This window comes from Halorubrum sp. Atlit-26R, assembly GCF_003666015.1.
In the GTDB taxonomy this organism is placed as follows: domain Archaea; phylum Halobacteriota; class Halobacteria; order Halobacteriales; family Haloferacaceae; genus Halorubrum.
This window is the reverse complement of the sequence record NZ_QPLT01000002.1, coordinates 1-112,305: the sequence shown is the minus strand read 5'-3', so window position 1 is coordinate 112,305 and position 112,305 is coordinate 1. Positions and strand designations below refer to the sequence as shown.

General features: G+C 70.4%; 109 protein-coding genes. 65 read left to right on the top strand and 44 right to left on the bottom strand.

What is annotated here, in order from left to right:
• Positions 1–724: 724 nt before the first annotated feature.
• Both DVK07_RS02995 and DVK07_RS02990 read left to right on the top strand, forming a co-directional pair.
• Positions 725–1,342, top strand: a complete 618-nt coding sequence (locus tag DVK07_RS02995; RefSeq protein ID WP_121595673.1) for a hypothetical protein — start codon at positions 725–727, stop codon at positions 1,340–1,342.
• Positions 1,343–1,426: 84 nt separating this feature from the next.
• Entirely contained in the window at positions 1,427–2,233 is an 807-nt protein-coding gene (locus DVK07_RS02990) for a CPBP family intramembrane glutamic endopeptidase (RefSeq protein ID WP_121595672.1), read from the top strand.
• An 18-nt stretch (positions 2,234–2,251) separates the two neighbouring features.
• Here the strand turns inward: DVK07_RS02990 and DVK07_RS02985 are convergent, their stop codons facing one another.
• Complete coding sequence (locus DVK07_RS02985; RefSeq protein WP_121595671.1) at positions 2,252–3,778, bottom strand: carboxypeptidase M32; 1,527 nt, start codon at positions 3,776–3,778, stop codon at positions 2,252–2,254.
• Between the two features lie 146 nt (positions 3,779–3,924).
• Here DVK07_RS02985 and DVK07_RS02980 point away from each other — a divergent pair, with 146 nt between their 5' ends.
• From DVK07_RS02980 to DVK07_RS02930, 11 genes are all read left to right on the top strand, one after another.
• The gene (locus DVK07_RS02980; protein WP_121595670.1) at positions 3,925–4,971 is read left to right on the top strand and encodes a low specificity L-threonine aldolase; all 1,047 of its coding nucleotides are present in this window, start codon (positions 3,925–3,927) and stop codon (positions 4,969–4,971) included.
• 158 nt (positions 4,972–5,129) lie between these two features.
• The gene (locus DVK07_RS02975) at positions 5,130–5,486 is read left to right on the top strand and encodes a DUF2209 family protein (RefSeq protein WP_121595669.1); all 357 of its coding nucleotides are present in this window, start codon (positions 5,130–5,132) and stop codon (positions 5,484–5,486) included.
• Positions 5,483–6,841 (top strand): GTPase HflX, encoded by a 1,359-nt coding sequence (gene hflX, locus DVK07_RS02970; protein ID WP_121595668.1) that lies wholly within the window; start codon positions 5,483–5,485, stop codon positions 6,839–6,841. The genes DVK07_RS02975 and hflX overlap by 4 nt, the downstream gene beginning before the upstream one ends.
• 103 nt (positions 6,842–6,944) lie before the next feature.
• Entirely contained in the window at positions 6,945–8,900 is a 1,956-nt protein-coding gene (gene acs, locus DVK07_RS02965; protein WP_121595667.1) for an acetate--CoA ligase, read from the top strand.
• A gap of 69 nt (positions 8,901–8,969) precedes the next feature.
• Positions 8,970–9,209, top strand: a complete 240-nt coding sequence (locus tag DVK07_RS02960; RefSeq protein WP_121595666.1) for a DUF2061 domain-containing protein — start codon at positions 8,970–8,972, stop codon at positions 9,207–9,209.
• A gap of 159 nt (positions 9,210–9,368) precedes the next feature.
• Entirely contained in the window at positions 9,369–11,153 is a 1,785-nt protein-coding gene (locus DVK07_RS02955) for a bacterio-opsin activator domain-containing protein (RefSeq protein ID WP_121595665.1), read from the top strand.
• 154 nt (positions 11,154–11,307) lie between these two features.
• Positions 11,308–13,302, top strand: a complete 1,995-nt coding sequence (acs, locus tag DVK07_RS02950) for an acetate--CoA ligase (RefSeq protein ID WP_121595664.1) — start codon at positions 11,308–11,310, stop codon at positions 13,300–13,302.
• 107 nt (positions 13,303–13,409) lie between these two features.
• On the top strand, positions 13,410–13,982 hold the full coding sequence (locus DVK07_RS02945) for a DUF4212 domain-containing protein (RefSeq protein ID WP_121595663.1): 573 nt from the start codon (positions 13,410–13,412) through the stop codon (positions 13,980–13,982).
• Complete coding sequence (locus DVK07_RS02940) at positions 13,979–15,745, top strand: VC_2705 family sodium/solute symporter (protein ID WP_121595662.1); 1,767 nt, start codon at positions 13,979–13,981, stop codon at positions 15,743–15,745. Before DVK07_RS02945 ends, DVK07_RS02940 begins: the two co-directional genes overlap by 4 nt.
• 3 nt (positions 15,746–15,748) lie before the next feature.
• Positions 15,749–16,210, top strand: a complete 462-nt coding sequence (locus tag DVK07_RS02935) for a universal stress protein (RefSeq protein ID WP_121595661.1) — start codon at positions 15,749–15,751, stop codon at positions 16,208–16,210.
• A gap of 133 nt (positions 16,211–16,343) precedes the next feature.
• On the top strand, positions 16,344–16,619 hold the full coding sequence (locus DVK07_RS02930) for a hypothetical protein (protein WP_121595660.1): 276 nt from the start codon (positions 16,344–16,346) through the stop codon (positions 16,617–16,619).
• Between the two features lie 30 nt (positions 16,620–16,649).
• Here the strand turns inward: DVK07_RS02930 and DVK07_RS02925 are convergent, their stop codons facing one another.
• Positions 16,650–17,306, bottom strand: a complete 657-nt coding sequence (locus DVK07_RS02925) for an NAD(P)-dependent oxidoreductase (protein WP_121595659.1) — start codon at positions 17,304–17,306, stop codon at positions 16,650–16,652.
• A gap of 68 nt (positions 17,307–17,374) precedes the next feature.
• Positions 17,375–20,053, bottom strand: a complete 2,679-nt coding sequence (locus DVK07_RS02920) for an HAD-IC family P-type ATPase (protein ID WP_121595658.1) — start codon at positions 20,051–20,053, stop codon at positions 17,375–17,377.
• Between the two features lie 235 nt (positions 20,054–20,288).
• Between DVK07_RS02920 and DVK07_RS02915 the strand changes: the two genes are divergently transcribed.
• The 4 genes from DVK07_RS02915 to DVK07_RS02900 all read left to right on the top strand — a co-directional run bounded on the left by DVK07_RS02915 (position 20,289) and on the right by DVK07_RS02900 (position 22,639).
• Positions 20,289–21,059 (top strand): MOSC domain-containing protein, encoded by a 771-nt coding sequence (locus DVK07_RS02915; RefSeq protein ID WP_121595657.1) that lies wholly within the window; start codon positions 20,289–20,291, stop codon positions 21,057–21,059.
• 138 nt (positions 21,060–21,197) lie between these two features.
• Positions 21,198–21,392, top strand: coding sequence for a cold-shock protein (locus DVK07_RS02910; RefSeq protein WP_004045866.1), 195 nt, complete (start codon positions 21,198–21,200; stop codon positions 21,390–21,392).
• Between the two features lie 118 nt (positions 21,393–21,510).
• On the top strand, positions 21,511–22,071 hold the full coding sequence (locus DVK07_RS02905; protein ID WP_121595656.1) for a hypothetical protein: 561 nt from the start codon (positions 21,511–21,513) through the stop codon (positions 22,069–22,071).
• A gap of 127 nt (positions 22,072–22,198) precedes the next feature.
• A complete protein-coding gene (locus DVK07_RS02900) occupies positions 22,199–22,639 on the top strand; it encodes a hypothetical protein (protein ID WP_233565368.1) in 441 nt (146 codons plus the stop codon).
• A 45-nt stretch (positions 22,640–22,684) separates the two neighbouring features.
• Here the strand turns inward: DVK07_RS02900 and DVK07_RS02895 are convergent, their stop codons facing one another.
• Together DVK07_RS02895 and DVK07_RS02890 are read right to left on the bottom strand one after the other, a co-directional pair.
• Complete coding sequence (locus DVK07_RS02895) at positions 22,685–23,662, bottom strand: oxidoreductase (RefSeq protein WP_121595655.1); 978 nt, start codon at positions 23,660–23,662, stop codon at positions 22,685–22,687.
• A gap of 93 nt (positions 23,663–23,755) precedes the next feature.
• Positions 23,756–24,844, bottom strand: a complete 1,089-nt coding sequence (locus DVK07_RS02890) for a hypothetical protein (protein ID WP_121595915.1) — start codon at positions 24,842–24,844, stop codon at positions 23,756–23,758.
• Between the two features lie 256 nt (positions 24,845–25,100).
• On the opposite strand from DVK07_RS02890, the gene DVK07_RS02885 reads away from it, so the two are divergent.
• Positions 25,101–27,563 (top strand): DNA topoisomerase VI subunit B, encoded by a 2,463-nt coding sequence (locus tag DVK07_RS02885; RefSeq protein WP_199719407.1) that lies wholly within the window; start codon positions 25,101–25,103, stop codon positions 27,561–27,563.
• A complete protein-coding gene (locus tag DVK07_RS23215) occupies positions 27,564–28,649 on the top strand; it encodes a DNA topoisomerase IV subunit A (RefSeq protein ID WP_199719405.1) in 1,086 nt (361 codons plus the stop codon). It abuts the gene before it with no gap.
• 18 nt (positions 28,650–28,667) lie between these two features.
• Here the strand turns inward: DVK07_RS23215 and DVK07_RS02880 are convergent, their stop codons facing one another.
• Complete coding sequence (locus DVK07_RS02880; RefSeq protein WP_121595654.1) at positions 28,668–28,904, bottom strand: CDGSH iron-sulfur domain-containing protein; 237 nt, start codon at positions 28,902–28,904, stop codon at positions 28,668–28,670.
• Between the two features lie 77 nt (positions 28,905–28,981).
• Here DVK07_RS02880 and msrB point away from each other — a divergent pair, with 77 nt between their 5' ends.
• The gene (gene msrB, locus DVK07_RS02875; RefSeq protein WP_121595653.1) at positions 28,982–29,389 is read left to right on the top strand and encodes a peptide-methionine (R)-S-oxide reductase MsrB; all 408 of its coding nucleotides are present in this window, start codon (positions 28,982–28,984) and stop codon (positions 29,387–29,389) included.
• A gap of 607 nt (positions 29,390–29,996) precedes the next feature.
• Here the strand turns inward: msrB and DVK07_RS02870 are convergent.
• The 5 genes from DVK07_RS02870 to DVK07_RS02850 form a co-directional block, all read right to left on the bottom strand.
• A complete protein-coding gene (locus DVK07_RS02870) occupies positions 29,997–30,797 on the bottom strand; it encodes a sensor histidine kinase KdpD (RefSeq protein ID WP_121595652.1) in 801 nt (266 codons plus the stop codon).
• 70 nt (positions 30,798–30,867) lie between these two features.
• The gene (locus DVK07_RS02865) at positions 30,868–32,022 is read right to left on the bottom strand and encodes an acyl-CoA dehydrogenase family protein (protein WP_121595651.1); all 1,155 of its coding nucleotides are present in this window, start codon (positions 32,020–32,022) and stop codon (positions 30,868–30,870) included.
• A gap of 69 nt (positions 32,023–32,091) precedes the next feature.
• Positions 32,092–32,433, bottom strand: a complete 342-nt coding sequence (locus DVK07_RS02860; protein WP_121595650.1) for an antibiotic biosynthesis monooxygenase — start codon at positions 32,431–32,433, stop codon at positions 32,092–32,094.
• 19 nt (positions 32,434–32,452) lie between these two features.
• Positions 32,453–33,592, bottom strand: a complete 1,140-nt coding sequence (locus DVK07_RS02855; protein WP_121595649.1) for a pyridoxal phosphate-dependent aminotransferase — start codon at positions 33,590–33,592, stop codon at positions 32,453–32,455.
• On the bottom strand, positions 33,589–34,077 hold the full coding sequence (locus DVK07_RS02850; RefSeq protein ID WP_004595834.1) for an Lrp/AsnC family transcriptional regulator: 489 nt from the start codon (positions 34,075–34,077) through the stop codon (positions 33,589–33,591). The genes DVK07_RS02855 and DVK07_RS02850 overlap by 4 nt, the downstream gene beginning before the upstream one ends.
• A gap of 117 nt (positions 34,078–34,194) precedes the next feature.
• On the opposite strand from DVK07_RS02850, the gene DVK07_RS02845 reads away from it, so the two are divergent.
• On the top strand, positions 34,195–34,470 hold the full coding sequence (locus DVK07_RS02845) for a ribbon-helix-helix domain-containing protein (protein WP_121595648.1): 276 nt from the start codon (positions 34,195–34,197) through the stop codon (positions 34,468–34,470).
• 174 nt (positions 34,471–34,644) lie between these two features.
• Complete coding sequence (locus DVK07_RS02840; RefSeq protein ID WP_121595647.1) at positions 34,645–35,508, top strand: aldo/keto reductase; 864 nt, start codon at positions 34,645–34,647, stop codon at positions 35,506–35,508.
• A 48-nt stretch (positions 35,509–35,556) separates the two neighbouring features.
• On the opposite strand, the gene DVK07_RS02835 is transcribed toward DVK07_RS02840, so the two are convergent.
• Entirely contained in the window at positions 35,557–36,372 is an 816-nt protein-coding gene (locus tag DVK07_RS02835; protein WP_121595646.1) for a hypothetical protein, read from the bottom strand.
• Between the two features lie 106 nt (positions 36,373–36,478).
• Entirely contained in the window at positions 36,479–37,834 is a 1,356-nt protein-coding gene (locus DVK07_RS02830; protein WP_121595645.1) for an adenylosuccinate synthase, read from the bottom strand.
• 372 nt (positions 37,835–38,206) lie between these two features.
• Between DVK07_RS02830 and DVK07_RS02825 the strand changes: the two genes are divergently transcribed.
• Both DVK07_RS02825 and DVK07_RS02820 read left to right on the top strand, forming a co-directional pair.
• Entirely contained in the window at positions 38,207–39,037 is an 831-nt protein-coding gene (locus DVK07_RS02825) for a hypothetical protein (protein WP_147441069.1), read from the top strand.
• A gap of 242 nt (positions 39,038–39,279) precedes the next feature.
• Positions 39,280–39,585, top strand: coding sequence for a hypothetical protein (locus DVK07_RS02820; protein ID WP_004595838.1), 306 nt, complete (start codon positions 39,280–39,282; stop codon positions 39,583–39,585).
• 82 nt (positions 39,586–39,667) lie between these two features.
• On the opposite strand, the gene DVK07_RS02815 is transcribed toward DVK07_RS02820, so the two are convergent.
• Both DVK07_RS02815 and DVK07_RS02810 read right to left on the bottom strand, forming a co-directional pair.
• Positions 39,668–41,914, bottom strand: a complete 2,247-nt coding sequence (locus DVK07_RS02815; RefSeq protein ID WP_121595643.1) for a hypothetical protein — start codon at positions 41,912–41,914, stop codon at positions 39,668–39,670.
• Positions 41,915–41,994: 80 nt separating this feature from the next.
• Positions 41,995–42,468: an NUDIX hydrolase gene (locus DVK07_RS02810; protein ID WP_121595642.1), complete on the bottom strand. Its 474-nt coding sequence runs from the start codon at positions 42,466–42,468 to the stop codon at positions 41,995–41,997.
• Between DVK07_RS02810 and DVK07_RS22595 the strand changes: the two genes are divergently transcribed.
• The gene (locus tag DVK07_RS22595) at positions 42,431–42,607 is read left to right on the top strand and encodes a hypothetical protein (RefSeq protein WP_158603121.1); all 177 of its coding nucleotides are present in this window, start codon (positions 42,431–42,433) and stop codon (positions 42,605–42,607) included. The two genes, DVK07_RS02810 and DVK07_RS22595, sit on opposite strands and share 38 nt — an antisense overlap.
• Before the next feature lie 50 nt (positions 42,608–42,657).
• Here the strand turns inward: DVK07_RS22595 and DVK07_RS02805 are convergent, their stop codons facing one another.
• Positions 42,658–43,635, bottom strand: coding sequence for a transcription initiation factor IIB family protein (locus tag DVK07_RS02805; RefSeq protein WP_121595641.1), 978 nt, complete (start codon positions 43,633–43,635; stop codon positions 42,658–42,660).
• A gap of 270 nt (positions 43,636–43,905) precedes the next feature.
• Positions 43,906–44,562: a hypothetical protein gene (locus tag DVK07_RS02800; RefSeq protein ID WP_121595640.1), complete on the bottom strand. Its 657-nt coding sequence runs from the start codon at positions 44,560–44,562 to the stop codon at positions 43,906–43,908.
• Positions 44,563–44,674: 112 nt separating this feature from the next.
• Between DVK07_RS02800 and DVK07_RS02795 the strand changes: the two genes are divergently transcribed.
• Positions 44,675–45,850, top strand: a complete 1,176-nt coding sequence (locus tag DVK07_RS02795) for a Xaa-Pro peptidase family protein (RefSeq protein ID WP_121595914.1) — start codon at positions 44,675–44,677, stop codon at positions 45,848–45,850.
• A gap of 107 nt (positions 45,851–45,957) precedes the next feature.
• The gene (locus DVK07_RS02790; protein ID WP_121595913.1) at positions 45,958–47,142 is read left to right on the top strand and encodes an MFS transporter; all 1,185 of its coding nucleotides are present in this window, start codon (positions 45,958–45,960) and stop codon (positions 47,140–47,142) included.
• A gap of 39 nt (positions 47,143–47,181) precedes the next feature.
• Here DVK07_RS02790 and DVK07_RS02785 read toward each other — a convergent pair whose 3' ends face one another.
• Complete coding sequence (locus DVK07_RS02785; RefSeq protein WP_004595847.1) at positions 47,182–47,418, bottom strand: hypothetical protein; 237 nt, start codon at positions 47,416–47,418, stop codon at positions 47,182–47,184.
• A 71-nt stretch (positions 47,419–47,489) separates the two neighbouring features.
• Here DVK07_RS02785 and DVK07_RS02780 point away from each other — a divergent pair, with 71 nt between their 5' ends.
• Complete coding sequence (locus DVK07_RS02780) at positions 47,490–47,876, top strand: hypothetical protein (protein ID WP_121595639.1); 387 nt, start codon at positions 47,490–47,492, stop codon at positions 47,874–47,876.
• A 72-nt stretch (positions 47,877–47,948) separates the two neighbouring features.
• Positions 47,949–48,581: a hypothetical protein gene (locus tag DVK07_RS02775; RefSeq protein WP_121595638.1), complete on the top strand. Its 633-nt coding sequence runs from the start codon at positions 47,949–47,951 to the stop codon at positions 48,579–48,581.
• Between the two features lie 15 nt (positions 48,582–48,596).
• Here DVK07_RS02775 and DVK07_RS02770 read toward each other — a convergent pair whose 3' ends face one another.
• The 6 genes from DVK07_RS02770 to DVK07_RS02745 form a co-directional block, all read right to left on the bottom strand.
• On the bottom strand, positions 48,597–49,199 hold the full coding sequence (locus DVK07_RS02770) for a CDP-alcohol phosphatidyltransferase family protein (protein ID WP_121595637.1): 603 nt from the start codon (positions 49,197–49,199) through the stop codon (positions 48,597–48,599).
• 26 nt (positions 49,200–49,225) lie between these two features.
• Entirely contained in the window at positions 49,226–49,765 is a 540-nt protein-coding gene (locus DVK07_RS02765) for an adenylate kinase family protein (RefSeq protein ID WP_121595636.1), read from the bottom strand.
• Positions 49,762–50,856, bottom strand: coding sequence for a histidinol-phosphate transaminase (gene hisC / locus DVK07_RS02760; protein WP_121595635.1), 1,095 nt, complete (start codon positions 50,854–50,856; stop codon positions 49,762–49,764). Before hisC ends, DVK07_RS02765 begins: the two co-directional genes overlap by 4 nt.
• A gap of 75 nt (positions 50,857–50,931) precedes the next feature.
• Positions 50,932–52,371 carry a GTPase gene (locus tag DVK07_RS02755; protein ID WP_121595634.1) on the bottom strand — a complete coding sequence of 480 codons (1,440 nt, stop codon included), beginning with the start codon at positions 52,369–52,371 and terminating at the stop codon, positions 50,932–50,934.
• A 274-nt stretch (positions 52,372–52,645) separates the two neighbouring features.
• On the bottom strand, positions 52,646–53,389 hold the full coding sequence (locus tag DVK07_RS02750; protein WP_121595633.1) for a fumarylacetoacetate hydrolase family protein: 744 nt from the start codon (positions 53,387–53,389) through the stop codon (positions 52,646–52,648).
• A gap of 77 nt (positions 53,390–53,466) precedes the next feature.
• A complete protein-coding gene (locus DVK07_RS02745) occupies positions 53,467–54,687 on the bottom strand; it encodes a zinc ribbon domain-containing protein (protein WP_121595632.1) in 1,221 nt (406 codons plus the stop codon).
• A 105-nt stretch (positions 54,688–54,792) separates the two neighbouring features.
• Here DVK07_RS02745 and DVK07_RS02740 point away from each other — a divergent pair, with 105 nt between their 5' ends.
• Positions 54,793–55,515 carry a metal-dependent hydrolase gene (locus DVK07_RS02740; protein WP_121595631.1) on the top strand — a complete coding sequence of 241 codons (723 nt, stop codon included), beginning with the start codon at positions 54,793–54,795 and terminating at the stop codon, positions 55,513–55,515.
• Between the two features lie 157 nt (positions 55,516–55,672).
• On the top strand, positions 55,673–56,071 hold the full coding sequence (locus DVK07_RS02735; RefSeq protein WP_004595858.1) for an OsmC family protein: 399 nt from the start codon (positions 55,673–55,675) through the stop codon (positions 56,069–56,071).
• A gap of 59 nt (positions 56,072–56,130) precedes the next feature.
• Here the strand turns inward: DVK07_RS02735 and DVK07_RS02730 are convergent, their stop codons facing one another.
• Complete coding sequence (locus DVK07_RS02730) at positions 56,131–58,779, bottom strand: PAS domain S-box protein (protein WP_121595630.1); 2,649 nt, start codon at positions 58,777–58,779, stop codon at positions 56,131–56,133.
• Between the two features lie 46 nt (positions 58,780–58,825).
• Entirely contained in the window at positions 58,826–59,491 is a 666-nt protein-coding gene (locus DVK07_RS02725; protein ID WP_121595629.1) for an O-methyltransferase, read from the bottom strand.
• A 130-nt stretch (positions 59,492–59,621) separates the two neighbouring features.
• Here DVK07_RS02725 and DVK07_RS02720 point away from each other — a divergent pair, with 130 nt between their 5' ends.
• Positions 59,622–61,295 (top strand): methylmalonyl-CoA mutase, encoded by a 1,674-nt coding sequence (locus tag DVK07_RS02720; RefSeq protein ID WP_121595628.1) that lies wholly within the window; start codon positions 59,622–59,624, stop codon positions 61,293–61,295.
• Positions 61,296–61,323: 28 nt separating this feature from the next.
• Here DVK07_RS02720 and DVK07_RS02715 read toward each other — a convergent pair whose 3' ends face one another.
• Positions 61,324–62,124, bottom strand: a complete 801-nt coding sequence (locus tag DVK07_RS02715) for a formate/nitrite transporter family protein (RefSeq protein ID WP_121595627.1) — start codon at positions 62,122–62,124, stop codon at positions 61,324–61,326.
• Between the two features lie 895 nt (positions 62,125–63,019).
• Between DVK07_RS02715 and mce the strand changes: the two genes are divergently transcribed.
• On the top strand, positions 63,020–63,406 hold the full coding sequence (gene mce, locus DVK07_RS02710; RefSeq protein WP_121595626.1) for a methylmalonyl-CoA epimerase: 387 nt from the start codon (positions 63,020–63,022) through the stop codon (positions 63,404–63,406).
• 32 nt (positions 63,407–63,438) lie between these two features.
• Here the strand turns inward: mce and DVK07_RS02705 are convergent, their stop codons facing one another.
• A complete protein-coding gene (locus DVK07_RS02705) occupies positions 63,439–65,574 on the bottom strand; it encodes a S9 family peptidase (RefSeq protein WP_121595625.1) in 2,136 nt (711 codons plus the stop codon).
• Positions 65,575–65,708: 134 nt separating this feature from the next.
• On the opposite strand from DVK07_RS02705, the gene DVK07_RS02700 reads away from it, so the two are divergent.
• The 9 genes from DVK07_RS02700 (at position 65,709) to DVK07_RS02660 (ending at position 73,364) form a co-directional block, all read left to right on the top strand.
• On the top strand, positions 65,709–66,386 hold the full coding sequence (locus DVK07_RS02700; protein ID WP_199719403.1) for a cyclase family protein: 678 nt from the start codon (positions 65,709–65,711) through the stop codon (positions 66,384–66,386).
• Positions 66,387–66,486: 100 nt separating this feature from the next.
• On the top strand, positions 66,487–66,768 hold the full coding sequence (locus tag DVK07_RS02695; RefSeq protein WP_004595867.1) for a 50S ribosomal protein L44e: 282 nt from the start codon (positions 66,487–66,489) through the stop codon (positions 66,766–66,768).
• A 2-nt stretch (positions 66,769–66,770) separates the two neighbouring features.
• Positions 66,771–66,944: a 30S ribosomal protein S27e gene (locus DVK07_RS02690; protein ID WP_004595868.1), complete on the top strand. Its 174-nt coding sequence runs from the start codon at positions 66,771–66,773 to the stop codon at positions 66,942–66,944.
• Positions 66,945–66,962: 18 nt separating this feature from the next.
• Positions 66,963–67,763: a translation initiation factor IF-2 subunit alpha gene (locus DVK07_RS02685; RefSeq protein WP_121595623.1), complete on the top strand. Its 801-nt coding sequence runs from the start codon at positions 66,963–66,965 to the stop codon at positions 67,761–67,763.
• A 32-nt stretch (positions 67,764–67,795) separates the two neighbouring features.
• Positions 67,796–67,975 carry an RNA-protein complex protein Nop10 gene (locus DVK07_RS02680; protein ID WP_004595878.1) on the top strand — a complete coding sequence of 60 codons (180 nt, stop codon included), beginning with the start codon at positions 67,796–67,798 and terminating at the stop codon, positions 67,973–67,975.
• A 101-nt stretch (positions 67,976–68,076) separates the two neighbouring features.
• Positions 68,077–68,829 (top strand): proteasome assembly chaperone family protein, encoded by a 753-nt coding sequence (locus tag DVK07_RS02675; protein ID WP_121595622.1) that lies wholly within the window; start codon positions 68,077–68,079, stop codon positions 68,827–68,829.
• Between the two features lie 105 nt (positions 68,830–68,934).
• Positions 68,935–70,101, top strand: a complete 1,167-nt coding sequence (locus DVK07_RS02670; protein WP_121595621.1) for a thiolase domain-containing protein — start codon at positions 68,935–68,937, stop codon at positions 70,099–70,101.
• The gene (locus tag DVK07_RS02665; protein ID WP_121595620.1) at positions 70,098–70,532 is read left to right on the top strand and encodes a Zn-ribbon domain-containing OB-fold protein; all 435 of its coding nucleotides are present in this window, start codon (positions 70,098–70,100) and stop codon (positions 70,530–70,532) included. The genes DVK07_RS02670 and DVK07_RS02665 overlap by 4 nt, the downstream gene beginning before the upstream one ends.
• Before the next feature lie 120 nt (positions 70,533–70,652).
• Positions 70,653–73,364: a PAS domain S-box protein gene (locus tag DVK07_RS02660; protein WP_121595619.1), complete on the top strand. Its 2,712-nt coding sequence runs from the start codon at positions 70,653–70,655 to the stop codon at positions 73,362–73,364.
• Positions 73,365–73,425: 61 nt separating this feature from the next.
• Here the strand turns inward: DVK07_RS02660 and DVK07_RS02655 are convergent, their stop codons facing one another.
• Positions 73,426–74,193: a VOC family protein gene (locus DVK07_RS02655; protein ID WP_121595618.1), complete on the bottom strand. Its 768-nt coding sequence runs from the start codon at positions 74,191–74,193 to the stop codon at positions 73,426–73,428.
• 180 nt (positions 74,194–74,373) lie between these two features.
• Between DVK07_RS02655 and DVK07_RS02650 the strand changes: the two genes are divergently transcribed.
• The 6 genes from DVK07_RS02650 to DVK07_RS02625 all read left to right on the top strand — a co-directional run bounded on the left by DVK07_RS02650 (position 74,374) and on the right by DVK07_RS02625 (position 80,537).
• Complete coding sequence (locus DVK07_RS02650; RefSeq protein ID WP_121595617.1) at positions 74,374–75,339, top strand: UbiA family prenyltransferase; 966 nt, start codon at positions 74,374–74,376, stop codon at positions 75,337–75,339.
• Between the two features lie 99 nt (positions 75,340–75,438).
• On the top strand, positions 75,439–77,226 hold the full coding sequence (locus DVK07_RS02645) for a histidine kinase N-terminal 7TM domain-containing protein (protein ID WP_121595616.1): 1,788 nt from the start codon (positions 75,439–75,441) through the stop codon (positions 77,224–77,226).
• Positions 77,227–77,256: 30 nt separating this feature from the next.
• Entirely contained in the window at positions 77,257–77,697 is a 441-nt protein-coding gene (locus DVK07_RS02640; RefSeq protein WP_121595615.1) for an EamA family transporter, read from the top strand.
• Between the two features lie 102 nt (positions 77,698–77,799).
• Positions 77,800–79,413 carry an MATE family efflux transporter gene (locus DVK07_RS02635; RefSeq protein ID WP_121595614.1) on the top strand — a complete coding sequence of 538 codons (1,614 nt, stop codon included), beginning with the start codon at positions 77,800–77,802 and terminating at the stop codon, positions 79,411–79,413.
• Positions 79,414–79,599: 186 nt separating this feature from the next.
• Positions 79,600–79,893 (top strand): hypothetical protein, encoded by a 294-nt coding sequence (locus DVK07_RS02630; RefSeq protein ID WP_121595613.1) that lies wholly within the window; start codon positions 79,600–79,602, stop codon positions 79,891–79,893.
• Positions 79,894–80,111: 218 nt separating this feature from the next.
• Positions 80,112–80,537 (top strand): universal stress protein, encoded by a 426-nt coding sequence (locus tag DVK07_RS02625; RefSeq protein WP_121595612.1) that lies wholly within the window; start codon positions 80,112–80,114, stop codon positions 80,535–80,537.
• Between the two features lie 83 nt (positions 80,538–80,620).
• Here DVK07_RS02625 and arcS read toward each other — a convergent pair whose 3' ends face one another.
• Positions 80,621–82,459, bottom strand: a complete 1,839-nt coding sequence (gene arcS, locus DVK07_RS02620; protein WP_121595611.1) for an archaeosine synthase subunit alpha — start codon at positions 82,457–82,459, stop codon at positions 80,621–80,623.
• Positions 82,460–82,559: 100 nt separating this feature from the next.
• Here arcS and DVK07_RS02615 point away from each other — a divergent pair, with 100 nt between their 5' ends.
• Positions 82,560–83,057 carry a pyridoxamine 5'-phosphate oxidase family protein gene (locus tag DVK07_RS02615; RefSeq protein ID WP_121595610.1) on the top strand — a complete coding sequence of 166 codons (498 nt, stop codon included), beginning with the start codon at positions 82,560–82,562 and terminating at the stop codon, positions 83,055–83,057.
• 86 nt (positions 83,058–83,143) lie between these two features.
• A complete protein-coding gene (locus DVK07_RS02610; protein ID WP_121595609.1) occupies positions 83,144–84,424 on the top strand; it encodes an amidohydrolase in 1,281 nt (426 codons plus the stop codon).
• 581 nt (positions 84,425–85,005) lie between these two features.
• On the opposite strand, the gene DVK07_RS02605 is transcribed toward DVK07_RS02610, so the two are convergent.
• Positions 85,006–85,467: a Rieske 2Fe-2S domain-containing protein gene (locus DVK07_RS02605; protein WP_121595608.1), complete on the bottom strand. Its 462-nt coding sequence runs from the start codon at positions 85,465–85,467 to the stop codon at positions 85,006–85,008.
• A gap of 4 nt (positions 85,468–85,471) precedes the next feature.
• On the bottom strand, positions 85,472–86,842 hold the full coding sequence (locus DVK07_RS02600) for a geranylgeranyl reductase family protein (protein WP_121595607.1): 1,371 nt from the start codon (positions 86,840–86,842) through the stop codon (positions 85,472–85,474).
• A 159-nt stretch (positions 86,843–87,001) separates the two neighbouring features.
• Here DVK07_RS02600 and fer point away from each other — a divergent pair, with 159 nt between their 5' ends.
• Positions 87,002–87,802 carry a ferredoxin Fer gene (gene fer / locus DVK07_RS24265; protein WP_121595606.1) on the top strand — a complete coding sequence of 267 codons (801 nt, stop codon included), beginning with the start codon at positions 87,002–87,004 and terminating at the stop codon, positions 87,800–87,802.
• A 37-nt stretch (positions 87,803–87,839) separates the two neighbouring features.
• Here fer and DVK07_RS02590 read toward each other — a convergent pair whose 3' ends face one another.
• The 5 genes from DVK07_RS02590 to DVK07_RS02570 all read right to left on the bottom strand — a co-directional run bounded on the left by DVK07_RS02590 (position 87,840) and on the right by DVK07_RS02570 (position 94,785).
• Complete coding sequence (locus DVK07_RS02590) at positions 87,840–88,886, bottom strand: ABC transporter permease (protein ID WP_121595605.1); 1,047 nt, start codon at positions 88,884–88,886, stop codon at positions 87,840–87,842.
• The gene (locus DVK07_RS02585; RefSeq protein WP_121595604.1) at positions 88,879–90,213 is read right to left on the bottom strand and encodes an ABC transporter permease; all 1,335 of its coding nucleotides are present in this window, start codon (positions 90,211–90,213) and stop codon (positions 88,879–88,881) included. Before DVK07_RS02585 ends, DVK07_RS02590 begins: the two co-directional genes overlap by 8 nt.
• Positions 90,210–91,871, bottom strand: coding sequence for an ABC transporter ATP-binding protein (locus DVK07_RS02580; protein ID WP_121595603.1), 1,662 nt, complete (start codon positions 91,869–91,871; stop codon positions 90,210–90,212). Before DVK07_RS02580 ends, DVK07_RS02585 begins: the two co-directional genes overlap by 4 nt.
• 109 nt (positions 91,872–91,980) lie before the next feature.
• Positions 91,981–93,066, bottom strand: coding sequence for a BMP family protein (locus DVK07_RS02575; RefSeq protein WP_121595602.1), 1,086 nt, complete (start codon positions 93,064–93,066; stop codon positions 91,981–91,983).
• Positions 93,067–93,240: 174 nt separating this feature from the next.
• A complete protein-coding gene (locus DVK07_RS02570; protein ID WP_121595601.1) occupies positions 93,241–94,785 on the bottom strand; it encodes a phosphomannomutase in 1,545 nt (514 codons plus the stop codon).
• Between the two features lie 114 nt (positions 94,786–94,899).
• Between DVK07_RS02570 and DVK07_RS02565 the strand changes: the two genes are divergently transcribed.
• Complete coding sequence (locus tag DVK07_RS02565) at positions 94,900–95,178, top strand: acylphosphatase (protein WP_121595600.1); 279 nt, start codon at positions 94,900–94,902, stop codon at positions 95,176–95,178.
• A gap of 10 nt (positions 95,179–95,188) precedes the next feature.
• Here DVK07_RS02565 and DVK07_RS02560 read toward each other — a convergent pair whose 3' ends face one another.
• Complete coding sequence (locus DVK07_RS02560) at positions 95,189–95,689, bottom strand: hypothetical protein (protein ID WP_121595912.1); 501 nt, start codon at positions 95,687–95,689, stop codon at positions 95,189–95,191.
• A gap of 628 nt (positions 95,690–96,317) precedes the next feature.
• Positions 96,318–96,722, bottom strand: coding sequence for a helix-turn-helix domain-containing protein (locus DVK07_RS02555; protein ID WP_121595599.1), 405 nt, complete (start codon positions 96,720–96,722; stop codon positions 96,318–96,320).
• Between the two features lie 69 nt (positions 96,723–96,791).
• On the opposite strand from DVK07_RS02555, the gene DVK07_RS02550 reads away from it, so the two are divergent.
• Together DVK07_RS02550 and DVK07_RS02545 are read left to right on the top strand one after the other, a co-directional pair.
• A complete protein-coding gene (locus DVK07_RS02550; protein ID WP_121595598.1) occupies positions 96,792–97,241 on the top strand; it encodes a DoxX family protein in 450 nt (149 codons plus the stop codon).
• 123 nt (positions 97,242–97,364) lie between these two features.
• Positions 97,365–97,847 (top strand): VOC family protein, encoded by a 483-nt coding sequence (locus DVK07_RS02545; RefSeq protein WP_121595597.1) that lies wholly within the window; start codon positions 97,365–97,367, stop codon positions 97,845–97,847.
• Between the two features lie 36 nt (positions 97,848–97,883).
• Here the strand turns inward: DVK07_RS02545 and DVK07_RS02540 are convergent, their stop codons facing one another.
• On the bottom strand, positions 97,884–98,330 hold the full coding sequence (locus DVK07_RS02540; protein ID WP_121595911.1) for an SRPBCC family protein: 447 nt from the start codon (positions 98,328–98,330) through the stop codon (positions 97,884–97,886).
• A 432-nt stretch (positions 98,331–98,762) separates the two neighbouring features.
• Between DVK07_RS02540 and DVK07_RS02535 the strand changes: the two genes are divergently transcribed.
• The 4 genes from DVK07_RS02535 (at position 98,763) to DVK07_RS02520 (ending at position 103,548) form a co-directional block, all read left to right on the top strand.
• Entirely contained in the window at positions 98,763–99,278 is a 516-nt protein-coding gene (locus DVK07_RS02535) for a CNNM domain-containing protein (protein ID WP_121595596.1), read from the top strand.
• A gap of 76 nt (positions 99,279–99,354) precedes the next feature.
• Complete coding sequence (locus DVK07_RS02530; protein ID WP_121595595.1) at positions 99,355–100,410, top strand: ABC transporter ATP-binding protein; 1,056 nt, start codon at positions 99,355–99,357, stop codon at positions 100,408–100,410.
• On the top strand, positions 100,407–102,509 hold the full coding sequence (locus DVK07_RS02525) for an ABC transporter permease (RefSeq protein WP_121595594.1): 2,103 nt from the start codon (positions 100,407–100,409) through the stop codon (positions 102,507–102,509). Before DVK07_RS02530 ends, DVK07_RS02525 begins: the two co-directional genes overlap by 4 nt.
• Positions 102,502–103,548 carry an ABC transporter permease gene (locus tag DVK07_RS02520; protein ID WP_121595593.1) on the top strand — a complete coding sequence of 349 codons (1,047 nt, stop codon included), beginning with the start codon at positions 102,502–102,504 and terminating at the stop codon, positions 103,546–103,548. The genes DVK07_RS02525 and DVK07_RS02520 overlap by 8 nt, the downstream gene beginning before the upstream one ends.
• A 15-nt stretch (positions 103,549–103,563) precedes the next feature.
• Here the strand turns inward: DVK07_RS02520 and DVK07_RS02515 are convergent, their stop codons facing one another.
• Positions 103,564–104,223, bottom strand: coding sequence for a trimeric intracellular cation channel family protein (locus tag DVK07_RS02515; protein WP_121595592.1), 660 nt, complete (start codon positions 104,221–104,223; stop codon positions 103,564–103,566).
• Entirely contained in the window at positions 104,220–105,047 is an 828-nt protein-coding gene (locus DVK07_RS02510; RefSeq protein ID WP_199719401.1) for a DUF2797 domain-containing protein, read from the bottom strand. The genes DVK07_RS02515 and DVK07_RS02510 overlap by 4 nt, the downstream gene beginning before the upstream one ends.
• A 119-nt stretch (positions 105,048–105,166) precedes the next feature.
• Between DVK07_RS02510 and DVK07_RS02505 the strand changes: the two genes are divergently transcribed.
• Positions 105,167–105,532: a BsuPI-related putative proteinase inhibitor gene (locus DVK07_RS02505; protein WP_121595591.1), complete on the top strand. Its 366-nt coding sequence runs from the start codon at positions 105,167–105,169 to the stop codon at positions 105,530–105,532.
• A 71-nt stretch (positions 105,533–105,603) separates the two neighbouring features.
• Positions 105,604–106,053: a hypothetical protein gene (locus tag DVK07_RS02500; RefSeq protein ID WP_121595590.1), complete on the top strand. Its 450-nt coding sequence runs from the start codon at positions 105,604–105,606 to the stop codon at positions 106,051–106,053.
• A gap of 26 nt (positions 106,054–106,079) precedes the next feature.
• Here the strand turns inward: DVK07_RS02500 and menD are convergent, their stop codons facing one another.
• Complete coding sequence (gene menD, locus DVK07_RS02495; protein WP_121595589.1) at positions 106,080–107,984, bottom strand: 2-succinyl-5-enolpyruvyl-6-hydroxy-3-cyclohexene-1-carboxylic-acid synthase; 1,905 nt, start codon at positions 107,982–107,984, stop codon at positions 106,080–106,082.
• A 79-nt stretch (positions 107,985–108,063) separates the two neighbouring features.
• On the bottom strand, positions 108,064–108,462 hold the full coding sequence (locus DVK07_RS02490; RefSeq protein ID WP_121595588.1) for a DUF5830 family protein: 399 nt from the start codon (positions 108,460–108,462) through the stop codon (positions 108,064–108,066).
• Positions 108,463–108,586: 124 nt separating this feature from the next.
• On the opposite strand from DVK07_RS02490, the gene DVK07_RS02485 reads away from it, so the two are divergent.
• The 5 genes from DVK07_RS02485 (at position 108,587) to DVK07_RS02465 (ending at position 112,036) form a co-directional block, all read left to right on the top strand.
• On the top strand, positions 108,587–108,952 hold the full coding sequence (locus DVK07_RS02485) for a hypothetical protein (RefSeq protein WP_004595968.1): 366 nt from the start codon (positions 108,587–108,589) through the stop codon (positions 108,950–108,952).
• Positions 108,953–109,022: 70 nt separating this feature from the next.
• Positions 109,023–110,003, top strand: a complete 981-nt coding sequence (locus DVK07_RS02480; protein WP_121595587.1) for a VOC family protein — start codon at positions 109,023–109,025, stop codon at positions 110,001–110,003.
• Positions 110,000–110,692 carry an alpha/beta hydrolase gene (locus DVK07_RS02475; protein WP_121595586.1) on the top strand — a complete coding sequence of 231 codons (693 nt, stop codon included), beginning with the start codon at positions 110,000–110,002 and terminating at the stop codon, positions 110,690–110,692. Before DVK07_RS02480 ends, DVK07_RS02475 begins: the two co-directional genes overlap by 4 nt.
• A 94-nt stretch (positions 110,693–110,786) precedes the next feature.
• Positions 110,787–111,329: a DUF2249 domain-containing protein gene (locus tag DVK07_RS02470; protein WP_121595585.1), complete on the top strand. Its 543-nt coding sequence runs from the start codon at positions 110,787–110,789 to the stop codon at positions 111,327–111,329.
• A gap of 128 nt (positions 111,330–111,457) precedes the next feature.
• The gene (locus tag DVK07_RS02465) at positions 111,458–112,036 is read left to right on the top strand and encodes a halocyanin domain-containing protein (protein ID WP_121595584.1); all 579 of its coding nucleotides are present in this window, start codon (positions 111,458–111,460) and stop codon (positions 112,034–112,036) included.
• Positions 112,037–112,305 lie beyond the last annotated feature (269 nt).

Genomic DNA, 112,305 nt, shown 5'->3' with positions numbered 1-112,305 from the left:
CGCTGTTGAACTTCTCTTTATAAACACCGACAGGCCCGAAACAGCCGATAGCTGAAGCGTGCTTCTTTATCGAGTGTGGGAGTGGGACTAGTGCGTCGTGAGTGATGCTATTTATAAAGAGAATCGCGGTGTTGCTGTCGGCTATTTATAAGTTATCGACGCCGTAGCGGTGAGGACTTCCAAAGCCCCAGCCGCGAGGCGGGCGCACGCTCGCTGTCGCCCGAAAATCGGAGATTTTCGGGATGACGAGAGAGCTTTGCTCTCTCGAACCACGTTCCTCAGTCGCTCGCGTTGCTCGCTCCCTGCGGTGCTTGCGTCGCCTGCGCCCGCCTCGCGGCTGCCCCTTTGAGTCCCGCCCCGCGCCGCACGGCACAGCACCTCACGCCTCCCCAGCCTCGCCGCTCGCTCCGCTCGCGGCGTCCCTCGCGGGCTGGCTCGCGGCCGCCGGTGGCGGCCGCTCGCAGGCGCGCCACCGCCTGTTATTTATAAGCGATCGCCGCCGTCGCTCAGGACTGTTTAAATACGACATCGCGGCCGTCGATCTGCGATACTCACTCCCGTTATCGCTCATCTCTTCCTCTGTACTGAGCGATCGAGAGCGTTAAACCACCCACTACGGGTACTCAACGGATTACTGGGGTGATGAGTACGTGGTCACCGCCGAGAACCGGCCGCGATCGTGTCGACCAGAACGCATTTCACGGAGACTCGGGATCCGGCGTCCATGGCCGTCGCTGACGAAGGTAGCCGTCACGTCGCTGAGTCGGGGTTCGTCGATCGAATTCGCCACCTCGCGGACGCCGCGAACCCGGCGTTCGCGGCCGGGAGCTTCCTCGTGCCGCTGGCCTTTCTCGCCGCGAGCCTCGCGCTCGCGAGCACCGAACTCCTCTTTTATACCCACGTCGCCGCCGGCGCGGTGTGGTTCGGGTTCGCGATCGTCTTCCCCGCGATCATCGGGCCGACGCTGGGCGGCCTCGACGAGGAGGCGTCGGCCGCGGTGACGGCGACGCTGGTGCCCAAGGCCGTCTTCTTCCTCGTCGGCTTCTCGCTGACGACGGTGCTCTCCGGGACCGTCCTCCTCACGCCGGACCTCGGGCTCGGCTACGGCTTCGGCGGGACGTGGTCGGGGCTCGCGCTCGGCCTCGGCTGGGGACTGTTCGCGTTCGGACTGGCGGTCCCGCACCGGCTCCAGCTCAGCGCGTACTACGAGACTCTGTCGCCGGACCCGGACGCCTCACGGCTCGAATCGATCGAGAAGAAGAACCTCGTCGTCGGGCTGTTCGAGGGCGCCGTGATGCTCGCGCTCATCGTCCTGATGACCGGGTTCCGGCTGGGCCTGTAACGGAGCGCGGGCGTCGCGCGACCGCGGTCGCAGAGTCTGAGACGCGACCAAACCGTTATCTCGCCCTCGGGAGTCGGTCCGGGCATGGTCGCGACGAAACCCCGCTCCTCATTCCGCGCTCGGTTCGGCGTCACCCTGCTGGCCGGCCTCCCCGGCATCGTCGCGCTCGTAGCGTACGTGTATCGCTCGACGCCGCCGGAGGCCGTCCCGGCCGGACTGACCCGGCCGCTCCTCGCTCTCCTCTCCGGTATCAGTCCGCTCCTGCTGCTCGCCGTCACGTGTCTGGTCGGCGCCTACGCGGCGCCGAAGGCCGGCCTTCGGTCGCACCTCCTCGACCGGGCGGGGGGCGGCGCGGGCGCGTGGAAGCGGCTCCGTCCCGAGGTCGGGCTCTCGATCGGGGTCGGCGTCGCCGGCAGCCTGCTCGTGATCGCGCTCGACGTCGCGCTGGCCCCGCTCGTCGCCCGCGATCTCCCCCAGTCGGCGATCGGAGCGGCGCGGCCGACGGTCGTCGACGTGCTCGCGTACGCCCCGGTCCGCTTCCTCTACGGCGGGGTCACGGAGGAACTCCTGTTGCGGTTCGGGCTCATGTCCGCGCTCGCGTTCGGCGGGTGGGTCCTCGTCGGTCGCCGCGGCGACGCGCCCGGCCCGAAGGTCATGTGGGTCGCAGTCGGCGTGTCGGCGGTGCTGTTCGGCGTCGGTCACCTGCCGGCGCTGGCGCAGGCGGTCGGACTGACGCCGGCGCTCGTCGCCCGGACGATCCTGTTGAACGCGGTCGCGGGCGTCGCGTTCGGCTGGCTCTACTGGCGCCGCAGCCTCGAAGCCGCGATGGTCGCGCACGCCGCGTTCCACGTGCCGCTGGTGGCGCTGTCGCTGGTTCAGGTTGCGCTGTAAAAAAGGGCGGTCCCGGGCTCAGATCCCGTACAGCTCGCCGTACTTCTCGTCGACGTAGTCGAGGAAGGCGTCCGCCGAGAAGTCCTCGCCGGTCGCGCGCACCACGAGCTCGTTCGTCTCGTAGCGGGAGCCGTGCCGGTGGACGTTCTCGCCGAGCCAGTCTTGGAGGTCGCCGAACTCGCCCTCGGCGATCTTCCCGTCGAGGTCGTCGATGTCGTCCTCCGCGGCCTCGAACAGCTGGGCGGCCATCACGGAGCCGAGCGAGTAGGTCGGGAAGTAGCCGAAGTTGCCGTGGCTCCAGTGGATGTCCTGGAGGCAGCCCTCGCTGTCGGTGTCGGGGCGGATTCCGAGGTACTCCTCGTACTTGTCGTTCCAGACCTCGGGCACGTCCTCGACGTCGAGGTCGCCGCGGATCAGGTCGCGCTCGATCTCGAACCGGATGACGATGTGGAGGTGGTAAGTCAGCTCGTCGGCCTCGACGCGGATGAGGTTATCCTCGTACACCTGGTTGAACGCCTCGTAGGCGTCCTGAACCGTCGCCTCCTCGGTCTGCGGGAAGTGCTCCTGGAAGACGGGGAGGAACTGCTCCCAGAACGCCTCGCTCCGCCCGACGTGGTTCTCCCAGAGGCGCGACTGCGACTCGTGGACCGAGAGGTCGCGCGACTCGCCGAGCGGCGTGCCGAACTGCTCCTGCGGCAGCCCGAGGTTGTACTGCGCGTGGCCGTACTCGTGGATCGTCGAGCCGACGGCGCCGAGCGGGTCCTCCTCGTCGAACCGGGTCGTCACGCGGCAGTCGAACTGGTTGCCCGAGGTGAACGGGTGCGAGGAGACGTCGAGCCGACCGCGGTCGAAGTCGTAGCCGACGAGCTCCAAGGCGTCTCGGGAGAGCGCCTCCTGCTCGTCCTCGGGGAAGGTCCCCTCGAAGGTGTCGACCGCGAGGTCGACGTCGGACTCGCGGATCTCGTCGATCATCGGGACGAGCGCCTCGCGGAGCTCCGTGAGGATCGACTCGGCGCGCTCCATCGAGAGGCACGGCTCGAACTCTTCGAAGAGGACCTCGTAGGGGTCGCGGTCGGGGTCGATGTGCTCGGCGTACTCCCGTTTCAGCTCGACGTGCTTCTCCAGGTAGGGCGCGAACTCGTCGAACTCGTCCTCGGCCTTCGCTTCCTCCCACGCCTGGAGCGCCTCGGAGCCCGTCTCGGAGATCTCCTCGACCAGCTCGACCGGGACGGCGTCGGCGCGCTCGTACTCGCGGCGGACCTCGCGGACGACCGCCGCCTGCTCGTCCGTGAGGTCGGCGCCGTCGAGCTCGTCGAGCAGCTCGCCCGTCTCGTCGGCGGTGACCATGTCGTGGTGGACCGAGGAGAGCGCCGAGAGCTGCTTCGATCGAGCGGGGGTACCGCCCTCGGGCATCATCACCTGCTGGTCCCAGCCGAGGACGCCGGAGGCGCTGCCGACCGCGTTCCACCGCTGGACGCGGTCGAGGAGGGCGTCGTAGGCGTCCGGTGCGTCGGCTGCGTCGTCTGGCGCGGCTTCCGTTGCCATGCGTCACGGATCGGCCGCGTCCGTTAAGAAGGGACCGAACCCGGAACCCCTCGCTGGGCCCGCGGAGCCGCGGGAATTCCCTCGTCGCCGCGGCGGGTCGCCGAGCGCGGGATATATGCCCGCCGCCGCGGAACGGCATACAACCGATGTCCGACGACGACTTCATCGACCTGCGGTCCGACACCGTCACGACGCCCTCGGAGGAGATGCGCGAGGCGGCCGCGACCGCCGAGGTCGGCGACGACGTGTACCGCGACGACCCGACGGTCAACGAGTTAGAGCGGCGCGCCGCCGACGCCGTGGGGACCGAGGCCGCACTGTACGTCCCCTCCGGGACGATGGCGAACCAGATCGCGGTCCACGTCCACACGGAGCCGGGGCAGGAGCTCCTCTTGGAGCGCGAGTCGCACATCTACCGCTGGGAGCTCGCCGGCGCGGCCAAGCTCTCCGGCGTCCAGACGCGGACGATCGACGCCGGCGACCGCTGCGTCCCGACGCCCGACGCGGTCCGCGAGGGCCTCGTCGACGAGGACCTCCACCGCCCCGGGACCGGCCTCCTCTCTCTGGAGAACACCCACAACTACCGCGGGGGGATCGCGGTCCCCGTCGACCGGATCGCGGCCGCGGCCGAGGCGGCCCGCGACGCCGACGTGCCGGTCCACCTCGACGGCGCGCGCGTGTTCAACGCCGCGGTGGCGCTCGGCGTCGACGCGAGCGAGATCGTCGCGCCCGCCGACAGCGTCACCTTCTGCCTCTCGAAGGGGCTCGGGGCGCCCGTCGGCTCGATCCTCGCCGGCGACGAGGCGTTTATCGAGGACGCGCGCCGCGTCCGCAAGCTGTTCGGCGGCGGGATGCGGCAGGCCGGGATGATCGCCGCGCCCGGGCTTCACGCGTTAGGGAACGTCGACCGCCTCGCCGAGGACCACGCCAGCGCGGAGCGGCTCGCGGCCGGGCTCGACGCCCTCGACGGCGTCGACGCGCCCGCGCCCGACACCAACATCGTCGTCGCGCACACCGAGGACGCCGGCATTCCGGCCGAGTCGCTCTACGTGGCCTGTAAGGACGCGGGCGTCGGCTGCGTCGAGTTCGACGACTACGCGACGCGGTTCACCACGCACCTCGACGTCGACGAGGCCGACGTCGACGAGGCGGTCGAGCGGATCGCCGACGTCGTCGACGACCTCCGGGACTGACACGCGGACTCGACCTCGCGCGCGAGCCGGCGTCCGCTCGACGGAAACGTTCAATTCGGCGGGTGACCAACGTCCCCGCATGGACGCACAGGCAGTCGACGCGGACGCACGGACCGGTCGAACCGTGGTGAACGACGCCCGCCCCTGAGGTCGTCGGCGTGGACATTAGCGGCCGCCACGAGGAGGGCGGCGAGTACCTGATGGTCGCGGCCGCGGTCCACGCGCGGATCGACTCCTCGCGGATCCGGTCAGTGGAGGGGATCGGGTTTGCCGCCGCACGCGAGGGTCCGACCCTGGAGGCGACCGTCGCGCTCGCCGCCGAGGCGGTCGGATCGCTCCCGAGTCCGCCGGACGGTCCGATCGTCGCGGAGGGCGGCGAGTTCTACGAGGAGCCGGCCGCGCGCGTCGGCCTCAGCTTCCAGCCCGACTTTAAATACGTCGAGAGCATAGGCGAGCGCGAGACAGTGCAGGCAGCACACCACGCCGCGTACGCCGCCCGAGACCTGCTCCGATGAGCGGGGGCACCGGGGAAGCGGACGCCGACGCCGAGTCGCCGACCGAGGGACGCCGCGCAGTCGTCGCCAAGCGCGTCGACTCCGGAGAAGCCGACCTCACCGAGATCGGGCAGCTCGCGGCCGCCGCGGGCTACGACGTGGTCGGCGAGCTCACCCAGACGCGCACCGAGGACGCTGCGTTCATGTTCGGCGAGGGGAAGGTCGCGGAGCTGCGCGACCTCGTCCGACGGACGGACGCCGAGGCGGTGATCATCGACAACGACGTGGGGCCCTACCAGACGTTCAACATCGGGGGCGAGCTCCCCGAGGGCGTCGAGGTGGTCGACCGGTTCACGCTCATCCTCGAAATTTTCGGCCAGCGCGCCAACACCCGGAAGGCGCAGCTTCAGGTCGAGCTCGCGGAGCTGCGCTACGAGCTGCCGCGCGCCGAGGCGAAGGCGAGCCTCGCGAAGCGCGACGAGCGCCCCGGGTTCATGGGGCTCGGCGAGTACGACGAGAGCGTCGAGCGCGACATCAAACGGCAGATCTCCGAGATCCGCGACGAGCTGGAGTCGATCGCGGAGAAGGAGGAGGCGCGCCGCGAGCAGCGCCGCGACTCCGGCTTCGATCTGGTCGCGCTCGCGGGCTACACCAACGCGGGGAAGTCGACGCTGATGCGCCGGCTCGCGGACGAGCTGGAAGTAGACGAGAACGCCGACCGCCACCGCGACCTCGACACCACCGCCGAGTCGCAGGACATGCTGTTCACGACGCTCGGGACCACCACGCGCCGCGCCGAGATGGAGAAGCGCGACGTCCTCCTCACCGACACGGTCGGGTTCATCGCGGACCTCCCCCACTGGCTCGTGGAGTCGTTCGAGTCGACGCTCGACTCCGTCTACCGCGCCGACCTCGTGCTGCTCGTCGTCGACGCCAGCGAGCCGGTCCCGGAGATGCGCGAGAAGCTCGTGACGAGCCACGACACCCTCTACGAGCGCAACGAGGCGCCCGTCGTCACCGTGTTCAACAAGATCGACCGGCTGGAGCCGGGCGAGCTCGCGGAGAAGCGCGGCGCGCTCTCCGGCGTCGCGCCCGATCCGATCGCCGTCTCTGCGAAGACGGGCGCGGGAGTCGCGGAGCTCCGCGACCGCGTCGAGGGCGAGCTCCCCGAGTGGGAGCGCGAGCGGCTCGTCCTCCCCGTCTCGGACGACGCGATGAGCCTCGTCTCGTGGGTCCACGACCACGGCCACGTCGCCGAGGAGACGTACGCGGGCGACCAGGTGACCGTCGACTTCGAGGCGAAGCCCTCCATCGTGGCCCGCGCCCGGGCGAAGGCCGCCGAGCTCTCGGCGCCGCCCGCCGAGGAGTCGGCCTGACCGCGGGCCGGCTGCGACCGCCGCGACCGCCGCATTCGGTGGGGACTCTCGCTCGGCGGAGACCCGGACAAAGTATACGGGCCTCCGCGGGCCATACGGTGTCATGGACGACCCCGGGACCGACGGTCGGCTCGTCGAGCGGGACGAGGACGCCGTCCCGCCGCCGGCCGACTTCCGGACGCGAGCCGCCGCGAGCGACCCCGCGGTGTACGAGCGGTTCGACCGCGAGGGCCCCGAGGCGTGGCGCGCGGCCGCCGACCTCCTGACGTGGGACCGCGAGTACGACGCCGTCCTCGACGACTCCGAGCCGCCCTTCTACGAGTGGTTCACGGGCGGCGAGCTGAACGCGTCGGCGAACTGCGTCGACCGCCACCTCGACGACCGCCGGAACCAGCTCGCGATCCGGTGGTTCGGGAAGCGCGGCGAGCGCCGGTCGTACACCTACCTCGACCTCCACCGCGAGGTGAACGCGGTCGCGGCCGGGCTCCGCGAGCTCGGCGTCGAGGAGGACGACGTGGTGACGCTGTACCTGCCGATGATCCCGGAGCTCCCGATCGCGATGCTCGCGTGCGCCCGCATCGGCGCGCCACACAACGTCGTCTTCGCGGGGCTCTCCGCGGAGGCGCTCGCGACGCGAATCGACGCGGCCGACTCCGAGTACCTGATCACCTGCGACGGCTACTACCGCCGCGAGGACGCGTTCAACCAGAAGTCGAAGGCCGACAACGCCCGGATCCGCGCCGAGGGGGAGCTGTCGGCCGCGGTCGTCGTCGACCGCCTCGGCGACGAGCTGGCCGTCTCGCTGGGCGACGACGAGCACGAGTACGACGCGCTCGTCGAGGCTCACGACGGCGAGACGGTCGAGCCCGTCGCCCGCGACGCGACCGACCTGCTGTTCGTGATGTACACCTCGGGGACGACCGGGCGGCCGAAGGGGGTCGAGCACGCGACGGGCGGCTACCTCGCGCACGTCGCGTGGACGACCCGGAACGTCCTCGACGTGCGCCCGGAGGACACCTACTGGTGCGCCGCCGACATCGGCTGGATCACGGGCCACTCCTACGGGGTGTACGGGCCGCTCGCGACCGGGACGACGACGGTGCTGTACGAGGGGTCGCCCGACTATCCGGACCGCGACCGCGTCTGGGACCTGATCGAGCGCAACGCGGTCAGCGTCTTCTACACCTCGCCGACCGCGATCCGGTCGTTCATGAAGTGGGGCGCGGAGTACCCCGAGTCGCACGACCTCTCGTCGGTCCGCCTGCTGGGGACCGTCGGCGAGTCGATCACCCCGAAGGCGTGGCGCTGGTACCGCGAGCACGTCGGCGGCGGCGACGTCCCCGTCGTCGACACGTGGTGGCAGACGGAGACGGGGGCCATCTCGCTCGCCACCCTCCCGGGGATCACGCCGATGAAGCCGGGGAAGGTCGGCCCGCCGCTGCCGGGTATCGACGCCCGCGTCGTCGACGAGGACGGCGAGCCGGTCGACCCGGGCGAGTCGGGATATCTCACGCTCGCCTCACCGTGGCCCGGCATGCTGCGCGGGCTCCGCGAGGGCGACGAGCGCTACCTGCGGGAGTACTGGGTGGAGGGCGAGGACGGCTGGCGCTACCGTACCGGCGACGGCGCGACCGTCGACGAGGACGGCTACGTCACGATCCTCGGGCGCGTCGACGACGTGATCAACGTCCGCGCACAGCGGTTCAACACCGGCGAGTTAGAGGCGGCCATCGTCGACGCCGACGGCGTGACCGAGGCCGCGGTCGTCGGCGACGGCGACGGGCACATCGTGGCGTACGTGACGACGAAGAGCGGGGTCGAGCCCGACGAGGCCCTCCGCGACGCCGTCGCGGACCGCCTGGCGAGCGCCGTCGGCGACGTGGCTCGCCCGGATCGCGTCGTGTTCACTCCCGAACTCCCCAAGACGCGGTCGGGGAAGATCATGCGACGCTTACTGGAGGACATCGCTCGCGGCGAGGAGTTCGGCGACGTGAGCGCGCTCCGCAACCCCGAGGTCGTGGGCGAGATCGAGTCGACGGTCAGAGAGAAACGTAATTAATAGCAGTTTCTCAATCAAGATCGAGAAGCGTGTAGTGGTTACTTGTCGGTGGCGCCCGTACCGTGGGGTATGAGCACGAGCCTCTTTTCGAAGAACGCGATCCACGCCCGCCGCCGCGCGGTGGCGAAGACCCTGTGCTACCGGGCGCTGATGGTGACGATCACGGTCGCGGTCGCGTGGCTCGTCGTCGGCGACCTCGGCCAGGCGGCGAGCATCGGCCTCGTGACCAACGCGGTAAAGACGCTCACGTACTACGGCTACGAGCGCCTGTGGGACCACGTCGCGTGGGGCGTGAGTGCGTCCAGGTGACGGGCGACCGCCGTTTCGGCGCGTAGAGGAAAGCCGAAACAGATCCGTCCGGACGTAGCTCCGATTGTGAACGCTCTCGTGACGGGGCGGCCGATGCCACCGCAGAATCCCGAATTCCGGAACAGTTTTGTTTCGGCTGCTTGTTGATTTCCGAAACGAATGGTCGACGGCCTCGACGCGGACGCGTACGACGCGCTCGTCACTGCCGCGGAGACGTATCGCGCGGCGCTCGTCGTCAGGTTGGCGGGCGAGGCCGGACTCCGGACCGAGGAGATAACCCGCGTCGCGCCGCGACACCTGCGCGAGGCGGAGTCGGTCGCGGGCGCGCGCCTCCTCGCGGTCCCCGCGGGCAACGACGGGAGCGCGGGCGGTGACTCGCCCCCGTCCGGTGACGAAGCCGTCGACCGCGAGACCGTCGTTCCGGCGTCGCTGGCGGCCGACCTCGACCGGTACGCGACGAGCGAGGGGCTCGACGGCGACGACCCGTACGTCGACGTCTCGCCCCGTCGCGTCCAGATGATCGTGAGCGAGACCGCGGCGCGGGCAGCCGGCCTCACCGACGCCGCGGTCGACGAGCGGGTCACCCCCAGTTCCCTGCGGAAGACGTTCGCGCGGCGGCAACTCGTCGACCGCGGCGTCGATCCGCGCGCGGTCCGCGACGCCGGCGGCTGGGAGTCGCTCGGCACGCTCGACCCGTACCTCGACCCGCTCGACGGCGAGGCGCTCGCGGCCGCCATCGCCGGCGACGAGGGGACCGCTGACCCGTCGGCGGAACGGGCGACGCGGACCGTCCTACCGGGATTCGAGGCGCTCGCGGACCCCGGGTCCGCGGCCCCGGCAGCGGCCGTCGCCGCCGGACTGATCGAGGCCGACCGCTGGGCCGAGGCGTGGGTCGTCCGTCGGGCGGTCGGCGGCGAGCGGGCGGACGTGACCGACGCGGCCGGCGTCGACCGCGAGACGCTCGCCGACCGCGGCGTCGCGGCCGGCGGTCCGTGGCTGGACGCGATAACGGACGGCGCACCGGCGACGACCGACGCCCGGCAGGAGACGGGCGGCCGGCCCGCGGTCGCGGTGCCGGTGGCCTCCGAGGGCGTGGTCCACGGCGCGCTCTGTGCCGTCACGGCCGACGGCGACGCGGTCGACGAGCCGGAGCGGCGGGCGCTCGCCGCCCTCGGCGGCTGTCTCGGCCGCGCGATCACCGCTGAGCGGTGGCGAGAACTGCTCCACTCCGACGCGGTCACAGAGGTCGAGTTCCACACGACCGACGAACGAGCGTTCCTCGCCCGCGCGAGCGAGCGACTGGGCTGTCGGATCGAGTTAGCGTCGACCGTCGACGTCGACGACGACGTCTCCCGGGCGTACCTCTCCGTCGACGGGGCCCGCCCGCAGGACGTCGCGGCGGTCGTCGAGTCGGCGCCGGGCGTCTCCGACTTCCGGGTGATAGAGACCGGGGAGGACGGCTGTTCGGCGTCGGTCCGCCTCGCGGACGGGTCGCTCGTCAGGGCGCTCATCGATTACGGCGCGACCGTGCGCGACGCGTCGGCCGCCGACGGCCGGGTCCGCGTCGTCGCGGACTTCCCCGAGGGGACGAACGTCCGGCCCGTCGCGGACGGGCTCCGCGACCGGTTCGCGGACGTGCGGCTCGCGAGCAAGGAGTCGGTCGCGCGTTCGCCGCGAACGGAGTCGTCGCTGCGTGACGGGGTCGCCGACCGGTTCACCGACCGCCAGTGGGCCGCGCTGTCGGCGGCGTACCACGGCGGCTACTTCGACTGGCCGCGCGGGAGCACGGCCGAGGAGGTGGCCGACGCGATGGGCGTCTCGTCGCCGACGTTCCACAACCACCTCCGGAAGGCCCAGCGAGCCCTCCTCGACGGCGTCTTCGAGGACGACGCGGACCGACCGATTCGGGAGGGCGACGGGCGGGTGACCCCGCCCGGCGGGTGACCGGCCGAATCGCGAGGCGGCGACGGGGTCTTCGATCCGACCGACCCCTCGTCGCCCGCTGAGACACCCGCGCCGGGTCGGAGAGGGTCTATCACGATTTTTCGTATTTAGCGTCAGCGTTTATATGCCGATATTGGTTGGGTACGACCGTACCATGACAGAGGGAGACGGCCAACTGGAAGCGAGATTAGCGGAACAGGAGGTATTCGAGCCGTCGGAGTCGTTCGTCGAGCAGGCGAACGTCTCCGACCCAGAGATATACGAGGAGTTCGAGGAGAACTGGCCCGAGTGCTGGGAGACGGCCGCCGACCTGCTGGAGTGGGAAACCGACTACGACCAGGTGCTCGACGACGGCAACCCGCCCTTCTACGAGTGGTTCACGGGCGGCGAGCTGAACGCGTCGGCGAACTGCCTCGACCGGCACCTCGACGAGCGCGGCGACGAGGCCGCCATCGAGTGGGTCGGCGAGCCGGTCGACGAGGACGATCGCACGTACACGTACGAGGAGCTCCACCGCGAGGTGAACGAGTTCGCGGCCGCCCTTCGGGAGCAGGGCGTCGAGGAGGACGACGTCGTCACGATGTACATGCCGATGATCCCGGAGCTGCCGATCGCGATGCTGGCGTGCGCCCGCATCGGCGCGCCCCACAGCGTCGTGTTCGCCGGGTTCTCGGCCGACGCGCTCGCGACGCGGATGAACGCCGCGGACTCCGAGTACCTCGTCACCTGCGACGGCTACTACCGCCGCGGCGACCCGCTCGATCACCTCGACAAGGCGAACGAGGGGCTCGCGGGCGTCGAACACGACACGACCACGGTCGTCGTCGACCGGCTCGGCCCGAACGGCGACGACTTCGGCCACGACCTCGGCGACGACCAGATCGACTACGGCGACCTCGTCGCGGAACACGAGGGCGCCGAGGTCGAGCCGGTCACGCGCGACGCCGAGGACATGCTGTTCCTGATGTACACCTCGGGGACGACGGGGAAGCCGAAGGGCGTGAAACACACGACCGGCGGCTACCTCTCGTGGGTGTCGTGGACCTCGCAGTCGGTGCTCGACATCAAGCCGGATGACACGTACTTCTGTTCGGCCGACATCGGCTGGATCACGGGGCACTCGTACATCGTCTACGGGCCGCTCTCGCTCGGCACGACGACGATGATGTACGAGGGGACGCCGGACCACCCGGAGCGCGACCGACTCTGGGAGATCGTCGAGGAGCACGAGGCGACCCAGCTGTACACCGCGCCGACGGCGATCCGGGCGTTCATGAAGTGGGGCTCGAAGTTCCCGGACCGCCACGACCTCTCCTCGCTGCGGCTGCTCGGCACGGTCGGCGAGCCGATCAACCCCCGCGCGTGGAAGTGGTACTACCAGCACATCGGCGACGAGGAGTGCCCCGTCGTCGACACGTGGTGGCAGACCGAGACCGGCGGGATGATGGTGACCACGCTCCCCGGCGTCAAGGACATGAAGCCCGGCGCCGCGGGGCCGCCGCTGCCGGGGCTCGACGTCCAGATCCTCGACACGCTCGGCGACGAGGTAGAGCCCGGGAAGGCCGGCTACCTCACGGTACAGAAGCCGTGGCCCGGCATGCTCCGGACGCTGTACAACAACGACGAGCGCTACATCGAGGAGTACTGGGCGGAGTACTCCGACACCGACAGCGACGACCCCGACGACTGGGTGTACTTCCCGGAGGACGGCGCGAAGATCGACGAGGACGGCTACATCACCGTCCTCGGCCGCGTCGACGACGTGCTCAACGTCTCCGGCCACCGGCTGGGGACGATGGAGATCGAGTCCGCGATCGTCGGCGTCGAGGGCGTCGCCGAGGCCGCGGTGGTCGGCGGGAACCACGACATCAAGGGCGAGGCGGTGTACGCCTACGTCACCACAGAGGACGGCTACGAGGGCAACGAGGAGCTCCGCGAGGCGATCGTCGCGGCCGTCGAGGACGCCATCGGCCCGATCGCCCGGCCCGAACAGGTCGTGTTCACGCCCGACCTGCCGAAGACCCGGTCCGGGAAGATCATGCGCCGCCTGCTGGAGAACATCGCCGACGGCGAGGAGCTCGGGAACACGAGCACGCTGCGGAACCCCGAGATCGTCGAGGAGATCCAACAGAAGGCCGACGCCGAGTAGCGCTCGGCGAGCCGTTTTCAACTGTTCCACTCACGACCACACCGGACCACACGACGACAATCATCACGAAAAAATCACACAAACGAGATCACAACACACGTCAAAACATGACAGATAATACCTCACGCGAACGAGACGACGCGGTCGCCGATAGTGGCCGCGCAACTGACGACGCGGCCACCGACGGTGGCCGGGCAACGAACGACGCGGTCACCGACGGGGGGCGCGCAACGAACGACGCGGCCACCGACGGGGGGCGCGCAACGAACGACGCGGCCACCGACGGCGGCGTCGCGTCCTCGGGAGCCGCACAGACGCACAACAACACCGACTACCTCGGAGCGGAGGTGAACATCCTGAACCCGAGCACGCCGTACATGCGCGATCACCTGCGCATCGTCTGGTCGGGGTTCGCCGTCTGGGTCCTCGCGGTGTGGGGGCCGGTGACCCTGACGAACTTCGCGCCGGGCGTGATGACGCAGACGATGCCGATCTTACAGTTCCCGCTCCACTACTTCCTCGTCGCGTTCGGCGCGCCGACCAGCGCGCTGATCTTAGCGTTCTGGTACTCGCGGAAGCGGGACGCGCTCGACGAGAAGTACGGTATCGACCACGCGACCGTGACGGAGAGCGGGAGCACCGCTGACGTCGCGGCGGCCGACGGGGGGAGCGAGGAATGACGGCGAGCTCGCTGCTCCTGCAGAGCGACCTCCTGCCGGAGGCGCTCAACATCTCGTTCAAGGTGGGTCCCGCGGTCCTCGTGATCGGGATGTTGGGGCTGTTCCTCACGATCGGGTTCGTCTTCCGCGTCGCCGACACCGAGGACATGTGGGTCGCCGGTCGGTCCATCGGGAACGTCGAGAACGGGATGGCGATCGGCGCGAACTGGATGTCCGCCGCGTCCTATCTCGGGATGGCGGCGTCGATCGCGCTGGCCGGCTTCTACGGGCTGGTGTACGTCGTCGGCTGGACGACGGGGTACTTCATCCTCCTCATCTTCCTCGCCGCGCAGCTGCGCCGGTTCGGGAAGTACACGGCGCCGGACTTCGTCGGCGACCGATTTAACTCCGACACCGCGCGCGCCATCGCGGCGATAACGACGTTCCTCATCGGCTTCGTCTACGCCATCGGGCAGGCGAAGGGGATGGCCCTGGTCGGCCTGTACATCTTCGGTAACTACGGGGGGCTCATCCCCGGCCTCGACGGGTACCAGGTGATGGTCGTCGCGATGATGGTCGTCACCGTCGGCTACCTGACGCTGTCCGGAATGTTGGGCGCCACGAAGAACCAGGCGGTCCAGTACGTCATCCTCATCCTCGCGTTCGTGGTCGGCCTGTTCGTCGTCGGCTGGACGAACGGCTACTCCACGGTGCTGCCGCAGCTGGAGTACGGCGCGCTGATCAGCCAGCTCGGCAGCGAGTTCTCCGAGCCGTTCGCCTCGTCGAGCTACTACCTCTGGGTCGCGACGACGTTCTCGCTGATCGTCGGTACCTGCGGGCTCCCGCACGTGCTCGTCCGGTTCTACACGGTCGAGAGCGAGCGGACGGCCCGCTGGTCGACGGTCTGGGGGTTGTTCTTCATCTGCATCCTCTACTGGAGCGCTCCCGCGTTCGCGGCGTTCGGGACCGACCTCTACTCGCAGAACGTCGGCGCGACGTACGGCGACCCCGGCATGACGGGCGCGGCCAGCGAGGTCATCGTCGTGCTGGCGGCGCAGCTGTCCGGGCTCCCGTCCTGGTTCGTCGGCATCGTCGCGGCGGGTGGTATCGCCGCGGCCATCGCGACGGTCGCCGGACTCTTTATCGCCGGCTCGTCGGCGATCAGCCACGACATCTACACGAACATCATCAACGAGGACGCGACGCAGCGCCAGCAGATCCTCGTCGGCCGCCTCTCGATCGTCGCGCTGGGCGCGCTGACCACGCTGGCGGCGCTCAATCCCGCCTCGTCGATCGCGGCGCTCGTGGGGTACGCGTTCTCGCTCGCCGGCTCCGTCCTGTTCCCGATGTTCTTCCTCGGCATGTGGTGGGAGAACGCCAACCGGCAGGGCGCGCTCGCCGGCATGACCACCGGGCTCACCCTCTGGTCGATCCCGATGATCAACCAGATCGTCCCGACGTACATCGGGTCGCTCGAGGCGCCGCTGTCGGCCGGGCTCGCGACGTGGATGCCCGCCATCGGCTCGGCGCTCATCACGCTCCCGATCGTGTTCGTCGTCACCATCGCCGTCTCCATGGCCACCGACGAGCCCTCGCTCGAAACGAAGCGGATCGTTCGGCAGTGTCACAGCCCCGAACCGATGGGGCAACAGGAGACCGCCGAGGACGTCGTCGCCGACGGCGGCGAGGACGTGGCGACCGATGGCGGCCGCGCAATGGACGACGCGGGCGCCGACGGCGGCCGCACAGTTGACCCCGACGAAACCACGGAGGAAGCGGAGTAATCCATGTACGACCGAATACTCGTTCCCACCGATGGCAGCGATGTCGCGGAGGCCGCCGTCGACCACGCGCTCGACCTCGCGGAGAAGTACGACGCCGAGGTCCACGCGCTGTACGTGGTCGACATCGACTCCGTGAACTTCAGCCTCGGCACCGAACAGGTCGACCGGCTCAAGCAGGGCCGGTTCGACGAGATGGGCGAGCTGAAAGAGCAGGCCGACGAGGCGACCGGCGTGGTCGCCGCGCGGGGAGCCGAACGCGGCGTCGACGTCGTCGAGCACGTCTCGGGCGGCCGGCCGCACAAGGTGATCGGCGACTACGCCGAGAACCACGACATCGACCTCATCGTGATGGGGAGCCACGGCCGGGCGGGCGTTCGCCGCGCGCTGCTGGGCAGCGTCACGGAGCGCACCCTGCGCTCGACGCACGTCCCCGTCCTCGTCGTCGACTACCTCGACGAGGACTGAGGTCGCGGTCCGACGGGGGACGCCTTCGGCCGCGGTGCGGCCGACCTCGTCGCGACCCGCGAATCGCTTCCTCGCGCGCTCGACGGCGCGCGATTCCGCAACACCGACGTACCCCCTCTTCCACACTCAGTTCATGCCCGACTCGGACGCCCCGGAGACGCCGGACGACCAGCCGACCGACCCGAGCGTCGCCGACCGCGCCCGGCACGTGCTCAGCGAGAACGGCACCGGGATGCTCCAGGACCTGCTGTTCGCGCTGGTGTGGGTGGGGATCGCGTCGGCGCTGTACAACGTCGCCTTCTCGACGGCCCCGCAGTGGGTGCTGTACATGTTCATGCTCGCCGGGATCCCGGCGTACTTCGGCTTCTTCATCTCGCTGGAGATGGCCAAGGAGCGCAGCGCGCGCTGACGGCTTTTTTATCAGGTATCGCTCCGCCGTTCACCCGGCGAGGTCGCGGATATCGGAGACGTCGAGCAGGGGGTCGTCCGGGTCCAGCGCGGCGCGGTACGTCGCCCGCGCGACGGTGTCGACGGAGAGTGGCCGCGCCTCGCCGAGCCGCGACGCGAGCGGCGGCGCGCTCGCGACGAACCGGAGGACGCGGTCGACGACGCCGGGGAGGTGCGGCTGTCCCGCGCCGTAGACGGGACCGGGACGGAGGGTAACGACGTCGAGGTCGAGGTCGGCGATGGACGCCTCGGCGCGGCGCTTGGCCGTCAGGTAGGCGTTTCGAACGCCGGGCGGCTTCGCCGCCGCGGAGAGGAAGACGAACGCGTCGACGCCGGCGCGTTCCGCCTCTAAGGCCGCGAGGAGGGCCGCGTCCCCGTTGACCCGCTCGAAGGTGACCCCCTCCGTCGGCGCCTCGGTGAGCGTCCCGACCGAGTGGACCACGGCGTCGACGCCGTCGAGGCGATCGCGCCACGCGTTCGGACGGAAGAGGTCGGCGCTCGTCCACGAGACGGCGTCCGCCCAGTCCTCGTCCACGTCGGGGCGACCGCTCCGCGAGACGCTGCGGACCTCGTGGCCGTCGCGGACCGCGAACCGGCAGACGTCGCGTCCGATGAAGCCGCTGCCGCCGACGACGAGGAGGGTCGACATGTGCCGGCGTACGCGCCGCGTCGTCTTGGGGCTTCGGGACCGCTGGCGGCGGAAAGATCGGGCCGCGCTCAGCGTCGCAGGAAGCCGAGGAGCCTGTAGTCGCCGTCGGGGTCGTACCGGCGGAACAGGAGGCTGTTCGTCAGCACCGACACCGAGGAGAACGCCATCGCCCCGGCCGCGAGGACGGGCTGGAGCAGCCCGAGCGACGCCAGCGGGATCATCGCCGTGTTGTAGCCGAGCGCCCACACGAGGTTCTGTTTGATCTTCTGGAGCGTGGCGTCGGAGACCCGGATCGCCTTCACCACGTCGAGCGGGTCGTCGCGCATCAGCGTCACGTCGGCGGCCTCGATGGCCACGTCGGTCCCGGAGCCGATGGCGGTGCCGACGTACGCGACCGCGAGCGCCGGCGCGTCGTTGACGCCGTCGCCGACCATCATCGCCCGGCGACCGTCGGACTGGATCTCCTCGACCGCGTCGGACTTGTCCTCGGGGAGGACGCCGGCCCGGACGTCGTCGGGGTCGATGCCGACCCGCTCGGCGACCGCGCGGGCCGTGCGCTCGTTGTCGCCCGTGATCATCATCACGTCGACGCCGCGATCGCGGAGCGCGCTCACCGCCTCCTTCGCGCTCGGTTTCACGGTGTCCGCGTCGGCGACGACGCCGAGGAGCTCCCCGTCGTCGGCGCCGGCGGGAATCCGGGCGACGAGCATCGCCGTCTTCCCCTCGCCCTCTAAGCGCTCCATCGTCTCGGCGGCGGGCGCGGGATCGATACCGTTGTCGCGGAGGAGCTTCCGGTTCCCGACCAGTACCCGGTCGCCGCCCACGGTCGCTTTCACCCCGTGGCCGGGGACGTTCTCGAACGACTCGGGGTCGACGAGGTCGAGGCCGCGCGCCTCGGCGCCGTCGACGATCGCCTGAGCGAGCGGGTGTTCGCTGCCGCGCTCCGCGCTCGCGGCGAGCCGGAGGACCTCGTCCTCGTCCGCCTGCGCGCCGGTCGCGGCGTCGTCGCCGCCGGTCGCGGCGTCGTCGTCCGCCGCCGCGCCCTCGGCGACCGCTCCGCCGTCGGGGACGCGCTCGTCGCCGACCGCGACCACGTCCGTGAGCTCCATCTCGCCTTCCGTGAGCGTCCCCGTCTTGTCGAACACCACGGTGTCGACGTCCTTCGCGCGTTCGAGCACGTCGCCGCCCTTGAACAGGACGCCGTGTTGCGCGCCGATGGTGGTCCCGACCATCGTCGCGGCCGGCGTCGCGAGGCCGAGCGCGCAGGGACACGCGATCAGGACCGAGGAGGCGAAGACGACGATCGCGAACTCGAACACCGAGACGGTTCCGCCGACCGGTGCGGGGCCGCCCGCGACCTGGCCCCACAGCGGGAGCCGGTCGACGAACGCGGCGAGCGTCTCGGGGAAGGCGAACCAGACGACGCCCCAGAACAGCGCGTTCGCGATCACCGCGGGCACGAAGTACGCGGAGATGCGGTCCGCGAGGTTCTGGATGTCGGGCTGGCGAGACTGCGCCTCCTTCACCGTCTGGACGATCTGCTGGAGCGCGGTGTCGGCGCCGACCTTCGTCGCCTCGACGACGAGGAGGCCGTTCTCGTTGATGGTTGACCCGACGACCTCGTCGCCTTCCTCCTTCTCGACGGGCACCGACTCGCCGGTCACCATCGACTCGTCGACGGCGGACTGTCCCTCGACGACGACGCCGTCGGTCGGGACCTGCTCGCCGGGACGGACCTTCATCCGGTCGCCGACCTCGACCTCGTCGATCGGGACCTCGCGCTCCGTCCCGTCCTCGTCGACGAGGGTCGCGGTGTCGGCCTCCATCTCCAACAGCTTCCGGAGCGCCTCCCCGGCCTGCCCCTTCGAGCGGGCCTCGAGGTAGTTGCCGAGGGTGATGAAGACGAGGATGAGCGCCGCCGTGTCGAAGTAGACGCTCCCGGCGACGAGATCGAGGAGGACGGCGACGGAGTAGACGTACGCCGTCGTCGACCCGAGGGCGATCAGCACGTCCATGTTGGCGCGCCCGTTCGTGACGAGCGCCTTGTAGGAGTTCACGTAGAACGGTCGGCCGAGCACGACCTGGACCGGCGTCGCGAGCGCGAACGCGACCCAGTGGATCCCGACGCCGAAGACCCGGTCCGGCACGACCGCGCCCCCGAGGAGGAGGTTGTCGACGAGGAAGAAGAGCAGCGGCGCCGAGAGCGCGGCGCCGAACAGCGTCAGCCGGCGCTGCTTCCGTATCTCGGCGTTCCGGGCCGCGTCTCGCGCGCTCTCACCGGACCCGTCGCCCTCTCCGTCGGCGCCCTCGCCGTCCGCGCCCTCGTCCTCTCGGACGGGCGAGTAGCCCGCGTCCTCGACGGCGTCGTACAGCGCCGCCGGCGAGGTCTCGGCGGGGTTGTAGCGCACCTGCGCCTCGTCGGTGGCGTAGTTCACGTCGGCGTCGACGACGCCGGCCACGGACTCTAAGGCGTCGCGGTTGGCGTCCGCGCAGTTCGCGCACGTCATGTCGGTGATCGCGACGGTCGCCGTCTCCGAGACCGCGCCGTAGCCGGCGTCCTCGATCGCGTCGTAGATCGCCGCGAGCGACGTCGCCTCCGGGTCGTACTCGACCGTCGCCTCGTCGGTGGCGTAGTTCGCGTCCGCACGCGAGACGCCGTCTATCGACTCTACGGCGTCGCCGACGCTCGCCGAGCAGTTGGCGCAGCTCATCCCCGTGATGTCGAGGTGGGTGGTTCTGGTGTTCATCTTGGGTGTTACTACGGGATACTCCCTTAGTGCGTTTTCCCCTTCGAAACCAAAGTTCTCGACCGTCGGTATCTTCGGATCAAAAGCGGTTGCGGGCCAGAGGCCTCCGGCGGAAAAACGACGGCCGCGAAATCGACCGGACCGCCCCGTCTCCGTCCGCGATCCGACCCCCCGGCCCAACTCACCGGAACGCGCCGAAGAAAGACTATAGGAAGCGGCGCCTCGTACCCACGACATGGCCCGTTTGGAGCGACTCAGGGTGTATCCGGTGAAGGGGTTAGACGGGGTCGACGTCGACGGCGCCCGGGTCCTCGACGGCGGGACGCTGAAACATGACCGCGAGTTCGCGCTGTTCGACGCCGACGGCGACGTCGTCAACGGGAAGCGGACCGACCGGGTCCACGACCTCGCGACCGGCTTCGACACCGAGTCGGGCACGCTCCGGGTCGAGACGCCCGACGGGACCGTCAGACGGTTCGACCTCGACGGGGAGCCCGCCCGCGTAGCCGAGTGGTTCGGCGACTTCTTCGACGCGGACCTGACGCTTCGGCGCGACGGATCGCTCGGGTTCGTCGACCGCCGGGAGATGGGCCCCTCCGTTGTCAGCGCGGCGACGCTGGAGGCGGTCGCCTCGTGGTTCGACGGGATGACCGTCGAGAGCGCGCGCCGCCGTCTCCGCGCGAACGTCGAGGTGTCGGGCGTCCCGGCGTTCTGGGAGGACCGGTTCGTCGGCGAGGGAGCGCCGGCGTTCGAGATCGGCGGCGTCCGCGTCGAGGGCGTGACGCCATGCGGTCGGTGCGTCGTCCCCGAGCGCGACCCCGACACCGGCGAGCCGACGCCGGAGTTCCGCGAGCGGTTCGTTCGGCGGCGTGAGGCGACGTTCCCCGAGTGGGCCGACGAGGACGCGTTCGACCACTACTACACCCTGATGACCATCGCGCGGATACCCGAGCGCGACCGCGGTGGGACGCTCCGCGTCGGCGACGAGGTCACGGTCCGCGAGTGAGACAGGGAGCGGCGTCGCGGGCTGTCGCACGTCGAGAAAATCCGTCTGAGCGGCGAACACGCCCGAGAGAGCGCACGCGGCGGCGATCCGGCTCGGCACGCAACACTTATCACCACGTCGGGAGATCGTTAGGGTGCGATGGCGACAGGCAAGGTCGACTTCTTCAACGACACCGGCGGCTACGGATTCATCGAGACTGACGACGCTGACGAGGACGTGTTCTTCCACATGGAAGACGTCGGCGGCCCGGACCTCGAGGAGGGACAGGAGGTAGAGTTCGAGATCGAGGAGGCGGACAAGGGTCCGCGCGCGACGAACCTCACTCGGCTGTAGCTCGGTCGCGGCATCCGCTACCGGCGAACTCGGACAGCTCTCGAAACGCGTTCCGCGTATATTACTCCCCCCGAGCGACGGCGCCGCCGTTTTGGTCGCCGAGCGAGGAGCCTCGCGTATGGTCGCAGCCGACCTCCCCGAGGAGACCGCCGACCTCGACGCGTTCGTCGACGAGAACCTCGACCGCTACGCCGAGACGCGGGGCGTCCTCCCCGAGCGGCTCGACGAGTTCGGCGAGACGTACCGCTCGCAGGGACATCTGACCCGCGAACAGCTGTACGAGATCGCCTACGAGTCGTCCACGCGCAGCGCCTACCACGTCGAGAAGAACCCCGAGGCACGCTGCCGGGAGGTGACGCGCAACGCCCGCGCCGTCGACGGCGACTTCTCCGCGATCCACCTGATAACCGGGCTCTCGGGGTTCAAGGCGCCGACCGCGTCGTGCGTGCTGGCCGCGCTCGACGGCGACCGCCACGCCGTCGTCGACACGCGCGTCTGGGCGTCCTTAGAGCGGCTCGGCTACCTCGACGACCGGAAGGAGTCGTTCGACGCCGCCGACTACGTCGCGATGATCGGGCCGATCCGCGAGATCGCCGACGAGACCGGGCACCGCCCGGTCGACGTGGGATACGCGCTGTTCGCGCACGACGCGCACGTCCGAGAGGGGACGCTCCACTGACTCCTCCGAGAGACCGGAGCCGAGGACCGATCAGCTCTCGGAGCGGTCGGCCCTCGGAGAGCGCGCTCGCGACCGAGACGACGCCGGAAGCCGGATATTCAAGTCGGTCCGACGAGACGCGCGTGACATGGCCTCCCGCAGACGATTCCTCCGAGCCGGGGCGGCGGGCGCTCTCGCCGGCCTCGCGGGGTGTTCGGCGGTCCCGGCTCCGCGGCCGATGCTGGACCTCACCGTGAGCAATGTGCGCGACACCGCCGTCGACCTCGGCGTGCGGTTCTTCCGGCCGAACGTCACGGAGCGGAGCGAGGCGCTCGCCTACCGCAACAGCGTCGAGGTCCTGCCGGACACGGGGTCGGACGACGCCTGGACCGACGAGGACATCGTCTCGGACCGGCCGTACCGGATCGAGGTCGTGGACCGGAATCTCCGGGATTCGCATCACTACCACTACCGACCGGACTGTTCCGACGAGGACCCGTACGACATCGGCGTCCTGGTCCGCTTCAACCCGGACGGCGGCATCGCCTTCTCGCAGACGACGTGCTCGTCCGACGCGCCCTTCCTGTAAGTCGGCTGTCGGGGGCGCTCGCGGGGCGTAGGGACGTCGCGCCGCCTACACCGGGTACTCGACGCCGGTTGCCTCGGTCGAGTACTCCCAGAGCGTCCGGGCGTCCTCGCGGTCGTACGAGGCGTCGTTCGACCGCCCCACGGTCGGGTGTCCGCGCATGTTCATGAGGCCGCCGGGCTCGACGTAGGCGCCGCCGTCGACGTCGGCCGTCGCCGCGAACAGCATGGGCTCGACGCCGATCTCGGGGGCCTGCCCCAGCACCGCGTTCGCGGCCTTCATGCCGACCTTCATGAGCGGGTTGCCGCTCTCCGCGGCGGTCCGCATCTGGAGGTTCGTGTCGGTGTAGCCGGGGTGGCAGGCGACGCTGCGGACGTTCGGCGCGCCGTCGTCCCCGTCGCCCGTCTCGGAGCCGCCCGCCGCGTCGAGGCGCCGCTGAAGCTCGTAGGCGAACAGCAGGTTCGACAGTTTGCTGCGGCCGTACGCCTTCCACTTGCCGTACGACCGCTCCCAGTTGAGGTCTGAGAAGTCCATCTCGCCCTGCTCGTGGGCGCCCGACGACTGGGTGACGACTCGGGCGTCGCCACCGATGCCGTCGGCGTCTTTTAAAAGGGAGAAGAGTCGTCCGGTGAGCGCGAAGTGGCCGAGGTGGTTGACGCCGAACTGCGTCTCGAAGCCGTCCTCGGTCTCGCTCCGCGGGATCGCCATCACCCCGGCGTTGTTACACAGCACGTCGACCGCGTCGTAGCCGTCCTTCAGGCCCTCGGCGAACGCCTCGACCGAGTCGAGCGAGGCGAGGTCGCACTCGCGGACGTCGAGCGCGCCGTCGACCTCGCCGCCCGCGTCCGCCCGGATCTCGTCGGCCGCGTCCTCGGCGCGCTCGACGCTCCGGCACGCCATCACGACGGTCGCGCCCCGGGCGGCGAACGCGCGGGTCCCCTCGAAGCCGAGCCCGCTGTTCGCGCCCGTGACGACGACCGTCTTCCCGTCCAATCGCGGCATCTCGTCGGTCGTCCAGTCTGCCATGAGGTACGGAAGGGGCGTCAGGGGGAGAAACCTGTCGGCGCCCGAACCGGTGATCCGAAAAATCGGTCCCGGAGCGAGGTCGAAGCCGTCGGATCAGACCTGCTCGAACCCGCCGAGCACCACGGTGACCGCGTCCTTCGACGGAACGTCGCGGACCCCGTACTCGGTCGGGTGCTGCCGGTCGTGCGGGTACGCCTGCGGCTGCGGGACCTCGTACGTCTCGATGCCGTTGGCGTCCCGGAAGAACTCCCGCGTGAGCATCGGCTCGACGAACGCCAGCCGCGACCCGTCGGTGTCGCCCACGAACCCCTGGATGAGGGTGTTGTCGAAGGCCTCCGGATTCCCCGGCTCGCCCGGCCCGTCCGGTAGCTCGGGCGCGTCGGCGGGGGCCGTGTGTTCGCCCATGTCCGTGATGTAGCGCTGGTCGGCGACCGGTTCGGGCGAGCGCGCGTACCCCTCGGGAAGCTGGTCGTAATCGAAGTTCGTCTCCGTCACCGCCCCGTTTTCATCCGGAGCCGGACTGCCGGGCTCGTACTCCCCGTTTCCGGTGTCGTACGGCGGAAGTCGCGGCCCCTCGACGGCGTCGACCCTCGCCGGGTCGAGCATGTGGAAGTGGACGTCGAAGTGCGGCTTCAGCCACGCGCCCGCTCCGCCGAAGTGACCGCCCGGGTTCCAGTTGAGTCCCAGAAAGGTGAACGGCGTCCGCTCCGCGGCCGGGAACGGCACGAAGAACTGGAGCGACTGCTTGAAGTGAACCTCCGTCGCCTGCCCGCTGGCCCCGTACTTGTCGTCCTCGTCGCGGTTGTCGGCCTCCTCGAGAGCCCCCGCGTTCGGCAACCCCTCCAGTGCTGCCCGGTCGAACTCGACCCCGTGGTACTTCGGCTCGCCCGACGGCGTCGCCGTCGTGAACGTCCTGACCGAGCCGTTCCCGAGGTCGACGCTCCGTCCGTAGGTCGTGATCCCCTTCGGCGGGAACCCGCCACCGGGAGACCCGCCACCGGGAGCCCCTCCCTGACCGTTTCCTCGCCCTCGTCCCGGCTCGCCCGCGACGCCCCCCGCCCCCCAGACCAAGGCGGCGCCGGTCGCGACCGCGCCCCGGAGCACCGATCGTCGGTCCGCCTCCCGCGGTCGAGTCGTGCTTCGCGCTCGGTTCGCCTCTCCCGTCGCGTCGTCGTCTGTCATCTGTGTGCTCCCTCCCGGCACGGTCGTCACTAAGTGACACATCACCGTGCCACACAAATAAATAAATTTAAATTATTTCAATGTAACGACGCGCGAAGCGGCGAGACCTCGGCCGACGCGAGCGGTCCGCACGCGGCCCGACACCCCTCCCCGAGAGCGACTCGCACACGGACGAGACGGCGTCTGACGCCGAGATCCACTTTCACCGCGCCGCCGGTGCGTTTTTAGGTGCCTCGGGGGAAGGGAGGGATACCGAATGACGTCCTTCCAGTCGACGATCGGCGACGAGGAGGGGATCGCGGAGGAGCTGGCCGAGGGCCAGCGCGAGATCTCCATCGCCGAGTTCTTCGAGAAGAACAAACACATGCTCGGGTTCGACTCGGGCGCCCGCGGGCTCGTCACCGCCGTCAAGGAGGCGGTCGACAACGCCCTCGACGCGACCGAGGAGGCCGGGTACCTCCCCGACATCTACATCGAGATAGAGGAGGTGGGCGACTACTACCGGCTCGTCATCGAAGACAACGGGCCGGGGATCACGAAAGAACAGCTCCCCAAGGTGTTCGGGAAGCTCCTGTACGGGAGCCGCTTCCACGCCCGCGAGCAGTCCCGCGGCCAGCAGGGGATCGGGATCTCAGCGGCTGTACTGTACTCCCAGCTGACCTCCGGGCAGCCGGCGAAGATCACCTCTCGCCCGAAGGGACAGTCGCGGGCGCAGTACTTCGAGCTGATCATCGACACGGACACCAACGAGCCGGAGATCCAGGCCGACGAGGAGACGACGTGGGACCGGCCCCACGGCACCCGGATCGAGCTGGAGATGGAGGCGAACATGCGCGCCCGCCAGCAGCTCCACGACTACGTGAAACACACCGCGGTCGTCAACCCCCACGCGCGGCTGGAGCTGCGCGAGCCGGGGCTCGACGAGCCGCTGAAGTTCGAGCGCGCGACCGACGAGCTGCCGGCGGAGACGGAGGAGATCCGCCCGCACCCGCACGGCGTCGAGCTCGGCGCGCTGATCAAGATGCTGGAGGCGACGGAGTCGTACTCCGTCTCCGGGTTCCTCCAGGAGGAGTTCACCCGGGTCGGCAAGAAGACCGCCGACTCGGTCATCGACAACTTCCGGGACGTGTACTACGGCCGTGAGCTCGCGTGGTCGCCGCCGCGCGCCCACGACGACCGGGACGTCGCGAGCGCGGTCGCGGACGCGGTCGCGAACAAGGGCGCTGAGGCGACGTCGACCTTCGCGGACGGCGTCGCCGAGGCGGTGGGGAACCACGACCGAGTCACTCGGTCCCAGCTCGCGGAGATCGTCGACAACGTCGCGGAGACCGTCGAGGGCGACACCGGGAAGACGTTCGGCGGCACCGTCCGCGAGAACGCGGTCGACGCCGCGTGGCGGGCGGTCACAGGGATCGGCGGGGAAGACGAGGCCGCCGATTCTGGCGAAGGCGGTGAGGGAGCCGACGACGCCGAAGAGTCGCCGCTCGTCCCCGACGCCTACGCGCTCGTCGACGAGGCGACGTCGACCCGGAAGGACGACGAGGCGGTTCAGGCGATGGCCGAGGCGCTCGCGCGGCGGTTCGAGAACCTCGACGGCGACGCGTTCCGGATCACCCGGGACGACCTCGAACGGCTCGTCGCGGACGCGGCGTCGTTCGTCGCCGAGCAGCGCGACGCGACGTTCGGCGAGACCGCCCGCGAGAACGTCGTCGAGGCGTTCTGGTCGCGCGCTCGGACGGTGCCGGACGACCCGCCGAAGGTGAAGGCGATCGCGGGGAGCCGCGACGCCGCCGCCGACCTGCTCGACGCGATGCGGACGACGGACATCCTCGCGCCGCCGACCGACTGCCTCGCGCCGATCACGGCGGAGTTAGTCGAGGCCGGGCTCCGGAAGGAGTACGACGCCGACTTCTACGCGGCCGCGACCCGCGACGCCGACGTCCACGGCGGCGACCCGTTCATCGTCGAGGCCGGCATCGCCTACGGCGGCGATATTCCGGCGGAGGGGTCGGTGGAACTGCTCCGGTTCGCGAACCGCGTCCCGCTCGTCTACCAGCGCGGCGCCTGCGCGACGACGGACGTGATCAAGGGGATCGGCTGGCGCAACTACGGGCTCGACCAGCCCGGCGGCTCGGGGATGCCGAACGGGCCGGCGGTGATATCGATCCACGTCGCGTCCACGAACGTCCCGTTCACGAGCGAGTCGAAGGACGCGCTCGCGAACGTCCCCGAGATCGAAGACGAGATCGAGCTCGCGGTGCGCGAGGCCGCACGCGAGCTGAAGTCGTTCCTCAACAAGCGGCGCTCGATGCAGCAGCGCCGGGAGAAACAGGACGTGCTCGGCCGCATCCTCCCCGAGATGGCGGACAAGGTCTCGGAGGTCACGGGCCGGTCGCGGCCCGACATCGACGGCGCCTTGGCGCGGATCATGAACAACGTCAGCGTCGAGCGCGAGGTGAGCGACGGCTCCGTGACGCTCGTCGTCGAGAACCACTCGGACGTGAACGAGGAGCTGGACATCACGGACATCGTCTCGACGGAGCCGACCGACCTCTCCGACGGGACCGTGGTGGACATGGACGGCGAGTGGTTCGTCCAGTGGAAGCCCGAGGTGCCCTCGGGCGACGAGCGGGAACTGACGTACGCGGTCGACGGCGACCCCGAGTTCGAGGTCAGCGTCGGCGGCGTGGAGACCGAGAAACTCACGGTGAACGATTAAATGACGACCGAAAGCGACGCACGAGACGAGCTGATAGACTTAGCGGCGGACTTCTACGACCAGTTCGCGGCCGGGAAGATCCCGGAGATGACGCTGCCGACGCGGACGAAGAGCAACATCGAGTACGACGAGGAGAGCGGGGTGTGGACCTACGGCGACCGCACCTCGACGCGCAGCGCCAACTCGGTCCGGGGCGCGCGCAAGCTGTTGAAGGCCGCCTACACGATCGAGTTCCTCGCGGACCAGCTCGACGACGACCGCTCGTCGACCCTGCGTGAGCTGTACTACCTCTCCGAGTCGTGGGACAACGACGAGGCGCAGTTCAAGAGCCAAGACGAGTCGAACGACCTCGTGGAGGACTTGGAAATCGTTACCGGCGTCACCCGCGAGGACTTCCACATGCGCCCGGAGGAGTCGGGCGCGAAGGTGATGGGGCCGCTGGAGATCCGCGAGCAGACCAACCGCGGCGACCGCGAGATCCACTGTCAGCTCGACGTCGGGCAGGGCGGCTACCAGATCCCCAACAACCCCGACACGATCGAGTTCCTCGACAACGACGCCGAGTTCGTCCTCTGCGTGGAGACCGGCGGGATGCGCGACCGGCTCGTCGAGAACGGGTTCGACGAGGCCCACGACGCCCTCGTCGTCCACCTGGGCGGGCAGCCGGCGCGCGCGACGCGCCGGCTGACGAAGCGGTTCCGCGACGAGCTGGACCTCCCCGTCGTGGTGTTCACGGACGGCGACCCGTGGTCCTACCGGATCTACGGCTCCGTGGCGTACGGCTCGATCAAGTCCGCGCACCTCTCGAAGTACCTCGCGACGCCCGAGGCGCGGTTCATCGGGATCCAGCCGGAGGACATCGTCGAGTACGACCTCCCCTCGGATCCGCTCTCGGACTCGGACATCAACGCCTTGGAGTCCGAGCTGGAGGACCCGCGCTTCCAGACCGACTACTGGGAGGAGCAGATCGAGCTCCAGCTCGACATCGGGAAGAAGTCCGAACAGCAGTCGCTCGCGAGCCGCGGGCTCGACTTCGTCACCGACACCTACCTCCCCGAGCGGCTGAACGAGATGGGCGTCCTCTAAGGGGCGGGCGAGACGCGGCTACTCGTCTTCGTAGACGATCTCGTCGATCTCGCGGCGCTCGCCGTCGGCGTCTTCGTTCGGGTATTTATAAACGACCCCGTCTTCTTCGTCGGCCGTCGCGTTGTGCGAGCCGTCACAGAACGGCTTCGAGTCCGAGAGGCCGCACTGACAGACGTAGATCAGCCCGTCGTCGCCCTTGTCGTCGTCGTCGAGCACCGCCGGCCCCCGCTCCTCGTGCGTGACTTCGCGTGCCATGGGCGCGGTTCGGCTCCCACCCGAATACGGCTTGTGACCGCCGCAACCCCCTTGCCCGTGGGGGACGTATCGGTGGTATGAGCGAGACCGACGAGCGCGACCCGAGCGAGCTGACCGACGAGGAGTGGCGCGAGCGCCTCTCCGACGAGGAGTACCGCGTGCTCCGCGAGAGCGGCACGGAGGCGAAGTTCTCCGGCGAGTACGTCGACCACCACCCCGACGACGGCGAGTACCGCTGTCGGGCCTGCGGCACCGTCCTCTTCGAGGCGGAGACGAAGTACGAGTCCGGCTGCGGCTGGCCCGCCTTCTACGCCGCCGAGGAGGAGTCCGTGACGACGCAGGTCGACACCAGCCACGGGATGCGCCGCACCGAGGTCCGCTGCGCGAACTGCGACTCGCACCTCGGCCACGTGTTCGACGACGGTCCCGAGCCGACCGGGAAGCGCTTCTGTATCAACTCCGTCGCGATGGAGTACGACGAATAAGGGAGTTCGAGGTTCCGTTGGAAATCCGTTTATATAGTCCGACGGCCTGAAACAGTACATTGGCGTAGATCCACGGACGGCCATTTATAAGTAAAATCGGCCACCGCTGTCGGCTATTTATTATCGAACGATGACGCGGAGAACCTTTCTATGAACCCAGCCGCTCGCTTATAAATAGCCGTCAGTCGATCGACGGTGAACGGCGTCAAAACCCCAGTCGCTCGCTAATAAATAGCTGACAGCGGATCGGCAGCGAACACCTCCAAAGCCCAATCGATCGGCCATACGTCAATGCTTACGCTTGGACCACTCCCAAAGCCCCAGCTGCGAGGCGGGCGCAGGCGAAGTAAGGACCACAACGAGGGAGCGAACGAAGTGAGCGACCGAGTGAGGACCGCAGCGAGCGTGCGCCCGCCTCGCAGCCGCCCCTTTGAGTCCCGCCCCGCACCGCAACCGCACCTCACACCTCCCCAGCCTCGTCAGTCGCCCGTCGCTTCGCTCCGGGCGACCGACTCCCTCGCGCGTGCTGCTCGCGGCCTGCCGGCCGCTCGCAGGCACGCGCCACCGCGTAGTTCTTTATAAGAACCCCCGTCACGGCTGCCGAGTGTCACCCCTCACAGAGCGGGAGCCTGACGACGAACACGGCGCCTTTCGGCTCGTTGTCCTCGACCCACACGTCGCCGCCGTAGATCTCGACGAGCGACCGGACGAGGTAGAGCCCGATCCCCGCGCCCGGGCTGTCGAGCCCCTTCTCGCCCTTGCCGAATATCTCGTCGCGCTGGTCCGCGGGGATTCCCGGACCGTTGTCAGCGATCCGCACCTCGGCGACGCCCTCGGCCTCCTTGACGGTCGCGGATACGGCCACCTTCGGCGGGGTCTCGTCGTTGTGCTGGACCGCGTTCCGGAGAAGGTTCCGGAACACCGAGCTCAGCATCTCGTCGCCGACGACCTCGGCCTCGGGGAACGAGCCCTCCACCGTGAAGACGGCCTCCGAGTACCCCGACCGGATCTCTTCGACCTGCTGGGAGAGGACCCGATCGAGCGCGACGCGGCTCGGCTCGGCGTCCTCCCGGAGCATCACTTCGGCGAGGTCGCGGACCGTCGTGGTGAGCGAGACGGCGCTCTGGGTGTTGCGCTTGATCACGTCTAAGTACTCCTTCCCCTCCTCGTCGACGTGGTCGTCGAGCAGCTCGGCGTACGCGCCGACGAGCTGGAGGTCGTTGCGGATGTCGTGGCGCATCACCTGGTTCAACAGCTGTAGGTCGTCGCGCTGCCGCTTGAGCCGCTCCTCTGGGTCCACCTCATCGTCCGCGTCGAAGATGGGGCCGTCGGTCGTGTCGGCGTTCGCCCCGTCGCCCGGCTCGGCGTCCGCCCCGTCGCCCGGCTCGGCGTCCGCGTAGTCGCTCATGCCGGAAATCTACGCTCTCTGGTGATTTCTACGTACCGGTTGCGGACGGCTGAGGACCGGCTCCCGCGTCTCACATGCCCTCGTCGAGCAGCTCGCGGGCCACGATGTTCTTCTGGATCTCCGTGGTCCCCTCGTAGATCTGGGTGATCTTCGCGTCGCGGTAGAGCCGCTCGACGTCGTGGTCGTTGACGAAGCCGGCGCCGCCGTGGACCTGGACCGCCTCGTCGGCGACTTCGACCGCGGTCCGCGAGGCGAACTCCTTGGCCATCGACGCCAGCGCGGTCAGGTCCCCGGCCTCGTTGTCGACCGCCCACGCCGAGCGGTAAGTGAGCCAGCGGGCGGCCTCCGTGTTCGTGTGCATCTCCGCGAGCTTGTGTTTGATCGCCTGGAAGTCGCTGATCGGGCGGTCGAACTGCTCGCGCTCCTCGGCGTACTCCAAGGCGCGCTCGGCGGCGCCGCGGGCGATGCCGACCCCCTGCGCCGCGACCGCGGTCCGGGTCTCGTCGAAGAACTGCATGAGCTGGAGGAACCCCATCCCGCGCTGACCGATGAGGTTCTCCTCGGGCACCCGCACGTCGTCGAAGCGCAGCTCCGCGGTGTCGCTCGCGCGGATCCCGAGTTTCCCGGTGATCTTGTCGCGGGTGAGCCCGTCGCGGTCGCCCTCAACGAGGATCTGCGAGTAGCCGGAGTAGCGGTCGTCGATCTCGGGGTCCGTCTCGCAGACGACGACGAAGTAGTCGGCGACGGTGCCGTTCGTGATCCACATCTTCGAGCCGTTGATCACCCACTCGTCGCCGTCCTTCTCGGCGCGCGTCGCGACCGAGGTCACGTCCGACCCCGCCTGCGGCTCCGAGATGGCCGAGCCCATCACCGCGTCGCCCGCGGTCACCTCGGGGAGCACGCGCTCCTTCTGTTCCTCCGTCCCGAACTCCATGAGCGCCTCCGCCCCGAAGCCGGCGCTGGAGATACAGAGCCCGATCCCGGGGTCGGCCGCGAACAGCTCCTCGGTGAGGATGGCGTTCTCCAGCGAGGAGTAGCCGATCCCCCCGTACTCGACCGGGACGTGCGGCGCGAGCAGCCCCATGTCGGCCGCCTTGTCCATGATCTCGTGCGGGTACGACTCCTCGACGTCGTACTCCGTCGCAACGGGCCGGATCTCCTCGTCGGCGAACTTCCGGACCTCCTCGCGCAGCTGCTTCTGTTCGTCCGTGAGCTGGAACTCCATACCTCGTCGATCCGGATCGAACGTGATAATCGTTGGCGAACGTCGAACAATTCGAGAGGAGTTGTTCGTTTACGAGCCGTCCGCCGGGTACTCCCGTTCCTCGCGCACCTCGTAGTGGCGCGCGCGGTCGTCGCGTCGCTTCAGCACCTCGCGGGCGGCGTCCGGGACGTGCGCCTCTCGGTACGCCTCGCCCGCGAACGCCTTCACCGACTCGATCGAGTCGAACCGCAGGATCGTGACGAACTCGACCTCCTCGTCGTCGCCGTCGGCCCCTCGGCGGAGCAGTCGGGCGCCGCGATAGCCGTCGTTCTCGGCCTCGGCGAAGGAGGGCAGGATCTCCTCGCGGAGGAGTCGCTCGTACTCGTCGGCGTCCGCCCGCGTCGTCCACCCGTGCCAGATCCTGTCGATCATCGGTCCTCGACGGACTCGGTCATCGGCCCTCGACGAACGACGCGATCCGGTCGGTCGCCTCCTTCAGCTCGCGCATCGAGGTCGCGTACGAGACGCGGAGGTGACCCTCGCCGCCCTCGCCGAAGACGGAGCCGGGGACGACCGCGACGCCCTCCGCCTCCAGCAGCGCCTCGGCGAAGGCCTCGTCGTCGCCGCCGCAGTCCGGGAACGCGTAGAACGCGCCGCCCGGTTCGAACGTGTCGAGGCCCATCTCGTTGAACCGGGAGACGACGAGCCGCCGCCGGCGGTTGTACTCGTCGACCATCTCCGTCACCTCGTCGTCGCAGCGGTCTAAGGCCTCGATGGCGGCGTACTGCGGCGTCGTCGGCGCCGACAGCATCGTGTACTGGTGGATCCGGTTCATCCCGTCGATCGCCTCCGCGGGCCCCAGCGCGTACCCTAAGCGGAGCCCGGTCATCGCGTACGCCTTCGAGAAGCCGTTGACGACGACCGTGCGCTCGCGCATCCCCGGCTGCGTCGCGATCGAGTTGTGGTCGGCGCCGTAGGTGAGCGCCGCGTAGATCTCGTCGGCGACGACGCGGAGGTCCTCGTCGCGGCAGAACGCGGCGACCTCGGCCAACTCCTCGTCGGTCATCGTCGCGCCCGTCGGGTTGTTCGGGTAACAGAGCACGAGCAGGTCGGCCTCGGCGGCGCCGGCGGCCTCCAGCGACTCTCGGGTGAGCGCGAAGTCGTCCTCGGCGCGCGTGGGGACCGTCAGCTGCTCGCCGCCCGCCAGCTCGATCCCCGGCCCGTAGGAGATGTAGGTCGGCTCGTGGACCGCGACGGTGTCGCCGGGGTCGACCAAGGCGCGGAAGGCGAGGTCGACCGCCTCGCTCGCGCCGGTGGTGACGAGCACCTCAGACTCCGGCTCGTACGACTGGTCGTAGCGCTCGTGGTGGTCGGCGATCCGTTCGCGGAGCGCGGCCATCCCGCGGTTCGACGTGTAGGAGGTCTTCCCGCGTTCGAGCGAGTCGATCGCGGCGGTCCGCGCGGCCCACGGCGCCGAGAAGTCCGGTTCGCCGACCCCGAGCGAGATGACGTCGTCGCGCGCCTCCGCGAGCTCGAAGAACTTCCGGATCCCCGACTCGGGGAGGGTGCGCGCGCGGTCCGAGAGTCTCATGGCGACACGGAGAGGCGGTCGTCGTCGTCGCCGTCCTCGAACCGGATCCCGCCGTCCTTGTACGTCTCCATGATGTAGTGGGTCACCGTCTGGGTGACCTCGGGCATCGGCGCGACCTGCTCGGAGATGAACTCGGAGACGTCCTGCATGTTCTCGCCGAGCACCTCGACGGCGAAGTCGTAGTCGCCGGAGACGAGGTGCAAGGCGTCGACCGCGGGGAACTTGGCGATCCGGTCCGCGACCTGCTCGTACCCCGTCTCGCGGTCGAGCTCGACGTTGATCTCAACGACCGCGCGGATCTTCCCCTCGTCGACGCGGTCCCAGTCGACGACGGCCTGGTAGCCGTGAACCACGCTTTTCGCCTCCAGCGCGTCGATCGCGTCCGCTACCGCCGCCGCGTCGAGGCCCGTCTGGGCCGCGATGTCGTCGATGTCCTCGCGGGCGTTCCGCGCCAACACGTCGAGTACCTCGCGCTCGGCGTCCATACCCTACGATTACGCGGGGACGGTTTATGAGTAGCGACGGACGCAACACGGGCGAGCCGCGGGGGTCAGGTGCGTGCGCCCCGAATCCTTTTCAGTGATACCGCTGTATCACACGCTATGAGCACTGACGCGAACGCGGGCGACGACCGGATGGAGAAGATCAACGTCCGGGTTCCGAAATCCCTGCTGGACCGGATCGAGGAGGAGTGGGAGCGGCGGGGGTACGCGAGCAAGTCCGAAGCGATCCGCGACGCGCTGCGCGACTGGGTCGCCCCGTCGGTGACGCTCTCCGAGGAGACACTGTCGGACCTCGCAGAGAGCCGCGAACAGGCGGAGCGCGACGAGACGGTGTCGGCCGACGAGGCCCGCGAGCGACTGGGTATGGATGACTGAGGTAAAATACACGGAGCAGGCGCTCTCCCACCTCGAATCCCTCGATCCGCAGGCCGTCGGTCACCGCCGGAACGTATACGATCGACACCTCCCGCCCTGACCGCTCACTGCTGCTCCTCCCCCTCTCCTTCCGCCATCCCCACGGCTTTCCGCGTGGCGCGAGATCGGTCGTTCATGGCTTCCGACACCACCGGCCGACGCGAGACGTTCGACATCGGCGGCGAACTCACCGTCAACCGGCTCGGCTTCGGCGCGATGCGGATCACCGGCGAGGAGATCATCGGTCGCCCCGAGGACGAGGCGGACGCGAAGGACGTACTCCAGCGAGCCGTGGAACTCGGCGTCGACTTCGTCGACACCGCCGACTCTTACGGCCCGGGGGTCTCCGAGCGGCTGATCGGCGAGGCGCTCGGCGACCCCGACGACGTCGTCGTCGCCTCGAAGGCGGGCCTGCTCCGCAACCGCGACGGCGAGTGGCTCCCCCACGGCGACCCCGACTTCCTGAAGAATCAGGTGCTGTGTAGCCTCGACCGGCTCGGCACCGACACGATCGACCTCTACCAGTACCACCGCCCCGACCCGGACACCGACTTCGAGGAGTCGGTCCACGCGTTCGCGGAGATGAAGGACGCCGGGCAGGTCGCGCACGTCGGCCTCTCGAACGTCACCGTCGAGCAGCTGGAGACCGCCACCGACATCGTCGACGTCGCCACCGTCCAGAACCGGTACAACGTCGGCCACCGCGACGACGAGGACGTGCTGGCCGCCTGCGAGGAGAAGGGCGTGGGGTTCATCCCGTGGGGCCCGATGTACGCGGTCGACGACGACGACGCGGGCGAGGTGCTCGACGAGGTCGCCGAGCGACGGGACGCGACGCCCCAGCAGGTCTCGCTCGCGTGGCTGCTCGACCACTCCGACGCGACGCTGCCGATCCCGGGCACGTCGAGCGTCGAGCACCTCGAATCGAACCTCGCGGCGGCGGACCTGACGCTGACGGACGAAGACATGGCCGCGCTGGACGCCGTCGACCCGCAGTAACGCGGGACACCCGCGCGTCGCGGCCGAGCGGCTCCCCCCGCCGAGCGGTTACTCGACCGTTTCAACGTCGGCCATCTCGGCGACCTTCAGCGCGGTCGCGACGTTGAACGCGAGCCCCAGCGGCGCGGCGACGGCCGCCGCGAGCAGGGCGCCGGCGGGCCCCGAGTGCGTCAGGAGGCCCAGCGGAACGGAACAGACCGCCGTGACCACGGCGACGGCGAGGAAGAACCCGAGGGGCCGGTGGCGGGCCGTGAGTTCGCGCGCCCGGCGGACCGCGGACTCGATCCCGCGGTCCTCCAACGCGATGACGTACACCGTCGGGAAGTACAGGTAGGAGAGCACCAGCACCGCGAGGACCGCGGCCACGAACAGCGGCGGAAAGACGAGCAGCGGGAGGAAGACGGCCGCGAGCGCGACGATGACGATCGCCTCCAAGAGGACCATCCGAACGCCGAACCGCCGGACAGCCGCGACGAAGCCGAACCGCCCGGTCGTTATTCCCTCGGCGATACCGCCGAAGTAGCCCGCGCTCAGCGCGCCCGAGACGACGACGTACGCGCCGAGCAGCGGGACCAAGAGTGCCAGCGGCTCGACGGTGCCGAACGGGACGGACACCGACAGGCCGCCGGCGGTCGGCGTCTCGACGAAGCTCCAGAGGTCGTACCGGTAGACGGGGAACGACGCCCGGACGGAGACCCCGTCCGCCTGCGAGGCCGCCAGCAGGTCGCTCGCGTTCAACAGGGCAGTTACGAGCGGGACGAGCGCGAGCGGGAGCAGTCGGGGGAGGTGCGCGAACGTGCGTTCGACGATCGACCCCGTCGACGGCGGTTCGGGGCCCGGCGGATCGGTGGAGGGCTGAGCCATACCGGCGGTTCGCGTCCGGCCCTGAAAAGCCTCGGCCGGGCGCGGGCGTCGTTCGCACGCGATGATCGGCCGCGCAGGGCGGTCGGCTCGGGGCCCGGGAGCGGCGCTACTCCTCGAACGGGTTCGTCAGCTCGACCGTCTCCTCGCGGTCGGGGCCGACGCCGACGGCGTACACCGGGGTGTCGATCTCGGCGGCGACGAACTCCAGGTACTCGCGTGCGGCCCCCGGGAGGGCGTCGTAACCCGCCTCGGCGACCGCGGCCGAGTCGAACGGCTCCCAGGTGTCGAGCGTCTCGTAGACGGGCTCGCAGCGCTCCCACCGGTCGGTCGTGGTGGGGACGGTGTCGAGCGTCTCTCCGTCGAGCTCGTAGCCCGTACACACCTTCAGCTCGTCGAGTCCGGCGAGCACGTCGACGTGGTTGACCGCGACGCCGGTGAAGCCGGAAACGCGCGCGGCGTGGCGGAGCATCGGGAGGTCGAGCCAGCCGATCCGGCGCGGGCGACCGGTGACGGTCCCGAACTCGCCGCCCTTCTCTCTGATCTCGTCGGCGAGCGCCTCCTCGTCGGCGTCGCCGTCGAGCTCGGTCGGGAGCGGCCCCTCGCCGACCCGCGAGAGGTACGCCTTCACGATGCCGACGACCTCGCCGTCGCCGACCTTCGTGACGCCGAGTCCGGAGCCGACGGCCGCGCCGCCGGCGGTCGGATTCGACGAGGTGACGAACGGGTAGTTCCCGTGGTCGACGTCGATGTGGGTCCCCTGCGCGCCCTCGAAGAGGATCTCGTCGCCCGCGGCGTGGCGACGGTGGAGGTAGTCGGAGCAGTTGACGGTCATCCCCTCGTCGGCGAGGCGCTCGCCGATCGCGGCGAACTCCTCGTGGAGCGCGTCGACGTCGAACGCCTCGGCGCGGTCGTCGACATCGTCGATGTCGAGCCCGTACACGTCCTCGACGAGCGCGCGCTTCTGCGGGACCGCGTATTCGAGCTTCTCGCGGAGCGCGTCGGGGTCGAGCAGGTCGGCGACCCGGATCCCGCGGCGGCCGGCCTTGTCCTCGTACGTCGGGCCGATCCCGCGCCCCGTGGTGCCGACCTCGTCGCCGGCGTCGTCGTCGGCCTTGACCTCCTCTTCGATCCCGTCGAGCACGCGGTGGTACGGCATGATGACGTGCGCCCGGCGGGCGACGCGCACGTCGGGGTCGAGCCCGCGCTCGCGCAGGTCGTCTATCTCGGTGAACAGCGTGCGCGGGTTGACGACGCAGCCGTTGCCGAGGATGCCGACGGTCCCCCGGACCGCGCCGCTGGGAACCAAGGATAGCTTGTACTCCGCGCCGCCTTCGACGACGGTGTGGCCGGCGTTGTCGCCGCCCTGATAACGGACTACGACGTCCGCGTCCCCTCCCCACCGGTCGACGAGCGCGCCCTTGCCCTCGTCGCCGAGCTGGGAGCCGACGATGGTGAGTGTCATACGACCTGCCGATTCCCCGCGGGGGGTAAAACCGATTACGGTCTGCGACCGCGAGACCAGCATAGATACGGATCGAATTCCGAAATATGTCCGTAAAATCGCCTTGTTCGTGTATTGTCTCTCAGCAGTATATCTGATGGCTGTTCTCGTGAAATAATCACTGGCTCGGATTGCCGAACCACAGGTAAAATCGGTTAAGTGTCGAGGAATTTGTGATTCTGGTACGGTATCACAGCATTATCTTTCGCAATGACCTGTTTATCGTGTTCCCGGAACTGAATTAATATAAAACACCAGATAAGTCCTCAGATTCATTTACTAACGATCAAATTATGAGTCATGTCAAATCGGATCTTTTTGTACTCTGGCCAAATGGGAGGAAAATCAACGTTCACCGGTGGCCTGTTCAGTCACTTACAGAACCGCGAAGACACGGTGGTGAGTCACCAGATGCAGTATGGGAGGTCCGAGGACTTTGAGAAGCGCGTTTTGTCGCAACTACTTGAGAGCCACCAGTACCCTCACCAAAATCCGGAACTATATATTGTCGACGTAACACTGGGTGGGGGCGCACGAGATGGGCGACCTGACGAGATCACAATTATCGATTTTCCGGGGGAGTCCATAGAACTCATTCGTGACGATCCTCCCTGGAACCAACAGGATACGGATTCGATCGAACGACGGTACGAAGAACTCGAAACACACGATGATGATTCCAGTTTCCTTATGCCGACAGAAGAACGAAAAACGGTGATTCAGCACGAATACATTCAGAGCGATACCGTGATTTTCCTATTAAACTTCCATAAACTGCTCATGACTAATCGGCACACGCCCGTGTACGACGCACGCGATTTGCGAACAGTGGCCGAAGAAAAGGACGTCGCCCTCGTCGCTATCGGTACGGACATTTTCGACTACAAGCCGGACGATGATGTCGTTAGTAGCGACGGATTATTGAGTTTTCTCCGAGGGTCCGGGAGTTCAGTCGACTCGGAGTTACTCGATACCATAGACGACGCCGTTACCGTGCCAGGCATTTGGGACATACTATACACTGCCAAATCGAATAAAAATATCTCGTTTTTTGGGGTAGCAGTTCCGAGCCGAGAGTCTGGTGAAGACGACCGCTCAGTTGTCTCCGAAAACGGAGTGGCGGAAACGTGGGGATACGGAAATGTCCTCAAGTGGTTATCTTGACTTGTTCTACAAACCGACTGATCAGGAACGACGTCAAATCGGCGCCACAGCTCTCTGAATTCCGATGGAAGTACTGAGAACGGGACCTGATCTCCGGGGATTTACTGTCGCATTTATAACTCTGCCGCCGTGCCGCGATCGAACACGTTAACTACTCCCACGTCAAAGCGTGCGATCTGACGAGGCCTCCCCGGCCGCCGACAGCAACTTTTAAACGGGGGCATGACGAGTTAACATGTGCCATGATAGATCGATTAGAGAAGGAGGTAGACATGCTGGAACGTCACCTCCAGGTCCTGCGGATGGTCATCGAGAACGAGCCGATCGGCATCGTGAAGATGTCGAACGAGACGGGCTACCCGCACCACAAGGTCCGCTATTCGCTGCGCGTCCTCGAAGAGGAGAACCTCATCGAGCCGTCCAGCCAGGGCGCGATCACCACGGAGCGGACCCACGAGTTCGTCGACGAACTCGACGAGAAGCTCGACGAGACGGTCGAGAAGCTCGGCTCCATGCGGATCGACGACGCCGCGGAGCTCGAGAACTGACCGCGCTTTCGATTTCGCCCGCCGACGTATCTGCCGCGTTTCTGCGCTCCCGGTAGCCGCCTCCGACAGGGTCCCGTGACGGCTACAGGTCGGGGACCGTCATGTGGAACCCGCCGTCGCGCGCCTCGACGAGACACAGGTGGTACCCCTGCTTGCGCGAGAGCTTCACGAAGCTCGCCCGCTTCGACCGGCTGAACAGGCCGCCGCCGACCGCGTCGCTCGCGGTCTCTAAGGCGCCGGGCTCGAAGAAGCTCTCCGTCACCGCGAACGCCCCGGCGAACGTCTCGTTCGATCCGGCGATGTCGCGCCCGTTCTCGACGAGCGACTCCAAGGTCCCCTCGGCCGTCGGGTCCCGGCTGTCGTTCAGGTCGGCGACGAACAGCGGGTGGCCCATCCGGTCGCGTAACACGAGGTCGAACGACCGCTGCTCGCGGACCTCCTCGCCGCCCTCGCGGAGTTCGATCGACACCGTCCCGCCGATCTCGGCGCGATCGATCTCCGGGAGCGCGTCGTAGAGGTCGCGGAGCGTCCCCTCGTTGCCGGTGCCGCGGACCTCGAACGGCAGGTCCTCGACGAGCCAGCGGGTGAAGCCGTACTCGATGGTGTCCTCTAAGAACTCCGCGAACGGCCGGCCGTCCACCGCGAGGCCGTCCGTCTCGAAGCTCGTGTGGTGTTCGACCCGGAGGTTCTCGCGGAGCGCCTCGCGGTCGGCGCTCCCCTTGTGGGCGTCCGCCAGCGTCGCGCCCTCCTTCGAGTCGTACCTGATGAACAGGTTCGTCCCGTTGCGCGCCTCCGCGGGCGTGAGCGTCCGCTCCGCGTCTGGGAGCCGCTCCTTGGCGTTCGAGAGCTCGCTGCGGAGCCGGTCGCGCTCCTCGCGGAGCTCGTCGACCTCGGACTCGAGCCGGTCGACCTCGTCGGCCAGCTCGTCGCGCTCCGACTCGACCTCCTCGCGTTCGGCCGCCAGGCGGTCGCGTTCGTCCGCGAGCGACTGCCGCTCCGTCTCCGTCTCCTCTAAGGCCGCCTCGAGCTTCCGGACCCGATCGGGGTCGGCGTCGCCCCGCGCGTCGCGCCCGTCGCGCTTCGACACCGCCGACGGCCCCGACGCCGTCTCGGTGGAGCGCGGCGACGGCGACCCGCCGTTCGCGTTCGACCCGCCCCGCTCTGCCCGGCCGCGGTCGTCGCCCGAGCGGGAGCGCTGCGAAGCGGCTGCGCGGCGCTCCTCGGCGCTCGGGGGCTCCCCGCCCGCCTCGGAGGGGTCGAGCGCCGGGATCGACTTCTGCTCCCGCCACTCGGCCTCCTCCGAGAAGACGTCCTCGGAGTCCGGCGCGTCGGCGGCGTCCGGGTCGGGCGAGTCCCCGGCGTCGGACTCCGAAGCGGGTGTCGCCTCGGACTCGGTCGGCGATCGGCGCACGCGGTCGGACCCGGCCGGTTCGGCAGCGTCCCGCTCGGCGGACTCCGCGTCGCCGATACGGACCTCGTCGGGCGTGGAGCCCTCCTCCGCCGAAGCCTCGCCCCCGTCGCGTTCGTCTCCCGCGTCGATGCCCGCCGACTCGTCGCTTCGGCTCGCGGCGGTCGGGTCGCCGTCGCGGCCGACGCTCGCGGCGGGGCCGACCGCGCTCGCGGGGCCGTCGTCTCCTGCCGTCTCCGGCTCGGTGTCGCTCTCGGCGTCGCTCTCGGTGTCCGACGGTCCGTCGGTCGCTCCGTCGTCCGCGTCGTTCCCGTCGTCGGAACCGGCGGTCTCGGTCGGGTCGGTCGCTGCGCCCGCGTCGTCCGCATCTTCCGCGCCGTCGCCGTCCGGGAGCGGGCGGACGTCGAGTTCGACCTCGTACACCGTGTAGATGCCGACCTCGTCGGCCGCGAGGTCGAACGCGTCGTCGCCCGTCTCCAGTCGCCTCGCGTTGCCGACGTACGCCGCCGCCATGGACTCGCCGCCCGTGTAGGCGACGTAGTAGTCGCCGGAGAGAACGTTCTCGGACAGCTCGATGTAGCCGGTGAACCCCCCCTGTGAGAGCTTCTGGTCCGCCTCTCGCAGGGGCGTGTCCTTGGTGTAGTACTTCGCCCGCGGCTCGCCGCCCAGCTCCTGCATCGCGAAGAGCACGGGGAGCGCCTCGTCCGGGGCCCGGTAGACGGTCCCGGCGGCGTCGGCGAAGGCGTCGAGCGTCGCGTCGACCACGGCGACGACGCGCCCGTCGACGAGGAAGATCCACCCGGTCCCGTCGGTCGCCGCGCCGGAGAACCCGTCGTCGACGATCCGGCCGAGCCCCGCGAACCCGTCGGAGAACGAGCGGTCGTCCCACTCGGCGATCGCTTCCCGTCGCTGTGCGTCCATCCTTGCGTTTACGTCGCCAACACCGACCCAAATACCTTCCGGAGCGTGAGACGGCCGTCTGACGCCGCGACGCCCCTCGTTCAGTCCCCTCCGACGGCGTCGATCGCTTCTCGACCGAGGTCGACGACGTCCTCCGGGAGGTCGCTCGCCGCCAGCTCCTCCGAGCTGTACCAGCGCCAGCGCGCCGGGTCGACCTCGTCGTCGCCGTTCGGGGCGATCACCCGGGAGTCGACGCGGGCGTAGTAGAGGTGGTCGACGTGCTGGTGGCCCACCGACCCGTCCTCGTGGACGTTGATGTCGTGGAGCATGAGGTGGGCCGGCTCCGGGAGCCCGCGGGTGTTCGGCCCCGATATCGACGACTCCGTCGCGACCAGATCGGCGGCCAGCCCCGTCTCCTCGCGGACCTCGCGCAGTGCCGCCTCGTGCGGGAGTTCGTCGCGGTCGACGTGGCCGCCAGGCGGCAGCCGTATCCCGAGCCGCTCGTGTTCGTGAAGCGCGGTCGTCCCGTCGTTGACGATGTACGTCGTCGCCGTGAAGTGGCGAGTCGTCTCCATACCTCCGGGTGGCGACGCGCCGCCTTCGCGGTTTCGGCTCGGGCGGACGCCGCGACGCGGCGACGCCGCGCGGTCGCTGTCGGGATACTACCGGATCGGCGACGACGTGGACTGCTGGGAGGGCGAAGAGAGCGATTGAAAACGGGAGCGACCTCCGAACGCTCCGACGACCGGAAGCGAAGCGGCGCCTCAGTTCAGCGCGACCGAGTCCTCGGCCTCGAGGAGCTCGTGGTACCGGTTCCGGATCGTGACCTCGCTGATGTTCGCGACCTCGCTGACCTCGCTCTGGGTCACCTTCTCGTTGACGAGCAGCGACGCGGCGTAGACGGCGGCCGCGGCGAGCCCGACCGGCGACTTGCCGGAGTGGATCCCCTGTTCCTTCGCCGTGTCGAGCAGGCTGCGGGCGCGGCGCTCGGCCTCGTCGGAGAGGCCGAGGTCGGAGGCGAACCGCGGGACGTAGCTCTCGGGGTCTGCGGGCTGGATCTCCAGCTTGAGCTCGCGGACGACGTAGCGGTACGTCCGCGCGATCTCGTCCTTCTCGACCCGCGAGACGCCGGCGATCTCGTCGAGGCTCCGCGGCGTCCCCGCCTGCCGCGCGGCGGCGTACAGCGAGGCCGTGGAGACGCCCTCGATGGAGCGGCCGGGGAGCAGGTCCTCGTCGAGCGCGCGGCGGTAGATGACGGAGGCGGTCTCGCGGACGTTGTCGGGGAGGCCGAGGGCGCTGGCCATCCGGTCGATCTCACCGAGGGCCTGTTTCAGGTTGCGCTCCTTGGAGTCGCGGGTGCGGAACCGCTCGTTCCACGTCCGCAGCCGCTGCATCTTCTCGCGCTGGCGGCTGGACAGCGACTTGCCGTAGGCGTCTTTGTCCTGCCAGCCGATGTTCGTCGAGAGCCCCTTGTCGTGCATCATGTTCGTCGTCGGGGCCCCGACCCGGGACTTGTTGTCCTTCTCCTTGGAGTCGAACGCGCGCCACTCCGGCCCGCGGTCGATCTCGTCCTCCTCGACGACCAGCCCGCAGTCGACGCAGACGGTCTCGCCGTGTTCCGTGTCCGTCGCGAGCTGGCCGCCGCACTCCGGGCACCGCAGCTCTTCTTCCTGGTTCTCCGACTCGCTCTCGTTCTCGTCGTCGACGGTCTCTGTCGTGTACGTTCGAAGGTTCTCGCTCATTGGTGTTGTGCGTGGAGGGAACAGCGGAACCGAGAGACGGATCTCGGTGTTTTCCTCACCTTCGGGTAAGTGAGCCAAATACTTAAATGTTTGCGTGGTTGGCGCCCGAGAGACACGGCCGAAAACGCCGTGTACAACCCTGTACAATTCGGTATTTGAGACGCGGTGATCGGGACCGGGGCGAGAGCGAAACCGACGGCCGCCCGGCGGGATATGGTATATAGGCGTTTCGCGAGCGGCGGACGGCGCTCAGGGCGACCAGCCCGTCGGTCAGTTCCCGGTCGCGGCGGCCGCGACCGCGCCCGCGAGGTAGCCGCCGATCACGCCCAGTCCGGTCACCAGCGCGAGGGCCGCGGCGAGGTCGGGACCGGCCGTGACGCCGGCCGCCTCCGACGTCGGGATCCCGTCCGCGTCGGAGATCGGCACCCTCCCGTCGGCCGCGTGGCGCGTGAGCGGCACCCGGGAGACCCGCCACAGCGCGAGCATCGCCGGGAGGTACCCCAGCGTCGCGCCCACCCCGGTCGCGGCGCCGGCGAGCGGGTCGTCGACCCCGAGATACCGGACGGCGGTCGCGACGCCGAGACAGAAGGTAAGGGGGACGAAACGGAGCGGCCACAGCGCGGCGTCGGCCTGTATCAGCGGGTGACCGAAGACGGCGAGGTTCGACAGTCCCAGACCCGTCCGTATCCGGATCCAGTGCGCGTCGAAGAGGAACCAGATCGCGCCCTCGACCCCGGAGATCGGTCCGCCGACCATCCACCGGGCGATCTCCGAGTCTCCCGGTGACACGCCGGCGACCGCGACCCCGATCCACGTCGCCGCCAGCCCGGCGAGGGCCGCACCGCTCCCGCAGGCGACGGCGACGCGGAGCCACCCGGGCGGGAGCGACACGAGCGAGCCCAGCGTGGTTCGCTCTCCCGTCGACATCTCGGACCGGCCGTTCCCGAGCGAGCGGCATATGCTTTCTCACGGATCGACGGAGGTCTCAGACCGGTTCCGCGAGGACAACCGCTTTGGGCGTCGCGCGAGCAACGCGTGTATGAATCGAACGCGGCTCGACGACCGCCTCGCCGACCTCGACACGGACGGCTACCTGCTCGACGCCTCGCAGGAGGACGCCAACCAGCTGTACCTCTCCGGGTTCACCGGCCCCGACCCCTTCCTCACGCTGTACGCCGACGGCGAGGTCCACCTCCTCGTCAGCGGGTTAGAGTACGGCCGCGCGACGAGCGAGGCCGCGGCCGACACGGTGGAGCGCCACGCCGACTACGACTACGAGTACGGCGGCCGCGAGGAGCGCAACGACATGTACGCCGCGTTCCTCCGCGACAAGGGCGTCGACTCCGTCTCGATGCCGCCGCGCGGCCCGGTCGGCACCGCCGACGCCCTCCGCGAGCGCGGGATCGACGTCGCCGTCGACGCCGACGACCGGCTCCAGGCGGTCCGCGCGGTGAAGACCGACGAGGAGATCGACGCGATCCGCGAGGCGCAAGTGGCCAACGAGGCCGCGATGCGGGCCGCCGAGGAGCTGATCGCCGGCGCCGACGTGGCGGGAGAGAGCGACGAGGCGGAGACGGGAGTCCTGCTCCGCGACGGCGAGCCGCTCACCAGCGAGCGGGTGACCGAGGAGATCGAGGTGACCCTGCTGCGCCACGGCTGCGCGCTCGACGAGACGATCGTCGCCGGCGGCGCACAGGCCGCCGACCCGCACGACCGCGGCTCGGGCCCGCTCCGCGCGAACGAGGCGATCATCGTCGACATCTTCCCGCGCTCGAAGGCGACGAAGTACAACGCCGACATGACGCGGACGTTCTGCGTCGGCGAGCCGAGCGAGGCGCTCCGCGAGTGGTACGACCTCACCGAGCGCGCGCTGGAGGCGGCGCTCGACGCGGTCGAGCCCGGCGCGACCGGCGAGGAGGTCCACGCCGCCGCCTGCGAGGTGTACGAGGAGGCGGGCGAACCCACCTTCCGAACCGACCCCGACACCGAGACCGGGTTCATCCACTCGACCGGCCACGGGATCGGCCTCGATGTCCACGAGTCGCCGCGGCTCGCGAGCGGCGGCGAGGAGCTGGAGCCCGGCCACGTGATCACCGTCGAGCCCGGGCTCTACGACCCGGAGGTCGGCGGCGTCCGTATCGAGGACCTCGTCGTCGTCACCGAGGACGGGTACGAGAACCTCACCGACTACCCGATCGAGTTCGTCGCGGAGTGAGCCGCGGGGGGCGTCCCGGCCCGCCGTCGGCGACGCGGCGCCGCGCGACACCCGGCCCGTCTGACCGCGATCGGAAGCCGCTTTGACCCGTGCCGGGAACGGCGACCGTGAACTGGCGGTACGAACACACGGCGCTCGCGCTCTGTACGCTCGCGTTCACCGGCACGATGGTGGCGCGGCTCGTCGTCAGCCCGCTCGTCCCGGAGATCACGACGCGGTTCGGCGTGACCAACGGCACCGTCGGGCTCGCGCTCAGCGGAATGTGGCTCACCTACGCGCTGACGCAGTTCCCTTCCGGGGTCCTCGGCGACCGGTACGGCGAGCGCCGCGTCATCCTCGCCGCGGTCGGCGCGACCGCCGTCGCGTCGGTGCTGCTCGCCGCGTCGCCGTCGATGCTCGCGTTCGGGCTGTTCGCGGCCGCGCTCGGCGTTGGCGCCGGCCTCCACTACTCGGTCGCGACGACGTTCCTCACGCGGCAGTTCGACGACACCGGCCGCGCCATCGGCGTTCACGTCGCCGGCGGCCCGCTCGCGGGGCTCGCCGCGCCGCCCGCCGCCGCGCTCGTCGGGTCGCGGTACGGCTGGCGCGCCGGCGTCCTCCTCGGCGCCGCCGTCGCGGTCCCCGTCTTCGTCCTGTTCGCGTGGCGGGTCCGGCCGACCGATCCCCTGCGCCCCGACCAGCCGATGGGCGAGCGGTTCGCGCTCGGACCCCTCGCCGAACTGCTCTCGCGGCGGGAAATCCTCTACACGACCGCGCTGGCGACGATGGGCGCGTTCACGTGGCAGGCGACCGCCTCCTTTCTCCCGACGTTCTTAGAGGTCGGGACCGGCCTGTCGAGCGCGCTCTCCGCGCTGCTGTTCTCGGTGTACTTCCTCGTCCACGGCGGCACGCAGCCGGTGACCGGATCGGTGTCCGACCGGATCGGCCGCGACGCCACCGCGATGGTGACGATGGGCGCCGGCGTCGTCGGCTACGGGACGCTGGTCGCGGCCGCGGCCCTCGACTTGGGCCTCCCCGCCGTGATACCGGGCGTCGGCCTCGTCGGCCTCGCGATGTCGTGGGGCGCGCCGGTCCAGTCGCGGTTCATGGACCTGCTGTCCGACGCCGAGCGCGGCGCCGGCTTCGGGCTCGTCCGAACCGCGTACATGGTGACGGGCGCCTCCGGCAGCGTCGTCGTCGGCGCCGTCTCGGACGCCGCGGGGTGGCCCGTCGCGTTCGGGCTGCTCGCCTGTGTGATGGCGCTCGGGCTGGCGACACTGTCGGCGAACCGGCTGCTGGGGCTGGGGTACTGAGCCGAGGTTGACTCGAGAATGAGCGGAGCGCGCGGCGGCTCAGAGCCGGTCGTCTTCGATGCTGCCCGGGTCCTCCGCGGTGTCGAACATGTTGTTCTCCGCGCCGTCGAGCATCTCGTCGCGGGGCTCGTCGTCGACGACGCTCACGTTGTACGCCTCGATTCCGGACGCGATGAGGTCCTCCGCGGCCTGCTCCTCGGAGACGAACTCCTCGTCCGCCAGCTGCTGAAACTCCGCGTACACGTCGTCCGAGAGGTTCAGCTCGAAAGTGGGCATACCCTCCGTTCCGGCCGAACGCTTTTAAATTGTTTCCTCGATAGGGGACGTGTCCGGAGCGGCTGGTACCAGTGACCGACGAGAACGAAACGGTGATCGAGACGTACGACGGCGGCCGTCGGATCGTCCGCGAGGCGCGGAACCGCCCCGACGCGTACCACTTCGAGGGCCCCGACGGACGGATCGCGTCGTTCGAGATTCCGGCGGCGGCGAGGCTGTACGCCGACCTGTACGCGATCACCGGCGGCTTCGACGAGAAAGAGACCGGCAGGCGGGGCGTCCCGCCGACGATCGCTCGCGCCGACGAGGAGGTCCGGATCACCTACCTCGCGGTCCGGTTCTCGGTGACGTACGCCGCGCACGCGTTCGGAATCGATGAGTCGGCCGCTCGCGACGCCGTCGACAGCGTCCACGCGCGGGCGACGGAGCTGCGCTCGCGGGACGGCGGGAACGGCTGAGGACCGCACGCCGGCGACGGCCCGAACATCTGCGGGGTCAGGAGTACCCCGGCGGGCGGTCACCGTACGCACATGCCCGGTTTCCCGTCTCCATTCGGATCCGACGGCGACGACCTGTTCGACGGCTACGACGAGTTCGTCGCGGACGACCTCCCGAGCCCGGGAGCGTTCCTCGACGGCCACGACGTCCTCACGGGGGCGGACCACCTCGCGTTCCACCGCCTCACCCGCGACTGCTTCGAGGAGCGGGGGGTGTACGACATGACGTTCGACTACAACCTCGCGCGGCTGAACCTCGACACGCGCCACGGGGACGCCGGGTTCCGCTACGCCGTCGAGCGCGGCGACGCCACTGACGCGGTCGACGGGAGCGAAGTCGACGGAATCGACCGCGTCCTCCGCGCGGAGTTCACGCCGACGACGGCGTTCTGCCCGCAGACGCACACCCTGACCGTCGGCGCGTTCCGGGCGTGGAACGGGCTCGCCGACCGACACGAGTACGACCTCGTCCGGGTTCGCGCCGCCCCGACGCACAACCAGAGCGAGGCGGTGAACGGCCGACTGGCGGAGCTGGAGGAGGCGTACTTGGGGATGGGCGACGCGGAGACGGCGGTCGACGAGGGCGTGGGAATCGGGTCGAACCGGGTGGATAAAACGGGCGGAGCGAGCGCGCCGAGCGCTTCGACCGACACACCATTTAAATAGTGACCGCGCGGGGAGTCACAGGTCGCGCCAGGCGCCGAGGAACCGCTGGACCGCCGTCAGGTGGCCGACGACGGCGAACAGCGCGAGCAGGAGGCCGACGACGTTCAGCCCGGCGACGACCGGCGCAGAGTAGACCGCGGCGGCGACGCCGACGATCCCGGCGAGCGCGAGCCGGTCGGCCCGGCCGAGGAGGCCGCCGTACTCGCGGCCGATCCCGACCGCCTGGATCTGCGTGCCGAGGTAGGAGGTGAGGAGGACGCCCGTGACGGCGGCGAAGCCGAGCGCGTACGCCTCGACGCCGGCCGTGAATCCCGCGATGATCGCCACGTCGGCGTAGCGGTCGAGGACGTGGTCGAGGAAGTCGCCGCCGTCGGAGGCGACCTCCTGATGGCGCGCGAGCGCCCCGTCGACCACGTCGAGCCAGCCGTTGAGGAGGACGAGCAGCGCGCCGGCCGCGTAGAGGGGCGACGACCCGACGGCGAAGGCCCCCGCGGCCGCGACGGCGACGAGGAAGGCGATCACGCTCACCTGGTCGGGCGAGAGGCCCAGCCTGTCGGCCGCCGACACCCACGGGCCGAGGAGGCGGTCCGCCACGGACCGGTACTGGTCGAGGGTCATCTACCGTCTCGACGCTCGCGGTCGGCTCATATATAATCGATGAAGTCCACGGTGCCGGCGCTCGGCTCCCGCTCGCCCTCGATCGCGGCGCGGACCGCGTCGGCGACCGCCTCGGGGTCGCGGTCGGTCGCGTCGACCTCGTAGACGTTCTCGGCGCCGTGCTCGGCGACCGCCTCCGAGAGGATCACGTCGAGCGCCTCGCTTTCCGCGTTTTCGGCGGCCGTCTCGGGCGACTCGCCTCGCGCTTCGAGCCGGGACTCGATCGTCTCGGGGTGACAGCGCAACACGACGACGCGGTCGACGTCGAACCGGTGGGCGAGGTGGGAGTCGAGGACGCCGGTCCAGTCGCCGAGGTGATCGCGGACCGCGTCGAGGTCGGCGACGAGCGTGTCGCGGTCGGCGTCGCGCTCGGTCCAGAGGTCGTCGTCGGACTTGATCCGGTCGTTGAGGTGGATCACGTCGTACTCGCCCTCCAGCAGCGCCGTCGCGGTCGACTTGCCGGTTCCGGGTGTTCCCGTGACGGCGACCCGGTCGGCGCTATCGGGGGACTGAGAGCCGTCGCTCACGCCCGGACACCGAGTTCGAGGTCCGCCAGCGTCTCGTTGAGCAGTTCGACCGCCTCGCGCGTCTCCTTCCGGGTCCCGGTCGAGACACGGACGTGCTCCGGGAGCCCGAAGGAAGTACAGTCGCGGATGATGACGCCGCGCTCTTGGGCCGCCTCGGCGACGCGCTCGCCGTCGCCGACCTCCGCGAGGACGAAGTTCCCGGCGGAGTCGACCGTCGGCGCGTCGAGCTCGCTCGCGATGTACTCGCGGGCCCAGCGGGCCGACTCGACCGACCGCTCGACGTGCTCCTCGTCGTCGAGCGCGGCGAGCGCGGCGCGGCAGGCCAGCTCGTTCGCCGCGAACGGCGTGTTGACGCGGGCGTAGGCCTCCCCCCACGCCTCCGGGACGACGCTGTACCCGATCCGGAGCCCGGCGAGGCCGTACGCCTTCGAGAAGGTGCGGAGGACCGCGACGTCGTCGCGCTCGTCGACGAGCGGGATCGCGCTGTCGACGGCGGCGAACTCGCCGTACGCCTCGTCGACGACGAGGAGCGTCTCCTCGGCGGTCGCGTCCGCGATCGCCTCGATTTCGTCGAGGGGCATGGTCGAGCCCGAGGGGTTGTGCGGCGAGGTGACGTAGACGATCCGCTCGCCGCCGTAGGCGCTCAGGACTGTCTCGGCGTCCTGCGCGAAGCCGTCGGCCGGGGAGAGCTCGTACTCGGTTACCTCGCCGTGGTGGTACCGCGAGGACATCGCGTAGTAGGCGAAGCCGGGGCTCGGCATCAAGACCTCGTCGCCCGGCTCTAACGCGGCCCGCGAGAGGTAGTCGATCGAGCCGTCGGCGCCCGGCGACACCCACACCTGCTCGTCGTCGACGCCCCACTTCGCGGCGATCTCCGCGGTGAGGTCCGTGTGCGAGGACTTCGGGTACTGGTTCACGCGGGCGGCGTGCTCGCGGATCGCCTCGACGGCCGCCGGGCTCGGGCCGTGGGGGTTCTCGTTCGAGGAGAGCTTGATGAGGTCGTCGGGGTCGAGCCCGCGCTCGCGGGCGACTTCCTCGACGCCCCGCCCGGGCACGTACGGCGAGTGATCGGAGAGATCCCGTGGTCGCATGGCCGGAACTGGGAGTCGGTCGGGCTTAAGGGTGGTCTTGGCGGTCGAGGGGTCGCGACGGGACCGCCCCGCCGCTCACGGCGACCGGGCGTCCGCGAACCGTCGCTCCGCCTCGGCGACCACGTCGGGCCGCCCCGCGAGGTCGACGGCGACGGTCTCGCCGCCGTAGTCGACGTCCGCGACGATCTCCCGGTCGTACGCCCACGAGAGGGCGGCCTGGGCGGCGCCGCCGTTCGGCGCCGAGACGGACGCGGTCGCCGTGGGGAGCGCGCCAGCCACCGCGTCCGCGAGGTCTGCGAGCCCCGTCCCGTCGCGGACGCTGACCGGAATCGGCGACCGGAGGGCGTCGACGACGGGCGCCTTCCGCGCGTCGAGGTCCGCGACGGCGGCCTCGTACGACTCCACGGCGGCGGCGAGACGGTCCGCCCCGATCTCATCCGCCTTCGACAGCACCGGTATCACGGGCCCGTCGGTCGCCTCGATCGCCGACAGCGACGCCGTGAGCTTCCGGCGCAGGACCGCCGGCTCGTCGCTCGCGTCGACGACGAGCAGCGCGCAGTCGGCCCCCCGGACCGCGTCGACGGTCGTCCGGAACGAGCGCACCGCCTCGTGGGGGAGCCCGTCGAGGAAGCCGACGGTGTCCGTGAGCAGCGCGCGCCGCCCGCCGACCGTCGCGCGGCGCGTCGTCGTCGAGAGCGTCTCGAACGGGCGGTCGGCGACCGCGAGCGGCCCGTCGCGATCGGCCGGGTCGCTCGGCTTAGTCGCGGACTCGTCGCCCGGCGCCTCCGTGTCGTCCGCGAGCCGGCGGGCCAGCGTCGACTTCCCGGCGTTGGTGTACCCGGCGAGCGCGACGAGGTCGAACCCGGCGTCGCGGCGCTCCGCCCGCCTTTCCGCCCGGTCGTCGGCGATCTCGGCGAGCGCTCGCTCGGCAGACTCGATCCGCTTCTCGACGTCGAGGACCCGGCTGTCGCCCTCCGGCTGGAGTCGCACGTCTTCGCTCGCGTCGCGGGCGACCGCCTCCCGGAGCCGGGGGAGCTCGTAGCGCAGGCGCGCCAGCTCCAGCTGGCGGTCGGCCGCGCGGGAGTCGGCGGCGTCGGCGAACAGCTCCAACACGAGGCGCGGGCGGTCGATCACCGCAGTCCCGGGCGGCAGCAGGTCGCCGAGGGAGAACGTCTGTCCGGGGGAGAGGCTCCCGTCGTAGATCACCGCCTCGGCGCCCGTCTCGGCCGCGAGCCGCATCAGCTCCTCGGCCTTCCCGCGGCCGAGGTCGTAGGTCGGGTCCTCGCGGCGCCGCTGGGTGACCTCGCCGACCACCGCGTAGCCGGCGGCGGCGGCCAGCTCCCGGATCTCCGTCGTGTCCGGCGGCTCGCCGTCGGCCCGCGCCGCGACGACGGCGGGGGTCCCGTCGGCGGCCGTGGGGTCGGTCTCGGCGGACGTTCGGTCGGGGTCGGCGGCCTGAGAGTCGGTTTCGCTCGGTTCGGCGGTCTCGTTCGTCGTGGCGTCGTCTCGTGACATTCGGTCGGGCGCTCGCGTCGGCCCGGAGAGGGGAGCGTCTCGCGCTCCGGTCGCGACTCTGCGGCGCGGGGGACGGCGCGCCGTCGCGCTGGCGATCGGCCAGTCGAGCGGGAGGCGGCCGTCGCGTCGCGCCGCGGCGGTGCGGTCAGAAGCCGGCGACGAACGAACTGGTCTCCATACCTCCGACTCCGGCGGCTCACGGATAAGCGTTCACCAGAAACGAGGTGTGGTACCGAGCCGCAAAAAGGAGGGGTCGCGTTCGACGGCGCGTCGCTCAGGGGATCCGAACGTCGTGTTCGAGCGTCCCGACGCCCTCGACCTCGACCTCGACGGTGTCGCCGTCGGAGAGCGCCCCGACGCCCTCCGGGGTGCCGGTCGCGATGACGTCGCCGGGTTCGAGCGTGAGGTACGTCGTGATCTCCTCGATCAGCGTCGGGACGTCGAAGATCATGTGCTCGCGGTCGCTCGACTGCTTGGTCTCGCCGTTGACGCGGAGCTCGACGCTCGCGTCGTCGGGCACCTCGTCGGGCGTCGCGAGGACCGGGCCGAGCGGCGCGGCGCCGTCGAACGCCTTCCCGCGCACCCAGTTCTGCTCGCGGTTCTGGTCGTCGCGGTTCGACACGTCGTTCATGCAGGTGAACCCCGCGACGACGTCCATCGCGTCCGCGGCGTCGACCGCCTTGCACTGCTCGCCGATGACGACCGCGAACTCCGCCTCCCAGTCGATACGGTCCTTGCCCGCGGGGACGGTCACGGTGTCGCCGTGGCTCGCCACCGCGTTCGGCGGCTTGAGGAAGAGGAGGGGACGGTCGGGGACGTCGTTGCCGAGCTCCTCGGCGTGGTCGGCGTAGTTGCGTCCGATACAGACGACCTTCGACGGGTCGCTGGGCGCGAGCACGTCGATCGCGGGGTCCGAGAGCGCGTACTCGTCGCCGCCGAAGGCGACCGTGTCGGTCGCCGGGTCGTACTCGCCCTCGCGGATCGATCCGGCCGGGTCGCGGAACCGTGCGCGGTACATACGCGAGCGAACGGGCGGCCGCCCGAAAAGCGTTCCCGGAGAGGCAAGCGACGCCCGCGGGTGTCGGGGCCGCCGACTCACTCGGTCGCTTCCGTGGCCCGCTCGTCGCCGGAGGCGTCGTCCGCGGCGTCCCCGCCGTCGGCGTCCGCGTCTGCGAAATCCTCGTCGGCGTGATCGGCGTCATCGGCCGCGTCCGCATCATCGGCCGCATCCGCATCGTCGGCCGCGTCCGCATCATCGGCCGCATCCGCATTGTCGGCCGCGTCCACGTCGTCGACCGCGTCGTCGACCGGGCCCGCGTCGTCAGCGAGGTCGTCGAGCGACGGCGCGCCGACGCGGTCGCCGAACAGATCCGACCGGGCGCAGTCGGCGCAGTAGTGGTTGTGCCGCATCGAGTGGGTCCGGACCGGCACGCCGGCGACGACCGTCTCGTCGCGGCGCCGCCTGACGAGGCCGCGCTCGAACGCCTCGCCGCAGACGACGCAGGGCTCCTCGACGGACTCGGGCGGGCGGACGATCCGGTGATCGACCGTCTTCTTCCGGCCGAACGCCGTGACCCCGTGCCGGCGGTCGAGGCGGCGGCGGACCGGCGGGGCCACGCCGAGGCCGAGCCCGGCGAACGCGATTCCGATCAGCGCGGCGGGCGGCGAGCCGCTCGTCGCCGCCATGAAGCCGATCCAGCCGCCGATCAGCAACAGCAGTGCGGTCAGGACGTACGCGGTGGCCGTCTCCGCCCGACCCGCGTCCTCGACGCTCGACGGCGCGCGCGCCGCCGTCTCGTCGCCGCGGACGAGCCGCCGTCGCTCCGCCAGCTTGGAGTAGTGCCACCAGCCGTACAGCAGGTTCCCGATCCCGCTGGTGAAGATGAAAAGCAGGATGTGGACGCCGACGGAGCCGATTCCCCTGTCGACGAGGACGACGCGATCGCCGTCGTCCCGCTCGACGTCCCACCCGGCGTCGAGGTGGTCCTGGACCCGGCGGCGGAAGGCGCGCTCGGTCTCGGCCGGGGGCGACGCCGAGCGCGACGCGGACGGATCCCGGTCGTCCGACTCCTCGGGCGCGCGGCCCGCCGGCTCGGACGCGGCGGACCCGCCGCCCGACCGGGACGCGCCGCAGTTCGAACAGAACCGGTCGTCGTCGTCGAACGCCTCGCCACACGCGGAGCAGTACGCGGGGTCGTCCGGGTCGCCGAGGTCGGCGCCGCAGTCGGGGCAGAAGCTCGCTCCGGCCGGAACCGCCTCGCCGCAGGCGGGGCAGGCGGCCGGCGGGCCGCCGGGGTCGCTGGTCTCGGAGGGCATCTACTCTGCGTTCGCGTTCGTGCCTGTTAATTGCTTTCGCCGTCGGACGACGCGATCCGCGGCGTCGAGTTTTATTACGGCCCGCCGAGATGTATCGGACGTACCATGGAACTCACCTGGCACGGCCACTCCACGTGGCACGTCGTCGTCGACGACACGGAGCTGCTCATCGACCCGTTCTTCGACAACCCGAAGACCGACGTCAGCCCCGAGGAGCTCGACCCCGACTACCTCCTCCTGACCCACGGCCACTCCGACCACATCGCCGACGCGGACCGCTTCGAGGGCGCCACCGTGGTCGCGACGCCGGAGCTGACCAACTACGTCCAGGAGAACTTCGGCCACGAGCACACCCTCCCGGCGGGCGGGATGAACATCGGCGGCACCGTCGAGTGCGGCGACGCGTGGGTGACGATGGTCCGCGCGGACCACTCGAACGGCATCGACAACGGGTACGGCACCTCGGGCGGGATGCCGACCGGGTTCGTCATCGGCGACAAGAAGCCGACGCAGGAGTCCGACGCAGACTGTACCACGTTCTACCACGCGGGCGACACCGGCCTGATGTCAGAGATGGTCGACGTGATCGCCCCGTACCTCGAACCGGACGCCGCCGCCCTGCCCGCCGGCGACCACTTCACGATGGGGCCCGCGGGCGCCGGCATCGCCGCCGACTGGGTGGGCGCCGACGTCGTCTTCCCGATGCACTACGACTCGTTCGGCCCGATCGAGATCGAGACCCGCGAGTTCGTCAACGAGGTGAAGGCCGCGGGCGCGGCCGCCGAGCCGGTCGTCCTCGAGGGCGACGAGACGTACACGCTCGACTGAGTCCCGAGGAGGGCGGCCCGCACCGGTGACTCCGCGATTTTTCCGATCCCGACCGCGTAGCGACGCGACCGTCGTCCGGGGACCGCTGTCCTCGCCCCGGCAGCGACGTCCCGTGTCGGCAGCCTTTAGCGGCGGGAGGACGAACGCGGAACCGACTATGGCAGACATCGAGACGTCCACGGTTTCCGAGGAAGGGTACGCGAGCACCAGCCAGGTCGGCGAGTTCGACCTCCAGATCGACGCCACCGACGAGACGGGCCCGAACCCGAACGCGGCGCTCGTCGCGACGTACGCCTCCTGTTACCTCCCGGCGCTCCGCGTCGGCGGGAGCCAGCGTGGCGAGGAGGACCTCGGCACGATCCAGATCGACGCGAGCGCCGAGCTCGACGACGACGACGACCTCGAATCGATCGCCTTCGACGTCCACGTCGAGGCCGACCTCGACGACGAGACCGCCGCCGACATCGCCGAGCGCGCCGAGGGCATCTGTCACGTCCACAGCGCGCTCCGCGAGGAACTCCACGCCGACGTCAGCGTCTACCCCGGCGCGTTCTAAGGCCCGACCGCCGCGGCGACCGTTCCTTTTCGCAGTCGGTTCGGACGCGCGACCCGCGCTCAGTCCCGGGGCTCGACCGCCTCGCCGGGCGACTCCGGCTCCTGCGGCGACGGGTCCGGGCGGTCGACGCCGGTGAACTCGAACCGAGCGCCGCCGCGCTCTCCCTCCGTGACCGCGACGTCCCAGCCGTGCGCCTCGGCGATGCGCTGGACGATCGAGAGCCCGAATCCGGTCCCCGTCTCGGAGGTGGTGTAGCCGCTCTCGAACACCTTCTCGCGCTCGTCCGGGCCGATCCCGGGCCCGTCGTCCTCGACGTAGAAGCCGTCCGAGAGGTCGCCGACGACGACGCGCTCGCCGCCGTGTTCGGCGGCGTTTCGGAACAGGTTCCCGAGGAGCTGCCGGACCCGCCCCGGGTCGGCGCAGATCTCGCCGTCGGCGTCGACGTCGACCTCGATCGGAGCGGCCTCCGCCTCGCCGTCAGCGGCGTCGCCGGCGTCGCCGGCGTCGCCGCCGAACGGGTCCTCCCCGTTCGCCGATCCGAACGCGTCGTCGCTGTATCCGGCGGCCAGCTCGCCGAGGTGGACGCGCTCGAACGACCCGACCGCCTCGCCCTGCTTCGCGAGCGCGAGCACGTCCTCGATGAGCCGCTCCATCTCGTCGAGCGCGCGCTCGCAGCGGTCGAAGTAGGAGTCGTTCCCCGTCTCGCGCGCGAGCCGGAGGTACCCCGAGAGGACGTTGAGCGGGTTCCGGAGGTCGTGCGAGACGATGCTCGCGAACTCGTCGAGCCGCTCGTTCTCTCGCTCGATGCGGCGCTCGTACGCCCTGCGCTCCGAGATGTCGCGGCTGCTCGCCAGGAACCGGTCCTCGCCCTGGACGTCGATGCGCCGAACGTGGACCTCGACCGGGAACGTCGAGCCGTCCGCGCGGGCGAAGGTCGTCTCCAGCCGGACCGTCTCGTCCATCTCCAGCCCGTTCCAGAGCCGAACGCCCTCCTCCGGGTCGAGCTCGGTGTCCACTTCCCAGACGTCCATGCCGACGAGCTCCTCGCGGTCGTAGCCGAGCGCGTCGGTCATCGCCCGGTTCGCGTCGACGATCTCGCCCGCCTCGTCGTGGATGTCGACCATGTCCGGCGAGCGCTCGAACAGCGCCTCCAACCGCGCCGTGGTGCGTTCGAGCCGCTGCTGTCGCCGTCGCTCGTCGGTCACGTCGCGGGAGATGCCGAGAACCCCGTCGAACTCCCCGTCGATGACGAGCCGGGTCAGGCCGTAGTCGACGATCGCCTCGGACTTCCCGGGCAGGTCGACCTCGACCGTCCCGGCCAGCGAGCCGCGTTCGCCGTCGACGAGGGCGTCGTACCGGTCGCCGTCGCCCGCCGCCCGAATGCGGTCGACGAGGCCGCTCTCCCGGCCGACGAGCGCCTCGGGATCGGCCGCTAACACGTCGGCGGTGTGGTCGTTCGCGAGCGCGATGCGGCCGTCGGCGTCGTAGATACACACCGACTCCGGCAGCTCGTCGACGATGCGGCGGTACCGCTCCAGCTCGCGCTCTCGCTCCTTCTCCTCGGTGACGTCGATGTGGATGCCGACGGCCCGGAGCGGCTCGCCGTCGTCCGTCCGCTCGACGACCCGGCCGCGGTCGCGGATCCACTTCCAGTCGCCGGACTTCGTCCGCATCCGGAAGTCGGCCTGATAGAGGTCGGTCTCCCCCGCGAAGTGCGCCTCGATGGCGTCCCAGGCGTCGTCGACGTCGTCCGGGTGGACGCGGTCCTCCCACGCCGACAGGTCGAAGTCGATCTCGTCGGCCTCGTGGCCGAGCATCGCCGCCCACCGCTCGTCGAACCGGACCTCGTCCGTCCGGACGTTCCAGTCCCAGACGCCGACGTCGGCGCCCTCGACGGCCAGCTGGAGGCGCTCGGAGAGCTCGCGGAGCTCCCGCTCCCGTTCCCGCTTCTCCGTCACGTCCCGGAAGTACAGCGCGAGCCCGTCGGGCGTCGGGTAGGCGTTCACGACGAGGTCGGCGCCGAGCCGGTCGACGTGCGCCTCGAACCGCACCGGCTCGCCGGTCTCGGCGGCCTCGCGGAGGGCTTCCTCGCCGTCGGTGTCCGTGGTCTCCGGGAACAGGTCCCAGATCCGCTCCCCGAGCAGTTCGTCGGCGTCGAGGTCGATCATCCGGACCGCGCGGTCGTTGAGGTACGTGATCCGCCACTCGTCGTCGACCTCGCAGAACGCGTCGGAGACGCGCTCCAAGTGCTCGGCGACCCGGCGCTCGCCCCGGGTCCGCGAGACGAGGCCCTCGACGGCGCCCGCGAGCCGAGAGTACTGATCGGACGCCTCTCCCTTGCGGAGGTACTCGTCGACGCCCGCGGAGACCGCCTCGCTGGCGACCGCCTCTGACCCCTCGCCGGTGAACAGCACGAACGGGACGTCGCCGTGTCGATCGCGGACGGCTTCGAGCAGTTCGATCCCGTCGGTCTCCGGCATCTCGTAGTCCGAGACGACGCAGTCGTACGACGACGCCGAGAGCGCGTCGAGCGCCGCCGACGGGCTCTCGACCGGCGTCGCCTCGATCCGGTCGTCGCGCGACTCCAACAGCGAGGCGGCCACGTCCGCGAACCCCGGCTCGTCGTCGACGACGAGCACGCTGACGAGCGAGCGCTCTCGCCCGCCCGTCGACCCGTCGCCGTCGTCGGCACCCTCCGCTTCCCTCATCTGAATTGGTGTTTTCTATTCGACATGATAACCGTTTCGTTCGGTTTCACCGGACGACCGTCGAAACGGCGATGCCGGAGCCGACGGGGAGGACCGCGGTCTCCACGGCGTCGTCCGAGCGGACGGTCCCCACGTACTCGCCGATGCCGCGCGTCTCCCCGTCGACCGCGTCGTCCGGGAGCGGTTCGCCCGCCTCGAAGTGCGCGACGAGGGCCTCGAAGTCGATCGGGCCGCGGGTGACGTTGTCGGCGACGATCACGCCGCCGGTCCTGACCTTCGGGAGGACCGTCCGGTAGGCGTCGGCGTACCGCCCCTTCTGGTGGTCGATCAGGACCACGTCGAAGGGGCCGTCGTAGCGTTCGACCGTCTCCATCGCGTCGCCGACCTCGAAGGTGACGCTGTCGGCGTAGCCGCCCTCGTCGGCGAACGCGACGCCCCGTTCGGCCTCGTCGGCGTCGAACTCGGTGCAGACCACGCTCCCGGCGCCGCCGCGCAGGAACCACGTGGCGGAGTAGCCGAACCCGGAGCCGAACTCGAAGACGCGGTCGGCGTCCGTCAGCCGCGCGAGCAGTCGGAGGACCGCCCCCGCCTCGGGGCCGATGATCGGGAACCCCCACTCGTCGGCGAGGTCGGCCATCTCCGCCTGGACCGGCGTGTGTTCCGGCGCCGTCGCGGCCAGGAACCGGCGCGCTGGGTCCGTGAGCACGTCCATGCGAGCGCATCGGACGCGTGTCACTTAAATCGGACCGGCGGGCGCGACTCCCGACGGGCGAGGGCCGCCGGACTGGAACCCGGCCCGCCCCTGAAAACTGTTAAGTCGCGGTCGGTCGACCGATTCGATAATGTACGATCCCGAGGAACTCGCCGAGATCCGGGCGGCCAAGGAGTCGTGGGAAGACGGGACCTACGGCGAGACGGTCGACCGGTTCGGCGAGCGCGAGGAGACGTTCACCACCGACACCGGCGGCCAGGAGGTCGACCCCCTCTACACCCCGGCCGACGTCGAGACGGACTACCGCGAGGACCTCGGCTACCCCGGCGAGGAGCCGTACACCCGCGGCGTCTACTCGACGATGCACCGCGGGCGGCTGTGGACGATGCGCCAGTACGCCGGGATGGGCACCGCCGCGGAGACGAACGAGCGCTTCCAGTACCTCATCGACGAGGGGTCGTCGGGCCTGTCGATGGCGTTCGACCTCCCGACCCAGATGGGGTACGACTCCGACGCCGCGATGGCGGAGGGCGAGGTCGGCCGGTCCGGCGTCGCCATCGACACCCTCGACGACTTCGAGACGGTGTTCGACGGCATCCCGCTCGACGAGGTGTCCACGTCGATGACGATCAACGCGCCCGCGGCGGTGCTGCTCGCGATGTACGTCGCGATGGGCGACGAGCAGGGCGTCCCGCGCGACCAGCTCCGCGGGACGATTCAAAACGACATCATGAAGGAGTACATCGCGCGGAACCTCTACATCTATCCGCCGAAGGAGTCGATGCGGCTCATCACGGACATCTTCGAGTTCTGCGCGGCCGAGACGCCGAAGTTCAACACGATCTCCATCTCCGGCTACCACATCCGGGAGGCCGGCTCGACCGCGGCCCAGGAGATCGCCTTCACCCTCGGCGACGGCATCGAGTACGTCGAGGCCGCGCTCGACGCCGGGCTCGACGTCGACGAGTTCGCCCCCCAGCTCTCCTTCTTCTTCAACGCTCACAACAACATCTTCGAGGAGGCCGCGAAGTTCCGGGCCGCCCGCCGGATGTGGGCGCAGATCATGGACGAGCGGTTCGACGCCGAGAACCCCAAGTCGAAGCAGCTGAAGTTCCACACCCAGACCGGCGGCTCGACGCTCACGGCCCAGCAGATCGAGAACAACGTCGTCCGCGTCTCCTATCAGGCGCTCGCGGCGGTGCTCGGCGGCACCCAGAGCCTCCACACGAACGGGAAAGACGAGGCGCTCGCGCTGCCGACCGAGAAGTCCGTCCGCACCGCGCTCCGCACCCAGCAGATCCTCGCCCACGAGTCGGGCGCGGCCGACACGATCGACCCGCTCGCGGGCTCGTACTACGTCGAGAACCTCACCGACGGGATCGAGGAGGAGGCGTTCGAGATCATCGAGGAGGTGGACCGCCGCGGCGGGATGCTGGAGGCCGTCGAGAGCGGGTGGGTCCAGCGGCAGATCCAGGATGTCGCCTTCGAGCGACAACAGGAGATCGAGGCGGGCGAGCGGATCATCGTCGGCGTCAACGAGTTCGAGGTTGACGAGGAGCCGGAGATGGACCTCGAAGAGGTCGACCCCGAACAGGAGCAGAACCAGCGCGACCGGCTGAACGGGGTGAAGGCCGAGCGCGACGACGGCGCGGTCGACGACGCGCTCGCGGGGCTCCGCGAGGCCGCACAGGGGTCGGAGAACGTGATGCCGCACATCATCGACGCGGTGAAGGCGTACGCGACGGTCCAGGAGATCTCCGACGTGCTCCGCGACGAGTTCGGGGAGTACAAACCGGGGCGGTGAGTCCGGAAGGAGCCCGCCGGCGTCGCGGTCAGTTCGCGCCGCGGACGACGTGCCCGTACTTCAGCAGCGCGACGAACACCGCGCCGCCGAAGGCGTTGCCCAGCGTCGCCAGCACGAGGAACCCGACGTAGTCCGCCGGGGTGATCGCGGACGACACGATCAGCCCGAACAGCACCTCGACGTTGCCCGCGATCGAGTGCGGGAGGTGGAGCAGGCCGATGGTGCCGGTGACGATCAACACGAGCAGGATCCGCGCGGTCGTGTCCTGCGCCGCCGTGATGAGCCACGCCAGCAGCCCCATCAGCCACCCGGCGAAGACGCCGCCGACGAACAGCCACGGGAGGTCGTGGTCCACGAGCTTCAGGGCGATGGTCTCGAACGACGCCGGGTCGACGACGCCGAGTTCGGGCATCAACAGCGTCACGAGCAGCGTGAACAACAGCCCGCCGACGATGTTCCCGACGTACACCAGCCCCCAGAGGCGGCCCAAGTCGCTGAGCGACGCCTGGCGGTCCAACACCGGGATCACTGCCAGCGTCGTGTGTTCGGTGAACAGCTCGGAGCGGCCGAGGATGACGAACATGAACCCGATGGAGTAGACGCTCGCCAACAGCAGCTCGGTCGACAGGTCGCCAAACGTCCCCGGCGAGAGGGTCAACACGACGGCCATCATCAGCGGGCCGAACCCGATGTCGAGCCCCGCCGACAGCCCGGAGAGGAGCAGCCCGGAGCGCTCCCGGTTCATCTCGTGGAGCCCGCTCTCCAGTAACGAGCCGAGGATGTTCCGCGACGTCATCTGCTCCGTCGAGTCGGTCTCTGAGTCGCTCACGGGTTGGGTCGTCCCCGCTTCGACCGGACCGCACCCAAACCTTTGGATCCCGGCGGGGAGCGACGGGAGGGCCCTTCGTCAGATCTGTTGAAACCCTCTCCAAGAGACATATTCTGCTCCCGTTGTGGTCGATACAGACGTAACGACGAGCGATTTCGGGAGTAGGTGTAGTACATCGTGAGTGAGGTCATTTATAAGGAGGGTTGTGGTGTTGTCGTCGGCTGTTTATAAGTGATCAGCGCTGCTGGGATGGCGACATCCAAAGCCCCAGTCGCGACGGCTCGCGCGCCTTGCTGTCGTTCGAAAGGCGCGACGCGCCTTTCGTGATGACGAGACGCCGGAGGCGTCTCGAACCACGCTCCTCAGTCGCTCGTTTCACTCGCTCCTTGCGGTGCTTGCTGCGGCGTGCTTCGCCCTCGCGACTGCCCCTTTGAGTCCCACCCGCCCCGCACAGCACCACCGGAAGACGGTCCTGCTCGCTCACTCCGTTCGCTGCGCGGGCTGCGACTTCCGTACTCCCGCTCGCTCCCTCCGGTCGCTCACGGGACCGCAGCCTCACGCCTCCCCAACCTCGCCGCTCACGCCCTGCGGGCGTTCGCGGCGTCCCTCGCGGGCTGACTCGCGGCCTCCGCTTCGCTCCGGCCGCTCGCAGGCGCGCCACCGCCTGTCATTTATAAGTGATCGCCGCCGTCGCTCATGACTATTTAAATACTATATCGCGGCCGTCGATCTGCGATACTCACTCCCGCTATCGATCAACAAGCACGCTTCAGCAACTGGCTGTTTCAGACGAGAACGGATCTGAATAATAGTGTTTCAACGGGGCTCTTCGCTCCGGCGCTCTGACCTCGGCCCGCTCGGTCCTTATAAGTCGTCGGCGCCCGTTCCGGCCCGTATGCGCTTCGACCACGTCGGCGTCGCGACACGCGACGCCACCGCCCTCGCCGACCTGTTCGGCGGTCTGCTCGACGCACCGGTCGCCCACGAGGAAGCGTTCGATGGGATGCGCGTCGTCTTCCTCGAACTCGACGGCGGCGGCTACTTCGAGCTGCTCGAACCGGACGCGGGCGGGACGATCGCCGACTATCTCGACCGCGAGGGGCCCGGCGTCCACCACGTTGCGCTCGCGGTCGACGACCTCCCGGCCGCGCTCGCCGACGCGCGCGACCTCGGTATCGACCTCGTCGACGAGGAGCCCCGTCCCGGCGCGTGGGGCCACGAGGTGGCGTTCTGTCACCCGGGATCGACGGGCGGCGTGCTCGTGGAGTTCGTCGAACACTGAGAGGCTGCGGCCCCTCTCGCGCTCCTACCGGCTCACTCCTCGTCGGACTCGCCCTCGACCGCCGGGTCGTGCGTCTCGTACCAGTCGAGGATCTTCTCGAGTCGGTGGATCGCGCGGTCGGGGTCACCGATGTTGTGGTGTTCGTCGGGGTAGACGACGAGCTCCGCGTCGATCCCCTGCTTGCGCGCCGCGACGTACAGCTGCTCCGACTGCGAGGGCGGACACCGCCAGTCCTCGCCGCCGGCCATCACGAGCAGCGGCGTCTCGATGTTCCCGGCGTCGAGGACCGCCGTCGAGGAGTCGTACGCCTCCGGGTTCTCCCACGGGAGCCCGAACTCCGCCTCCAGCCAGACGTGGGTGTCGTCCGTGCCGAACGCGGACCGGAGGTCGTAGATGCCGTGCTCCGGCGCCGCAGCGGTGAACAGGTCGGGCTCCCGCGTGACGAGGAACCCCTGCGCGATCCCGCCGTACGAGAAGCCGTGGCCGAACACGCGGTCGGGGTCGACCCAGCCGCGGTCCGCGAGCGACTCGACGCCCGCCGCGATGTCGTCGACCTCGGCGGTGCCCCACTTCCCGGTCAGCTCCGCGGTGAACTCGCGGCCGCGGGAGGTGCCGCCCCGGTAGTTCGGGCGGAAGACGAGGTAGCCCCAGCTCGTCAAGGCGGCGTGCCCGAAGCTGAAGACGGGCTCGTCGTACGACATCGGGCCGCCGTGGATCGCGACCACGAGGGGGTGGTCGCCCGCTTCCGGGTCGACGTCCGGGTCGTGGTAGAGCACGCCGTCGAGCGTCCAGCCGTCGGACTCCCACTCGACGCGGCGGGCCTCCGGCATCGCGAACTCGTCGACGAGCGACTCGTTGACGCGGGTGAGGCGCCGGAAGGAGTCGGGTTCGGACTCCTCGTCGAGGTCGTCGACGTCGACCGCGTACAGGTCGGTCCCTTCCGTCGGGTCCGAGAGGACCGTCACCGCCGTCGACCCGTCGTCCGCGACGTCGAACCCGGCCATGGCGCGGTCGCGGCCCTGCGCCTCGAAGAGGCGCTCGACGGTCCCGTCCGGCTCGACGCGGACCAGCCGCGTCCGGCTCTCGTCGGCGATCCGAGTGTAGATCTCGCCGTCGATCCACAGCGGCTCGCCGCCGCGGGCGACCGTCCGGTCGAGGTCGGCGGTGAGCGAAGCGATCTCGCCCCCGCTCTCGCCCACGAGGTACACCTCCGCCGGTGCTGGCGGGTCGTCGGGGTCGCTGGCAACCGTCGCGATCCCGTCGCCGTCGGGGCGCCACGCCGGCGCGCCGTGGGAGAGGTCGCCGCCCGTGAGCCGCTCCGCGTCGCCACCATCGGGCGAGACCGCGTAGAGGTCGCGGACGGTGGTGTCGTCGGGCCGGTCGAGCCGACAGGACGTGAACGCGATCCGGCCGCTCCCGCCCCACGTCGGGTCCATCCCGGCGAGGTCCTCGAAGGCGCCGCCGCCGTACGCGTCGTCGAGGCGTCGGGGGTCGCTCTCGGGGTCGTCGAGGTCGACGACGAAGAGGTACCGCGTCACGTCGTCGGTCCACCCCGCGCCGTTCACCTTGTGCTGGAGGCGGGTCGTCTCGATGGGGCCGCCCTCCTCGCGGACCTGCTCGAGGTACTCCGACTCCTCGTCGGTCGGGTCGCGCGACTCGATCACCAGGCGGTCGCCGTCGGGCGACCAGTCGAAGCCGGCGACGCCCTCGTCGCGTTCGGTAACCTGACGGGCGTCGCCGCCCAGCGCGAGGTCGAAGATCCACACCTGCGGCTTGGGCTCCTCGTCGCCGTTTCCGAGGGGTTCGTCCTCGTCTTCCTCGGCCTCGTCTCCTCCCTCGTCGTCTTCGGTCTCCGCTTCCTCGTCGTCGTCCCCCTCGTCTCGGTCGCGCCAGCCGACCCGCCGCTCGGCGTCGCGGTCGCGGGCGGCCACGAACGCGAGGCGGTCGCCGTCGGGCCCCCACGTCGGCGCCGAGGCGCCCGAGTCGCTCGTCAGCCGGTGCGGCTCGCGGGAGCCGTCGGTCGGGGCGACGAACAGCGAGGAGACCGCCTCGTCGGCGGCCTGGTCGTACTCGGTCGCGGTGAAGGCGACGCGGTCGCCGGTTGGGGAGACGGCGACCTCGCCGACCTGGGTCAGGTCGTAGTAGGCGTCGAGCGGCAGTTCCGACATGAACCCATCCAGCGGCGGGCGCAGGAAATACGTTCGGGCCGCGGAACCTCGCCGGGCGGGAGCGACGCGGTCGCCCGCGACGCGGAGCGGTGGACGGCGACCGACTTAACAGCGCCGCGGCCCGACCGCCGCCCGTGTTCCGCGATCTCTCGCGGCCGATCGAGACGGGGATGCCGACCTACCCCGGTGACCCCGACGTGACGCTCGTGCCCGACGCGACCCACGAGACGGACGGATACGCGACGAGCGAACTCCGGACCGGGACCCACGCGGGAACGCACGTCGACGCGCCGAGGCACACGCTGCCCGAGGGCGAGGCGATAGACGAGCGGGACGTGGGACGGTTCGCGTTCGAGGCCCGCCTCGTCGACTGCCGACCGCTCACGCCGCGAGAGCCGATCGCGCCCGACGCGCTGCCGGATCCTGACGCCCTCGACCGCGACGTTGACCTCCTCGTCCTCCGGACCGGGTGGGAATCGCACTGGGGGACCGAGCGGTACCGCGACCATCCGTACCTGACCGCGGCGGCCGCCGAGCGCTGTCGTGCGGCGGGCGTCGGCGTCGGCCTCGATACGTTCGGACCGGACCCGACGCCGACGGCGGACGGAAAAAACGGCGGGGAGTCGATCGGCGGCGACGAACCCGACGGCACCCCCGCCCACGACGCGCTCCTGAGCGACTCGCTCCCGATCGTCGAGAACCTCCGCGGCCTCGACGGCCTCCCGAACCGGTTCCGGCTGTACGCCTTCCCGCTCCGACTTCACGGCGCCGACGGGTCCCCGGTGCGCGCGGTCGCGGAGTGGGAGGAATAAGGCGAACGGACGCGGACCGCCGCGCGCGCCGGATCGCGGGCGCCCCAGACCAAACCCGTTTTAAGCGTCGGCGACGAACCGCGCCATAAGGTCGATATCCATGGAAATGCCACGCCGCTTCAACACGTACTGCCCACACTGTGACTCCCACCACGAGCACGAGGTGGAGAAGGTCCGATCGGGTCGCGCGACCGGAATGAAGCGCGACGCGCGGCAGCGACGCCGCGCCCTCGCGACGATCGGCAACGCCGGCGGGTACTCGAAGGTGCCCGGTGGCGACAAGCCGACGAAGAAGACCCACCTGAAGTACCGCTGCGGCGACTGCGGGAAGGCCCACATGCGCGAGGGATGGCGCGCCGGCCGTCTCACGTTCCAGGAGTAAGCATGGCGGGAGACTTCCACCGCGTCGCCTGCGGCGACTGCGAGAACGAACAGGTCGTCTTCGGCAAGGCCTCCTCGACGGTGTCGTGCGCGGTCTGCGGCACGACCCTCGCGACCCCCACCGGCGGGGAGGCGGAGCTTCACGGCGAAATCGTCGAAACCGTTGAGGCGCGGTAACCGCCTCACCCACCCCGTATGAAGTACAGCGGCTGGCCCGAACCCGGCGAGTTGGTTGTCGGCGACGTCGACGAGATCGCCGACTTCGGCGTGTTCGTCGACCTCGACGAGTACGAGGACAAGCGCGGTCTCTGTCACATCAGCGAGGTCGCGTCCGGCTGGATCAAGAACGTTCGCGACCACGTCCGCGAGGGACAGACGGTCGTCGCGAAGGTGCTGGAGGTCGACGAGTCGTCGAACCAGATCGACCTGTCGATCAAAGACGTCAACGAACACCAGCGCAAGGAGACGATCCAGGACTGGAAGAACGCCCAGAAGGCCGACAACTGGATGCTCATCGCGCTCGGCGAGGACGTCGACGACGACCGCTACACGTCGGTCGCCAACGCCCTCCTCGCGGAGTACGAGAGCCTCTACGACGCCTTCGAGTCGGCCGCGATCAGCGGCGACGAGGCGCTCGACGACGTCGACGTCGACGGCGACACCGCCGACGCGATCGTCACGGCCGCCCGCGACAACGTCTCCGTCCCGTACGTCGACGTGACGGGGTACGTCGACCTCGAGTCGGCGGCTCCGGACGGCGTCGACGACGTGCGCGACGCGCTCGCGGCCGCCGAGGGGAACGGCGAGATCCCGGACGGCGTCGAGCTCGACGTCGGCTACGTGGGCTCGCCCGAGTACCGGATCAAGGTCCGCGCGCCGGACTACAAGACGGCGGAGTCGCAGCTCGAGACCGCCGCCGAGCGCGCCCGCGAGTCGATCGAGGCCGCCGGCGGCGCCGGCGAGTTCCACCGCGAGCGGCGCGAAGACGACGAGTAATCGCGATCCGTTCGACCCGCGACTTTTTCACCGTGAAATCAGATATCCGCGTCTGCGCGAACTGGGAGACCGCTCACGACCGACCGGTGTACGCGCTCGGCGACCGCTGTCCGGCGTGCGACGGCCCGACCGAGAACAGCGCGCCGGCCCCGTTCGGCCCGGAGGACCCGTACGGCGAGTACCGGCGGCGGGCGCGGCGGCGGTCGGAGTAGTCCCCGCCCGGCAGAGGTCAGACGGACGGTCGTCGGCCGCGACCTATCGCGCGCCGCCGGAATAGCCACCCTCTTGTGACCGCCGCCCGGACGGACGGGGTATGGAGGACATCGAGATCGACGAGGTCGCGACGCCGGAATTAGACGACCCGGTGTTGATCGAGGGGCTGCCGGGCGTCGGCCACGTGGGGAAGCTGGCCGCGGAACACCTGCTTGAGGAGTTCGACGGGGAGTTAGTCCGCCGGGTGTACGCCACGGAGTTCCCGCCGCAGGTGAGCGTCGACGACGAGGGGGTCGCGGAGCTGACCTGCGCCGAGTTCCACGCCGTCGAGACCGACGGCGCCGACCTGCTCGTGCTGACCGGCGACCACCAGGCCGGGTCGAACGCGGGCCACTACAAGCTCACCTCGACGTTCCTCGACGTGGCCGAGGAGTTCGGCGCCGAGCGGGCGTTCGCGCTCGGGGGCGTCCCGACCGGCGAGCTCGTCGAGGAGTACACCGTCCTCGGCGCGGTGTCCGACGGGTCCCTCGTCGACGACCTCGGAGACGCCGGCGTGGAGTTCCGCGCCGATGAGCCGGCCGGCGGCATCGTCGGCGTCTCCGGACTCGTGCTCGGCCTCGGCGGTCGGCGCGGGTTCGAGGCCGCCTGCCTGATGGGCGAGACGAGCGGCTACCTCGTCGACCCGAAGAGCGCGCGCGCGGTGCTGGAGGTCTTAGAGACCGTCCTCGACATGTCCGTCGACTACGAGAGCCTCGAGGACCGCGCCGAGGAGATGGAGGAGGTCGTCGGGAAGATCCGCGAGATGCAGGAAGGGCCGGCGGTGCCGGACGACGACCTCCGGTACATCGGCTGAACGGCCGCGCCCCCGCCTCGTTTCCCTCGGTGGCCCGTCCCCGTCGAGGGGTCCGAACCCCCGGTTCCGGCAGAGCTAAACCGCATCCCCGATCATCGATCGTTTATGACAGACGTACGCGTCGCCGGAGTCGGGCTCACTCCCTTCGGCAGCCACCCGGAGCGCACCGGCCGCGACCTGTTCGGCGAGGCCGCGCTGCGGGCGTTCGAGGACGCGGCGGTCGACAGGGCCGACGTCGAGGAGCTGAACTACGGGAACTTCATGGGGGCGCTCGCCGAACACCAGGGCCACCAAGCGCCGCTGATGGCCGAGGCCGCGGGCGTCCGCTGCCCGGCGACGCGCTACGAGTCGGCGTGCGCCTCGGCCGGCGTCGCGGTCCGCGAGGCGGTCCGGACGGTGGCGGCGGGCGACGCCGACGTCGTTCTCGCGGGCGGAATGGAGCGCATGACGAACCTCCCGACCGACGAAGTGACCGAGGGGCTCGCCATCGCGGCCGACGACCTCTACGAGGTGCGGGCCGGGGTGACCTTCCCGGGCGCCTACGCGCTCATGGCCAACGCCTACTTCGACGCGTACGGGGGGAGCCGCGAGGACCTCGCGCATATCGCGTCGAAGAACCACGAGAACGCCCTCCCGAACGAGTACGCCCAGTACCGCAAGGAGGTGTCCGTCGCGGAGGCGATGGACGCCCCGCCGGTCGCGGAGCCGCTCCACCTCTACGACGCCTGTCCGATCACCGACGGCGCGAGCGCGCTCGTCCTCGTCTCCGAGGAGTACGCCGCCGAGCACGACCTCGAGGCCTCGGTCGCGGTGACGGGGACCGGCCAGGGGACCGACCGGATGGCGCTCGGCGACCGCGAGCGCCTCGCACGGACGCCGGCCGCGGACGACGCCGCCGACGCGGCCTACGCCGACGCCGGCGTCGAGGCGGCCGACGTCGACGTCGCCGAGGTCCACGACTGCTTCACCATCGCGGAGGTGCTGGCGCTGGAGTCGCTGGGGCTGTTCGAACCGGGCGAGGGGATCGCGGCGGCCCGCGAGGGCGTCACGACCGCCGACGGCGACCTCCCGGTGAACCTCTCGGGCGGGCTGAAGGCGAAGGGGCACCCGGTCGGCGCGACCGGCGGCTCGCAGATCGCCGAGCTGACCCGCCTGCTCCGTGGCGACCACCCTAACAGCGAGCACGTCCCGGACGCCGAGGTCGGCGTCGCGCACAACGCGGGCGGCACGGTCGCCAGCGCGGTCGTCCACGTGCTGGAGGTGGCGGAATGAGCGACGACGGCGCGGACGCGACGGACGCCTCGTCGCCGACGGACCGGGAGTACGCCGAGTGGCTCGACGCGCTCGCCGACGGAGACGGGTTCGCGATCGTCTGCCCGAACGGGCACGGCTCGCTCCCCCCGCGTCGGGTGTGTCCCGAGTGCGGCTCTCCCGACCTCTCGCGGGAGCCCCTCGACGAGACGGGGACGGTGGCGACGTACAGCGTCGTCCACGTCCCGTCGCCGCGCTTCGCGGACGACGCGCCGTACGCGACCGCGGTGGTGGACTTCGGTCCGACGCGGCTGACGGGAATCGTCCGTGACGGCGGCGCGGACGACGAAGCGCCGGCGGTCGAAATCGGCGACGCGGTCGCGGTCGACGTGGGCGAGCGGGCCACAGACGGCGAGCGGCTCGTCGTCTTCCGGCCGGCGGGCGAGCGCTGAGCGCGGTAGCCGACCAACGGCCTCGGAGACTCGGAGCGGAAACCGGTCCTGGGGAGCGTTTCTGCGACGAGCGTGTCAACGCCAAAACCGTTATATCCGGGTCGTCGGTAGTCGGGACACATGCCCGACCGCATTCCGGTCCTCCTCGTCGACGACGACCCGGACCTGCGCGAGGTCACCGCCTCGTTCTTGGAGCGCGAGGCGGACCGGATCGCGGTCGAGACGGCGCCCGGCGCGGCGGAAGGCCTCGACGCCTTAGCGGAGCGCGACGTCGAGTGTATCGTCTCCGACTACGAGATGCCCGGGACGGACGGGCTCGCGTTCCTCGCGGAAGTGCGCGAGCGCCACCCGGACCTCCCCTTCATCCTCTTCACCGGGCGGGGGAGCGAGGAGGTCGCGAGCGAGGCGATCTCCGCCGGCGTCACCGACTACCTCCAGAAGCGCGGCGGCACGGAGCGGTACGAGCGGCTGGCGAACCGGATCGTCGAGGCCGTCGAGAAGCGGCGCGCCGAGCGGGACGCCGAGCGAGCGATCGGCCAGTTCCGCGCGGTCGCGGAAGGCGCGTCGGACGCGATCCTGTCGGTCGACACCGAGGGCGTGATCCGGTTCGCGAACCCGGCCGTCGAGTCCGTGTTCGGGTACGAGCCGTCGGAGCTGGAGGGCGAGCCGCTGACGACGCTGATGCCCGAGCGACACCGCGAGGACCACCGCGAGGCGGTCGACCGCTACCTCGACACGGGCGAGCGGGGCGTCGACTGGACCGACGTCCAGTTCGACGCGCTCCACCGGGACGGCCGCGAGATACCGGTTTCGCTGTCGTACGGCGAGTTCACCGCGGACGGCGAGCGGCGGTTCGTCGGCGTGGTCCGGGACCGGACGGAGGCCGACAGACACCGGGCGTTCGTCGAGCACGCCAGCGACGTGGTGGCGGTGATGTCGAGCGACTGGCGGTTCCGCTACCTGAGCCCCTCCTGCGAGCGCGTGACCGGCCACGCACCGTCCGACCTGGTCGGCGAGCGCTCGCTGGACTACGTCCACTCCGAGGACCGCGACGCGGTCAGGACGGCGTTCGAGAACCCCACCGCCGGCGAAGGCCTCCCGACCGCCGAGTACCGGTTCAAGACGGCCGACGGCGAGTTCCGCTGGCTCGAGTCCGTCGGGAGCGAGCGGATCGAGACCGACGGGATCGAGGGGTACGTCGTCACCACGCGCGACGTCTCCGAGCGGAAGGAGCGCGAGCGCACCCTCGCCCGGCTCCGGGAGTGGACCCGAGAGCTCAACTACACCCGGACCATCGACGAGGCGGCCGACCTGGCGGTCGAGGCGGTCGACGACCTGATCGACGCAGGCCTGAGCGGGATCCACCTGCGCACCGACGAGGGTGACCGCCTCGAACCGATCGCGCTCGGGCAGTCGGTGCCGAACCTGTTCGAGACGCAGCCGTCGTACGACCGGGACGCGCCGCCGGAGACGCGGGCGGCGCTGGCGTGGGACGCGTTCGAGGGCGAGGAGTCGATCGTGATCGACGAGCTGTCGACGTACGAGCCGCTCGACGAGCCCTCGCCCGCGGAGAGTCTGGTGTTGCGCCCGATCGGCGACCACGGGCTGTTCGTGGTCTCCTCGCCGGACCCGCACGAGTTCACCGACACCGACGTCCTCGTGGCCGAGATCCTCACCGGGCACCTCGAGGCGGCGCTCGACCGCATCGAGCGGGAGAGCCGCGTCGAGCGGCTCCACGGGGCCACTCGGACGCTCGTGGGGGCGGAGTCTCGGGAGGAGATCGCCGAGCGGGCCGTGGAGGCCGCCACCGACGTGCTGGGCTTCTCGATCGTCACCGTCCGGGTCCACGACGAGGCGGCCGGGGGACTGGTGCCGGCGGCGGTCTCGCCGGAGGCCGAGGAGCTGCTCCCGGAGCGCGAGACGTTCACGCCCGACGGCGGGAGCCTCAACTGGGCGGTCTTCGAGGAGGGCGAGCAGCGGATGTACGACGACATCCGGACGACGGACGCGCTCGACGCCGACACGGCGCTCCGAAGCCTGCTTATCGTCCCGATCGGCGACTACGGAACGATCGCGGTCGGCGAGACGGAGCCGGGGGTGTTCGACGGCGTCGACGAGTACCTCGCCGGCATCCTCGCGACCGCGGCCGAGACGGCGTTCCAGGCCGAGGCGCGCACCCGACGGCTCGCCGAGCGGACCGCGGAGCTGGAGCGGCAGAACGACCGGCTCGAGGAGTTCGCCGGCGTGGTGTCACACGACCTCCGGAACCCGTTAGAGGTCGCTCGCGGCCGGACCGAACTGGCCCGCGAGGAGTGCGACAGCGACCACTTGGCGGCGGTCGAGCGCGCGCACGACCGGATGACCGCCCTGATCGACGACCTGCTCACGCTCGCCCGCGAGGGCGACCCCGTGACCGACGCCGAGCCGGTCGACCTGGGACGGATCGTCGGCTCCTGCTGGCGGACCGTCGACACGCGAGACGCGACGCTGCGTAGCGAGGCCGAGGGGATTATCCTCGCGGACGAGGGGCGGCTCAGACAGCTGTTGGAGAACCTGATCCGAAATGCGATCGAACACGGCGGCGAGGACGTGACGGTCACGGTCGGAACGCTCTCCGACGGCTTCTACGTGGCCGACGACGGGCCGGGGATCGAGCCGGACCGGCGCGAGGCGGTGTTCGACGCCGGCCACTCGACCTCGCAGTCGGGGACCGGGTTCGGGTTACGGATCGTCGAGCAGGTGGCCGACGCGCACGGGTGGACGGTGCGCGCGGTCGAGAGCGAAGCGGGCGGCGCGCGGTTCGAGATCACGGGCGTCGAGCCCGCGGGCTGACCGCATCGAGACGCGACGGGGAAAAGTAGGGTTCGAACGGTCGGCTTTTCGCGCGGTCGCGTCAGTTCCGCGTGACCAGCTCGACCTCGTGGCCGTCCCGGTCCTTGGTGAACGCGTAGTTGTGGTCGCAGGAGGCTGGGTCGCGGTAGTCGGGCGCCTCGCGGGTCATGAGGTCGTCCCAGGCCTCGTCGAGGTCGTCGACGCGCACCGCGACGTGGCCCCAGCCGTCGCCCATCGTGTACTCGCGGCCGTCGTAGTTGTAGGTGAGCTCGATCTTCATCGCCTCCTCCGAGGCGTCCTCGGGCGCCACGAAGTAGTTCGAGAAGGAGTCGGCCTCCCAGCGCCCGGGGACCTCGGCGTACTCGAACTTGCGGGTCCAGTAGCCGAGCGCCTCGTCGGCGTCCTCGACGCGGATCATCGTGTGGTCGATGCTCCACTTCGCGCCGTGGTCGCGCTTGACGATCTCGATCTCGTGGCCGTCGGGGTCCTTCACGAACGCGTAGCGGTTCCCGCAGGACTCGGGGTCGCGGTAGTCCTCGACGCCCTCCGCCATCAGCTGGTCGTACGACTCCTGCAGCGCGTCCTCGGGGACGCGGACCGCGATGTGGCCCCACGCGTCGCCGATCTCGTAGCTGCGGCCGTCGTGGTTGTACGTGAGCTCCAAGAGGGCGCCGTCCTCGTGGACGTCCTCGGGCCCGAGGAAGACGTTGGTGAACGTGTCCGCCTCCCAGCGGCCCTTCTCCTCGTAGTTCAGGTGGGTCTGGTACCAGTCGAGGCTCTCTTCGAGGTCCTCGACGCGGATCATCACGTGGTCGAGCGTTCCGTCCATACCCGAGCGATCGGTCGCTCGAGTCAAAAGCGTACTGAAGCCCGAAGCCGACCCGCGGCGCCGGACCTGAGGAACTGATACCGCACAACTTCGCGTTTTATTAACACCGAACGGAGTGGATAGATACCGTTCGACGCCCCATCCCGTACGTTCGCCGTCTTCCGGCGGCGCACGTTCCAAATGGCAAACGAACCGACGAAGCCGTCCGCGCCGGACGGCACGGCAGCGCAGTATCGCTCGCACGCAACACCTCCCGACTCGGGGACGCTCCGACAGGTCGCCGCGTTCGCGGCCGGGGCGCCGTTCACCGCGCTCGTCGCGGCCGTCGAGGTGGCGGTCGTGACGGCCGCGCTCGGCGTGCCGCTCTCGACCGCGCCGGTCGCGGTGGGGTTAGTGGCGTTCGCGGTGTACGCCGCGGACCACGTCGCCGACGCCGAGGGCGACGCGGGGTCGACCCCCGCGCGGGCGCGAATCGCGCTCCGCTACGCCGACCAGCTGATGGTCGCGGCCGCGGTGAGCTACGGCTCGGCCGTCGCGCTCGCAGCCGGCGCGGGTCCCGCGGCGCTCGCGCTCGTCCTCGTCCCCGGCGCGGTGTGGATCGGCTACGCCACCGACTGGCTCCCGGCCGCGGGGGCCTTCGTCGCGCCGCTCGACGAGATCTCCGTGCCGCGCCTGAAGGACGTCTTCCTCCTCAACTCCGCGGCCGTCGCGCTCGCCTGGGCGGTCGCCGTCGTCGCCGCGCCGCTCGCGTTCGCCGGCGTCCCCGTCGACTCGGTCGGAGCGCCCGCGGTCGCCCTGCTTTTCGCCTACGTCTTCGCCCGCTCGTTCGTCGACGTCGAGGTCCCGAACGTCAGGGACGTGGCGGCCGACGCGGCGCAGGGCGTGGCGACGCTCCCCGTCGCGTACGGGGTCACCGGAACGCGCCGGATCCTGCTCGGCGTCGACGCCGTCGCGGCGGGACTGCTGGCGGCGGCCGCCGCGACCGGCGGGGGGTGGTCCCCCGCCCTCGTCGCGCTCGGCGTCGGCCTCGCGGTCTCCGTGACCGTCACCGCGCTGGCCGGCCGGCTCCGCGGCGCGGCGCTCGGCGTCGCGCCCGACTGTAGCTACCTCGTCGCCGGCGCCGCCCTCCTCGCGCTCGCGCTGTGAGGCGGCGACGAACCCGGCGTTGAGGGCCGAGAGACCGATTTTTTCAATAAGATAACTCGGCCCGATGAGTTATAAATCCGATGCGCGTAAAAAAACACCATGACCGCGTTGAGTCCGCTCTCCGTCACCCTCCTCGTCGCCGTGACGGTCGGACTGGCGGCGGCGATCCTCGCGTGGCGGGAGCGCCCGGAACCGGGCGCGACGTGGCTCGCGGTGCTGCTCGCCGGGCAGGTCTGGTGGGCGACGTTCCTCGTCTTCGAGCTGGAGGCGGCGACGCTGCCGGCGAAGGCGCTGTGGTACGACGTCCAGTGGCTCGGCGTCGTCGTCATCCCGGTCGGCTGGCTCTTCTTCGCGCTGGCGTACACCGGCTACGACCGCTACGTGACGCCGTTCTCCGTGGCGGTGGTGTCGATCGTGCCCGCCGCCACCGTCGCGGTCGCCGCTGCCGGCGACCCGGGCAACCTCCTCGCGGTCGACCGGGTCGTGCGCGAGACCGCAGTCGGGACGTTCCTCGACGTCGTCCCCGGACCGCTGTACTACGTCATCGCGGGGTACACCTACCTCCTCGGCGCGGTGGGGTCGATCCCCCTGATCCAGCTGGTCCGCGACGACGCCCGCCCGTTCCGGGGACAGAGCGCGGCCCTGCTCGTCGGGACCGCGGCGCCGTGGGGCGGCAGCGTCGCGTACCTCTCCGGCGCGATTCCGATCCCCGGGCTCGACCCCACGCCGCTCGTGTTCGTGATCTCCGGGGTGGGGTACCTGCTCGCGCTCTCCCGGTTCCGGCTGCTGACGCTCGCGCCGGCCCCGCGCCGCCGCGCCCGACAGCTCGTCTTCGAACAGCTTCACGACCCCGTCTTCGTCGTGGGCACGGAGGGGCTCCTCGTCGACCTGAACGAGAGCTCGGCCGAGACGTTCGGCGTCGACCGACGCGAGGCGATCGGCCAATCCGCCTCCGCGGTCGTCCCGAAGTACGACGCGGTCAGCGGCCTCGACGCCGAGGGAGACAAGCCGCGAGCGGTTCCGATCGTGGGCCGCGACGGGCGACGGCCGTACGAGGCGACGGTGCGAGACGTGGTCGACGACCACGGCCGCACCACCGCGCGGGTGATCACCTACCACGACGTCGGCGCGTACCTCGGGCAACAGCAGCGGCTCAACGTGCTCAACCGCGTGTTCCGTCACGACGTCCGGACGGAGACCAACCTCATTCAGGGGTACGCCGAACAGCTCCGCTCGGACCCGACCGACGAGCGCGCCCTGTCGGTCATCGAGAAGAGCGCCGGTCGGATGCTCGAACTTAGCGAGCGCACCCGGACCGCCGGCGAGCTGTTCGACCCGACGGAGGAGTCCGAGTCGGCGCCGCTCACGGACGTCGTCGACGAGGCCGTCGCCGAGGCGCGGGCGGTCGCCCCCGACGCGCGGATCGAGGTCGGTCGCGTGGCGGCCGTCCCGGTTCCGGCCGTGTTGGAGGTCGTCTTGGGGAACCTCTGTACGAACGCGGTCGGACACAACGACGCGGACGCGCCGTGGATGCGGATCGACGCCGCGGTCGCGGACGGCTGGGTCGAGGTCACCGTCGCCGACGACGGCCCCGGGATCGACCCCGCCGAGTACGACGTGTTGGACCGCGGCACGGAGACGCCGCTGCGACACGGCAGCGGGATCGGCCTGTGGATCGTCAAGTGGGGCGTCGACCACCTCGGCGGACGGATCTCGTTCGACGAGCGCGAGCCGACCGGGACGATAGTGACGGTCTGCGTCCCGGTCGACCGCTCGGAGACGCCGGGAGCCGACCCGGACGGGGAGCCCCCGAATCTGCCCCTCGACGACTCGGCGACGGCCGACGAGTCGGCCTCGCTGGGGCCGCCGCCGAACGCGGGTCGATAGGCACTTGACGCCGGGCGGCGACCCCGACGTATGGACGCTACGGCCACGACTTATCTCCCGTACGCGCTGCTCGCGATGGGCGCGTACGCGCTCGTCTCTCCGCTGATGCGCGTCGCCACGACCGGTCCGAACGCGATCCCGAGCGACGTCGCCGTCGTCGTCTCGAACACGCTGCTCGTCGCCATGGCGATCGGCGTGATCGCGTACACCGGGCAGGGCTTTACCACCCACCTCGCGTCGCCGAAGTTGGCGCACGTGCTCGCGGCGGGCGTGTTCCTCGGCATCGGCATCCTCGCGCTGTACCGGTCGCTCTCCCTCGGCCCGGTGAGCGTCGTGACGCCCATCTTCGCGATGTTCCTCGTCTTCTCGTCGGTGATCGGCTTCCTGTTCCTCGGCGAGTCGTTCACGGCCCGGAAGGGGCTCGGGATCGCCTTCGCCGCCGCGGCCGTCTACCTCGTCTCCGGCGCCTGACCGGAGGAGGTCGATCCGAGGCCGACGAACCCCACCGATCCGGAACCGTCTGCCGCGTGACGAAACCCCTTTAGCCGCCAGCGGGAAAGGAGCGCACCCGCCGTGTCTCGCCTTCCGAGCTCCCTGCGCGCGCTGATCTCGTACGTCGCCGACCTCCCGAACCCGTTCCGCCTGCTAATCCTCTACATCGGCTTCGCCCTCGCGAGGGTCGGGCTGATCGACCGCCACCGCGTGGTCCGGACCACCGACCTGGCGTGGCCGCGGATCGTGACCGGGATCGCGCGGATGTCGAAGAACGCGGTCGACGTCGCGATGGTCGGCGTCGCGGTCGGCACCAGCGCCGTCGCCGGCGTCGGCTTCGCGGGCCCGTACTGGGGGCTCGCGTTCGCGCTCGGCGGCGGCGTCGCCGGCGGCACCATCGCCCTCGTCTCCCAGCGCTACAGCGCCGAGGCGTTCGTCGAACTCGGCGACGCCGTCCGGTCGAGCGTGCTCCTCGTGATCGCGATCACGATCCCGGTCAGCGCGGCGTTCTGGTTCTTCTCGCCGGCGTTCATCGACGTCCTGAGCAGCAACGAGCGGGCGATCGCCTACGGCGCCGACTACCTCCGCGTGGTCGGGCTCGGCGTCCCGTTCGCCGCGCTCAACCTCGTCGGCAGCCGCGTGCTGGTCGGCTGCGACGACGCCTACACCGCGATGCAGGTCCGCGCCGGCGGCGCGCTCGCGAACATCGTCCTCAGCGCGCTGTTCATCTTCGGCTTCGGCTGGGGCGTCGAGGGCGCCGCGGTCGGCACCGTCCTCTCGAACGTCCTCGCGGTCGCCGGCTTCACCGTCGGGCTCGTCCGCGGGAGCGCCCCGCTGATCGGCGAGTTCCCGGTCGCGATCGACGCGACCGGCTCGTACGTCAACCCCGGAATGTTACGCGACCTCGTCGAGATCGGCGTGCCCGTCGGCGCGCGCAACCTCGTGTGGACCGCCGCCGAGTTCCCGATGCTCGCCATCCTCGACGTGTTCGGCGAGAACACGGTGGCCGCGTTCGTCATCGCCCGCCGCATCTGGGGGATCATGAACACGCCCGGCTGGGGGTTCGGCCTCGCCTCCTCCAGTCTGGTCGGACAGGAGCTCGGCGTCGAACGCCCCGACGAGGCCGAGGCGTACGCCCGCGACATCATCCGCTTCTCGGTGGCGACGTACGCCGTCTCGGCGATACTGATCGCGGTCTTCGCGACCGACATCGTCTCGCTGTTCGCCCAGTCGCCCGACAGTCCAGAGATACCGATCGCCGTCGACCTCGTGTACGCGGCCTGTGCGGCGGTGATCTTCCAGGGCGTCTCCGGCGGCGCGGCCGGCCCCCTCGACGCCGCCGGGGACACGAAGATCCCCTTCGCGAGCCAGTTCCTCGGGATGTTCTGCGTGTCGATACCCCTCGCGTACGTCGGCGCGCACGATTCGACGCCGGCGATAACGGTTCCCGAAGTCCTCACGATCCCGGCGGTAGAACTCCCGCTCGTCGGCTTCGTGACCCCGCTCATAGAGATTCCGTTCGTCGGGTTCACGCTCCCGCAGGTCGCGCTCCCCGCGATCGGCCTGTGGGGGCTCTACCTCGCGTTCATGGCCGAGACGACGATCCCCGCCGCGATCAACTACCTCCGGTTCCGCTCCGGGAAGTGGAAGGCGATCAGCGAGGCGTACCGGCCCGAGGCGACCGCGGACGACTGAGGCGGGCGGCGAGCCGATCGCCGCTCCTCGAGTCACGTGCGGGCGCCGTGTGAGCGAAATAGTATTTTATATACTACACACTACTCGAAAAGTAAGAATCTGGAAAAGTCCAATCGGCGCTCGCTGCGGGATCAGTATTGGATGGTAGGCACAATAGTTATGCGGCAGCGACACTGATAGTTCGGTATGATGAACTGCGAGAAAGCGCGGTTGTTCGGGTCGGCACTGGTACTGTTACAGGGAGTCGTGACGGCGCTGTTCCCACGGACGAGCGTCCGCCTCACCAAGAAGATGATCGGGAAGAACTTCGATAACGCCGACGAGCTCGAGGCGACCCCGGCGTACGTCCGGCAGCTGCGCGCGATCGGCGTGGGCATGATCGCGGCGGGCGGCACGGGGCTGCTGCTTCAGGACGCGGACGAGTTGGAGGCCGACCTCTCCGAGATCGCCGACGCGGCGGGGACCGAAGGCGAGGAGTGACCGACTCCGATGGGAGGGCCGCGGGGAGGCGCCCGACGCGCGGCCCCGAGTCGGCCACCGCCGGTCCCGATTCGGCGCCGCGCGTCGGGCGAGGACGGAAGCCGGGGCGGGCCGCTCCGCGGAGCGTTCGACGGCGCTGGGCGCCGGCTTTCGGACCGCGTGGTCGGCAACCGAGAACGCCCCGCACGCTTTTGGTCGGTCTCTGAGAGGGTACGCTCGTGAACGACGAGCTATTCGAACGGATCCTGATACCGATCGCGGGCCCCGACGACGCCGAGGCCACGGCTCGGGCGGTTCGACCGCACCTCGACCCGGGCACGACGCTCATCGTGACGCACGTGACGCGGGGCGAGAGCGGCGAGACGACGATCAAGACGGGTCGAGACGAGTTCGCGGGAGCGACCTATGATACTTTTTTCGACATCCTCTACCGAGACGACCTCGAGTTCGAGTGGCTGACGCTCGAGGCGCAGGAGGTCGCAACGGCGCTCGTCGACGCCGTCGGCATGACGGAGGCGACGCTCGTCGCTTTCACCCCGCGAGACATCGACACGTGGAAGCGGACGATCACCGGCGACCCCGGAGGCCGTCTCATCCGAGAGGCGGACGTTCCGGTGATGGTCTTCCCGGACCGGCGAGCGTGACGCGCGACCGACGCGCGAGGGGGCCAACCGGTGTCCGCCGCTGATCCCCGGCGTCGGCGGCGGATCGCTTCGGACCCGTCCGATCACTTCTCGTCGGCGTGCCGGACCTCGACCGCGACCCCGCGCGTCGACCCCGCCATCTCCGGGCCGGACATCGCGGCGCGGCCGACCGCGAACGCCTTCGGCCCCTCGACCACGACCTCGTCGCCCACCCGAATCTCGTCGTCGGCGTCGACGACGCCGGGCGCGAGGACGGAGCCGCGTGGGACGAAGGAGTCGATCTCGACCCGCTTCGTCGGCGCGTCGCTCGCGACCCAGCGGCGCGCGCCGGCGAGCGTGAAGGAGAGGGTGCCGTATTGGGGAACCATCGTCGCCAGCTGCTCGCCGGGCTCGCCCTCGCGGCCGGCGTCGGGGTCGTCGCCCCACACCTGGAGCTTGGGGTAGCGCCCGGTGGTGCGGACGTCGGCCTCGCCGCCGTACGCCCCGCCCCCGTCGCCGTCCCCGCCGGCCGCACCGATCCCGCCGAAGAGGTCGTCGCCGGCGCCGTCGCCGAGGAGGTAGTCGGCGATGGCGCGGACCGTGTTGTGCTCGCGCTCGCGCTTGCTGTAGGCGGGCTCGCCCTGGAGCGCCGCGTTCAGCTCGCCGAGCGACTCGTCTGTCGTCGGGTGGTCGACGCAGGTGTACTCGAAGTCGACGTCGACCGCCCCCTCGACGCGCTCGCAGATCTCCCGGTAGCCGTCCTCGGGGACGTGCGCGATCACGCGCGAGTAGTCGTTGCGGTCGAGGTAGCGACGCAGCACCTCCGCGACGAACCCGATCTCGTCTTCGCTCCAGTCGCCGGTGACGACCGAGTCGTAGTGCTGCGCGGGGTATGTCGTCTCGAGCTCCTGCGGGACCACGCCGATCGGCGAGGTCATCGAGACGGTGTGGCCGCGCCACCGGATCGCGTCGTGGAACTGGCGGTGGCTCTGGGAGTCGCTGTAGGGCTTGGTGGCCGAGCAGGGGACCAACACGAGCGGCTGGTCGGTGAATCGGTTCCGGTAGCGGCTCGTAACGCGGTCGGCGAACCGCCGGATCTCGACGCGGTCGAGCGTCTCGGCGCTCGCCGCCGTCACCTCCGCGTCGCGCATCAGCGGCGTGCGCTCCTCCAAGTACCCCCACTGGTCGTCGAACTCGCGGAACGCGGCCGTGAGCCACCGCTCGTGGCGGGCCTGTCCCTCGACGTAATCCCGGAGGCGGCCGCTCCGGATCCGCTCGCGGACGCGGCGGAGTTCGGCGCGCAGCGCGTTCACGTTGTGGTCGGCGCAGTCGGCGCGCGTGAACTCGCTCCGCGGTTGCGCGCAGGCCGGGCAGGCGCACGGCAGCTCGTCGAGGTCCTCGAGGAAGTGCTCCGCGTCGGCTGTGAGGTACATCCCCTGCGTCCCCTTCGTCCGCGCGAGCGTCGCGTCGACGAGGTCGACGCCGGCGTACGCGAGCAGCGCGACGTTCCGCGGCGTGGCGACGCCGGAGAGGCCGAGCGCGGCGTCCGGCGGCAGGGTCGCTTTCGCGCGGACTATCGCGTCGCGGAACGCCTCGCCGTGGCCGACGAACCCCTGCGCGTCCGAGAGGAGGTACGCGTCGGCGCCCACGTCGCGGGCGCTCCGGCTGTCGACGACCGCCGCCGAGGGGAACTCTGCGTCGGGGTGGTCGACCGCGAACGACTCGCGGACCTCGTCGCGCGTGCCGGCCGGGAACGACCGGTGCGGGAGCACCGTGAGCGCGCGCTCGTCGCCGTCGGGCACCTCGCGGTCGCCGGCCCAGAGGCTCCCGGCGTCGTCGAGGAACGGGTCCGCGAGCGCCGGCGTCGCGACGGGGTCGGCGAGGCGGACCTCCCCGAGGCGGGCGGCGCCGTCGCGCTCGTGGACCTCGAAGTAGTCGGTCATACCTCCACTCGCGCGGGGACGGTCAATTCTCTTGTGTTCCGCGGTCGGCGTCCGGTAGCTTCGCCGCAACTGTTAGGCCGAACGCGACCGACCGATCGGTATGGACCCGACCGGCCCGTGGGACCGCGACCGCGTCGACGAGTTCCTCGGCGCCGCGCGCGTCCCGGTCCGCCTCGGCTGCCGCACGCCGAGCGACCACCCCTGGATCGTCTCGCTGTGGTTCGCGTGGGACCCGGACGCGGGAGCCGGGACCGACGCCGAAACCGGTTCCGACGACCCCACCGGCGCGATCCGCTGCGCGACGAGCGCGAGCGCCGACCTCGTCGAGTTCGTCGAACACGACGAGGAGGTCTCATTCGACGTGTCGACGAACGACCCGCCGTACAAGGGCGTCCGCGGTCGCGGCCGCGCGACGGTCCGCCCGGACGACGACAAGCGCCTCCTCCGGTCGCTCCTGACGAGGTACCTCGGCGGGACGGACAACGCGACCGCGGACCGGCTCCTCCGGCCCGACCGCGAGGAGGTCGAGATCCGGATCGAGCCGGAGCGGCTCCACACTTGGGACTACACGGAGCGGATGGGCTCGACGGAGGAGTGAGGCGAGCGCGGGCGGCCGGTCTCGGACCGGTTCGCGTCGCTCTCCGAGAGGCGATCGTTTAAGCGGTCGCCGGGCCACCGGGTGGTATGAGCGTTCTCGACACCCACGAGTACCGCGCGTTCCGCCGCGACCTCCACCGCCACCCGGAGCCGGCGTGGCGCGAGTTCTACACCACCGCCCGCATCGTCGAGGAACTCCGCGAGCGGGACCTGACGACGCTCCACGTCGGGCCCGACGCGCTGGCGACCGACGAGCGCCTGAACGTCCCCGACGACGAGGAGTTGGCGGAGTGGGAAGCGCAGGCCCGCGAGGCGGGCGCGGACCCCGACGTTCTCGACCAGCTCTCCGGCGGCTACACCGGCTGCGTCGCGGTCGTCGAGCGCGGCGACGGCCCCGTGGTCGGCCTCCGGGTCGACATCGACGGCCTCCCGATCACGGAGTCCGAGTCGGGCGAGCACGTCCCGGCCGCGGAGGGGTTCCGCTCCGAGAACGAGGGGTTCATGCACGCCTGCGGCCACGACGCCCACGCGACGATGGGGCTCGGCGCGCTCGACGCGGTCCTCGACTCCGACTTCTCGGGGACGCTGAAGGTGTTCTTCCAGCCGGGCGAAGAGCAGGTCGCGGGCGGCAAGCCGATGGCGGAGTCGGGGCACCTCGACGACGTCGACTACCTGTACGCGGTCCACGTCGGCCTCGACCACCCCTCCGGCGAGGTCGTCTGCGGCGTCGAGGGGTTCCTCGCGGTGCGGCACTTCCTCGCGGAGTTCTCGGGCGAGCCCGCCCACGCCGGCGCGCGGCCCGAGCAGGGCCGGAACACGGTTCAGGCGATGGCGGCCGCGATCCAGAACCTCTACGCGATCCCGAGGCACGCCGACGGCCCCACGCGGGTGAACGCCGGACTCGTCGGCGGCGGCACCGCGACGAACATCGTCCCCGAGGAGTCGTACATCGAGGGCGAGGTGCGCGGGCAGACGACGGAGCTCGCCGAGTACATGTCCGACCACGCCGACCGGATCCTCGACTCGGCCGCGGAGATGCACGACTGCGAGGTCGACGTCTCCACGCTCGGTGAGGCGCCCAGCGCGACGAGCGACGACGCGCTCGCCGAACTCGTCGGCGAGTCCGCGAGCGACGTGGCGGGCGTCACGAACATCGTCGACAGCGACGACCTCGGCGGCTCCGAGGACGCGACGTTCCTGATGAACCGCGTCCAAGAGCAGGGCGGGCTCGCCTGCTACCTCGGCGTCGGGACGGACCACCCGGGCGGCCACCACACGACCGACTTCGACGTCGTCGAGGACGACATCGCGGTCGGCATCGACGTGATCGCCGGCGCGATCCGGCGGGTCGCCGAGACGCGACCGTAAGAGTCCGGAGCGCTTTTTCCACCAGTATTTAAAAACATCTGCGAAGGCTTTTATAAACGAATGCGGTGGCGCGTGCCGACGAGCGGCCGCCACCGGCGGCCGCGAGTCGCCCGCGCGAGGGAGTCGGTCGCCGAGCGAAGCGACGGCGACCGACGAGGCTGGGGAGGCGTGAGGCGCTGTGCGGTGCGTTCCCGCGAGCGAAGCGAGCGGGAGCACGGAAGTCGCAGCCCGCGCAGCGAATGGAGTGAGCGAGCAGGAACGTCTTCCGGAGGGGCGGGACTCGAAGGGGCAGCCGCGAGGCGTGCGCAGGCGACGTAAGGACCGCAGGAGCGAACGGAGTGAGCGACGAGGACCGCAGCGAGCGTGCGCACGCCTCGCGGCTGGGGCTTCGATGGTGTCGGTTTTAATCTGTCATTTATAAGCGGCCGCGTACAGCCGAGCGGTCGAGACTCCGGCGGTGTCGGTCGGCCATTTATAAGTAAAACCGTACAGCCGAGCGGCTGGGGCTTCGGTGAACGTCACCACACAGTCGCCTATTTAAAAAGAGCCGACCACGAGTCCGCCGCTTGGACCTTCGCAACTCAGAACGTGAGGTGCGAACTCGACGCCGGCCCCTCGTCGTCGCCGTCGTCGTCCGGGAGCCCCTCGTAGAGGTACGTGAGGTCGTCGTCCGTGAGGAACACCGCGCCGTCACGCACCTCGATATCGACCGAACGGAGCGTCGTCCCCGCGGCCTCGCCGTTGTCGCAGGAGCCCGCACAGGAATCGAACGCCGAGCCGTGCTTCGGACAGACGACGGAGCCGCCACGCGTGACCGCGCCCACTTCCTCCCGGTACAGCCGCTGGTCCTCGTGGGTACAGCGATTGATCCACGCGCGGACGGACTGCTCCTCGCCGTCCCTCTCGCCCGTCGCCCCCGCGTCCGGCTCGTCCGCGCACGGAACGAGAAACACCTCGCGGTCTTCGTCGCCCTCGCGAGCAGTGAACGCCCACGAGCCCCGCTCGCGCACCGTCTCGACGGCCGTGAGTCGGTAGCCGCTCACGGCCTCAGTACTTCGCGTCGGCGCCGGTCGTCTCGTAGACGCGGTCCATGATGTCGTCGCGCTCGCGGGTCCAGTTGGCCATCGCGGCGGGGCTCGTCGGGTACTCGTCGTAGTGGCCGATCAGCTCGTCCGCCAGCGACTTCGTCTGGTAGAAGTTCCGGATCGTCCCCCAGTAGCCGAAGGACTTGATCGCGGCCTTCACCTTCAGCCCGAAGGACATCGAGGTCGACCCCTCGTAGAGCGCCTCCGCGAGCTTCTCGCCCGGCAGCGACGCGAGCAGTCCCATCAGGTCGTCGACGTCCACCGCGGTCGAGAGGACGTTGTACACGTCGAGGCCGGCGTAGCGCCCGCCGAAGTGGTCCATCACGCGGGCGTTGTACCGCCAGAGGTTCTCCTCGCTCACGTCGCCGTCGGAGATTGCCTTCACCGCCTGCTCGCCGGCGTACTTGCCCGCGTACGCCGCGCCAGCGATGCCGCCGCCGGTCGTCGGGTTCACGTGGCCGGCGGCGTCGCCGACCGCCATGTAGCCGGGCGCGACGGCCGAGTCGTAGGGGCGTCTGGTCGGCAGCGCGGCGCCGAGCTTGTCGCGGACCTCCGCGCCCTCGAACTCGGGGCGGTCCCGGAGGTCCTGCTTCAGCGACTCGACGAGCTGCATCGGCTCCTCGGTCATCTGGAAGCCGAGCCCGGCGTTGATCTCCGTCGCCGTCCGCGGGAAGTACCAGAGGTAGCCCGCCGCGCGGTCGGTCGCCTTGAACACCAGGGCGTCGTCCCACTCCACCGGCTCCGGGACGTCGACGATCTCGCGGTACGCCGAGCAGAACTGCGAGTACCGGACGTTCGTGTCGAAGGTGGTCCCCTCGAAGTCGGCCTTGTCCTGGAGCAGCGAGAGCGACCCGGCGCCGTCGATCACGACGTCGGCCGCGTACGTCCGCGGCTCGCCCTTCCGGACCGCGTGAAGGCCCGTGACGCGCCCCGTCTCGTCCTGGAGCACGTCGTTGATGACGGTGTCGTAGTGGAAGTCGACGCCCGCGTCCTCGGCCCCGGCGATGATCTGGCGGCCGTACTCCCAGCGGTCGATGACCGCGAGCTCGCCGGGGACCGGGATCTCCAAGACCGTGTCCTCCTGCGGGATCTCGAAGCGGCCGTGGTCGACGCCGGTGTTCGTGAACGCGGGTTCGAGCCGCGACTTCGGGATCGCCTCCGGGAAGGCGTCTGCGCCCTTCAAGGCGTCGCCGCAGGCGATGTGGCCGGCCTCCTCCTCGTCCTTCCGCTCGACGATGACGACGTCGAGCCCCTCGTTCGCGATCGTCGCGGCGGCGTAGCAGCCGGCGGTGCCGGCGCCCGCCACGACGACGTCGTACTCGTCGATATCCATTACCGGACCGTGTCGTGCGCCCGGCAAAACTCTTTGCTCCCGTTTCGGTCGGATCGTCGGGGACGGATTCCGTCGACGGCCGGCCGCGCGGCCGGTCGGTGTTCGGTGCCTAACTGTTCAGGCTCACCGTTTAACGGGCCGGCGGCGAACGCATCGGACATGGGGCAACTCGATCAGATCGACGCGGACCGCCTCCGGGCGTGGCTCCCGGAGGTCCGCTCGTCCGAGGCGACCGCGGCGCTGATGGTCGCCGTCGCGTACGACCGTGGCATCGGGACCGGAGAGCTCGCCTCGTGGTACGACCGCTCCGAGGAGTGGGTCGAGGAGACGATCGCGGCGCTCGACTCGGCGGGATTCGTCTCGACCGTCGCCCGGTTCGAAGGAGTCGATATCGAAGCGGTCGCAGCGGAGTCGAACCTCGCGCCGACGACGGTCCGCGACTGGTTCGACGACCTCGCCGACGAGCCGGTCTCCGAGGCCGCCGACGTGGTCCGGCGGTACGCGGAGGGGTCGGTGGAGCCGGTCCGCACCGGTTCGCCGTCGACCGTCTACCACCTCGACCGGAGCGTCGTCGCCGAGCGGGGCTGGTCGATCGACGACGACGACCTCTTCGAGAAGGCGGCCGACGCCGACCTCGACCTCCCGGAGTACGGGCGCTTCCTCGTCGAGCCCGGCGAGTCGATCCTCGAGGCGGCGGAGCGCGGCGGCCGCTCGTGGCCGTACGCCTGCCGCGGCGGCGCCTGCTCGAACTGCGCCGTGATCGTCGTCGAGGGCGACGTGGCGATGCCGGGGCAGTCGATCCTCTCGGACGAGCAGATCCGGGAGGCGAACGCCCGCCTCTCCTGCGTCGGCGTCCCGATCACCGAGGAGGTGAAGCTCGTCACCGGCGTCGGCGACGCGGAGGACTTCGCCGACCTGCGGCTGCCGTCACCGGCCGACGAGGCCGGCGCGTCGGACTGACGACCGCCGGTCGGGAGAGACCCCGCCCGACCGCAGCTTACTCCTCGGTCTCGTAGTGCTCCCCGGCGGCCTCGGGGATCTGGGTCCGGCCGACCAAAGCGAGCACGACGATCACGACGACGTACGGGATCGTCTGGACCAGCGTGTCGGGGACCGCGTAGCCGAGCTGCTGGAGCCGGATCTGTACCGCGTCGAGGCCGGCGAACAGCGCCCCCGCGCCGAGCGTTCCGACCGGGTTGTAGTTGCCGAACAGGTACGCGACGATGGCGATGAACCCCTTCCCCTGGACCATCGTCTCGCCGGCGCCGACGAACTGGCCGATCGACAGCGCCAGCGCCGAGCCGCCGACGCCGGAGAGGACGCCCGAGAGCAGGACGCCCGCGTAGCGCACCTTCGAGACGGAGACGCCGACCGTGTCGAGCGCCTTCGGGTTCTCGCCGGCCGCCCGGAGGTGTTTGCCGAACGCGGTCCGGTTCAGCAGCCACCACGAGCCGAGGGTCGCGAGGACCACCATCGTCGCGGAGTACTGCCACCCGACGCGCGCGCCGAGGTTCGGCGTGTTGACGCCGCCGAAGAACACGGTCGACATGAACGGCGCGAGCCCCAAGGCGATGAGCCATACCGCGAGGCCCGCGATGATCTGGTCGGCCTTGAACTCGATGCAGACGACCGCGAACACCGCGGCCAAGAACGTCGAGGCCGCGATACCGGCGAGGAACGCGAGCGCGAGCGCCGGGACGCCGAGGACGGCGTTCCCGACGCCGACGATCGACGCCGCGTACACCGAGGCGAACGCCGAGATGATGAGCAGTCCCTCCAGCCCGATGTTGATGACGCCGGACTTCTCGGCGAAGATGCCGCCCAGCCCGGCGAGCACGATGGGCGCCGCGAGCCGCGCCGTCGACGTCGCGGTGCTCGTCGAGAAGACGATGCCCGCGAGGTCGCCCGCGAGCGACTCGGGGAACGCGAGCCCAAGCACGCCGAGGACCGCGAGCACGCCGACGGTGCCGACGACCAGCGAACGCACGTAGCTCGACTCGCTCGCGCCCTCGAGGAGCGAGGCCGGCGAGAGGGGGTTACGCATCGGCCTCACCCCCGTCGCCGCCGGCGGACTCGTCGGGGTCCGCCGACCCCGAGCCGCTCGCACCGCTCGCACCGCCCGCGCCGCCGGGACCGCCGGCGACGCCCGTGTACCGACCGACCATCCGGAAGAACTCGGGCATCGCCACGAACAGGATGATGAGCCCGCGCAACACGGCGACGAGCTCCGTGGGAACGTCCGTCCGGAAGCCGATCTCCAGGGCGCCGCCCTTCAGGACGCCGAAGAGGAACGCCGCCGGCAACACGCCGATCGGGTTGTTCCCGGCGAGGATCGAGACGGTGATGCCGTCGAAGCCGAGGTCCGGAACCGAGGCCATCCACCGGCCCTCGGACATCAGCACCCACACCGAGCCGCCGACGCCGCCGAGCGCGCCGGACAGCGTCATCGCCCGCACGGTCGTGAGCTTCGCGTTCACGCCGCCGTACTCGGCCGCGGCGGCCTGGACGCCGCTCGTCCTGAGGTCGTAGCCGAACGAGGTGTGCTCGACGAAGTAGTAGAGCCCGCCGATGAAGGCGACCCCGACCAGCAGCGCGATCAGCGCGAAGTCGGTCGACGCCGGGAACAGCACCGACGGGAACTGCGCGTACTCCGGGACGTACCGGGTGGCGACCACGGAGGAGCCCTCGGCGCGGAACACCTCCAACACGAGCACGTACGCGACGTTCGCGGCGACGAAGTTGAGCATGATCGTCGTGATCACCTCGTTGGCGTCGGCGTACGCCTTGAGGGCGCCGGGTATCGCGCCCCAGAGGCCGCCGCCGACGGCGCCGGCCGCGGTCCCGACGACGATCAGCACGAGGCCGGCGACGGGGCCCGCCGGGAGGAGCGGCGCGAGCGCCAGGACGGTGAGCGCGGTCGCGAGCGCGCCGACGACGAGCTGGCCCTGCGTCCCGATGTTGAACAGGCCGGCGCGGAAGGCGACGGCGACGGAGAGCCCGGTGAAGATCAGAAGCGTCGTCTCCGAGAGCGTCAGGCCGAACGAGAGGTTAAAGGGCGTCCATCCCGGGTTGAACAGGCCTGGGTCGCCGACCGCGAACGGGTAGCCGAGCGCGCCGTTGAACAGCACCACGTACACCTCGAACGGATTATAACAGAACCCCAGCCCGGTGAACGGCATCGTCCAGGCCGCGGTCGAACACTCGGCTATCCGGCCGGAGACGAGCACGAGCGCGAAGCCGACAAGGATCGAGAGGAAGATGGCGGCGACGCTGATGACGAGCCGCTCAGCGACGCTCCGGTCGACGAACGGCGCGACCACGCGGGCGAAGACGGAGGGGCCCCCGTCCGCGTCGGGGTCCGAGTCGCTCACGCGTCCACCCCCTCGCCGCCGCCGGTCGCTCCGTCGATCCCGTTACCCGACGCGTCGTCCGCGCCGTCGCTCCCGCCGCCCGGCGCGTCGTCCGTCCCGTCGCCCGCGGCGTCGTGGATCGCGGCCCCCTCGACGGAGTCGTCGTCGAGCGACTCGCCGGCCATCAACAGCCCGATCTCCTCCTCGGTCACGGTCGCGGGGTCGACGATCCCGGTGAACTCGCCCTCGTGCATCACCGCGAGGCGGTCGGATAGTCCCTGTACCTCGTCGAGCTTCGAGGAGACGAGGAGGATCGCCTTCCCCTCGGCGCGCAGTTCGAGCAGCCGGTCGTGGAGGAACTCCGTCGACCCGATGTCGACGCCGCGGGTCGGGTGGGTGGCGACGACCAGCTCCGGGTCGCGCTCGAACTCGCGGCCGACGATGAACTTCTGCTGGTTGCCGCCCGACAGCGACTCGGCCTCCGCCTCGGCGTCCGGCGGGCGAACGTCGTACTGCTCGATGACTGACTCGGCGTGGTCGCGGGAGGCGTTCCAGTCGAGCCGGCCGCCGTTCGCGAACGGCGGGTCGTGCTGGCTCCCCAAGATCCCGTTCTCGACGAGGTCGTACGACATCACGAGGCCGCGCTCCTGTCGGTCCTCGGGGATGAACGCCATCCCGCGGTCGATCCGGTCGCGGCGCGTCTTCCCGACCATCGACTCGCCGCGGTAGCGGACGTCGCCGGACGCCGCCTCGCGCAGGCCCGTGATCGCCTCGACGAGCTGCGACTGGCCGTTGCCGTCGACGCCCGCGACCCCCAAGATCTCGCCGCCCCGGAGCTCGAAGGAGAGGTCCGAGACCGCCTCGACCCCCCGGTCGTCCTCGACGTCGAGGTCCGTCACCTCCAGCACGCGGTCGCCCGCCTCCTGCGGCGACGTCGCGGGCTCCATCAGCACCTCTCGGCCGACCATCATCTCCGCGAGCTCCTCGCGCGTCACGTCGGCGGCGGCGACGGTGCCCACGTTGACCCCGTCGCGGAGGACGGTGATGTCGTCGGCGGCCGACAGCGCCTCGCCGAGCTTGTGCGAGATGAAGATGATCGTCTTCCCCTGCTCGGTGAGCTCGTCGAAGACGCCGTACAGCTCGTCGACCTCCTGCGGCGTCAACACCGCGGTCGGCTCGTCCATGATGAGGACGTCGGCGCCGCGGTACAGCGCCTTCAGGATCTCGACGCGCTGCTGTTCGCCGACGGAGATGTCGGCGATCGTCGCGTCCGGGTCCACGTCGAACCCGTAGCGCTCGCTCAGTTCGACGACGGCCTCGCGGGCCGCCTCCCCGTCGACGCGCAGTCCGCCCCAAGTCTTCGGCTCGTTGCCCAAGACGACGTTCTCCCACACCGTCATCGGGTCGACCAGCATGAAGTGCTGGTGGATCATGCCGACGCCGGCGTCGATCGCGTCCCGCGGCGAGTCGAACGACCGCGGCTCGCCGTCGAGGCGGACGGTCCCCTCGGTCGGCTGGTAGAGGCCGTACAGCACGTTCATCAACGTGGTCTTGCCGGCCCCGTTCTCGCCGAGCAGGGCGTGGACGCTCCCGCGCTCGACCGCGAGATCAACGTCGTCGTTCGCGACGACCCCGGGGAATCGCTTCGTGATGCCGTCCAAGTGGACCGCCGGGTTCATTCACCCGTAACTCCGTGGCTACCCCTAAAAACGCGCGGATTCCGGGGCGACGCCGTCTGGAACTGTCGGTGCGTCAACTGCTGGGGCGAAAAAGGCGGCGTTCGAACGCTCAGTTGCTCGTCGTCTCCGGGACCTCGATGTTCCCGGCGATGATCTCGTCGCGCGCGTCCGCCACGGCCGTCGTGATCTCCTCGGGCACCTCGCCGCCGATCTGGTCGCCGTAGACGCACTCGACGCCGTTGGATTCGAGCCCGAGCGCCGTCGTCGAGCCGCCCTGGTGGTCGTCGTCGATGACGTTCGAGATCGACTCGTACACCGCGGTGTCGACGCGTTTCACCATCGACGCCAGGATGACGTCCGCGAACGACTCGTTGGAGACCGACTGGTCCTGGTCGACGCCGAAGGCGAACCGACCCTCCTCCTGTGCGGCCTGGAACACGCCGACGCCCGTCGCGCCCGAGGCGTGGTAGACGATGTCCGCCCCGCTCTGGTACATCGACAGCGCCGCCTCCTGACCGCCCGTGGGGTCGGCGTAGCTGCCGACGTAACTCGTGGTGACGTCGACGTCGTCGGTCGCGTAGTCGACCCCGGCCTCGAAGCCGGCCTGGAACCGGCGGATGACGGGGCTGTCGACGCCGCCGACGAACCCGACGTTCGTCGAGTCAGGATCGGTCTCGCCGGCGCCCGCCGAGAACTCGGTCTCGGTCAGGTGCCCGGCGAGCACGCCCATCAGGAACGAGCCCTCGTGCTCGCGGAACAGGTAGCTCGCGACGTTCGGCTCGTCGACCACGGTGTCGACGATCATGAAGTCCTGGTCGGGGTAGTCGGGCGCGGTCTCGGTGAGCGCGTCCCCCTGGTTGAACCCGATGGTAGACACCAAGTCGTACGCGGGGTCCGTCGACCCGGCGTACTGCTGCTGGAACTGCTCGAACTCGCCGGCGCCGTCCGGCTCCGACTCGTCGTAGGCGATGCCGAACTCCTCTTCGGCCTGAAGGATGCCCTGCTGGGCCGCGTCGTTGAACGAGTTGTCGCCGAGGCCGCCGTCGGAGTAGACGATGCCGATCCGGGCCGGCACGTCGCCGTCGCCCCCGTCGCCCCCGTCGCCGCTCGGGCCGCCGCTACACCCGGCGAGGCCGACGAGGCCCGCTGCGCTTGCCGCCTTGATGAACCGCCGCCGATCGAAGTCGGATGCCATCTCACTCGTAACCCCGTCGGAACGCGGCATAAATTCGTCGTTCCCCGCCGCACCGAGGTGACACGTTCGTGAAAACAGCCGGCCGAATTACGGGGTAAACGCCGGTCGATCCCGATTTCCGATCCACGAACCCGGATTTTTCACGGTCGTGAACGGGGACAGACCGTCCGTCGCCTACGCCGCCGCGACCGCGTCCTCGACGACGCCCTCGACCTCGGCGACGAGGGCGTCGACGTCGTCGCTCTCGGCGTACACGCGGACGTACGGCTCCGTCCCGGACGGTCGAACGAGCGTCCACGAGGCGTCCTCGAACTCCAGCCGGACGCCGTGGTCGGTGTCGACGGCGGCGTCGGGGAACGCGTCGGGCAGCGTCGTCTCCAGCCGGTCCATGGCCGGCCCCTTCGCGTCGTCCGGACAGGAGACGCTCACCTTGCGGTAGGGTCGCTCCGTGATCGGCGCCCGCAGCGCGTCGAGCCCCTCGTCGGCGACGAGGCGCGCGATCACCGCCGCGGAGGCCACGCCGTCGATCCACCCGCCGAACGCGACGTGGATGTGCTTCCACGGCTCGGCGGCGAAGACGACGCGGGTGTCGTCGCCCACCTCGCCGGCGGCGCCCGACTCGCCGACCGCGCCCGCTTCGCCGAGGGCGCCGGCCTCCGCAGCGTCCTCCCGGACCGCCGCGATCCCCTCGTGGAGCGCGCCGAGCCGCACGCGCTCGACGCGGCCGCCGGCCTCCCGGACGCGCTCGTCGATCCGACCGGAAGCGTTCGGCGTCGTCACCACGACGGGGTCCGCGGCGTCGCTCTCGCGCGTGTACCGCTCCGCGAGCACAGCGAGGACCGTGTCCTCGTGGACGACCTCGCCGTCCGCGTCGACGATGACGATCCGGTCGGCGTCGCCGTCGTGGCCGATGCCGAAGGCGAACCCCTCGGCCTCGCCGTCGCTCTCCGCATGGTCGTCGACGCCGTCGCTCCCGTGGCTCGCCGGCCGTCCCGGGTTCTCGACCCCCTCGTTGGCGTCCGCGACGAACGCGCGGAGGTCGGCGAGGGTCTCCGGCGTCGGCTTGCTCCCCCGACCGGGGAAGTGGCCATCGACGTTGCCGTTGAGCGTGACGACGTCGGCGCCGAGCTCCCGGAGGACGGTCGGCGTCGCGGGCGCGCTCATCCCGTTGCCGCAGTCGACCGCGACCCGGAGGCCGTCGAGGGGCGCGCCGAACTCCGCGGCGTACTCGCGCACGTCGGCGAGGTAGCCGTCGAGCGGGTCGGTCCGGGTCGCCTCGGTCCACTCGTCCCACGGGGCGACGCCCTCCTCGTCGACCACCCGCTCCTCCACGGCGCGCTCCGCGTCGCGGTCGAACTCGGTGCCGTCGCGGAAGAGCTTGATCCCGTTGTCGGTCGGCGGGTTGTGCGAGGCGGTGAGCATCACGCCGTAGCGCCCCTGCGAGGCGTGCGCGAGCGCCGGCGTCGGGAGTCGCCCGGCGCGGCACACGTCGACGCCGCCCGCCGCCAGCCCGGCCTCCATCGCGGCCGCGAGCGCCGGCCCGGTCACCCGCCCGTCGCGGGCGAGGACGACCGTCGGCTCGGGGCTCGACTCGGAGGGGGACTCCTCGCTTCGCGATCGGATCTCGGCGCCCACGGCTCGCCCGACGGCGAGCGCGAGCGCCGGCGTGACGCGCTCCTCGACGCCGCCGCGTATCCCGGCGGTTCCGAACAGGTCCATGTCGCCCACCTCGGCGCCCGGGAGTTAGTAGGCGTCGGTTGCGGGCGCGGACGGGTCGACTGAAGTCGGTCGCGGTCGGGTCGTTTAAGCGGGCCGCGGTCCCAACGTCGGCCGATGACCGACCGCGTTCGCGCGCACGTCTTCGTCTCGGGCCGCGTTCAGGGCGTCTTCTACCGGGCGAGCACCCGCGACGCCGCCCGCGAGGCGGGCGTCGACGGCTGGGTGCGGAACCTCGACGACGGCCGGGTCGAGGCCGTCTTCGAGGGGCCCGAGGGGGACGTCCGCGACATGGTGGCGTGGTGCGAGACGGGAAGCGAGGCCGCCGAGGTCGAGGACGTCGACGCCGAGTACGGCGAGCCGGAGGGCGCCGAGGGGTTCGAGATCAGGCGGTGACGCGAGCGGATCAGTCGTCGTCCGCGGCCGCCGACTCTCCGGTTCCGGCGGCGCCCTCGGCGCCGCGACCGGGCCCGTCCCGCACCCCGAGTTCCTCTAACGCGCGCAACACGACGACGGCCTCGACCACGTCGCGCTCCTCGGTGTAGGGGTCGTCGACCGCGTCGAGGGTCGCCTCGGCCTCGCGCGCGAGCCGCCCCTCCAGCTCGGTCTGGTCCGTCTCGGCCTTCGTCGCCGACAGCAGCGCCTCGTGGTCCTCGCGGAGGTCCAAGGAGACGTGCGCGGCGTTACACCGCGAGAGTGGATGCGTGTCCATCTCGATCGCGAGGTCGCTGACGAGGTCCCAGTCATCGGCGCAGAACCGGAGCGTTACCGTGCCGACCACGTCGCGCCACGAGATCGGGTCGCCGTTCTCCATGAGCCGGAGCGCCCGCGGCGGCACCGCGATCCGCGTGTGCGTCTCCTCGCGGCCGCACAGACAGCAGGGAGTGTTCTTCAGTCCGGCGTACACGTAGATCGCTACGCGCCGGAGAGGGGTGTGCGTTTCGGCGGCGGAACGCGTTCGCGGCGATTCGTTGATAATAGACACGAGCGGTCGCGGCGCTGATTTATAAATAAACGACGCGGTGGCGCGCCTGCGAGCGGCCGCCATCGGCGGCCGCGAGCCAGCCCGCGAGGGACGCCGCGAACGCCCGCAGGGCGTGAGCGGCGAGGCTGGGGAGGCGTGAGGCTGCGGTGCTGTGCGGTCGGGGTGGGACTCAAAGGGGCAGCCGCGAGGCCGGCGTAGGCGACGCAAGCACTGGAAGGAGCGAACGGAGTGAGCGACTGAAGCGCGTGGTTCGAGAGAGCGAAGCTCTCTCGTCATCCCGAAAATCGAAGATTTTCGGGCGACAGCGAGCGTACGCCGGCCTCGCGGCTGGGGCTTTGGAGGTGTCATCCGTCGATCTCCGGTCAATTATTTATAAGCGAGCGGCTGGGGCTTTAGAGGTGTCATCCGTCGATCCACAGTCAAGCATTTATAAAAGAGCGGCTGGGGCTTTGGCGGTGTCCGCCGCCTATCTGCTGACAGCGTTTTATAAATAGACAGCCATCGCCGCTGTGATTACTTATAAAGACTCGGCGAGACCGTTACTCAGATCTCACGCGTCACATTCGGCCAACCACTCGTGGGCCCAGTCGTCGATCTCCTCGAAGACGGGGGCGAGCGACTCGCCTTTATCAGTTAAACTGTAGTACGTCGCCACCGGCGAGTCCTCCTCTAACCGCCGGTCGACGAACCCGGTCTCCTGGAGGTCGTCGAGCACGCGCGAGAGCGTCCGAGCGTTCGCGTCCGTCTCGCGCTTCAGTTCGTTGAACCGCGCCTCGCCGTTCAACAGCTCGTGGAGGACGACGAGCCGCCACTGCGATCCGATCTGCTCGATGGAGTCGATGACGGGGCAGGGGGTCTCGGGCGTCGTCGCCTCTGCCGCCGCGTCAGCGCCCGAATCAGCCGCCGCGTCAGCGCCCGAATCAGCCGTCTCCGCCGAAAGGTCCTGTGATGACATCGGTGTTACCTACTAACCGTATTGTCCGGGAAGCGATAAATAGGTTACGTCCGTATAGCAGGTTACACGATGTTAGCTGAACTCGCGACGTTACCGCTCCAGTTCGACGCCCCCCTCGCGGGCGAACTCTTCCTGCTCGGCCGGATCCTGTTCGGCGCGACGCTCGCGTTCATGGGGCTCAACCACTTCATGGACCTCGAGACGATGGCCGGCTACGCCGAGTTCAAGGGGCTCCCGGCGCCGCAGTTCTCGGTGATCGCCTCCGGCGCCGTCCTCGTCCTCGGCGGCCTCGGCGTCGCGGCGGGCGCGTTCCCCGTCCTCTCCGCCGGCGCGCTCGCCTTCTTCCTCCTCGTCTCCGCCGTGACGATGCACGACTTCTGGTCGATGGACGACCCCGAGGAGAAGCAGAACGAGATGACCAGCTTCCTGAAGAACGTCTACGGCGCCGGCGCCGCGCTCGCGCTGCTCGCCGTCGGCGGCAGTGCGTGGCCCTACGCGGTCGGCCTCGGCCTGTTCTAAGTCGCATACGCGAGCTTTCCCAACCGACGCGCACGCGCCGTTCCCCTTTCCAACCGCCGTCCGACGACCGCGTCGAGCCGCCAGCACGACTAACTACCTTCCCGACGAGCGTTCACATAGACCATGACCGACGCGCCGCCGACGACCGGGCTCCACCACGTCACGAACATCTGTACCGACATCGAGGAGACCACCGCGTTCTACGAGGACGTCCTCGGCTGGCACACGGTCAAGCGGACCCAGAACTACGACGACCCGGGGACGCCGCACTACTACTTCTCGCCGACGCCCGAGGGCGAGCCGGGCACCAACGTCACCTACTTCGAGTATCCGGACTCGCAGGGGACGCCCGGCCCGGGCGCGAGCCACCACTTCGCGTTCGGCGTCGAAGACGAGGCGACCCTGAAAGAGTGGCAGGCGCACCTCGAATCCCACGACGTCGAGGTCTCCGAGGTGAAGGACAGAACCTACTTCAAGAGCATCTACTTCACCGACCCCGACGGGCTCGTCTTCGAACTGGCGACGCGGGGGCCGGGCTTCACCCGCGACGAGGACGACCCCGGCAGTCAGGTCATCGATCCGTTCGAGAAAGGTTACGAAAACTGAGACGCCCGACGCCGCAGCGCCCGAGCGACCCCCGGGTCACTCTCCCTCTACCAGCGCCGCGAACCGGTCGAGCGCGCGCCGGCAGACGGGAACGTACGGGGCCGCGATAAGCGGGACCTCGATCACCGCTCGACACCGGTCCGGATCTCCCGCGTACCGGTCGACGCGGTGCCCGGTCGCCGGGACCCGCGCGACCTCCCAGTCCCACCGGAGCCGCGTCGCCGCCGTCACCCGGAACGGGACCCACGCGCCCGCGACCCTGACCCTCCCGGTCGTCCCGGTCTCGACGTACCGGTCCGCGCTCTCGACGTCGCGGACCGACGGGCTCCAGTCGGGCCACCGTCGGGTGTCGCGCAGCGCTATCGCGGTCGCCTCCGGCGGCGCGTCGACGTCGCGGCCGACCGCGAGCGTCGCGCCCTCGCGGACCACCGAACCCCGGCCGTCGCCGTCGCACTCTCCGGTCGCGTCGCGGTTTCCGAACACGCGAATGCCTCCGGCGGCGGCCACCCTCACCGCTGCGGTCCGCCGCTCGTATCCGCACGTCCGTCCGGTTTCAGGCGTCGAAACCGGCGCTAATTCGCAGTTCGTCCACCGGCCGAGTCGTCGCGGCGACCTTCGATATTAATACCTTATATGGTATCAGGACTCATTATCTCTTTCCACGAAGGGTTAATACGGGGTTCGGAGCTACCGGAGAGCAATATGGCAAGCGACCGCGACACCATGAAAGACGTCTCGCACACAGCACCGAACGACACCTCCGCGGAGGCCGTCTGGGAGCGAGGGCGGGGCCCAGTCGAGGAAGAGGAAGAAGAGGAGTAACGACCGTCGTCTTCTGCGGCACCGCCTCGTCGGCGAGCGACGCAGCCGCCGCCCCGCCGACACCCTCTTTGGCGTCCTTTTTAAATACGGGCCATGGTCGGAGTTCCACTCGGGGTGGCGGGAGTCGCGGCGGTGATCGTGTTGCTTGCGTTCAGCGCGTTCTTCTCGAGCTCTGAGACGGCCATCTTCTCGCTGCCGGCCGAGTGGTTCGAACGGCAGGCCGCCACGGACGACCCGCGGGGGGACGTGCTGAAGAAGCTCCACGACGACCCGCACCGGCTCCTCGTGACGCTGCTCGTCGGGAACAACGTCGTCAACATCGCGATATCCAGCATCGTCACCGTCCTGATCGCCGGGTACCTCCCGTCGGGGGCGGCGATCGTGGCGACGACGCTGTGCACGAGCTTCCTCGTCCTCGTGTTCGGCGAGATCGTCCCCAAGGCGTTCGGCCTCGGGAACGCGGAGTCCTGGTCGCTGCGGGTCGCGTCGCCGGTCCGGTTGGTCGAGCGGGCCCTCTCGCCGCTCATCACGCTTTTCGACGGGATCACCCGCCGGATGAACGCGTACATCAGCGGCGACGCGAACATCGAGAAGCCGTACACGGACTGACCCGCCGCCGGCCGACGTTCTCGCCGCCGATAACCGCGGGCGTGGGTTTAACCCGGCCGCCGCCGGACCCGAGCCCATGATCGAGGCCTCGGGGCTGCGGAAGACCTACGGCGACTTCGCCGCCGTGGTCGACAGCGACTTCGCCGTCGAAGAGGGCGAGGTGTTCGGGATCGTCGGCCCGAACGGGGCCGGGAAGACGACGACGCTCAAGGTGCTCGCCGGCCTCGTCGAGCCGACGGAGGGGGAGGTGACCGTCGCCGGGTTCGACGCCTCGGACCCCGAGATGCGGCGCCACCTCGGATTCCTACCCGAAGAGTCGCCGCTGTACGAGGAGATGACCGCGCTGTCGTACCTCCGCTTCTTCGCCGACCTCTACGACGTGCCTCGGGAGGTCGCCGACGAGCGTATCGAGGCCGCGCTCGACCGCCTGGAACTGGACCACCGCGAGCGCCGCCTCGGCGACGTCTCGAAGGGGATGAAACGCAAGGTCGCCATCGCGCGCTCGCTCGTCAACGACCCGGACGTGCTGGTGTACGACGAGCCCGCGTCCGGGCTCGACCCCGTGACGACGAACTCCGTGCTGGCGTTCACCCGCGAGCTGCGCGAGACGGGCAAAACTGTCGTCTTCTCGGCGCACAACCTCTACCACGTCGAGTCCGTCTGCGACCGCGTCGTGGTGATGAACGAGGGGCGCATCGTCGCCCGCGGGAGCGTCGACGGGATCCGCGAGCGACACGGCGAGACGACCTACCGCGTGTTCACGGACGTCGAGCCGACCGCGACGCCCGCGCTCGCGGACCTCGACGCGACGACGGAGGAGGTCGGCGACCGCTTCCGGACGACCGTGCCGAGCATGGACGCGGTCGCCGCGGTCCGCGAGGCCGTCGGCGACGCCGGCGGCGAGGTCGTCGACATCCGGAGCCGCGAGCCGAGCCTCGAAGACGTGTTCCTCGACATCGTCGGGCGGCCGATGCCCGGACGGTACACGGGCGACCTCGGCGGTGATGGAACCGACGCCGAGAGCAACGCCGACGGCGATGGCGACGGCGACGGTGACGGCGACGGCGACGGCGACGGCGACGAATCGGAAACCGAGACGACGAAGACGGCGACGACGGAGGCGACCGAGTGATCGACGGGTTCCGCCGCGTCGGCCGACGGCTCGCGGTCGGCGTCCGCCGCGTCCTCCGAGTCGCCAGGTGGGAGTCCGCCCGCGCGTCCGGGGGCGTCGACCGCCGGACGCTCGCGGCGGGGGTCGCCCTCCTCCTCGTCGCCGGCGGCGTCGTCGGCGTCGGCGTGGCGACCGGCGTCGCCGGGCTCGACGTCGACCAGGACGTGTACCGGGTGGGGGTCGACGCCGAGTCGCCGTACTCGGAGGCGATCGAGGACGCGCCGTCGCTGCGCCCGGTCGCGGCCGGAACGGCGTCGCTCGGCGACTCGGCCGACGCTGTCGTGGTGACCGTGGTGGAACCCGGCTCGGGCGCCGACGGGTCGATCGACGCCGCGGACGTCGAGGAGGTGGTCGTCCGCGCGAGCGACACGCGGAAGGGCGAGGCGGCGGCCGCCTCGGTCCGCGAGGCCGTCGAGTCGCACAACGAGCGGCTGATGCGCGCCGAGCCGAACCGGACGGCCGCCTTCCCGGTCGTCGTCACGCTCCGATACGTCGGCCGGACGACCCCCCTCGACGGGGGCGCCACGCTCGGCGGGAGCGACGGCGGCACGGGCGGTTCGGGCGGACAGAGCGCCGGCGGGACCGACGCGACCGACTCCGACGGAGACGGCAGCGGTACCGACGCGGACGATACCGGAGCTGATGAGTCCTCCGCGACCGACTCCAATGGGGATGCCGACGCCGATGGCCCGTCCGGAGACGAGAGGACGAGCGGCGGGTCCGACGAGACCGACGGCGACGGCAGCGCCACGGACGCCCCCGACACTACCGACGACGGCGCGGGATCGGACGACGACGGCGGCTTCGCGGTGCCGTCCATCGGCGGCGCCGCCTTCGGCGCCGACACGGTCGGTTCCCCGGGGTCGATCACGCCGCCGTTCCCGTTCACCTCGCTTCTGTTGGCGTTCGCCTTCCTCGTGCCGATGAACTTCCTGATCCAGGCGTACGGCTCCTCGATCCTCGACGAGCGGACGAACCGACGCGGGGAGCCGCTGCTCGTCACGCCGCTGTCGCCGGCGGAGATCGTCGCCGGCAAGACGCTGCCGTACGCGGCGGCCGCCGCGGTCGTCACGAGCCTCATCGCCCTCCTCGTCGGCGGCGGGGCGCTCTCGGTGGTCGCCGTGGCGCCGGTCGCGGCGACGTTCCTCGGGGCCACGTTCGTCGGCGCGATGTTCGCGCGCTCGTTCAAGGAGCTCACCTTCGTCACGGTAGGCGTGAGCGTCCTCCTGACCACCTACGCGTTCGTCCCGGCGATCTTCACGAACGTGACGCCCGTCGCGCTCGTCTCGCCGCTGACGCTCGTCGTCTTCGACCTTCAGGGGGAGGCCGTCTCGGCCGGCGAGGTGCTCTTCTCGACCGCGCCGATGGCGGTCGGCGCCGCCCTCCTCTTCGGCCTCGGACTCGGCGTCTACCGCGAGGAGGACATGTTCTCGCAGAAGCCGGTGACGCGGAAGTTCCTCGACGCGCTCGCGGTGCGGCTCTCTGCTGTCCCGGTCGGCGGCGGACGCGGCGTGGCGATCCCCGGTCGGAAGCGGCTCCGAGCGCTCGGCTCCGTCGCCTTCCTCACCGCCTGTACGATCCCCTTCGTGTTCGTCGCGGAACTGCTTGCCGTCGCGGTGCTGTTCGCGCTGCCGGTCACCGTGTCGATCCCGGTGTTGCTCGTGACCATCGCGTTCATCGAAGAGGTCGCCAAAAGTATCGGCCTCTACGCCGGCTTCGAGCGCGGCGTCTTCGAGCGGACCGATCGGGTCGCCCTCGCGGTCGGCCTCGCCTCCGGGACCGGGTTCTTCCTCGCGGAGAAGGCGACCGCGGTCGTTCAGGCGGTGGGGCTCACGGAGCTCTTCCTCGGGCGCGCCGCCTTCGCCGACGTGTCCGGGTTCTCCGGGCTGCCGCCGATCGCACTGGCGGCGCTGTTCTTCGCGCCGCTCGTCCTCCACGTCGCCGCGACGAGCGCCGCGAGCGTCGGCGCGAGCCGCGGCCGGACCGCCTACGCGCTGGCGCTGACGCTGGCGACGCTGGGGCACGCCGCGTACAACGTCGGGGTGGTGAGCCTTGGATAGCCGCCTGACGATCGCCGGGCGGGAGCTCGCCGGGCTGCGCGCCGAGAAGACGATCCTGCTGGCGATCGGGATCCAGCTGTTCATCGCGACCTTCTCGTCGTTCCTCGTCGTCGGGCTCGTCTCGATGTACGACCCGGGTGCGCTCGACGGCGCGGAGATCGAGGTCGCGGCCGCGGGCGACGCGGTCGACGACTTGGAGCGCGCCGCGAGCGAGGTCCCGGGCGCCTCGGTCACGCCGTACGAGGACGCGGACGCCGCGCGGAGCGCCTTCGACCGGAACGCGGCGGACGCGGTGGTGGTCACGACCCGCACGGAGAGCGGGCGGGTGTCGGCCGCCGTCACCGCTCCGGACTCCACCGTGGAGACGACGGTGATAGTGGTGCAGCTGCGCGAGCTGCTGCGGACCTACGAGCTGAACGAGCGCGACGCCCGCGCCTCGTACTTGGAGGAGTCGCCGCTGCCCCTGCCCGACCGGAGCGACACCAGCCCGTACTTCACGTTCACGTACACCGTGTTGATCCCCCTCCTCGTCTTCCTCCCGGTGTTCATCTCGGGGTCGCTGATCGTCGACTCGATCACGGAGGAGTTGGATCAGGGAACCATGGAGCTGCTCCGGGTCGCGCCCGTCACGCTCGCCGAGATCGTCGACGGGAAGGCCGCCGCGGCGATCGGGATCGCTCCGGGGCAGGCCCTCCTGTGGCTGCTCCTCCTCGAGGCGAACGGCACCTCGGTCGCGAACGTCGGCCCGATCTTAGCGCTGATGACGGCGCTGACGACGCTCGTCGTCGCGGTCGCGGTCGGCATCGCGGCGGTCGCGCCAGACCGGCAGGCGGCCCAGCTGCTCTACTCGGTCGCGGTCCTCGTGCTGTTCGGCGGCGCGACGGCGATGGCCGGCGGCCCCGCGAACGCGGTGGCGCGGCTCGCGATCGACAGCGCGGGCGCGACGACGGGCGTCCTCGTGGTCGCGTACGCCGGCATCGCCGCCGCCGCGTACCTCGGCGTGCGGCGCGTCGTCGCGGTCGAGGGGTTCGGTCGCTGAGCGCTCGGGTCTCCGTTACCGACCGAACTCGTCGCCGAACCGCTTCGCGGTCGGGAGCCGCCACCCGCGCGCGACGGCGACGAGCCGGAGGCCGACCGTCACCCCGGCGCACGTCGCGGCGGCGACCCCCGAGGGACCGCCGAGCGCGCCGACAAGCCAGTACGCGAGTCCGCCCAACACGGCGCAGCTCGCGTAGAAGTCCTCGAAGAGGATGAAGGGTGCCCGGTCGAGCAGGATGTCTGCGAGCGCGCCGCCGCCGACGGCGTTGATCGTCGCGACGGCCACGACGCCGAAGGCGGACACCCCCGCGTCCGTCGCGACGATGGCGCCGGTCGTGGCGAACGCGGCGAGGCCGACCGCGTCGGCGACGAGCGTCACCGGGTGTTCGTCGGGGCTGGCGAGCCACGCGCTCAGCCCGACCGCGAGCGCGACGCCGACGAGCCCCAAGAGGATCTCGACCGGCGAGCGGAGCGCGAGCGGCACGCGGGCGACGAGGAGATCCCGGGTGACGCCGCCGGCGAACGCCATCGCCAGCCCGACGACCGCGACGCCGAAGAGGTCGAACTCCTCGCGGACCGCCTTGCTCGCGCCGACGAGGGCGAACGCGACCAGCCCGATCGTGTTCATCGCGGCGAACGGGTCGCCGAACAAAAGCGAGAGGACGCCCCCCGTCATCCCCCGAACGCCCCGAGGCTCGACTGGAGCTCCCGCTCCGGAACCGCGTCGGTCAGCTCGTAGCCGACGAGGTCGCGCGCGTCGACCGCGTACGTCGAGCCGCCGCGGTCGAGCACCAGCACGCGCCCCTTCCAGCCCCGGACGGTCCCCGCGGCCATCGTCTCGGCGACGGGTCGCTCGTCGAGGTCGAGCCCGTAGTCGAACTCGTACCGCTCGATCGGGTCGAACCGGTCGAGGAGCGCCTCCCACGCCGCCTCGTCGACGGATCGGCCGAACCCGTCGAGCTTCGTCGGCACGCGGACGCGGTCGACGAGGTCGTCTCCCGCGGCTAATTCCGCCTCCACCTCGCGGGCGATGCGCCCGTTCGGGAAGGTCCGAATGTGGGCCGCGCGGTCGGCCCCCTGCTCGCGGAGGCGAGTTCCCAGACGCCACTCCCTGGTGACGCCGACCTTCAGCACGTCTGGCGCGAACGCCGCGAGGTACATCGCGTGCGTCTCGTGGCAGTCCATCTCGTCTTTCAGGCACGTCCCGGTGCACCGCGCGCACACCCAGACGTGCGAATGGTCGTCGCAGTACGGCGCGTCCGCCGCGTCGCAGGAAATGTGGTCGCCCTCGTGGACCGTCCCCGCGCAGCGCCGCTCGCCGAGGCCGAAGGCGAGTTCGGTGCCCGGGCCCGCGTCCACGTAGTCGACGGTCCCGCCGCTCGCGACGTAGAGCCCGCCCCCGATCGGTCCGTCCGCCTCGGGGATCGGATCCCGCTCCGAGTCGCCGTCCGCGTCGGGCGAGCCGCTCGCGACGTCCGTCTCGTAGCCGACGACCTGCACGCCGAGGCGTAGGGGTAGCCGGGGCTTATAGGCGTCGTCGGCCGTCCGCCTCGGCCTTCCGAGGGGAACCGTGGCGCGGCCGCCGAGGTATTTTCCCCGCGGGCGTCGCAGACGCGACCATGCTCGACGCTGCGCTCGCGACGGCCGAGACCGACGACGGGGTGGCGCTCTCGCTGCGGATCGAGAACGCGGGCCCGGAGCCGGTGACGCTCCAGTTCCGGACCGGACAGCGCGCGGAGTTCACCGCGTATCCGGCCGACGGGGACGCGGCCGTCGCCGAACGGGACCGGCCCGACTCGGTATGGCGCTACGGCGAGGGCCGGATGTTCACGCAGGCGCTCGGGAGCGAGACGATCGACCCGGGCGAGGCGGTCGGCTACGAGGGGACGTGGCGGGACCCGCCCGCGGGAACCTACCGAGTCGTGGGCGAGGCGACGGCGACGGACAGCGACGTGCGCGCGGAGACCGTCGTCGACGTGGAGTGAGCCGGAATCAGGCCTTCCAGCGCCCTCTCACGACCGAGATTTATAAGTAATACCGGCGTGGGCTCACGGGTATGCGCACGGCAGCCCTCCCTCCGATCGTCGCTGCGGTCGTCGCTTTCGCGGTCAGCGGCATCAGACGACTCTCGCCGATCCTCCTCGAATCGTCCGTCTCGCTCCCCTCGGCCGAGACGCTCTCGACGTACCTCGTAAGCGCCCAGTTTACGGCGTTCCTACTGGTCTACGGCCTGCTGTTCGGCGCCGCGCTCCTCGCCGGCATGGGGGACGCCGACGTCTCCGCCACGTCGACCGCGCTGGCGACGGGCGCGAGCGCGACCGGCTCGTTCCTGCTCGGTTCGGTCGCAGTCTTGTGGTACCTCAGTCCGGACCGCGGCCCGGTCGTCACCGCCGTCTTCGCGCTCGGCGCGAGCCTCGGCGTCGGGGTCCAGTTCGCGGTGGTCGCGTACGCCGGGGTCTCGCTCGGCGAGCGCCGCGGCGAGGGACCGAGCCCGATCGTCCCCTGATCCCGGCGAGTCGGACGCCCGCGTGACTACGACGAGTCCGACCCCTCGCCCCGCGCCGCGCTCTCGCCGTGGACCGCGCGCTCGACCGCGGCCGCCAGCCGCTCGCGCGTGCGGTGGCTCGCCTCGGCGTCCGCGTCGACCTCGATCAGGTGCGACCCATCCTCCTCGTGCGCCCGCGAGACGGCGGCGGCGACGTCGTCAGCGGCCGCTCCCGCCCGCTCGGCCGGGCTTTCGCCGCGGTCGGCGAGCGCGTCGGGGCGCGCGTCGATCCGAGCGTACTCGAGGCCGTGGAGCTCCGAGAGGGGCTCGAAGTCGAGGCCGTGGGGCGTCTTGAACGACTCGGAGAACGGCGGGTCGAACGACTCGATCGGGAGCTTGTGGAAGATGCCGCCGCCGTCGTTGTTGACCGCGACGACCGTGACGTCGACGTCGCAGCGGTCGACCGCGAGCAGGCCGTTCGAGTCGTGGTACAGCGCGATGTCCCCGACGACGAGCGTGAGGTCGTCGGTCGTCCCGCTGCCCGCGCCGAGCGCGCTGGAGACGATCCCGTCGATGCCGGAGACGCCGCGATTGCCGAGCGCGGTGACGTTCGCGGTCGTCGGGCCGACGAACCGGTCGAGATCGCGGACGGGCATCGAGTTGGAGACGAACAGCGTCGCCGGGTCGGGGAGCGCGCTCGCGACCGCGCGGAGCGCGTCGCCCTCGTGGAAGCCGTGTTCGCTCCCGTCGCCGTCGCGGACGGCGTCGCCCTCTCTCGCGTGAACCGCCTCGGAGACTTGGTCCGCCTCCTCCCACTGCGCGCGCCAGTCCGGATCGCCGCTCCCGCCCGCGACGAGCCGCGAGAGGCGGGCGCAGAGCCGGCTCGGCTCGGCGACGACGAGGTCGGTCGCGGCGAACTCGGCCTCGCGCCAGCGCCCCGCGGGATCGACCTGGTACTGGTCGGCACCGGTCCCGGCAAGGTACTTGCGGAGGCGCTTCGAGGTGGGCGAGGCGCCCAGCCGGAGGACGAGGTCCGGGTCGGCCCAGCCGTCGGTTTCACCGGATTCTCCCTCGTCGCCCGCGAGGTCGGCCGAGAGGTACGCGTCGTAGTTTCCGATCACGGGGGCGACGCGCGTGTGTCCGCCGTACCGGAGCCCGGAGAGCGGGTCGGCCAGCACGGGGAACCCGGTCGCGTGCGCCAGCGCCGTGACCGACTCGGGGTCGATCCCCGGCGGGTCGGCGGGGCCGGCGACGATCAGGCCGCGGTCGGCGTCGCCCAGTTCGGTCGCGAGCGCGCGCAGTTCGTCGTCGCCCGGCTCGGGCGCACCGGCCGTCACGTCGACGTAGGGGCCGTCGCGCCCGCGCTCGGCCGCCTCGGAGAGGTCGTCGGGCACGTCGCCCGGGACCGGCGTCGGCTCCAGCGGCTTTTTAAATGGGACGTTGAGGTGGACCGGCCCCTGGTCGGCGCCCTCGGCGGTCGCGACGGCGCGGGCAACGGTGGTCCGCAGCGAGCGGAGCGCCCGGTCGTTCGCGGCCGGCTCCGGGAGGTCTCTATAAAAGCGCACGGCGTCGCCGTACAGCTTCTCCTGGTCCGCGGTCTGGTTCGCGCCCGAGTCGCGGAGTTCGGGCGGCCGGTCGGCGGTGAGCGCGAGGAGCGGGACGCGCGCCTCGCTCGCCTCCATCACGGCGGGGTGGTAGTTGGCGGCGGCGGTGCCCGAGGTACAGATCAGCGGCGTCACGCGGCCGGTCCTGCGGGCCCGGCCGAGCGCGAAGTACGCGGCTGAACGCTCGTCCAACTGGGAGAACACGGTGAGCTCCTCGTGGCCCGCGGCGGCGACGGTCAGCGGCGTCGAGCGGCTGCCCGGCGAGGCGACGACGGCGTCGACGCCCGCGGCGACGAGCTCGTCGACGAGCGCGGTCGCCCACAGGACGTTCCGGTTCGGCGCGGTCATTACCGCCGCTTCGGGCGCCGGCGTAAATACTCCGGCGGGTTCGACCGAGCGGCGAGTGCGTGCTGGGTCGACAGCGGGGTCACTCCGACTCCGATTCCGATTCCGATTCCCGCCCGGTCACCTTCCGGATACACGAGGAGCCGAACGGCCCGAGTTCGCCGGCGTCCAACTCGATGAAGTGTCCCGTCGAGATCGACGCGCCGCAGCGCCGACACTCGAAGTCGCCCTCGCGGGCGACGACCTGGCTGTCGTACTCGACGTAGGTCCCGTTGCGGCGGACCCGCAGCCGCGCGCCCTCGCGGTCGATGACGCCGCGCTTCTCGGCCGCGTCGAGGATGTCGCGGGTGAGCGCCGGGCTCGTCGTGATCGTCTCGATCCGGTCGACCGCGGCGGCGAGGTCGAGCTCCTCGCGTTCGAGGTGGGCCAGCAGCTCGACGCCGAGTTCCAGCTTCTCCTCGCGGGTCGACGGCCCCGTCACGGCCGGCGAGACGGCGCGGCCCCTCTTAAGTCGGCTGGAAGGCGGCGGGACCTCCGGACGCGGTGCGAGTTCCGGCGGCTCCGCGGACCGGCAGATTCACGTCGGCCGGCCGACACCTCGGACCGTGGTCAGATCCCGCGACCGGTCCCGTCGACGCCCCGCCTACCGCCGCCGCCCCAACGAGTTCTACTGGCTGTGGATCGCGGCGACCGCGACGTACGGCGTCGGCGACGTTGTCTCCACGATCGCCTTCCTCCGATACGTCCCGACGATCGAGGAGGCGAACCCGGTCGTGCGGGTCGCGCTGGAGTCGTTCGGCCTCTCCGGGCTCGTCGCGCTGAAGATCGCCGTCTACCTCGTCATGCTCTGGATCAGCGTCGAGGGCGCGCGCGAGGGCGACGGCCTGCTGTACTATTTCCCGCCGGTGCTGCTCACGGCGACCGGGACGTACCTCACCGCGAGCAACGTGCGGCTGCTGTGGCTCTCCTGAGGGGCTGACCGCGAGTTCCGGCGTTCGCCCCCACCGACACCGACTTTCCCGCGCGGCGCCGACTCCCCGTATGCTCTCTGACACCCCCGGGCTCCACCACGTCACGGGGATCGTCGGCGACGCGGGCGCCCACGCCGACTTCTACGGCGAGACGCTCGGGCTCCGCCTGCTCCGCCGGACCGTGAACTACGAGGACCGCCTCCAGTACCACCTCTACTTCGGCGACGCGACCGGCTCGCCGGGCTCCGTGTTCACCGCCTTCCCCGACCCGAACGCCGACCCCGGGCGGACCGGGAAGCCCGGCTACGAGGCCGTCGCCTTCGCGGTGCCGCCGGGCTCGCTCGACTACTGGCGCGACCGGCTCGCGGACCGGGGCGTCGAGGCCGGGCCGCTCGACCCGGACGCGCGCTTCGGCGACCGCGGGCTGACGCTCGCGGACCCCTCGGGGACGCGGGTCGAACTGGTCGCGACGGAGACCGCCGAGCCGGACCCGTGGACGGACGGCCCCGTGCCCGCCGAACGCGCGATCCGCGGGCTCCGCGGGGTGACCGCGCTCCCCGCCGACCCGTACGGCACCGCGAGCGTGCTGGAGACGCTCGGCTTCGAGTACGCGGCCGAGTCGGGCGATCGCGTGCGGTACCGCGCGCCGGGCGACCGCGCGACGGTCGTCGACCTGCTCGACCGCGACGCCGCGTACCTCCGCGAGGGGCCGGGGACGCTCCACCACGCCGCGGTGCGCGTCGCGGACCGCGAGGTGCTGCTGGACTGGCACGGGCTGTTCCGCGACCGCGGGTACGACGTCTCCCGCGTGAAGGACCGCCACTTCTTCCACTCGCTGTACGTCCGCGGTCCCGGCGGGCTCCTCGTCGAGCTCGCGACCGAGGCGCCGACGCCCGACGGGCCTCCGGGCCCGGGGCTCGCGGACCCCGAGGCGACCGGGCACGCGACGGACCTCTACCTTCCGCCGCGGTTCGAGGCGGACCGCGAGCTGATCGAGTCGCAGCTGCCCGCGTTCGACGGGCCCGCGTCGGAGCCGGAGTGCCCTCGATGAGCCGTCGGATATCCGGCGTCTCCGGCCCGCACGCGGAGGCGACGCTCGTCACCGGCGGCGCCCCGGTCGCGGCCGCAGAGGTCGCGGTCGTGCTGGTCCACGGCCGCGGCGGCACCGCGGAGGGGCTCGTCCGCCTCGCCGGCGAGTTCTACCGGTCGGGCGCGACGCTCCTCGCGCCCGGCGCGGTCCGGTCGACGTGGTTCCCGGCCCCGCACGACGCGCCGCAGTCGGCCAACGAGCCGGCGCTGTCCTCCGCCGTGGACTGCGTCGCCAGCGCGGTCGACGTCGCGCGCGACGCCGGGGTCCCGCCCGAGCGCGTCGTCCTCGTCGGCGTCTCGCAGGGCGGCGCGGTCGTCGCCGAATTCCTGCGGCGTCGGCCCCGCGGGTTCGGCGGCGCGTTCGTCGTCTCGGCCGCGCTGCCGGGCGAGGATCTCGCGGGAGTCGAGGTCGAAGGGGTCGTGGCCGCCGCGCGCGACGACGGCCCGCTCGCCGGGACGCCGATCGCGCTCGACGGCAGCGAGGACGACCCGTACGTGCCGGTCGACCGCGTCCGGGCGACCGCGCGCGTCTTCGAGCGCGGCGGCGCCGCGGTCGACCTCCGGATCGATCCGGGCGACGGTCACGGGCTCTCAGACGCGACGATGGAGCGGATCGGCGAGCGGATCGAGGGACTGCTCGGCGACGGCTGAGCCGTCTTCGGTCCCGCGGAGCGCGGTGCGAACCTCGACACCCCGAACGTGTTCGCGCCGCTCGACATGCGGGCGCGGCGTCGAGGGTCACGCGATGGCAGAACTCGACGTCAGAGAGATTCCGCCGAACGAGCGGCACGACCGGATACACGACGCGTTCGCTGACTTAGATCCGGGCGAGTCGCTCACGATAGTCAACGACCACGACCCGAAGCCGCTCTACTACGAGCTGTCGGCGGAGGTGCCCGAGTTCGACGACGAGGCGTACGCCGTCGAGCGCGAGGGCCCGGAGCGGTTCGTCGCCGAACTGCCGAAGGCGGCGTCGGGGTCTGAACCGGAGACGGTCCGGCTCGACGACCTCGACGGCGAGCCGCACGCCGCGGTGTTCCCTGGCTCGGAGCCGAAGACCGTCCGGCTCTCGCTGGCCGCCGGCGAGTCGGTCGCGGAACACGATCACCCCGACAGAACGGTGCTGTTCCACGCGCTGGAGGGCGCCTTCGACGTCGCCCTCGACGGCGAGACGCACCGCGTCGAGGCCGGCGAGTTGCTCCGGTTCGACGGCGAGCGGAGCGTGGAGCCGACCGCGCGCGAGGACGGAACCGCGCTGATCGTGCTGGCGCCCCGAGGCGAGGCGTAAGCGACCGGAGTCTCGCGGCCGGGGGACGGCGCTCGGCGGCCGCGGTCTCCGAACATGTTCGTCGGAATTCCCGCGCGGCTGGGCGACGCGCAGGGCGTTACAACTACCACCCGCCAACGACCGACCACATGACGGACGACACGACACTCGATCGGCGACGGTTCGTACAGGCGACGACCGCCGCGGGCGCGACGCTGCTGCTCGCCGGGTGTTCCGGCGGAAGCGGCGGCGACGGTTCGGACGGCTCCGGCGGAAGCGACGGTTCCGACGACGGCGGCGGTGACGGAAGCGACGGCTCTGATAGCAGCGACGGCGGCGACGGAGGTAGTTCCGGCAGCGACGGCGGCGACACTCAGTACTTAAGTCAGGAGCCGGACTACGGCGGCTGGCTCAGCGGCGCGAACAACTACGAGCAGACCGTCGACGCCACCGGGCGGGACGAGGTCACGATCTCGGTCGGAGCCGGCGACGGGCTCTCCTTCGGTCCGGCCGCCGTCGCGGTGAGCACCGGGACCACCGTCGTCTGGGAGTGGACCGGGCAGGGCGGCGGGCACAACGTCTCCGCCGAGTCGGGCGACTTCGAGAGCGAGACGGTCCAGGAGGAGGGCCACACCTTCGAGTACACCTTCGAGGAGACGGGGACGCAGGAGTACGTCTGTACCCCGCACTCCGCGGTCGGCATGAAGGGCGCCGTCGTCGTTCAGTAACGGTTCCCGCCGACGGCCCACCCGCCGACGCGTTTCTCGGTTAATTCCGGGAGTGAGTATCGCAGATCGACGTCCGCGATATAGTATTTAAATAACCGTGAGCGGCGGCGAGTGCTTATAAAAAAAAGGGTGCGGTGGCGCGGGTCGCGTAAAGTTAGAGGATGAGGCGGTCGATTTCTGAGTGTCTATGCCAGAATTCGACCGCCTCAGCGAACGTATAGCGTGGATCGACTTGTCGTTTGTGGAGCGAGATCGAACTCCGCGTTGGG

What these genes read in the sequence shown, in the direction of transcription:
- DVK07_RS02995 (WP_121595673.1), top strand. Translation starts at nt 725, where the DNA reads ATGGCCGTCGCTGACGAAGGTAGCCGTCACGTCGCTGAGTCGGGGTTC.
- DVK07_RS02990 (WP_121595672.1), top strand. Translation starts at nt 1,427, where the DNA reads ATGGTCGCGACGAAACCCCGCTCCTCATTCCGCGCTCGGTTCGGCGTC.
- DVK07_RS02985 (WP_121595671.1), bottom strand. Translation starts at nt 3,778, where the DNA reads ATGGCAACGGAAGCCGCGCCAGACGACGCAGCCGACGCACCGGACGCC.
- DVK07_RS02980 (WP_121595670.1), top strand. Translation starts at nt 3,925, where the DNA reads ATGTCCGACGACGACTTCATCGACCTGCGGTCCGACACCGTCACGACG.
- hflX (WP_121595668.1), top strand. Translation starts at nt 5,483, where the DNA reads ATGAGCGGGGGCACCGGGGAAGCGGACGCCGACGCCGAGTCGCCGACC.
- acs (WP_121595667.1), top strand. Translation starts at nt 6,945, where the DNA reads ATGGACGACCCCGGGACCGACGGTCGGCTCGTCGAGCGGGACGAGGAC.
- DVK07_RS02960 (WP_121595666.1), top strand. Translation starts at nt 8,970, where the DNA reads ATGAGCACGAGCCTCTTTTCGAAGAACGCGATCCACGCCCGCCGCCGC.
- DVK07_RS02955 (WP_121595665.1), top strand. Translation starts at nt 9,369, where the DNA reads ATGGTCGACGGCCTCGACGCGGACGCGTACGACGCGCTCGTCACTGCC.
- acs (WP_121595664.1), top strand. Translation starts at nt 11,308, where the DNA reads ATGACAGAGGGAGACGGCCAACTGGAAGCGAGATTAGCGGAACAGGAG.
- DVK07_RS02945 (WP_121595663.1), top strand. Translation starts at nt 13,410, where the DNA reads ATGACAGATAATACCTCACGCGAACGAGACGACGCGGTCGCCGATAGT.
- DVK07_RS02940 (WP_121595662.1), top strand. Translation starts at nt 13,979, where the DNA reads ATGACGGCGAGCTCGCTGCTCCTGCAGAGCGACCTCCTGCCGGAGGCG.
- DVK07_RS02935 (WP_121595661.1), top strand. Translation starts at nt 15,749, where the DNA reads ATGTACGACCGAATACTCGTTCCCACCGATGGCAGCGATGTCGCGGAG.
- DVK07_RS02930 (WP_121595660.1), top strand. Translation starts at nt 16,344, where the DNA reads ATGCCCGACTCGGACGCCCCGGAGACGCCGGACGACCAGCCGACCGAC.
- DVK07_RS02925 (WP_121595659.1), bottom strand. Translation starts at nt 17,306, where the DNA reads ATGTCGACCCTCCTCGTCGTCGGCGGCAGCGGCTTCATCGGACGCGAC.
- DVK07_RS02920 (WP_121595658.1), bottom strand. Translation starts at nt 20,053, where the DNA reads ATGAACACCAGAACCACCCACCTCGACATCACGGGGATGAGCTGCGCC.
- DVK07_RS02915 (WP_121595657.1), top strand. Translation starts at nt 20,289, where the DNA reads ATGGCCCGTTTGGAGCGACTCAGGGTGTATCCGGTGAAGGGGTTAGAC.
- DVK07_RS02910 (WP_004045866.1), top strand. Translation starts at nt 21,198, where the DNA reads ATGGCGACAGGCAAGGTCGACTTCTTCAACGACACCGGCGGCTACGGA.
- DVK07_RS02905 (WP_121595656.1), top strand. Translation starts at nt 21,511, where the DNA reads ATGGTCGCAGCCGACCTCCCCGAGGAGACCGCCGACCTCGACGCGTTC.
- DVK07_RS02900 (WP_233565368.1), top strand. Translation starts at nt 22,199, where the DNA reads ATGGCCTCCCGCAGACGATTCCTCCGAGCCGGGGCGGCGGGCGCTCTC.
- DVK07_RS02895 (WP_121595655.1), bottom strand. Translation starts at nt 23,662, where the DNA reads ATGGCAGACTGGACGACCGACGAGATGCCGCGATTGGACGGGAAGACG.
- DVK07_RS02890 (WP_121595915.1), bottom strand. Translation starts at nt 24,844, where the DNA reads ATGACAGACGACGACGCGACGGGAGAGGCGAACCGAGCGCGAAGCACG.
- DVK07_RS02885 (WP_199719407.1), top strand. Translation starts at nt 25,101, where the DNA reads ATGACGTCCTTCCAGTCGACGATCGGCGACGAGGAGGGGATCGCGGAG.
- DVK07_RS23215 (WP_199719405.1), top strand. Translation starts at nt 27,564, where the DNA reads ATGACGACCGAAAGCGACGCACGAGACGAGCTGATAGACTTAGCGGCG.
- DVK07_RS02880 (WP_121595654.1), bottom strand. Translation starts at nt 28,904, where the DNA reads ATGGCACGCGAAGTCACGCACGAGGAGCGGGGGCCGGCGGTGCTCGAC.
- msrB (WP_121595653.1), top strand. Translation starts at nt 28,982, where the DNA reads ATGAGCGAGACCGACGAGCGCGACCCGAGCGAGCTGACCGACGAGGAG.
- DVK07_RS02870 (WP_121595652.1), bottom strand. Translation starts at nt 30,797, where the DNA reads ATGAGCGACTACGCGGACGCCGAGCCGGGCGACGGGGCGGACGCCGAG.
- DVK07_RS02865 (WP_121595651.1), bottom strand. Translation starts at nt 32,022, where the DNA reads ATGGAGTTCCAGCTCACGGACGAACAGAAGCAGCTGCGCGAGGAGGTC.
- DVK07_RS02860 (WP_121595650.1), bottom strand. Translation starts at nt 32,433, where the DNA reads ATGATCGACAGGATCTGGCACGGGTGGACGACGCGGGCGGACGCCGAC.
- DVK07_RS02855 (WP_121595649.1), bottom strand. Translation starts at nt 33,592, where the DNA reads ATGAGACTCTCGGACCGCGCGCGCACCCTCCCCGAGTCGGGGATCCGG.
- DVK07_RS02850 (WP_004595834.1), bottom strand. Translation starts at nt 34,077, where the DNA reads ATGGACGCCGAGCGCGAGGTACTCGACGTGTTGGCGCGGAACGCCCGC.
- DVK07_RS02845 (WP_121595648.1), top strand. Translation starts at nt 34,195, where the DNA reads ATGAGCACTGACGCGAACGCGGGCGACGACCGGATGGAGAAGATCAAC.
- DVK07_RS02840 (WP_121595647.1), top strand. Translation starts at nt 34,645, where the DNA reads ATGGCTTCCGACACCACCGGCCGACGCGAGACGTTCGACATCGGCGGC.
- DVK07_RS02835 (WP_121595646.1), bottom strand. Translation starts at nt 36,372, where the DNA reads ATGGCTCAGCCCTCCACCGATCCGCCGGGCCCCGAACCGCCGTCGACG.
- DVK07_RS02830 (WP_121595645.1), bottom strand. Translation starts at nt 37,834, where the DNA reads ATGACACTCACCATCGTCGGCTCCCAGCTCGGCGACGAGGGCAAGGGC.
- DVK07_RS02825 (WP_147441069.1), top strand. Translation starts at nt 38,207, where the DNA reads ATGGGAGGAAAATCAACGTTCACCGGTGGCCTGTTCAGTCACTTACAG.
- DVK07_RS02820 (WP_004595838.1), top strand. Translation starts at nt 39,280, where the DNA reads ATGATAGATCGATTAGAGAAGGAGGTAGACATGCTGGAACGTCACCTC.
- DVK07_RS02815 (WP_121595643.1), bottom strand. Translation starts at nt 41,914, where the DNA reads ATGGACGCACAGCGACGGGAAGCGATCGCCGAGTGGGACGACCGCTCG.
- DVK07_RS22595 (WP_158603121.1), top strand. Translation starts at nt 42,431, where the DNA reads ATGTACGTCGTCGCCGTGAAGTGGCGAGTCGTCTCCATACCTCCGGGT.
- DVK07_RS02810 (WP_121595642.1), bottom strand. Translation starts at nt 42,468, where the DNA reads ATGGAGACGACTCGCCACTTCACGGCGACGACGTACATCGTCAACGAC.
- DVK07_RS02805 (WP_121595641.1), bottom strand. Translation starts at nt 43,635, where the DNA reads ATGAGCGAGAACCTTCGAACGTACACGACAGAGACCGTCGACGACGAG.
- DVK07_RS02800 (WP_121595640.1), bottom strand. Translation starts at nt 44,562, where the DNA reads ATGTCGACGGGAGAGCGAACCACGCTGGGCTCGCTCGTGTCGCTCCCG.
- DVK07_RS02795 (WP_121595914.1), top strand. Translation starts at nt 44,675, where the DNA reads ATGAATCGAACGCGGCTCGACGACCGCCTCGCCGACCTCGACACGGAC.
- DVK07_RS02785 (WP_004595847.1), bottom strand. Translation starts at nt 47,418, where the DNA reads ATGCCCACTTTCGAGCTGAACCTCTCGGACGACGTGTACGCGGAGTTT.
- DVK07_RS02775 (WP_121595638.1), top strand. Translation starts at nt 47,949, where the DNA reads ATGCCCGGTTTCCCGTCTCCATTCGGATCCGACGGCGACGACCTGTTC.
- DVK07_RS02770 (WP_121595637.1), bottom strand. Translation starts at nt 49,199, where the DNA reads ATGACCCTCGACCAGTACCGGTCCGTGGCGGACCGCCTCCTCGGCCCG.
- hisC (WP_121595635.1), bottom strand. Translation starts at nt 50,856, where the DNA reads ATGCGACCACGGGATCTCTCCGATCACTCGCCGTACGTGCCCGGGCGG.
- DVK07_RS02755 (WP_121595634.1), bottom strand. Translation starts at nt 52,371, where the DNA reads ATGTCACGAGACGACGCCACGACGAACGAGACCGCCGAACCGAGCGAA.
- DVK07_RS02750 (WP_121595633.1), bottom strand. Translation starts at nt 53,389, where the DNA reads ATGTACCGCGCACGGTTCCGCGACCCGGCCGGATCGATCCGCGAGGGC.
- DVK07_RS02745 (WP_121595632.1), bottom strand. Translation starts at nt 54,687, where the DNA reads ATGCCCTCCGAGACCAGCGACCCCGGCGGCCCGCCGGCCGCCTGCCCC.
- DVK07_RS02740 (WP_121595631.1), top strand. Translation starts at nt 54,793, where the DNA reads ATGGAACTCACCTGGCACGGCCACTCCACGTGGCACGTCGTCGTCGAC.
- DVK07_RS02735 (WP_004595858.1), top strand. Translation starts at nt 55,673, where the DNA reads ATGGCAGACATCGAGACGTCCACGGTTTCCGAGGAAGGGTACGCGAGC.
- DVK07_RS02730 (WP_121595630.1), bottom strand. Translation starts at nt 58,779, where the DNA reads ATGAGGGAAGCGGAGGGTGCCGACGACGGCGACGGGTCGACGGGCGGG.
- DVK07_RS02725 (WP_121595629.1), bottom strand. Translation starts at nt 59,491, where the DNA reads ATGGACGTGCTCACGGACCCAGCGCGCCGGTTCCTGGCCGCGACGGCG.
- DVK07_RS02720 (WP_121595628.1), top strand. Translation starts at nt 59,622, where the DNA reads ATGTACGATCCCGAGGAACTCGCCGAGATCCGGGCGGCCAAGGAGTCG.
- mce (WP_121595626.1), top strand. Translation starts at nt 63,020, where the DNA reads ATGCGCTTCGACCACGTCGGCGTCGCGACACGCGACGCCACCGCCCTC.
- DVK07_RS02705 (WP_121595625.1), bottom strand. Translation starts at nt 65,574, where the DNA reads ATGTCGGAACTGCCGCTCGACGCCTACTACGACCTGACCCAGGTCGGC.
- DVK07_RS02695 (WP_004595867.1), top strand. Translation starts at nt 66,487, where the DNA reads ATGGAAATGCCACGCCGCTTCAACACGTACTGCCCACACTGTGACTCC.
- DVK07_RS02690 (WP_004595868.1), top strand. Translation starts at nt 66,771, where the DNA reads ATGGCGGGAGACTTCCACCGCGTCGCCTGCGGCGACTGCGAGAACGAA.
- DVK07_RS02685 (WP_121595623.1), top strand. Translation starts at nt 66,963, where the DNA reads ATGAAGTACAGCGGCTGGCCCGAACCCGGCGAGTTGGTTGTCGGCGAC.
- DVK07_RS02675 (WP_121595622.1), top strand. Translation starts at nt 68,077, where the DNA reads ATGGAGGACATCGAGATCGACGAGGTCGCGACGCCGGAATTAGACGAC.
- DVK07_RS02670 (WP_121595621.1), top strand. Translation starts at nt 68,935, where the DNA reads ATGACAGACGTACGCGTCGCCGGAGTCGGGCTCACTCCCTTCGGCAGC.
- DVK07_RS02665 (WP_121595620.1), top strand. Translation starts at nt 70,098, where the DNA reads ATGAGCGACGACGGCGCGGACGCGACGGACGCCTCGTCGCCGACGGAC.
- DVK07_RS02660 (WP_121595619.1), top strand. Translation starts at nt 70,653, where the DNA reads ATGCCCGACCGCATTCCGGTCCTCCTCGTCGACGACGACCCGGACCTG.
- DVK07_RS02655 (WP_121595618.1), bottom strand. Translation starts at nt 74,193, where the DNA reads ATGGACGGAACGCTCGACCACGTGATGATCCGCGTCGAGGACCTCGAA.
- DVK07_RS02650 (WP_121595617.1), top strand. Translation starts at nt 74,374, where the DNA reads ATGGCAAACGAACCGACGAAGCCGTCCGCGCCGGACGGCACGGCAGCG.
- DVK07_RS02645 (WP_121595616.1), top strand. Translation starts at nt 75,439, where the DNA reads ATGACCGCGTTGAGTCCGCTCTCCGTCACCCTCCTCGTCGCCGTGACG.
- DVK07_RS02640 (WP_121595615.1), top strand. Translation starts at nt 77,257, where the DNA reads ATGGACGCTACGGCCACGACTTATCTCCCGTACGCGCTGCTCGCGATG.
- DVK07_RS02630 (WP_121595613.1), top strand. Translation starts at nt 79,600, where the DNA reads ATGATGAACTGCGAGAAAGCGCGGTTGTTCGGGTCGGCACTGGTACTG.
- arcS (WP_121595611.1), bottom strand. Translation starts at nt 82,459, where the DNA reads ATGACCGACTACTTCGAGGTCCACGAGCGCGACGGCGCCGCCCGCCTC.
- DVK07_RS02615 (WP_121595610.1), top strand. Translation starts at nt 82,560, where the DNA reads ATGGACCCGACCGGCCCGTGGGACCGCGACCGCGTCGACGAGTTCCTC.
- DVK07_RS02610 (WP_121595609.1), top strand. Translation starts at nt 83,144, where the DNA reads ATGAGCGTTCTCGACACCCACGAGTACCGCGCGTTCCGCCGCGACCTC.
- DVK07_RS02600 (WP_121595607.1), bottom strand. Translation starts at nt 86,842, where the DNA reads ATGGATATCGACGAGTACGACGTCGTCGTGGCGGGCGCCGGCACCGCC.
- fer (WP_121595606.1), top strand. Translation starts at nt 87,002, where the DNA reads ATGGGGCAACTCGATCAGATCGACGCGGACCGCCTCCGGGCGTGGCTC.
- DVK07_RS02590 (WP_121595605.1), bottom strand. Translation starts at nt 88,886, where the DNA reads ATGCGTAACCCCCTCTCGCCGGCCTCGCTCCTCGAGGGCGCGAGCGAG.
- DVK07_RS02580 (WP_121595603.1), bottom strand. Translation starts at nt 91,871, where the DNA reads ATGAACCCGGCGGTCCACTTGGACGGCATCACGAAGCGATTCCCCGGG.
- DVK07_RS02575 (WP_121595602.1), bottom strand. Translation starts at nt 93,066, where the DNA reads ATGGCATCCGACTTCGATCGGCGGCGGTTCATCAAGGCGGCAAGCGCA.
- DVK07_RS02570 (WP_121595601.1), bottom strand. Translation starts at nt 94,785, where the DNA reads ATGGACCTGTTCGGAACCGCCGGGATACGCGGCGGCGTCGAGGAGCGC.
- DVK07_RS02565 (WP_121595600.1), top strand. Translation starts at nt 94,900, where the DNA reads ATGACCGACCGCGTTCGCGCGCACGTCTTCGTCTCGGGCCGCGTTCAG.
- DVK07_RS02555 (WP_121595599.1), bottom strand. Translation starts at nt 96,722, where the DNA reads ATGTCATCACAGGACCTTTCGGCGGAGACGGCTGATTCGGGCGCTGAC.
- DVK07_RS02550 (WP_121595598.1), top strand. Translation starts at nt 96,792, where the DNA reads ATGTTAGCTGAACTCGCGACGTTACCGCTCCAGTTCGACGCCCCCCTC.
- DVK07_RS02545 (WP_121595597.1), top strand. Translation starts at nt 97,365, where the DNA reads ATGACCGACGCGCCGCCGACGACCGGGCTCCACCACGTCACGAACATC.
- DVK07_RS02535 (WP_121595596.1), top strand. Translation starts at nt 98,763, where the DNA reads ATGGTCGGAGTTCCACTCGGGGTGGCGGGAGTCGCGGCGGTGATCGTG.
- DVK07_RS02530 (WP_121595595.1), top strand. Translation starts at nt 99,355, where the DNA reads ATGATCGAGGCCTCGGGGCTGCGGAAGACCTACGGCGACTTCGCCGCC.
- DVK07_RS02515 (WP_121595592.1), bottom strand. Translation starts at nt 104,223, where the DNA reads ATGACGGGGGGCGTCCTCTCGCTTTTGTTCGGCGACCCGTTCGCCGCG.
- DVK07_RS02505 (WP_121595591.1), top strand. Translation starts at nt 105,167, where the DNA reads ATGCTCGACGCTGCGCTCGCGACGGCCGAGACCGACGACGGGGTGGCG.
- DVK07_RS02500 (WP_121595590.1), top strand. Translation starts at nt 105,604, where the DNA reads ATGCGCACGGCAGCCCTCCCTCCGATCGTCGCTGCGGTCGTCGCTTTC.
- menD (WP_121595589.1), bottom strand. Translation starts at nt 107,984, where the DNA reads ATGACCGCGCCGAACCGGAACGTCCTGTGGGCGACCGCGCTCGTCGAC.
- DVK07_RS02480 (WP_121595587.1), top strand. Translation starts at nt 109,023, where the DNA reads ATGCTCTCTGACACCCCCGGGCTCCACCACGTCACGGGGATCGTCGGC.
- DVK07_RS02475 (WP_121595586.1), top strand. Translation starts at nt 110,000, where the DNA reads ATGAGCCGTCGGATATCCGGCGTCTCCGGCCCGCACGCGGAGGCGACG.
- DVK07_RS02470 (WP_121595585.1), top strand. Translation starts at nt 110,787, where the DNA reads ATGGCAGAACTCGACGTCAGAGAGATTCCGCCGAACGAGCGGCACGAC.
- DVK07_RS02465 (WP_121595584.1), top strand. Translation starts at nt 111,458, where the DNA reads ATGACGGACGACACGACACTCGATCGGCGACGGTTCGTACAGGCGACG.